This window comes from Phytohalomonas tamaricis (genome assembly GCF_003012345.1).
Lineage (GTDB): Bacteria > Pseudomonadota > Gammaproteobacteria > Pseudomonadales > Halomonadaceae > Phytohalomonas > Phytohalomonas tamaricis.
In genome coordinates, this window is sequence record NZ_PVRV01000023.1 from 223,463 (window position 1) to 337,071 (window position 113,609).

The 113,609-nt window shown below is 53.2% G+C and carries 109 protein-coding genes, 6 tRNA genes and 1 riboswitch (2 of these 116 running past the window's edge); of the genes, 51 read left to right on the forward strand and 64 right to left on the reverse strand.

The window, feature by feature from the left end:
• Window positions 1-338 carry the 5' portion of a histone-like nucleoid-structuring protein, MvaT/MvaU family gene (locus tag C3Z11_RS12445; RefSeq protein WP_106478278.1) on the reverse strand. It extends 49 nt beyond the left edge of the window, so the window shows 338 of its 387 coding nt (coding positions 1-338); the start codon lies at window positions 336-338; its stop codon lies beyond the left edge, outside the window.
• 323 nt (window positions 339-661) lie between these two features.
• Window positions 662-1,276: a YrbL family protein gene (locus tag C3Z11_RS12450; RefSeq protein WP_106478279.1), complete on the reverse strand. Its 615-nt coding sequence runs from the start codon at window positions 1,274-1,276 to the stop codon at window positions 662-664.
• A gap of 322 nt (window positions 1,277-1,598) precedes the next feature.
• Between C3Z11_RS12450 and dinB the strand changes: the two genes are divergently transcribed.
• Window positions 1,599-2,645, forward strand: coding sequence for a DNA polymerase IV (dinB, locus tag C3Z11_RS12455; protein ID WP_106478533.1), 1,047 nt, complete (start codon window positions 1,599-1,601; stop codon window positions 2,643-2,645).
• 86 nt (window positions 2,646-2,731) lie between these two features.
• On the opposite strand, the gene purU is transcribed toward dinB, so the two are convergent.
• Window positions 2,732-3,586, reverse strand: a complete 855-nt coding sequence (gene purU, locus C3Z11_RS12460) for a formyltetrahydrofolate deformylase (protein ID WP_106478280.1) — start codon at window positions 3,584-3,586, stop codon at window positions 2,732-2,734.
• A gap of 221 nt (window positions 3,587-3,807) precedes the next feature.
• Between purU and C3Z11_RS12465 the strand changes: the two genes are divergently transcribed.
• Entirely contained in the window at window positions 3,808-5,355 is a 1,548-nt protein-coding gene (locus tag C3Z11_RS12465; RefSeq protein ID WP_106478281.1) for a ribonuclease J, read from the forward strand.
• 103 nt (window positions 5,356-5,458) lie between these two features.
• Here C3Z11_RS12465 and C3Z11_RS12470 read toward each other — a convergent pair whose 3' ends face one another.
• From C3Z11_RS12470 to C3Z11_RS12525, 12 genes are all read right to left on the reverse strand, one after another.
• A complete protein-coding gene (locus C3Z11_RS12470; RefSeq protein WP_106478282.1) occupies window positions 5,459-5,758 on the reverse strand; it encodes an H-NS family histone-like protein in 300 nt (99 codons plus the stop codon).
• Window positions 5,759-5,894: 136 nt separating this feature from the next.
• Window positions 5,895-6,884 carry a GTP 3',8-cyclase MoaA gene (gene moaA / locus C3Z11_RS12475; RefSeq protein ID WP_106478283.1) on the reverse strand — a complete coding sequence of 330 codons (990 nt, stop codon included), beginning with the start codon at window positions 6,882-6,884 and terminating at the stop codon, window positions 5,895-5,897.
• Entirely contained in the window at window positions 6,881-7,333 is a 453-nt protein-coding gene (gene moaE, locus C3Z11_RS12480; protein WP_106478284.1) for a molybdopterin synthase catalytic subunit MoaE, read from the reverse strand. Before moaE ends, moaA begins: the two co-directional genes overlap by 4 nt.
• Before the next feature lie 2 nt (window positions 7,334-7,335).
• On the reverse strand, window positions 7,336-8,127 hold the full coding sequence (gene moaC / locus C3Z11_RS12485) for a cyclic pyranopterin monophosphate synthase MoaC (protein WP_106478285.1): 792 nt from the start codon (window positions 8,125-8,127) through the stop codon (window positions 7,336-7,338).
• Complete coding sequence (locus C3Z11_RS12490) at window positions 8,124-9,404, reverse strand: bifunctional molybdopterin-guanine dinucleotide biosynthesis adaptor protein MobB/molybdopterin molybdotransferase MoeA (protein ID WP_317450677.1); 1,281 nt, start codon at window positions 9,402-9,404, stop codon at window positions 8,124-8,126. Before C3Z11_RS12490 ends, moaC begins: the two co-directional genes overlap by 4 nt.
• On the reverse strand, window positions 9,359-9,922 hold the full coding sequence (gene mobB, locus C3Z11_RS12495) for a molybdopterin-guanine dinucleotide biosynthesis protein B (protein WP_106478286.1): 564 nt from the start codon (window positions 9,920-9,922) through the stop codon (window positions 9,359-9,361). The genes C3Z11_RS12490 and mobB overlap by 46 nt, the downstream gene beginning before the upstream one ends.
• A 156-nt stretch (window positions 9,923-10,078) precedes the next feature.
• Window positions 10,079-10,675: a molybdenum cofactor guanylyltransferase MobA gene (mobA, locus tag C3Z11_RS12500; protein WP_106478287.1), complete on the reverse strand. Its 597-nt coding sequence runs from the start codon at window positions 10,673-10,675 to the stop codon at window positions 10,079-10,081.
• Window positions 10,676-10,853: 178 nt separating this feature from the next.
• On the reverse strand, window positions 10,854-11,483 hold the full coding sequence (gene upp / locus C3Z11_RS12505) for a uracil phosphoribosyltransferase (protein WP_106478288.1): 630 nt from the start codon (window positions 11,481-11,483) through the stop codon (window positions 10,854-10,856).
• A gap of 240 nt (window positions 11,484-11,723) precedes the next feature.
• On the reverse strand, window positions 11,724-12,422 hold the full coding sequence (gene ung, locus C3Z11_RS12510; protein ID WP_106478289.1) for a uracil-DNA glycosylase: 699 nt from the start codon (window positions 12,420-12,422) through the stop codon (window positions 11,724-11,726).
• Window positions 12,423-12,450: 28 nt separating this feature from the next.
• Window positions 12,451-12,939, reverse strand: a complete 489-nt coding sequence (gene gpt / locus C3Z11_RS12515) for a xanthine phosphoribosyltransferase (RefSeq protein WP_106478290.1) — start codon at window positions 12,937-12,939, stop codon at window positions 12,451-12,453.
• A gap of 50 nt (window positions 12,940-12,989) precedes the next feature.
• Window positions 12,990-13,535, reverse strand: coding sequence for an adenine phosphoribosyltransferase (locus tag C3Z11_RS12520; RefSeq protein WP_106478291.1), 546 nt, complete (start codon window positions 13,533-13,535; stop codon window positions 12,990-12,992).
• Between the two features lie 238 nt (window positions 13,536-13,773).
• On the reverse strand, window positions 13,774-14,388 hold the full coding sequence (locus C3Z11_RS12525; protein ID WP_106478292.1) for a riboflavin synthase subunit alpha: 615 nt from the start codon (window positions 14,386-14,388) through the stop codon (window positions 13,774-13,776).
• A 150-nt stretch (window positions 14,389-14,538) separates the two neighbouring features.
• A riboswitch (SAM riboswitch) is annotated at window positions 14,539-14,615 on the forward strand.
• Between the two features lie 76 nt (window positions 14,616-14,691).
• Between C3Z11_RS12525 and C3Z11_RS12530 the strand changes: the two genes are divergently transcribed.
• The 4 genes from C3Z11_RS12530 to C3Z11_RS12545 all read left to right on the forward strand — a co-directional run bounded on the left by C3Z11_RS12530 (window position 14,692) and on the right by C3Z11_RS12545 (window position 17,809).
• Window positions 14,692-15,735, forward strand: coding sequence for a methionine ABC transporter ATP-binding protein (locus tag C3Z11_RS12530; RefSeq protein WP_106478293.1), 1,044 nt, complete (start codon window positions 14,692-14,694; stop codon window positions 15,733-15,735).
• A complete protein-coding gene (locus tag C3Z11_RS12535; RefSeq protein ID WP_106478294.1) occupies window positions 15,716-16,369 on the forward strand; it encodes a methionine ABC transporter permease in 654 nt (217 codons plus the stop codon). The genes C3Z11_RS12530 and C3Z11_RS12535 overlap by 20 nt, the downstream gene beginning before the upstream one ends.
• A gap of 74 nt (window positions 16,370-16,443) precedes the next feature.
• On the forward strand, window positions 16,444-17,277 hold the full coding sequence (locus C3Z11_RS12540) for a MetQ/NlpA family ABC transporter substrate-binding protein (protein WP_106478295.1): 834 nt from the start codon (window positions 16,444-16,446) through the stop codon (window positions 17,275-17,277).
• A 76-nt stretch (window positions 17,278-17,353) separates the two neighbouring features.
• Entirely contained in the window at window positions 17,354-17,809 is a 456-nt protein-coding gene (locus C3Z11_RS12545; protein ID WP_106478296.1) for a GAF domain-containing protein, read from the forward strand.
• A 73-nt stretch (window positions 17,810-17,882) separates the two neighbouring features.
• Here the strand turns inward: C3Z11_RS12545 and C3Z11_RS12550 are convergent.
• From C3Z11_RS12550 to C3Z11_RS12565, 4 genes are all read right to left on the reverse strand, one after another.
• Window positions 17,883-17,959: transfer RNA gene (locus tag C3Z11_RS12550), tRNA-Val, on the reverse strand.
• Window positions 17,960-17,996: 37 nt separating this feature from the next.
• A tRNA-Val gene (locus C3Z11_RS12555) sits at window positions 17,997-18,073 on the reverse strand.
• Between the two features lie 202 nt (window positions 18,074-18,275).
• Entirely contained in the window at window positions 18,276-19,775 is a 1,500-nt protein-coding gene (gene glpK, locus C3Z11_RS12560) for a glycerol kinase GlpK (RefSeq protein WP_106478297.1), read from the reverse strand.
• Between the two features lie 140 nt (window positions 19,776-19,915).
• Window positions 19,916-20,764, reverse strand: coding sequence for an MIP/aquaporin family protein (locus C3Z11_RS12565; protein ID WP_106478298.1), 849 nt, complete (start codon window positions 20,762-20,764; stop codon window positions 19,916-19,918).
• A 340-nt stretch (window positions 20,765-21,104) separates the two neighbouring features.
• Here C3Z11_RS12565 and C3Z11_RS12570 point away from each other — a divergent pair, with 340 nt between their 5' ends.
• Both C3Z11_RS12570 and glpD read left to right on the forward strand, forming a co-directional pair.
• The gene (locus C3Z11_RS12570) at window positions 21,105-21,872 is read left to right on the forward strand and encodes a DeoR/GlpR family transcriptional regulator (protein ID WP_106478299.1); all 768 of its coding nucleotides are present in this window, start codon (window positions 21,105-21,107) and stop codon (window positions 21,870-21,872) included.
• 166 nt (window positions 21,873-22,038) lie between these two features.
• Window positions 22,039-23,547, forward strand: a complete 1,509-nt coding sequence (gene glpD / locus C3Z11_RS12575) for a glycerol-3-phosphate dehydrogenase (RefSeq protein WP_106478300.1) — start codon at window positions 22,039-22,041, stop codon at window positions 23,545-23,547.
• Window positions 23,548-23,627: 80 nt separating this feature from the next.
• On the opposite strand, the gene C3Z11_RS12580 is transcribed toward glpD, so the two are convergent.
• Window positions 23,628-25,007, reverse strand: coding sequence for a class II fumarate hydratase (locus C3Z11_RS12580; protein ID WP_106478301.1), 1,380 nt, complete (start codon window positions 25,005-25,007; stop codon window positions 23,628-23,630).
• Between the two features lie 179 nt (window positions 25,008-25,186).
• Here C3Z11_RS12580 and C3Z11_RS12585 point away from each other — a divergent pair, with 179 nt between their 5' ends.
• Window positions 25,187-25,606, forward strand: coding sequence for a secondary thiamine-phosphate synthase enzyme YjbQ (locus C3Z11_RS12585; protein ID WP_106478302.1), 420 nt, complete (start codon window positions 25,187-25,189; stop codon window positions 25,604-25,606).
• A 39-nt stretch (window positions 25,607-25,645) separates the two neighbouring features.
• Here the strand turns inward: C3Z11_RS12585 and hda are convergent, their stop codons facing one another.
• Window positions 25,646-26,347, reverse strand: a complete 702-nt coding sequence (gene hda, locus C3Z11_RS12590) for a DnaA regulatory inactivator Hda (RefSeq protein WP_106478303.1) — start codon at window positions 26,345-26,347, stop codon at window positions 25,646-25,648.
• Window positions 26,344-27,423, reverse strand: a complete 1,080-nt coding sequence (locus tag C3Z11_RS12595) for an AI-2E family transporter (protein ID WP_106478304.1) — start codon at window positions 27,421-27,423, stop codon at window positions 26,344-26,346. Before C3Z11_RS12595 ends, hda begins: the two co-directional genes overlap by 4 nt.
• Window positions 27,424-27,612: 189 nt before the next feature.
• On the opposite strand from C3Z11_RS12595, the gene purM reads away from it, so the two are divergent.
• The 3 genes from purM to C3Z11_RS12610 all read left to right on the forward strand — a co-directional run bounded on the left by purM (window position 27,613) and on the right by C3Z11_RS12610 (window position 30,654).
• Complete coding sequence (purM, locus tag C3Z11_RS12600) at window positions 27,613-28,677, forward strand: phosphoribosylformylglycinamidine cyclo-ligase (protein WP_106478305.1); 1,065 nt, start codon at window positions 27,613-27,615, stop codon at window positions 28,675-28,677.
• Window positions 28,674-29,396: a phosphoribosylglycinamide formyltransferase gene (gene purN / locus C3Z11_RS12605; RefSeq protein ID WP_106478306.1), complete on the forward strand. Its 723-nt coding sequence runs from the start codon at window positions 28,674-28,676 to the stop codon at window positions 29,394-29,396. The genes purM and purN overlap by 4 nt, the downstream gene beginning before the upstream one ends.
• Window positions 29,397-29,583: 187 nt before the next feature.
• The gene (locus C3Z11_RS12610) at window positions 29,584-30,654 is read left to right on the forward strand and encodes an aldo/keto reductase (RefSeq protein ID WP_106478307.1); all 1,071 of its coding nucleotides are present in this window, start codon (window positions 29,584-29,586) and stop codon (window positions 30,652-30,654) included.
• Between the two features lie 108 nt (window positions 30,655-30,762).
• Here the strand turns inward: C3Z11_RS12610 and dcd are convergent, their stop codons facing one another.
• From dcd to C3Z11_RS12635, 5 genes are all read right to left on the reverse strand, one after another.
• Entirely contained in the window at window positions 30,763-31,329 is a 567-nt protein-coding gene (gene dcd / locus C3Z11_RS12615; protein ID WP_106478308.1) for a dCTP deaminase, read from the reverse strand.
• A 183-nt stretch (window positions 31,330-31,512) separates the two neighbouring features.
• Window positions 31,513-32,319 (reverse strand): iron-sulfur cluster carrier protein ApbC, encoded by an 807-nt coding sequence (gene apbC, locus C3Z11_RS12620; RefSeq protein ID WP_394810214.1) that lies wholly within the window; start codon window positions 32,317-32,319, stop codon window positions 31,513-31,515.
• 170 nt (window positions 32,320-32,489) lie between these two features.
• Window positions 32,490-32,978: an NYN domain-containing protein gene (locus C3Z11_RS12625; RefSeq protein WP_106478535.1), complete on the reverse strand. Its 489-nt coding sequence runs from the start codon at window positions 32,976-32,978 to the stop codon at window positions 32,490-32,492.
• A 58-nt stretch (window positions 32,979-33,036) separates the two neighbouring features.
• Window positions 33,037-33,450, reverse strand: a complete 414-nt coding sequence (gene arfB, locus C3Z11_RS12630; RefSeq protein WP_106478310.1) for an alternative ribosome rescue aminoacyl-tRNA hydrolase ArfB — start codon at window positions 33,448-33,450, stop codon at window positions 33,037-33,039.
• 160 nt (window positions 33,451-33,610) lie between these two features.
• The gene (locus C3Z11_RS12635) at window positions 33,611-34,081 is read right to left on the reverse strand and encodes a tellurite resistance TerB family protein (RefSeq protein WP_106478311.1); all 471 of its coding nucleotides are present in this window, start codon (window positions 34,079-34,081) and stop codon (window positions 33,611-33,613) included.
• 139 nt (window positions 34,082-34,220) lie between these two features.
• Between C3Z11_RS12635 and C3Z11_RS12640 the strand changes: the two genes are divergently transcribed.
• Window positions 34,221-35,231 (forward strand): serine hydrolase domain-containing protein, encoded by a 1,011-nt coding sequence (locus C3Z11_RS12640; RefSeq protein WP_106478536.1) that lies wholly within the window; start codon window positions 34,221-34,223, stop codon window positions 35,229-35,231.
• Between the two features lie 11 nt (window positions 35,232-35,242).
• On the opposite strand, the gene C3Z11_RS12645 is transcribed toward C3Z11_RS12640, so the two are convergent.
• Window positions 35,243-35,740 carry a tellurite resistance TerB family protein gene (locus C3Z11_RS12645; protein ID WP_106478312.1) on the reverse strand — a complete coding sequence of 166 codons (498 nt, stop codon included), beginning with the start codon at window positions 35,738-35,740 and terminating at the stop codon, window positions 35,243-35,245.
• A gap of 334 nt (window positions 35,741-36,074) precedes the next feature.
• Here C3Z11_RS12645 and metG point away from each other — a divergent pair, with 334 nt between their 5' ends.
• Window positions 36,075-38,120: a methionine--tRNA ligase gene (gene metG / locus C3Z11_RS12650; protein WP_106478313.1), complete on the forward strand. Its 2,046-nt coding sequence runs from the start codon at window positions 36,075-36,077 to the stop codon at window positions 38,118-38,120.
• Between the two features lie 101 nt (window positions 38,121-38,221).
• On the opposite strand, the gene C3Z11_RS12655 is transcribed toward metG, so the two are convergent.
• Complete coding sequence (locus tag C3Z11_RS12655) at window positions 38,222-38,917, reverse strand: glutathione S-transferase family protein (protein ID WP_106478314.1); 696 nt, start codon at window positions 38,915-38,917, stop codon at window positions 38,222-38,224.
• A gap of 413 nt (window positions 38,918-39,330) precedes the next feature.
• Here C3Z11_RS12655 and rsxB point away from each other — a divergent pair, with 413 nt between their 5' ends.
• Together rsxB and nth are read left to right on the forward strand one after the other, a co-directional pair.
• Window positions 39,331-40,389 carry an electron transport complex subunit RsxB gene (gene rsxB / locus C3Z11_RS12660; RefSeq protein ID WP_106478315.1) on the forward strand — a complete coding sequence of 353 codons (1,059 nt, stop codon included), beginning with the start codon at window positions 39,331-39,333 and terminating at the stop codon, window positions 40,387-40,389.
• A 37-nt stretch (window positions 40,390-40,426) separates the two neighbouring features.
• On the forward strand, window positions 40,427-41,065 hold the full coding sequence (gene nth, locus C3Z11_RS12665; protein WP_106478316.1) for an endonuclease III: 639 nt from the start codon (window positions 40,427-40,429) through the stop codon (window positions 41,063-41,065).
• A gap of 5 nt (window positions 41,066-41,070) precedes the next feature.
• On the opposite strand, the gene C3Z11_RS12670 is transcribed toward nth, so the two are convergent.
• The 4 genes from C3Z11_RS12670 to C3Z11_RS12685 all read right to left on the reverse strand — a co-directional run bounded on the left by C3Z11_RS12670 (window position 41,071) and on the right by C3Z11_RS12685 (window position 44,995).
• Window positions 41,071-41,517, reverse strand: a complete 447-nt coding sequence (locus C3Z11_RS12670) for a GNAT family N-acetyltransferase (protein WP_262927387.1) — start codon at window positions 41,515-41,517, stop codon at window positions 41,071-41,073.
• A gap of 83 nt (window positions 41,518-41,600) precedes the next feature.
• Window positions 41,601-43,328 (reverse strand): SulP family inorganic anion transporter, encoded by a 1,728-nt coding sequence (locus tag C3Z11_RS12675; protein ID WP_106478317.1) that lies wholly within the window; start codon window positions 43,326-43,328, stop codon window positions 41,601-41,603.
• 9 nt (window positions 43,329-43,337) lie between these two features.
• A complete protein-coding gene (locus tag C3Z11_RS12680; RefSeq protein WP_106478318.1) occupies window positions 43,338-43,646 on the reverse strand; it encodes an HlyU family transcriptional regulator in 309 nt (102 codons plus the stop codon).
• Between the two features lie 128 nt (window positions 43,647-43,774).
• Window positions 43,775-44,995, reverse strand: coding sequence for an argininosuccinate synthase (locus tag C3Z11_RS12685; RefSeq protein WP_106478319.1), 1,221 nt, complete (start codon window positions 44,993-44,995; stop codon window positions 43,775-43,777).
• A gap of 246 nt (window positions 44,996-45,241) precedes the next feature.
• Between C3Z11_RS12685 and rnt the strand changes: the two genes are divergently transcribed.
• Window positions 45,242-45,907, forward strand: a complete 666-nt coding sequence (gene rnt, locus C3Z11_RS12690; RefSeq protein WP_106478320.1) for a ribonuclease T — start codon at window positions 45,242-45,244, stop codon at window positions 45,905-45,907.
• A gap of 133 nt (window positions 45,908-46,040) precedes the next feature.
• On the opposite strand, the gene C3Z11_RS12695 is transcribed toward rnt, so the two are convergent.
• Both C3Z11_RS12695 and grxD read right to left on the reverse strand, forming a co-directional pair.
• A complete protein-coding gene (locus C3Z11_RS12695) occupies window positions 46,041-46,667 on the reverse strand; it encodes an HPF/RaiA family ribosome-associated protein (protein WP_106478321.1) in 627 nt (208 codons plus the stop codon).
• A gap of 198 nt (window positions 46,668-46,865) precedes the next feature.
• Complete coding sequence (grxD, locus tag C3Z11_RS12700; RefSeq protein ID WP_106478322.1) at window positions 46,866-47,207, reverse strand: Grx4 family monothiol glutaredoxin; 342 nt, start codon at window positions 47,205-47,207, stop codon at window positions 46,866-46,868.
• A 314-nt stretch (window positions 47,208-47,521) separates the two neighbouring features.
• Between grxD and argF the strand changes: the two genes are divergently transcribed.
• Window positions 47,522-48,442: an ornithine carbamoyltransferase gene (argF, locus tag C3Z11_RS12705; protein WP_106478323.1), complete on the forward strand. Its 921-nt coding sequence runs from the start codon at window positions 47,522-47,524 to the stop codon at window positions 48,440-48,442.
• 191 nt (window positions 48,443-48,633) lie between these two features.
• Here argF and C3Z11_RS12710 read toward each other — a convergent pair.
• A tRNA-Ala gene (locus C3Z11_RS12710) sits at window positions 48,634-48,709 on the reverse strand.
• Between the two features lie 157 nt (window positions 48,710-48,866).
• Between C3Z11_RS12710 and uvrC the strand changes: the two genes are divergently transcribed.
• The 5 genes from uvrC to C3Z11_RS12735 all read left to right on the forward strand — a co-directional run bounded on the left by uvrC (window position 48,867) and on the right by C3Z11_RS12735 (window position 51,656).
• Window positions 48,867-50,684: an excinuclease ABC subunit UvrC gene (uvrC, locus tag C3Z11_RS12715; protein ID WP_106478324.1), complete on the forward strand. Its 1,818-nt coding sequence runs from the start codon at window positions 48,867-48,869 to the stop codon at window positions 50,682-50,684.
• 60 nt (window positions 50,685-50,744) lie between these two features.
• On the forward strand, window positions 50,745-51,293 hold the full coding sequence (gene pgsA, locus C3Z11_RS12720; protein WP_106478325.1) for a CDP-diacylglycerol--glycerol-3-phosphate 3-phosphatidyltransferase: 549 nt from the start codon (window positions 50,745-50,747) through the stop codon (window positions 51,291-51,293).
• A 101-nt stretch (window positions 51,294-51,394) separates the two neighbouring features.
• A tRNA-Gly gene (locus C3Z11_RS12725) sits at window positions 51,395-51,470 on the forward strand.
• 5 nt (window positions 51,471-51,475) lie between these two features.
• Window positions 51,476-51,549, forward strand: a tRNA-Cys gene (locus C3Z11_RS12730).
• Between the two features lie 20 nt (window positions 51,550-51,569).
• Window positions 51,570-51,656, forward strand: a tRNA-Leu gene (locus C3Z11_RS12735).
• Window positions 51,657-51,873: 217 nt separating this feature from the next.
• Here C3Z11_RS12735 and C3Z11_RS16910 read toward each other — a convergent pair.
• Window positions 51,874-52,032, reverse strand: a complete 159-nt coding sequence (locus tag C3Z11_RS16910; protein ID WP_158701043.1) for a hypothetical protein — start codon at window positions 52,030-52,032, stop codon at window positions 51,874-51,876.
• A 435-nt stretch (window positions 52,033-52,467) separates the two neighbouring features.
• On the opposite strand from C3Z11_RS16910, the gene C3Z11_RS12740 reads away from it, so the two are divergent.
• From C3Z11_RS12740 to C3Z11_RS12785, 9 genes are all read left to right on the forward strand, one after another.
• A complete protein-coding gene (locus C3Z11_RS12740) occupies window positions 52,468-53,952 on the forward strand; it encodes a right-handed parallel beta-helix repeat-containing protein (protein ID WP_106478326.1) in 1,485 nt (494 codons plus the stop codon).
• 653 nt (window positions 53,953-54,605) lie between these two features.
• The gene (locus C3Z11_RS12750) at window positions 54,606-56,210 is read left to right on the forward strand and encodes an ABC transporter substrate-binding protein (RefSeq protein WP_317450678.1); all 1,605 of its coding nucleotides are present in this window, start codon (window positions 54,606-54,608) and stop codon (window positions 56,208-56,210) included.
• A gap of 67 nt (window positions 56,211-56,277) precedes the next feature.
• Window positions 56,278-57,213, forward strand: coding sequence for a S66 peptidase family protein (locus C3Z11_RS12755; RefSeq protein WP_262927388.1), 936 nt, complete (start codon window positions 56,278-56,280; stop codon window positions 57,211-57,213).
• A 92-nt stretch (window positions 57,214-57,305) separates the two neighbouring features.
• Entirely contained in the window at window positions 57,306-57,611 is a 306-nt protein-coding gene (locus tag C3Z11_RS12760; RefSeq protein WP_106478328.1) for a hypothetical protein, read from the forward strand.
• A gap of 130 nt (window positions 57,612-57,741) precedes the next feature.
• Complete coding sequence (locus C3Z11_RS12765) at window positions 57,742-58,752, forward strand: ABC transporter permease subunit (RefSeq protein WP_106478329.1); 1,011 nt, start codon at window positions 57,742-57,744, stop codon at window positions 58,750-58,752.
• Between the two features lie 17 nt (window positions 58,753-58,769).
• Window positions 58,770-59,702: an ABC transporter permease subunit gene (locus C3Z11_RS12770; protein WP_106478330.1), complete on the forward strand. Its 933-nt coding sequence runs from the start codon at window positions 58,770-58,772 to the stop codon at window positions 59,700-59,702.
• Between the two features lie 36 nt (window positions 59,703-59,738).
• Window positions 59,739-60,749 (forward strand): ABC transporter ATP-binding protein, encoded by a 1,011-nt coding sequence (locus C3Z11_RS12775; protein WP_106478331.1) that lies wholly within the window; start codon window positions 59,739-59,741, stop codon window positions 60,747-60,749.
• Window positions 60,746-61,735, forward strand: a complete 990-nt coding sequence (locus tag C3Z11_RS12780) for a peptide ABC transporter ATP-binding protein (RefSeq protein WP_106478332.1) — start codon at window positions 60,746-60,748, stop codon at window positions 61,733-61,735. The genes C3Z11_RS12775 and C3Z11_RS12780 overlap by 4 nt, the downstream gene beginning before the upstream one ends.
• A 355-nt stretch (window positions 61,736-62,090) precedes the next feature.
• Window positions 62,091-63,248: an FUSC family protein gene (locus C3Z11_RS12785; protein ID WP_106478333.1), complete on the forward strand. Its 1,158-nt coding sequence runs from the start codon at window positions 62,091-62,093 to the stop codon at window positions 63,246-63,248.
• Between the two features lie 385 nt (window positions 63,249-63,633).
• Here C3Z11_RS12785 and C3Z11_RS12790 read toward each other — a convergent pair whose 3' ends face one another.
• The gene (locus C3Z11_RS12790; protein ID WP_106478334.1) at window positions 63,634-63,912 is read right to left on the reverse strand and encodes an FAD assembly factor SdhE; all 279 of its coding nucleotides are present in this window, start codon (window positions 63,910-63,912) and stop codon (window positions 63,634-63,636) included.
• Between the two features lie 203 nt (window positions 63,913-64,115).
• On the opposite strand from C3Z11_RS12790, the gene ihfB reads away from it, so the two are divergent.
• The 3 genes from ihfB (at window position 64,116) to lapB (ending at window position 65,983) form a co-directional block, all read left to right on the forward strand.
• Window positions 64,116-64,412: an integration host factor subunit beta gene (gene ihfB, locus C3Z11_RS12795; RefSeq protein ID WP_106478335.1), complete on the forward strand. Its 297-nt coding sequence runs from the start codon at window positions 64,116-64,118 to the stop codon at window positions 64,410-64,412.
• A 68-nt stretch (window positions 64,413-64,480) separates the two neighbouring features.
• On the forward strand, window positions 64,481-64,786 hold the full coding sequence (locus C3Z11_RS12800; protein WP_106478336.1) for a lipopolysaccharide assembly protein LapA domain-containing protein: 306 nt from the start codon (window positions 64,481-64,483) through the stop codon (window positions 64,784-64,786).
• Window positions 64,787-65,983: a lipopolysaccharide assembly protein LapB gene (lapB, locus tag C3Z11_RS12805; protein ID WP_106478337.1), complete on the forward strand. Its 1,197-nt coding sequence runs from the start codon at window positions 64,787-64,789 to the stop codon at window positions 65,981-65,983.
• Window positions 65,984-65,985: 2 nt separating this feature from the next.
• Here the strand turns inward: lapB and pyrF are convergent, their stop codons facing one another.
• A complete protein-coding gene (pyrF, locus tag C3Z11_RS12810) occupies window positions 65,986-66,678 on the reverse strand; it encodes an orotidine-5'-phosphate decarboxylase (RefSeq protein ID WP_106478338.1) in 693 nt (230 codons plus the stop codon).
• A gap of 170 nt (window positions 66,679-66,848) precedes the next feature.
• On the opposite strand from pyrF, the gene C3Z11_RS12815 reads away from it, so the two are divergent.
• From C3Z11_RS12815 to C3Z11_RS12840, 6 genes are all read left to right on the forward strand, one after another.
• Window positions 66,849-67,121: a ComEA family DNA-binding protein gene (locus C3Z11_RS12815; protein ID WP_262927389.1), complete on the forward strand. Its 273-nt coding sequence runs from the start codon at window positions 66,849-66,851 to the stop codon at window positions 67,119-67,121.
• Window positions 67,122-67,350: 229 nt separating this feature from the next.
• Window positions 67,351-67,842, forward strand: coding sequence for an FxsA family protein (locus C3Z11_RS12820; RefSeq protein ID WP_106478340.1), 492 nt, complete (start codon window positions 67,351-67,353; stop codon window positions 67,840-67,842).
• A 167-nt stretch (window positions 67,843-68,009) separates the two neighbouring features.
• Window positions 68,010-68,303, forward strand: a complete 294-nt coding sequence (locus C3Z11_RS12825; protein ID WP_106478341.1) for a co-chaperone GroES — start codon at window positions 68,010-68,012, stop codon at window positions 68,301-68,303.
• Between the two features lie 64 nt (window positions 68,304-68,367).
• Window positions 68,368-70,011, forward strand: coding sequence for a chaperonin GroEL (gene groL / locus C3Z11_RS12830; protein ID WP_106478342.1), 1,644 nt, complete (start codon window positions 68,368-68,370; stop codon window positions 70,009-70,011).
• Between the two features lie 134 nt (window positions 70,012-70,145).
• The gene (locus C3Z11_RS12835; RefSeq protein ID WP_106478343.1) at window positions 70,146-70,625 is read left to right on the forward strand and encodes a hypothetical protein; all 480 of its coding nucleotides are present in this window, start codon (window positions 70,146-70,148) and stop codon (window positions 70,623-70,625) included.
• 3 nt (window positions 70,626-70,628) lie between these two features.
• Window positions 70,629-71,384 (forward strand): RNA methyltransferase, encoded by a 756-nt coding sequence (locus tag C3Z11_RS12840; RefSeq protein WP_106478344.1) that lies wholly within the window; start codon window positions 70,629-70,631, stop codon window positions 71,382-71,384.
• A 132-nt stretch (window positions 71,385-71,516) separates the two neighbouring features.
• On the opposite strand, the gene rpsA is transcribed toward C3Z11_RS12840, so the two are convergent.
• From rpsA to gyrA, 6 genes are all read right to left on the reverse strand, one after another.
• Entirely contained in the window at window positions 71,517-73,193 is a 1,677-nt protein-coding gene (rpsA, locus tag C3Z11_RS12845) for a 30S ribosomal protein S1 (RefSeq protein ID WP_106478345.1), read from the reverse strand.
• A gap of 184 nt (window positions 73,194-73,377) precedes the next feature.
• Window positions 73,378-74,082 (reverse strand): (d)CMP kinase, encoded by a 705-nt coding sequence (gene cmk / locus C3Z11_RS12850; RefSeq protein ID WP_106478346.1) that lies wholly within the window; start codon window positions 74,080-74,082, stop codon window positions 73,378-73,380.
• The gene (locus C3Z11_RS12855; protein ID WP_106478347.1) at window positions 74,079-76,295 is read right to left on the reverse strand and encodes a bifunctional prephenate dehydrogenase/3-phosphoshikimate 1-carboxyvinyltransferase; all 2,217 of its coding nucleotides are present in this window, start codon (window positions 76,293-76,295) and stop codon (window positions 74,079-74,081) included. Before C3Z11_RS12855 ends, cmk begins: the two co-directional genes overlap by 4 nt.
• Complete coding sequence (gene pheA, locus C3Z11_RS12860) at window positions 76,296-77,408, reverse strand: prephenate dehydratase (RefSeq protein ID WP_106478348.1); 1,113 nt, start codon at window positions 77,406-77,408, stop codon at window positions 76,296-76,298.
• A gap of 10 nt (window positions 77,409-77,418) precedes the next feature.
• Window positions 77,419-78,498: a 3-phosphoserine/phosphohydroxythreonine transaminase gene (gene serC / locus C3Z11_RS12865; protein WP_106478349.1), complete on the reverse strand. Its 1,080-nt coding sequence runs from the start codon at window positions 78,496-78,498 to the stop codon at window positions 77,419-77,421.
• Window positions 78,499-78,613: 115 nt separating this feature from the next.
• Window positions 78,614-81,331, reverse strand: a complete 2,718-nt coding sequence (gene gyrA / locus C3Z11_RS12870) for a DNA gyrase subunit A (protein WP_106478350.1) — start codon at window positions 81,329-81,331, stop codon at window positions 78,614-78,616.
• Between the two features lie 267 nt (window positions 81,332-81,598).
• Here gyrA and C3Z11_RS12875 point away from each other — a divergent pair, with 267 nt between their 5' ends.
• Entirely contained in the window at window positions 81,599-82,528 is a 930-nt protein-coding gene (locus C3Z11_RS12875) for a recombination-associated protein RdgC (RefSeq protein ID WP_106478351.1), read from the forward strand.
• Window positions 82,525-83,691 carry a 1-acyl-sn-glycerol-3-phosphate acyltransferase gene (locus C3Z11_RS12880; protein WP_106478352.1) on the forward strand — a complete coding sequence of 389 codons (1,167 nt, stop codon included), beginning with the start codon at window positions 82,525-82,527 and terminating at the stop codon, window positions 83,689-83,691. The genes C3Z11_RS12875 and C3Z11_RS12880 overlap by 4 nt, the downstream gene beginning before the upstream one ends.
• Window positions 83,692-83,751: 60 nt before the next feature.
• Here C3Z11_RS12880 and C3Z11_RS12885 read toward each other — a convergent pair whose 3' ends face one another.
• The gene (locus tag C3Z11_RS12885) at window positions 83,752-85,227 is read right to left on the reverse strand and encodes a TrkH family potassium uptake protein (protein ID WP_106478353.1); all 1,476 of its coding nucleotides are present in this window, start codon (window positions 85,225-85,227) and stop codon (window positions 83,752-83,754) included.
• Window positions 85,228-85,301: 74 nt separating this feature from the next.
• On the opposite strand from C3Z11_RS12885, the gene C3Z11_RS12890 reads away from it, so the two are divergent.
• A complete protein-coding gene (locus C3Z11_RS12890) occupies window positions 85,302-86,501 on the forward strand; it encodes a cation diffusion facilitator family transporter (protein ID WP_106478354.1) in 1,200 nt (399 codons plus the stop codon).
• On the opposite strand, the gene C3Z11_RS12895 is transcribed toward C3Z11_RS12890, so the two are convergent.
• Window positions 86,476-87,873, reverse strand: a complete 1,398-nt coding sequence (locus C3Z11_RS12895; protein WP_106478355.1) for a nucleobase:cation symporter-2 family protein — start codon at window positions 87,871-87,873, stop codon at window positions 86,476-86,478. The two genes, C3Z11_RS12890 and C3Z11_RS12895, sit on opposite strands and share 26 nt — an antisense overlap.
• Window positions 87,874-88,158: 285 nt before the next feature.
• Between C3Z11_RS12895 and C3Z11_RS12900 the strand changes: the two genes are divergently transcribed.
• Window positions 88,159-88,434 (forward strand): hypothetical protein, encoded by a 276-nt coding sequence (locus tag C3Z11_RS12900; protein WP_106478356.1) that lies wholly within the window; start codon window positions 88,159-88,161, stop codon window positions 88,432-88,434.
• A 72-nt stretch (window positions 88,435-88,506) separates the two neighbouring features.
• On the opposite strand, the gene C3Z11_RS12905 is transcribed toward C3Z11_RS12900, so the two are convergent.
• Entirely contained in the window at window positions 88,507-88,968 is a 462-nt protein-coding gene (locus C3Z11_RS12905; RefSeq protein WP_106478357.1) for a pilin, read from the reverse strand.
• A gap of 254 nt (window positions 88,969-89,222) precedes the next feature.
• Here C3Z11_RS12905 and pilB point away from each other — a divergent pair, with 254 nt between their 5' ends.
• From pilB to yacG, 5 genes are all read left to right on the forward strand, one after another.
• The gene (gene pilB / locus C3Z11_RS12910) at window positions 89,223-90,950 is read left to right on the forward strand and encodes a type IV-A pilus assembly ATPase PilB (RefSeq protein ID WP_106478358.1); all 1,728 of its coding nucleotides are present in this window, start codon (window positions 89,223-89,225) and stop codon (window positions 90,948-90,950) included.
• 35 nt (window positions 90,951-90,985) lie between these two features.
• The gene (locus tag C3Z11_RS12915; RefSeq protein WP_106478359.1) at window positions 90,986-92,224 is read left to right on the forward strand and encodes a type II secretion system F family protein; all 1,239 of its coding nucleotides are present in this window, start codon (window positions 90,986-90,988) and stop codon (window positions 92,222-92,224) included.
• A 51-nt stretch (window positions 92,225-92,275) separates the two neighbouring features.
• Window positions 92,276-93,145 (forward strand): prepilin peptidase, encoded by an 870-nt coding sequence (locus tag C3Z11_RS12920; protein ID WP_106478360.1) that lies wholly within the window; start codon window positions 92,276-92,278, stop codon window positions 93,143-93,145.
• A 19-nt stretch (window positions 93,146-93,164) separates the two neighbouring features.
• Window positions 93,165-93,791, forward strand: coding sequence for a dephospho-CoA kinase (gene coaE, locus C3Z11_RS12925; protein WP_106478361.1), 627 nt, complete (start codon window positions 93,165-93,167; stop codon window positions 93,789-93,791).
• A 64-nt stretch (window positions 93,792-93,855) separates the two neighbouring features.
• Window positions 93,856-94,092: a DNA gyrase inhibitor YacG gene (gene yacG / locus C3Z11_RS12930; RefSeq protein WP_106478362.1), complete on the forward strand. Its 237-nt coding sequence runs from the start codon at window positions 93,856-93,858 to the stop codon at window positions 94,090-94,092.
• 101 nt (window positions 94,093-94,193) lie between these two features.
• Here the strand turns inward: yacG and C3Z11_RS12935 are convergent, their stop codons facing one another.
• The 4 genes from C3Z11_RS12935 to C3Z11_RS12950 form a co-directional block, all read right to left on the reverse strand.
• Window positions 94,194-95,138, reverse strand: a complete 945-nt coding sequence (locus C3Z11_RS12935) for a Nudix family hydrolase (RefSeq protein WP_106478363.1) — start codon at window positions 95,136-95,138, stop codon at window positions 94,194-94,196.
• Between the two features lie 137 nt (window positions 95,139-95,275).
• Complete coding sequence (gene argJ / locus C3Z11_RS12940) at window positions 95,276-96,481, reverse strand: bifunctional glutamate N-acetyltransferase/amino-acid acetyltransferase ArgJ (RefSeq protein ID WP_106478364.1); 1,206 nt, start codon at window positions 96,479-96,481, stop codon at window positions 95,276-95,278.
• A gap of 108 nt (window positions 96,482-96,589) precedes the next feature.
• On the reverse strand, window positions 96,590-99,337 hold the full coding sequence (secA, locus tag C3Z11_RS12945) for a preprotein translocase subunit SecA (protein ID WP_106478365.1): 2,748 nt from the start codon (window positions 99,335-99,337) through the stop codon (window positions 96,590-96,592).
• A gap of 37 nt (window positions 99,338-99,374) precedes the next feature.
• Window positions 99,375-99,737 carry a hypothetical protein gene (locus C3Z11_RS12950; protein ID WP_106478366.1) on the reverse strand — a complete coding sequence of 121 codons (363 nt, stop codon included), beginning with the start codon at window positions 99,735-99,737 and terminating at the stop codon, window positions 99,375-99,377.
• 37 nt (window positions 99,738-99,774) lie between these two features.
• On the opposite strand from C3Z11_RS12950, the gene C3Z11_RS12955 reads away from it, so the two are divergent.
• The gene (locus C3Z11_RS12955; protein WP_106478367.1) at window positions 99,775-100,260 is read left to right on the forward strand and encodes a DUF721 domain-containing protein; all 486 of its coding nucleotides are present in this window, start codon (window positions 99,775-99,777) and stop codon (window positions 100,258-100,260) included.
• 115 nt (window positions 100,261-100,375) lie between these two features.
• On the opposite strand, the gene lpxC is transcribed toward C3Z11_RS12955, so the two are convergent.
• The 12 genes from lpxC to C3Z11_RS13015 form a co-directional block, all read right to left on the reverse strand.
• A complete protein-coding gene (gene lpxC / locus C3Z11_RS12960) occupies window positions 100,376-101,287 on the reverse strand; it encodes a UDP-3-O-acyl-N-acetylglucosamine deacetylase (RefSeq protein ID WP_106478368.1) in 912 nt (303 codons plus the stop codon).
• A gap of 152 nt (window positions 101,288-101,439) precedes the next feature.
• Window positions 101,440-102,597 carry a cell division protein FtsZ gene (gene ftsZ, locus C3Z11_RS12965; protein WP_106478369.1) on the reverse strand — a complete coding sequence of 386 codons (1,158 nt, stop codon included), beginning with the start codon at window positions 102,595-102,597 and terminating at the stop codon, window positions 101,440-101,442.
• Window positions 102,598-102,635: 38 nt separating this feature from the next.
• Window positions 102,636-103,934, reverse strand: a complete 1,299-nt coding sequence (gene ftsA, locus C3Z11_RS12970; RefSeq protein ID WP_106478370.1) for a cell division protein FtsA — start codon at window positions 103,932-103,934, stop codon at window positions 102,636-102,638.
• A gap of 229 nt (window positions 103,935-104,163) precedes the next feature.
• Window positions 104,164-104,889 (reverse strand): cell division protein FtsQ/DivIB, encoded by a 726-nt coding sequence (locus C3Z11_RS12975; RefSeq protein WP_106478371.1) that lies wholly within the window; start codon window positions 104,887-104,889, stop codon window positions 104,164-104,166.
• An 11-nt stretch (window positions 104,890-104,900) separates the two neighbouring features.
• Window positions 104,901-105,845, reverse strand: a complete 945-nt coding sequence (locus C3Z11_RS12980) for a D-alanine--D-alanine ligase (protein WP_106478372.1) — start codon at window positions 105,843-105,845, stop codon at window positions 104,901-104,903.
• The gene (gene murC, locus C3Z11_RS12985; protein WP_106478373.1) at window positions 105,842-107,278 is read right to left on the reverse strand and encodes a UDP-N-acetylmuramate--L-alanine ligase; all 1,437 of its coding nucleotides are present in this window, start codon (window positions 107,276-107,278) and stop codon (window positions 105,842-105,844) included. Before murC ends, C3Z11_RS12980 begins: the two co-directional genes overlap by 4 nt.
• 19 nt (window positions 107,279-107,297) lie before the next feature.
• Complete coding sequence (murG, locus tag C3Z11_RS12990; RefSeq protein ID WP_262927390.1) at window positions 107,298-108,395, reverse strand: undecaprenyldiphospho-muramoylpentapeptide beta-N-acetylglucosaminyltransferase; 1,098 nt, start codon at window positions 108,393-108,395, stop codon at window positions 107,298-107,300.
• Entirely contained in the window at window positions 108,382-109,602 is a 1,221-nt protein-coding gene (ftsW, locus tag C3Z11_RS12995) for a putative lipid II flippase FtsW (RefSeq protein WP_106478374.1), read from the reverse strand. The genes murG and ftsW overlap by 14 nt, the downstream gene beginning before the upstream one ends.
• Window positions 109,599-110,963, reverse strand: a complete 1,365-nt coding sequence (gene murD / locus C3Z11_RS13000) for a UDP-N-acetylmuramoyl-L-alanine--D-glutamate ligase (protein WP_106478375.1) — start codon at window positions 110,961-110,963, stop codon at window positions 109,599-109,601. Before murD ends, ftsW begins: the two co-directional genes overlap by 4 nt.
• A 4-nt stretch (window positions 110,964-110,967) precedes the next feature.
• Entirely contained in the window at window positions 110,968-112,050 is a 1,083-nt protein-coding gene (gene mraY / locus C3Z11_RS13005) for a phospho-N-acetylmuramoyl-pentapeptide-transferase (RefSeq protein WP_106478376.1), read from the reverse strand.
• Window positions 112,051-112,063: 13 nt separating this feature from the next.
• Window positions 112,064-113,425: a UDP-N-acetylmuramoyl-tripeptide--D-alanyl-D-alanine ligase gene (locus C3Z11_RS13010; RefSeq protein ID WP_106478377.1), complete on the reverse strand. Its 1,362-nt coding sequence runs from the start codon at window positions 113,423-113,425 to the stop codon at window positions 112,064-112,066.
• Window positions 113,418-113,609, reverse strand: partial view of a UDP-N-acetylmuramoyl-L-alanyl-D-glutamate--2,6-diaminopimelate ligase gene (locus tag C3Z11_RS13015; RefSeq protein ID WP_106478378.1) — the final stretch only. Its footprint extends 1,281 nt past the window's final position; 192 of the gene's 1,473 nt are visible here — the last part of the coding sequence; its start codon lies beyond the right edge, outside the window — the gene reads right to left on this strand; the stop codon is at window positions 113,418-113,420. The genes C3Z11_RS13010 and C3Z11_RS13015 overlap by 8 nt, the downstream gene beginning before the upstream one ends.

The window sequence follows — 113,609 nt, forward strand, 5'->3', positions numbered from 1 at the left end:
TCTTCTTTCCACGTTTTTAATGTTTTATGGTTTCCACCCCGCGTTTCCACTACTTCACCAGTATGCGGGTTCTTATACACTTTCAACTTGCGCTTACGACGGCTTGATGTTGAATCAACATTAGCGTTAACTTTCTGAGGATTATCCTCCAACGCCTCTGGGTCTAACAAACCGATGACATCACTGGCTTTTTTATCATATTCACTCATTAAAGATTCGAGCTTGCCCTTAAATTCAAGCTCACTCTTTAAACGCTGATCTTGCTCTAGTTGCTGCAATTCATCACGCAACTGCTTGAGAAGCTGCTCTTTCTTCATATACTCATTAAGTAAAGACATCTATAAACCTCATCTCGCGGTGAAAAGCAAAGATGTGTGTTTAACCATCTACTTCACACATGCACTTTTGCTTTATTCAAAAAACCTTAAATAAAACCAATAGATTATTGGTAATAATTATTCCATTATCATGATTATAAGCTCAGCGACAGTAAAATTGATAGCTTGACCGGAATATTATATATAATATAGCCACATTACTACCACATCCACCCGTAACAGCATTACTTTTTACATATTAATACAGTAGCTTATAAAGGCTAGCTTAATTAATATTAAAAAAGTTGTAAAAATTATATTTCCTCAGAAAATCATTTACGACGCTAGCAAAGTGCTCTTCTCAACCGATTATACTGGTGCCCATCTAATAAGCCGCTTCTCTCAAGCTTGGTATAGAAACGTCGCATACGCCGATTTATTGTACGTCGTGCAAACCATGGCCAAACGGTTGCTAAAGGTAACAGAGCTGGATTAGATACGCCGTCAATTAACCAGAGATGAAAATGGCCATTTTCCTGATACTGACAAACAATATTGCGATCATTTAGATCAGAGGGAACAACCCAATTATCATAGAGATACCGATAAAGCGCATCCAGCTGATCAACAAGCATTTCCTGATTCAGTACAATTTCACTTGATTGCCTATAGTGACGCAATGTTTTTGAAATAGTTTCATTGGCATCTAAAATTAATGAAAATACTAGCCCTTCTCCTTGGTCCGTTTCTACAGTGCCAAAATACTCAGGCACATGTCGCCAAGAAGATAAATCACGTTGCTTCAGCTGAGAAAAATAACGCTTTTCACGAGTGTTTTGTTCACTACCGCGTTCAGGATAACGCGCTATTTTAATACAACGATTGGGAAAATCGGGATGCTGATAAACTCTTCGGTCGTTTCCGGCGCCCACCAACGTAGCCCCTTGCAGTGAAAGCATGCGCCATCAAACCTTATCAAAATAAAAATTGCCCCAAATCATAGCCTAAACACTACTCATACCCAAACAACAGAGTCATCTAAATCATTATTTTTAAAAAAGTAGCCTCGCTATATAACGCTTATAAACACCCCGTATGATAAAAACAGTCTCATTTCCTTACACTCATGCTCAAGTTACAAATCATTTATTGAGGCTTCGTTGTGAGCCTATTTTAGTACATACGCGCTTGCTAAGGTGATTACTTATAAGTAGGCGAACAACATTGCATTTCACCCACCCCAAGCTGGACATTCATACAGCAAAACTTCATTATCCCTTCATGCGCAAGATTCTTCATGCTGACTGTGATTGCTTCTATGCTGCTGTAGAGATGCGAGACGACCCGAGCCTGGCACAACGGCCTATTGCCGTAGGTGGCCAAGCAGCACAACGTGGTGTCATTGCTACATGTAATTATCCGGCAAGAAGTTTTGGCATTCATTCCGCCATGTCAACAGCTCAAGCAATGCGCTTATGCCCCAACCTTCGCGTGATTCCTCCAAACTTTGAAAAGTATCGTCGTGTCTCTCAAGATATACAGACAATATTTCATGAGTTGACACCTCTAGTTGAACCCTTGTCTCTTGACGAAGCATTTTTAGATGTGAGCAGTGTTACCTCTTTCAAGGGCAGCGCCACATGGATGGCCTCCTGGCTTAAAGAAGAAGTAAAAAAGCGAACTGGAATCACCATTTCCGTCGGTGTCGCATCCAACAAGTTTCTTGCCAAAATAGCAAGTGACTGGAATAAGCCCGATGGGTTATGTGTTATATCGCCCGATCAGGTCGAGAGCTTCCTCGATTCGCTTGAGGTAAAACATCTGCATGGTGTCGGACCAGCTACAGCAAAACGCCTCCATGAAATGGGAATACAGACCTGTCAGCAATTACGTCAATGGTCTGTCGCTGCGTTGATTGAACGTTTCGGTAAATTTGGCTACCGGCTACATGAACTGTCGAACGGGATAGATAATCGCGAGATACAGATTGAACGTGAACGCAAGTCAGTGAGTGTCGAGACGACATTCCATCACGATTTACCGAATCTAATTTCCTGTCGCGAAGCCTTACCTCACCTTGTGGCTCAACTTAAAGTAAGGCTTTCAAAGCGTAATCATCCCACACCCAACAAGTTATTCGTCAAAGTACGCTTTACTGATTTCTCCTCAACGACTCTTGAATCAGGGGGCAATTCACCAGACGTTGAGAATTTTTTAGCTCTTCTCGATGAAGCTTGGCAACGTGGTGCTCGCCCCGTCCGGCTGCTGGGCGTAGGTGTCCGGCTTAGCCCTGCCGAGGCCACGCAGCAACTTAGTTTATTTACATAACTGCATTACCTACTACTTCACTAGCAGCGCGCACCCCCTCCAACCCTATAGAAGGTGCACACTTGATCACGCTATGTCGCTTTCCCTTAGGCAAAAACAACGGTCTTATTACCGTCGATCAAAACCCTGTCCTGCAAATGCCATCTTACGCCACGCGCCAGAACGGCTTTTTCGATGTCACGCCCTATTCGTACTAGATCATCGGGCGTATGGCAGTGTGTAACACGCTGGATGTCCTGCTCAATGATTGGCCCTGCATCCAACTCCTCTGTGACATAGTGGCATGTTGCCCCGATCAGCTTAACGCCCCGCTCATGTGCCTGATGATAGGGTTTGGCACCCGCAAATGACGGCAAGAAACTATGGTGGATGTTGATGACGCGCCCAGAATAACGCTCACAAAGTGCTGGGGGTAATATCTGCATATAGCGTGCAAGAACAATCGCATCAGCCTTGGATGTCTCTATGAAATGCTCAACCTGTGTGAATGCCTGCGGCTTATTTTCTCTGGACACCGGCACATGGTGGTAAGCAATGCCGTGCCATTCAACCAGAGGACGAAGATCATCATGGTTGGAAATAACACACGCGATATCACACTCCAGCTCACCTGCTGTCCAGCGATAAAGTAAATCGACCAGGCAATGAGATTCGCGAGATACCATGATAGCCAGGCGCCTACGCCGCGACGTATCGTGTAGCATCCACTGCATTCCAAACTCTTCGGCAATAACTGCAAAAGCATCGCGAAGCGATTGAATATCACCAGCAATACCTGTTGCATCTATTTCATAACGCATGAAAAAGCGCTTGGTGGCTAGGTCTGAATGCTGATTGGCTTCGGTGATCCACCCACCTTGATCGGCGATGAATGATGAAACTCTCGAAACGATGCCTACCCGGTCAGGGCAGGAAACGACCAAGCGATAAAAATGCGACATGGGATGTACCGTAAGACAAAGTCTTTATTAAGAAAAGAATCGATAATTGTAACGAATTCAGCGACTTTTGCGCACTATGCGTTGTGGCTCATTCTAGCCTTGCGTATAGTTAAAATTCACATGCGCTTAGAGTGGCTATGCATCGACCACGAGTACACATCCGCCCGCGCCGTCGCCCACCCCTAGATTTTCTTTCCCTAGGGGGATGCGGAGAGATCGGCATGAACTTGACACTTTATGGGTTTGAGGGTCAATGGATAGCTGTCGATTGCGGCATGCAAATACGACAGGATCTTCCTGACGCTCCGCTTCAAATACCCGATGTAGAGTCACTTGCCGCATACGGGATAAGGCCTGAAGCCATTGTGCTTACTCATGGTCATGAAGATCATCTCGGTGCTCTTGCGTGGATATGGCCACGCTGGGGATGTCCCATCTGGGCTTCTCCACTTGCAGCAGGCCTACTACGTCATAAATTTTCAGATCTCGGCCTGCGCACTGACGCTATAAATATCTTTACCCCAGGCAACACATTTGAACTATCGCCCTTCTGCGTACGTACGTTACCCGTTCCACATTCCATTCCTGAAAGTTGTGCGCTACTAATTACAGCCGATACTCATCGCATCTTGCATACCGGCGATTGGAAGCTTGACGAAACACCGCTCATTGGTTCGCCTCTAAATAAAGCCGCTTTTCAATCATTGGGCGCAGTCGACCTTCTTGTCGGAGACTCTACCAATGCACCTCAACCAGGTCATTCCCGAAGCGAAGGCGTAGTCGCTCTTGCCCTTGAACAACATTTGCATCAATGCCAGGGCCGTGTAGTCATTAGTTGCTTTGCCAGCAATCTTTCACGCATCCAAGCCATCGGCCGGGCTGCCGAACGTAACGGCCGACGCGTGGTACTACTTGGGCGAGCCATGACGCGAATGGTACAGGTCGCTCGAAGCTTAGGGTATCTGGAAGATTTTCCTAATCTCGTACCGCTACGCGATGCAGGATATCTTCCCCGGCATGAAGTACTCGTCATCGCAACAGGTAGCCAAGGAGAACCTCGAGCCGCGCTTTCCCGCCTGGCACATAACACACATCCTGATATTGAGCTTCAGGCCGGGGATAGCGTCATTTTTTCATCCAAGGCTATACCAGGCAACGAAGAAGCTATCAAACGCTTGCAGAACGCCTTCAAATATCTAGGGCTTGACGTTTATGAAGAAAAACAACATCCCGAGCTTCATGCTTCAGGCCATCCCGCTCAAGAAGAGTTAAAGGCACTTTATCAGTGGGTAAAACCGAGATGTCTTATCCCTGTACATGGCGAACGGCTGCATCAGGAAGCCCATCAGCAACTGGCCCAGAGCATGGATATTGAAGTGCCACTGATTCCAAGTGATGGCCAATGGTTAAAATGGAATGGTCATGAGCTCCATGTTAAAGAGATTTTGGAGCTTAAACCTCGCCTTATTTCCCAGCGACAAAAAAATAACACTCATCGTCGAGTAACGCGTAACAGTATTGCTTTGTTGATACCTGTAGTACATGACCGTAAACACTGGCAGCGTGTTGGACGTTTGATACTTGACGGTGACATCGTAGAAAAAATTGACGAACAGGTTTTAGCAGAGTGGCTGGATAATAATTTGGAACTCCTTGAAGCGCAGACTATTGATGAGCTGGCCGCCCACTTAAAACCGTTGTTAACGCAATGGCTCCTCGACCATATGCTGTCACCTATGCACATCGAAATTGAACTTGCCCAAGTTTAGCCATAAAAAAATGAGCATCGATGACTCGCAATGCTCATTTTGTTTTATATGCTTCGTCTTACCGATCAAAATCAGCCGTAAATCTTACTGGTCTACTGAAGCACTAATCATTTTTAGCAGCTTGGCTATTGCTGTCTTTAGGTGGGCGCCCACGTCGACGCTTAGGCTGTTCACCCACAAGATCATTGACCGATAGGCCTGCGTCACTCATCGCGGCGCGAATTTCAGCAAGTTTCTGCTCTTTTTTTGCCTCTTCCTCGCGGCGCCCCTTATCCTCATCCTGCTTCTGCTTGATGACTTCATCAATGACTTCCGATAACTTGCTCAATTGCTCCATGCTTAATTGCCTTGCAGCAGCACGAGCAACATTTTTATTGCGAGCAATACGTTCCAATGAATCCATCTTTTTTATCCCCCGCTTTAACTACTATGAGTTTTAAAGCAAGTATAAAACGTATGCTTTCATTAGCAAGAATTATAACGAAAACATGTTATTTGAATACGCCACTCACTATGACCAGAACATTAACCTAATATGTTTAACCACCGGTCATATTCATGAAACGAACAATTTGTACGTCACCATCAGTAGTAAAATAGTGACGATGGGGTTTGAGACTCATTGCATCACGAATACGCTGTTTTAGCGGCTCCATTTCTCCGGGATATTGACGCAACACTTCGCGTAAATCGACCGAATGCTCGTTCCCAAGACAAAGCAGCAACCGCCCTTCTGCTGTTACCCTCACCCGGTTACAACTATCACAGAAGTTATGGCTATGCGGGGAAATAAAGCCAATTCTTGTATGACTATCTGCCATGCGGAAATAGCGAGCAGGACCTAATGAAGACTCGGTTGAGGCAAAAAGCGGATAACGCGCCTCAATCATTGCTTGCACTTCATCGCTTGAGCAGTATGTTTCCTCACGGCCATGATCGGAAATATTGCCAAGCGGCATTTCCTCAATGAAGCTGATATCGATTTCCTCACTACGAGCAAAATCGACAAGATCTACCACCTCGTCGTCATTACGCCCCTTGAGGATCACTGCATTAAGTTTAATACGCTCAAAGCCCGCTTTCTTTGCCGCCTGGATGCCATCAAGCACGCGGTTTAAATCACCCGTACGCGTTAACCGCTTGAAACGCTCAGTATCAAGAGAATCCAAGCTAATATTCAGGCGCGACATGCCTCCTTGGTACAGTGACTCAGCATAGCGATTCAGCTGAGCACCATTGGTCGTCATGGCAAAATCCTTCAACCCTTCAAGACTACCAATATCACGCACTAGCTGGTCGATATTGCGGCGCACTAATGGCTCGCCTCCGGTGAGACGAATCTTCTCAACGCCTAGTGCCACAAAAGCTCGAGCGACCTGAGTCAGCTCTTCAATGGTTAATACTTGATTGCGTGGCAGAAATGTCATGTCTTCGCTCATGCAATAGACACAACGAAAGTCACAACGGTCAGTCACGGAAATGCGGACGTAACTAATCCTGCGTTGAAAACTATCAATCAACTCACTCATCCCTGCTCCCAACGTTGGCGCGCTTCCTTATCGGAATGCCGCTCTGAAACCCAATAATCCCCTTGGCGCGTATGTTCTTTTTTCCAAAAAGGCGCCTGGGTCTTTAAAAGGTCCATGATGAATTCACAAGCTTCGAAAGCAGCGTGTCGATGTGCACTTGCCACCAGTACTACAACAATATCATCACCAGGCGTGAGTCGTCCGACACGATGCACAACAATCACATTGGCAAGGGACCAGCGCTGCTCCGCCTGTTCAACAATGCGTGTTAGTACTGCTTCGGTCATGCCCGGATAATGTTCAAGCGTCAGCGCCTCAACATCAGGCTGTTCATTGAAATCACGAACGCGCCCGACAAAACTAGCCACAGCGCCAATATCGGTGCGCTCAGCGGATAGCGAATGGTACAAGGCGTTCAGGTCAAAGGGTGCCTGCTGAACACGGACCATGATTAACCTCCCGTCACTGGCGGAAAGAAGGCCACTTCATCCCCAGGCTTCAGCATCGTATCAACAGAAACCATATCCTGGTTTCGTGCACATAATATGCGTGGGTTTTCCAGTGCCATGAAATCAGTATGGCGCGTGGTGAGCCAACGTTTTAAGGACACGATGTCAGGCGCGCCCAAATCTCCGAGTGAAACACTCAACTTCTCGACACCGATACGCTCTCGAAGTTCCGCAAAAAACAAAACGGTTACCGTCTTCTGGCTTTCCGCGCTTTTTTCTAGCGAGCTCTCGGGTAACGCTTTTGACGATACCTTATTCAGGTCATCGCGCACCCAATCACCGGATTTACCGCCTGTCTTTGACTCAACTCCGATGTCGCCAATAATCATGCCTTTATCGACCGCCTTGCACATGTCATACAGCGTCAAACAAGCGACCGATACAGCCGTCAGGGCTTCCATTTCCACGCCGGTACGACCATTCAGGCGGCATCGGGCAGAAACATGAACACAGGAATGTGTGTGATCAAGCTCAAACTCAATGCTGACTTTGGAAAGCATCAATTGATGGCAAAGTGGAATTAATTCATGCGTTCGCTTGGCGGCTTGGATACCGGCTATACGCGCCGTTGCCAATACGTCACCCTTGGGCAATCCGCCATCACTCAAAAGCGCAAGCGTTTCGGGCTGCATCGAGATTTTCCCGGTAGCTACCGCCTCACGCCGGCTTTCCTGCTTATCGGCGACATCCACCATATGGGCTTCGCCACGCGCATTGAGATGCGTCAACGTCATGTCAACTCTCCAAAGGGTTGTATAGTGACCCGCTCGCCGACAGCGACCTGCTCATGATGCTCATCAATTTCAATCAGGCAATTGGCACGCACCATCGATGTCAGGATATTCGATCCCTGAGCGCCGGTGGTACGCACGTGTAACTGCCCCTGCTCATCACAACGAAAAATACCGCGATGATAATCGATACGTTCGCGGCGGCTGTGCATCGGCTCATCGGCGATGGCCATAAATCGTTGAGGATACCAGTCCCGTTGCCCCATCATGTGGCGCAGCATGGGTTGAACGAATTGGATGAAGGTCACCATCACGGCCACTGGATTGCCCGGCAGTCCAAAAAAAGGCACAGATCCAATATGCCCAAACGCAAGCGGACGGCCAGGACGCAAAGCAATACGCCAAAGCCCTATATCACCTAATTCACATAGTACCGTTTTTATCCAATCAGCCTCTCCGACTGAAACACCACCAGACGTGATGATCATATCGGCCTGCGTACTGGCGGCCTGCAAGGCATCGCGAATCTTGCCCTCCTGATCAGGCAAAATACCCAAATCGATGACCTCCGCTCCTAGCTTCGTCAACAGGCCGTGTAGCGCAAATCGATTGGTATCATATATCTGCGCCTCAGCCAGCGGGGTCCCCGGCGCCCTCACCTCATCACCACTTGAAAACAATGCCACCCGAGGACGGCTGTACACCTTGAGCACAGCCATCCCCAATGATGCTGCAAGCCCCAAATGCTGCGGCTTTAGTCTCGTCCCCTGGGTCAAGGCCGTTTGTCCTTGGCAAATATCTTCCCCTGCCTGACGAACGTTCTGGCCTGGCACGACTTTTTCAGGCGCCAGCACGATGACATCATTACCGTTGAGTTCGACTTGCTCACGCATGACTACCGTGTCGGCACCTTCAGGCAATGGCGCCCCAGTCGTGACTCGCACGCATTCCCCGGGATTCAACGGGCCTGCAAAGCCATGCCCTGCCAATGCTACGCCTACGAGGCGAAAGCGATAATTTCCTTGCTGCCATGCCATGGCATAACCATCCATGGCTGAATTTGTATAGGCCGGCACATTGATGGGTGAAACGATATCGCAGGCCAACACACGTTCAAGTGCACAATGAAGTGCTACAGCTTCGATATCGAGCGGAGCAGGCATCATGGAGGAAAGAAGCTGATGCGCCTCTTCAACGGAAAGGCTACGGGGCGACATGCTAAAACAGCTAATAGTCATTCCCGCGGCCCCTGCCGCATCGTTACCCAGCGCGACGGCCATGCCATCATCCAATCAATGATGACATCATGATTATCCAGATCGAGACGTTCGATACCATGGGGCAACTCGACATCATCGGTCGTCGCTATCGCACGGATCCATTTGTCCTCGAAAGCACGTAGCGGTTTATCAACATTGCATCTAAACAGCTCCAGCTTGGGCATGTTCCATGCCTTGAAACCTTCGATCAAAATCATGTCCGGCGACAGGGGCTTTACCTGCTCTATGAGTTGAGACAAATCGGCCTCTTCCAGCTCAGGCGTTTCCATCATCAATGCAAACCGTCGCTTCGACGCCACCAGCATGGGCACCGCACCAGCTTGGCGTAAACGATGACTATCCTTACCCGGCGTATCCACATCAAATTCATGATGAGCATGCTTGATGACCGCCACGCGTAGTCCTCGCTCCCGCAGGCGCGGCAAGATAGCTTCCAGAAGTGTCGTTTTTCCAGTACCGCTCCAGGCCGCGATGCCAAGCACAGGAATATCAAGATGCGTCAAATCCAGCTTAGTCATGCCAGTCCTTCTTAAGTAAGGCCGTGTATTCACTCAGGACTTTTCAATCTTTGCCTTTAATACTGCTAGTCATTGCTTCCCACCAGAACAATACAACGGCATTCTCTGGCGGCAATCCTAGTCTAGTGGCTCAAAGCAGCTGCGATGCATGCCGTATCAGAGACGACCAGTAAGATGGGTTCGCTCTTCAGGCGTATTGATATTGGCAAACATGTCGGCATTATCAAACATTACCGCCACTTGGCGGTGGCGTGCATACCATCGGTTTATCTTACGCTCATCTGAGGCCAATAGGGCTTCCAGATCATCCACCAATGCGGTTCTAATCAGCGCAATGACCGGATGATCACGGTCATGATCACATGCATAAGCAATATCCGCATGCTGGGTATCGACTGCTTGTGAAAGAGAAGTGACGAGAGTATTGGGCAAAAGAGGTGTATCGCAAGGCACTACCAGCGTCCACGGCGTCCTAGACGCTTTCATTGCGCTATAGATACCCATCAAGGGGCCTTGAAAGCCTGCGTGAGCATCTTCAACCACCTCAACACCCAAGGCACGATATCGCTCCTGCGAGCGGTTGGCATTAATCAGCACATTATCGAGCTGGGTGCTTAAAAGACGAAGCATATGTTCGATCAAGGGACGTCCTTCAAAATCTACCCATCCCTTATCAACGCCTCCCATGCGGCGTCCCTGCCCGCCTGCCAGAATCACACCGGTTATCTGATCACGCTGAACCTGTTGAGGCATATGTTCCATAGCCTGTAATGATAGGTGTTGTTTATCCAATCGCCCATTAACCACTGCCAATCGGCATCTTTAATGATGACTATTTTGAAATTAGCAAGAAGCCGTATTCGTGAATACTGAATAGTCGTCATTATAAAAAAAGCCCCTAAACAGGGGCCTTTACCTTATTAACTGAAACTCAGCGCGTACCAAATATCTTATCGCCTGCATCGCCCAATCCTGGAACAATATAGCCATTTTTATCGAGCTTTTGGTCAACGGAAGCCGTATAAATATCAATATCAGGATGAGCCTTTTGTACGCGCTCAATGCCTTCAGGTGCCGCCACCAGTACAATAATCTTGATCTGTTGGCACCCCTTCGCCTTCAACATATCGAGCGTTGCTACCATCGAACCACCAGTCGCCAGCATGGGATCAATAACAAGTGCTAGACGTTCATCAAGGTCGCTGACGAATTTCTCAAAATAAGGTACTGGCTCCAGCGTTTCTTCGTCACGATATAACCCGACGACACTAATTCGCGCACTTGGCAGCAACGATGTCACACCATCAAGCATGCCAAGCCCTGCACGCAGAATCGGCACGATGGTCATTTTCTTGCCTTTGATATGCTCGATATCAACCGGAGCGCCACTCCATCCCTTAATCGTGGTCTTCTCCAACTCCAGACCCTTGGTCGCTTCATAGGTCAATAGCGTAGCGACTTCTCCCGCGAGCTCACGGAAACTTTTAGTGCTAATCCCCGAAGCCCGCATCAAGCCCAACTTGTGCTTGACGAGAGGATGATTGATAGCGTGGACAGTCATGACGGCAATTTCCTTGAGTAGAGCGGACCGCGATATTCAATAGTGTTCGAAGCGTACGGATTTATCTCACCTGACGTAGACATCGCGGCAATGATAGGCAAATTGCGCGCTATTCTAGCCTTTACTGGTAAACAGGTTAAGGCCTGTCACCGCGCTTTGGTTGAATGAGACAGATGAATAAGCGGATATATGATACAGCCCCCTCATCAACCCACTTACCAACGCCGAGCGCACTCGCGCTTACTCCATAACATCGGGCGTCTCAGGCAATTGCCAATCAATGGGCATATGCCCCCTTGAGCTTAGAAATTCATTGGTCTTGGAGAAATGGCGACAACCTAGAAAACCACGATGGGCGGAAAGCGGCGAGGGATGCGGCGCATGAAGTACATGGTGGCGCTGACGATCCACAAAAGAAGCTTTCTTTTGTGCGTAGCTGCCCCACAGCAAAAATACGACACCCTCACAGTGACGATTTATCGTTTCAATGGCTCGATCGGTAAACGTTTCCCATCCTCGTCCACGATGCGCGCCAGCATTACCTTGCTCTACCGTGAGCACACTATTGAGCAGCAAAACACCACGACGCGCCCAAGGTTCAAGAAAGCCATGCCTCACCGGCGCAAACGGGACATCGTCTGCTACCAGCTCTTTATAGATATTGACCAGTGAGGGAGGGATTGCCACGCCCGGACGCACAGAAAAACACAATCCATGCGCCTGGTGAGGGCCGTGATAAGGGTCCTGGCCAAGAATAACCACCCTAACGTCCTCCAAGGGCGTCAGCTCGAATGCACGAAACCAATCCTGCGAATGAGGGTATATCGTCTTGTGATTGTCCTTTTCAGCGCGCAAAAATGCCTTGAGCGCCTGCATATAAGGCTCATCAAACTCCTGCCCGAGATGGCGCGCCCAGCTGTCCGGCAAAGGCATACTCATCGTGTGACTCCCTTCACGCTCACGGTAATTACTTCTGGCGTGACTTGAGCTGGTCGACTAACGGCTCCACGAAGGAAATGCCCATGTCCCAAGGAAACTGAATCCATGTGTCCTGCGAAATTTCTGTCAGATATTGATCAACAAGCGGTTTACCTTCCGGCTTGGCATAGATCGTGACGAAATTAGCCTTGGGTAACATTTCGCGTACGGCCCGTGCTGTCTTGCCGGTATCAACCAGATCATCGACTAAAAGCCAGTCCTCACCGTCATGATCGATTCCTTTCAGGACATTCACTTCATCCTGATCCATATAGTCATAACTCTTGATACAAATCGTGTCGATCAACCTTACATTCAGCTCTCGAGCGATCAATGCTGCAGGAATCAATCCGCCCCGCGTAATCGCAATGATGCCTTTGTACTCACGCTCGATCAGGCGATGGCATAAGGCCCGCACATCACGATGAAGGCGGTCCCAGGAGATGGTGCAGTGTTGCTGATAGCGGTCAGCGCTCATGATGCTTGCCTATATAGGAACAAACCCGCATGTCAGCGGGCCTGAAAGAATTATTCGTTTTCAGTGAAAGAACAGACGGCAAAAACACTGTGCCCTTCGGCACGGATCTTCTCGGAACCGCCAATCTCAGGCAGGTCGATGATCGCTGCCGTTTCAACCACGTTACCGCCACTTCGACCAATCAGCTTGGCGGCGGCCAGCATAGTGCCACCGGTCGCGATCAGGTCATCCATGATCAGGATACGATCGCCTTCGCGAAACGCATCAGAGTGCAACTCCACCGTCGCCTCACCATATTCGAGCGTATAGGTTTCGCTAATGGTCTTGAACGGCAGCTTGCCTTTTTTACGTACCGGGACAAAGCTGCAGCCTAGCTCGTACGCTACCGGCGCCCCGATGATAAAACCGCGTGCATCGATCGCCGCAATCGCATCGAGATCCATCTCTTGATAGCGATGCACGAAGCTATCGATCAGCTTGCGAAACGCGGCGCTGTTCTGCAGTACCGGCGTAATATCACGAAAGTTGACGCCAGGCTCTGGCCAGTCACGCACGGTTCGAATGACGGACTTGATGTAATCGCCATAGATACTCATCAATGGGCTTCCTTGGAAACAGAAAAATGGCGCAACCGACGCCAGCCGGAACGCCTATCGATCATTAACGCCTGCCGATGAAGCAATGCGTTTCGTAACTGCCACGCTCAGGATACGCCTTGCGCCAGTCATATAGACTATCGCGGGAGCGCAAAAGGCGCTCATGTTACCCAATGAGAAAAAGGGAATCGAGCCTAGCGCATCATTCAAGCCCCATTAGGCACCTTAAGCATTGAACTTATACGTGGTGACGACTCGCCAATACTCTTTCCACGGTTTCGACAATTGCTTGCGTCTGCGGATCAACCTCAATGTTGACCATGCTTCCCTTTTCACGCTCACCCAGCGTAGTACGCGCCAGTGTTTCGGGAATCAGATTGACACAGAAACGGTTTTCCTCGGCTGCACCGATCGTCAGGCTGATCCCATCAATACCAATGTAGCCCTTCTCGAAAACAAATCGCATGTACTGTGACGGCATTTCGAACCACAAGCGGCGATTATTAGGCGCAACGTCAATAGACGTCACCTTGGCCATGCAGATGACATGACCCGACATGGCATGGCCACCAATCTCATCGCCGAACCGAGCCGCTCGCTCAATATTGATGTTATCGCCCACGTCAAGTTCACCGAGATTGGTTAAACGTAGGGTTTCTCGCATCAGATCGAAGCTGACCCGATTGCCCTCTACAGCAGTGACCGTCAGACAGCATCCGTTATGGGCGACAGAAGCGCCTAACTCAAGGCCATTAAGCATATGAGACGGCATTTCAATCACATGGGTTCGAAATGCTTCCTTCTCCTCAATGGCAACCAGTGTTGCCATACCCTGCACGATACCCGTAAACATATATTCTCCCTGACTCGCTGAGGCGCCTTAACAAAGGATTTCATGGCATAATCGTATTTTTTCAGTCTATTTTCCTGCCTATAACCTATATAGGCAAATCTTATGCCAGTCGCGTTGACAGTTTCAAAACCGATACATAAAATACGCCCAAATTCGTTTGGCGCCGATTTGAACCCGGATTGCGGGCGCCTTAGCAAGTTCCGCTAAAAGGGTGTGTCCAGCGTTGACAGCCACCCACCCGGGTGGCTTTTTTTAGCTTACCCTGTCCGCAATCGGTCTCGGCCCATAAAACCCGAGCCAGTCATGATCAAGCTTGAAAACGTCTCCAAAATCTATGGTCAAGGCAGCGGCGCTGTACATGCGCTGAAACCTGTCGACCTGCATGTCCCTAAAGGCAGCATTACCGGTGTCATCGGCACGTCCGGCGCAGGCAAGAGTACGCTGATCCGCTGCGTCAACCTGCTCGAACGCCCCAGCACAGGCCGAGTTCTTGTTGATGAACAGGATTTGACCGCGCTAAGCGAATCCGGACTGCGCAAGGCCCGCCATGACATCGGCATGATATTCCAGCATTTCAACCTGCTCAGTTCACGCACCGTGTTTGCTAACGTTGCCTTGCCTCTGGAACTGATGGGCATCACTAAACGTGACATTCGTGACCGTGTTCTACCGCTGCTCGAACTAACCGGGCTCTCCGACAAAGCCGCCAGCTATCCTGCCGAACTCTCCGGTGGGCAGAAACAGCGCGTGGCGATCGCCCGTGCGCTGGCCAGTCGCCCCAAGGTATTGCTATGTGACGAAGCGACATCGGCTCTTGATCCTCAGACCACCGCCTCGATTCTCACCCTGCTGCGTGATATCAATACCCAGCTCGGTCTGACCATCCTGCTTATCACCCACGAGATGGAAGTGGTCAAGACTATCTGCGATCAGGTGGCTTTGATAGCCAATGGTGAACTGGTCGAAACCGCTGAGGTCGGTGACTTCTTCACTGCACCTCGCACTCAGCTAGGACGCACCTTCCTAAATGATTATCTAGAGCTCGAACCGCCGCGTAACTTGCTTGAGCGTCTGCTTGAAGCGCCTGGCGAGCGTACTCATCCGATTGTACGGTTGGCATTTCGCGGTGATACGGCGTCAGCTCCGATCATTTCTCGGCTGTCACGTGAGTTCGATATCGAAGTCAGCATTCTCGAGGCACGTATCGAAGACATTCAAGGACGTACGCTGGGCCTGATGATTGCTGAGCTCATGGGGCCGACAGCCATCACTCAAGACGTTCTGACATTTTTAAACAAACTCGATCTTCACGTGGAGGTGCTCGGTCATGTCCAGCGCAATGATTGAACGCATCTGGAATTCCATTTTCGAGACGCTCTACATGGTGGCCGTTAGTGGCCTGATTTCAATCGCCATTGGCGTTGCGCTAGGCGTGGCACTTTATGTCACTCGCCCCCGCCAGATTCTGGCCATGCCGGCGTTGAATTCCGTGCTGAGCATTATCGTTAACGTTGGACGCTCCGTGCCCTTCATTATCCTGGCGTTGGCGATCGTGCCATTCACGAAATTGCTGGTCGGTTCGTTCATTGGCAATACGGCCGCTATTGTCCCGCTCACCATCGCCGCTATTCCCTTCGTTGCCCGCCTGATCGAAGGCGCGCTGAATGAAGTCCAGCCCGGCCTGATTGAAGCGGCCCAATCGATGGGAGCCACGCCGCGTCAGATCATCACCAAGGTGCTTTTGCCGGAAGCTCGTGGCGGTATCATAACCGGCGTGACGATAACGTTTATCGCATTGATCGGCTATTCGGCCATGGCGGGTGCTGTTGGCGCGGGCGGGCTCGGCGCCATCGCAATCAACTATGGTTATAACCGCTATAACTCTCTGGTGATGCTGATCACTGTAGCGATCATGGTCGTTCTCGTTCAGGGTATTCAAATGCTGGGCGATTATCTGGTGCGACGCGCCAACCATAAATGACCCAATAGGCAGGCCTCCGCTTTTGCGGAAATCATTCAAGGTAACGCGCTCACGCGCATCAAAAGGGAAAATGCATGAAGACATTAGCTCAAATAGCACGCCCGCTTCGCCTCGCCGGCGCCGCTGCACTGATCGCGGGCGCGGGTCTGCTGGCAGGCTGCGGTGACAAGGGCACTGAAGACACCAATACTGTCAAGGTCGGTACTATCGCTGGTCCAGAAACCGAACTAATGGAAGTAGCCAAGCAGGTCGCCAAGGAAAAGTACGACCTTAATGTCGACATCGTCGAGTTCAACGACTATGTCTCGCCTAACATGGCACTCGCTGACGGCAGCATTGATGCCAATGCCTATCAGCATGCCCCTTATATGGAAAGCATGGTCAAGGATCGTGGCTTCAAGTTCGCGATCGCAGGCAAGACCTTCGTCTATCCGATCGGCGCCTACTCCAAGCGCTTCGATAGCGTCGACCAGCTGCCGCAAGGTGCCAGCATTGCGCTGCCCAATGATCCTTCCAACGAAGCACGTTCACTGCTGCTGATGGACAAGGAAGGCCTCATCACGCTCAAAGATGATCAGAACGCGACCGCCACGCTGGATGATATCGCTGAAAACCCGCATGATTTCCAGTTCAAGGAAATTGATGCCGCTCAGCTGCCGCGCGCGCTGGACGATGTTGACCTCGCCTTCATCAACAATACCTTCGCCCAGCCGGCCGGCTTGAGTCTCAGCGAAGATGCGCTGATCAAGGAAGGCCCTGATTCGCCCTACACCAACCTGATTGTGGTGCGCGAAGGCGACGAGAACAAAGAGAACATCACCCATCTGGTCGAGGCTTTCCAGACCGATGCCGTCGCGGATAAGGCTAAGGAACTTTTCCAGGAAGCGGCCGTTCCCGGCTGGAAATAATTTCCGACGAGAATGAGCATTTTTTCACGGGGCCGGCACAGCCGGCCTTTTGCTTTCCACTAAGAGTTCAAACCTGATGACCGATTATGCTCTGCTTGGCCGCCAGCTCGAGATGCTGCTCGATACCCGTGATTGGATCACTAATGCGGCCCAAACGGCGGCCTTCATCAATGAGCAGATTCCTGACCTGAACTGGGCTGGTTTTTATCTTCACCGCCAGCCACAAACACTGCTGCTCGGCCCCTTCCAGGGCAAGCCGGCCTGTAACCCGATTCCTTTCGATAAAGGCGTTTGTGGCGCTGCTGCGCGTACCCGGCAGACCCAACGTGTAGCAGACGTTCATGCCTTTCCCGGCCACATTGCCTGCGACGCTGCATCGCGTGCCGAACTGGTCGTACCGTTGATCGTCAACGATGAGGTCTGGGGAGTACTGGATATGGATAGTCCACAACCGAATCGCTTCAGCGCAGAAGATCAATCCGGCATTGAGGCACTGTGTCGCATCTTTATTGCTGCGACTGATTTTACATAAATCAGCACAATAGCCGGAAAAACAAAAACCTCACCATTGGGCGAGGTTTTTTAAAAGCGCTTTGCTTTAAAACTGGTAGGACCGAGCGGATTTGAACCGCTGACCTCCACGATGTCAACGTGGCGCTCTAACCAACTGAGCTACGGTCCTAGAGCATCACAAGAGCAGTTCACAGCTAGGGTAAATATGGTAGGACCGAGCGGATTTGAACCGCTGACCTCCACGATGTCAACGTGGCGCTCTAACCAACTGAGCTACGGTCCTGCACTTCTGCGTAAGGTCTGCCCTTATCAACGCTGCGCTATTGTACTGATTCGTTTGAAGATTGCAACTGCGCGGCAACGAAATTCCCCCTATGGACACTGATACCATTCATGGCGTAGCCCAAAGGAGAAAGACCGATGCTTGGCGACACAGGGCTCGGCGCCATTTTACACCAAGCCAAGCCCTTGCCGGCTTACACCACTTACTTAACCTTGAACCCCATCGTTGCCTGCACAGCCTGACACCACCCTTCGTAAAGCGCCTCGCGCGTATCCTCCGGCATCGTCGGTTCAAAACGACGATCCGTCGCCCACTGCTGTGAGATTTCCTCACAACTTGTCCAAAAGCCAGTTGCCAGACCCGCCAGATAAGCCGCCCCCAGCGCAGTTGTTTCAGCCACCTGCGGTCGGCATACCGGCACGTTGAGAATATCGCTCTGAAACTGGGCCATAAAATCGTTGGCAATCGCGCCACCATCGGCGCGCAGCTCTTTCAGCGTGATGCCCGCATCGGCTTCCATCGCGGAGAGTACATCACGGGTCTGGTAGGCCATCGACTCTATCGCAGCGCGGATGAAATGTTCCTTGGTGGTACCGCGGGACAAACCAAACACCGCACCGCGCACGTCGCTGCGCCAATAAGGTGCTCCCAGCCCCACGAAAGCCGGCACCATATAGACGCCCCCATTGGTACCGGCACGCTCGGCATAAGCTTCCGAATCACTCGCCTTTCCGAACATGCGCAGGCCATCGCGCAACCACTGAACTACCGAGCCAGATACGAAAATGCTGCCTTCCAGCGCGTACTCCACCTTGCCATCTCGCCCGCACGCGATGGTCGTCAGCAGGCCATTGCTTGAACTCACCGCTTTTTCGCCGGTATTCATCAGCATGAAACAGCCAGTACCGTACGTATTCTTGACCATGCCCGGCTCGAAGCACGCCTGGCCGAACAGTGCAGCCTGCTGATCGCCAGCGACACCGGCAATCGGTACTTCGCTACCAAAAAAGTGATGCGGCAATGTATAACCATAGACCTCGCTGGAAGCCCGTACCTCGGGCAGCATGGCACGAGGAACATTGAGCATTCTCAGCAGCTCATCGTCCCACTGCAGAGCATGAATGTCATACATCAACGTGCGCGAGGCGTTGGTGTAATCGGTCACATGCGCCTTGCCACCCGTCAGGTTCCAGATCAGCCACGTATCGATGGTACCGAACAGCAGTTCACCGCGCTGCGCCCGCTCTTGCGCCCCTTCGACATGGTCAAGTATCCACCTCACCTTCGTGCCGGCAAAATAGGGATCGATCAGCAGGCCCGTTTTCTCGCGCACTATAGACTCGAACCCGTCCTGCTTGAGCTGGTCGCAGATATCCTTGGTCTGACGTGACTGCCAGACGATCGCGTTATGAATGGGCTGACCCGTTTTCTTGTCCCAGACGACCGCTGTCTCACGCTGGTTAGTGATGCCGATGCCAGCAATTTCCGAGGCATCGACCTGGGTGTTGTTCATCACTTCTGTCGCCGTCACCAGCACGCTGGTCAGGATTTCGCGCGGGTTATGCTCGACCCAGCCCGGCTGGGGAAATATCTGTTCGAATTCGTGCTGTGCCGTGCCAACGATATGCCCGTCATGATTGAACAGAATAGCTCGAGAGCTCGTGGTGCCCTGGTCGATCGCCAGAATGTATTTCTTATCCATAAGCCTGCTCCTTTAGCCATGAAGATCAGCAATTTTCACCTCAGCCGAACAGAAAACGCTGGATAGCGTTTCAGTCAGAACATCGACTTTGATGTCGGTATCAGCTCAGGTCGGTTTGCATAAAGAAAGGGTGATGCCCGTTACTTGGCCGGATCGCCAGCAAGCACATCATCAGCGCTACTTGTCTGGGCCGCCTCTTCCAAGGCGCGCACGCGTGCCGGCAAAAATGGATAGATCAGTAGCCGATAGGCACCTCCGCCGATCAAGCCGCCAATCAATGGGCCGATGATCGGCACCCACCAGTAATTGCCCGGCGAGGGAAGCGCAGAACTCCCCCAACCCGCGAAATAGGCAAACAACCGCGGGCCGAAGTCGCGTGCGGGATTGATCGCCCAGGCTTCCAGATAGCCCATCGACGCACCAATAATCGCGACGAGCAGACCGATCATCAACGCGCTGGAATTAGCCATGGGCGCCGTTTCGTTATACTGCTCGGTAATGGCAAAAATGCCGAAAAGCAAAAACGCTGTAAGGATGATTTCATCCAGCAAGGCGTGCATCGGCGTGATGGCAAGCCCCGGATGGGTAAAGAACACCCCGGCAGCGCCGCCTTCTGCCCGCGTGAGTCCTTTTACCTCATTGAAATGATCAATGACGGGTGAGAACAGGGTATAAACGATCATCGCCCCAACAAACGCGCCGACTACCTGTGCCGCCCAGTAGGGCACCACCTTTTTCCACGAGAAATCACGAAATACCGCTAGCGCAAGCGTGACCGCGGGGTTGGCATGGGTGCCGGAAACCGAGCCTGTAACGTAAATGGCCAGCGTGACGCTCAAGCCCCACGCCATGCACACCCCCCAGTAGGAAGTCATGTAGGGGCTGGGATCGTAGAGCACGTACATGCAGGCTACCGAATCACCAAATGCGATGATGATAAACGTGGCAACCGCCTCGGAAATCAGCTCTCCGACGAGTTGTCTATTCATGGCGTATCCTCCCGATGGAACGAGAGAAACGCATCAACGGCACGTTTTCGTCGTGCAAAATGTGAGCGGCTGGTGTCTTGATCAGTGGCCAGACTGTAAAATGACATGTTCGCTACCTCGGCGTGGTCAGTTGCGCTACAGTGCCCGCGTGTTCACTTTGGCGCTTTATGAATGCTAATTTTTCGCTTTCGAACATGCACAAATTATTCGCCTCGCCTTGGCATTACAAATGAAATGCGCACTTTGAACCTTAGACCATGGTCCAACACCCTTGACGCTCCTCATGCCATGAGACCCGTAGGCCCCGGCCAAAAGAAGGACTGACCGCTAGGAAACGAGTATGCCCCAGCACCATCGTCATACCGAAATCATCGATTTGATCAAGCGTCAGGGTTATGCCTCCATCGAGCAGCTGACGAAACACTTCAACGTAACGCCTCAGACCATCCGCCGTGACCTTAACCAACTTGCCGAGGACAATCTGATCCGTCGCGTCCACGGCGGTGCGGGCCTGATAGAGTCCAGTACGGTCAATGCTTCCTACAGCACTCGCAAGACACTTAACCTGGAAGCCAAGAAGCGCATTGCACGTTGTCTGGCAGAGCATATTCCCGATCACAGCTCGCTGTTCATCAACATCGGCACCAGCACCGAACTGGTCGCCGAGGCCTTACTCGCGCATCAGGGACTCGAGGTCATTACCAACAACCTGAACGTGGCGGCCATTTTGCAGCGCAAGGAGGATTTCAATGTCATCATCGCCGGCGGCATGGTCCGCTCACGTGACGGCGGGATCATCGGCGAAGCGACTATCGACTTCATCAAGCAGTTCAAGGTCGACTACGGAATCGTCGGCATCAGCGGAATAGACGAGGACGGCGCGCTGCTCGAATTCGATTATCAGGAAGTTCGCGTCGCGCAGGCCATTATCCAGAACTCCCGGCAAGTTTTTCTCGCCGCCGATCATTCCAAGTTTTCGCGCAACGCCGTCGTTCGTCAGGGTAATTTGAGTCAGATCCAGGCGTTGTTCACTGACCGCGCGCCTCCGCAGCCGATTCAGGACCTAATGCGTGCTCATGACGTCGCTCTGCATCTGGCCGCGGACTGATTGCGTCTATTCGGCACGACACAAGATATCGAATCGGAAGACACCTCGTACCGTTCATGACAAGAGGGAGAAGCGTTTGCGCACTTGATGTTCGTATGAACATGCTTTATGTTCATTTCCGAAAACACATTCGCCGCTAAGGCCCTTGATCAATGCGGAGAGGCACATGTCTTCCCAGCATCCTGAAATTCTCGATCTATTCGTTATCGGTGGCGGTATCAACGGCACCGGTATCGCCAATGATGCTGCAGGGCGCGGATTGAGCGTCGCTCTCTGTGAGCAAGCAGATCTCGCCAGTGCAACCTCATCAGCGTCAAGCAAATTGATTCATGGTGGGCTGCGTTACCTTGAGCACTATGAATTCCGTTTGGTGCGTGAAGCGCTGCATGAACGTGAGGTTCTGCTTGAGAAGGCGCCTCATATCGTGTGGCCATTGCGCTTCATTCTGCCGCACCGGCCTCACCTGCGTCCGGCCTGGATGCTGCGTGCTGGACTGTTTCTTTATGACCACCTCAGCCACCGTGACAACCTACCCGGCGCTAAAGCCATCAAGTTCGACAACATCAACCCACTGCAGCCGTCGATCAGGAAAGGCTTCGAATATTCCGACTGCTGGGTAGATGATGCACGTCTGGTCGTATTGAACGCGCTGCAGGCACGCGATGCCGGTGCAGAGATACTGGTGCGCACCCGCTGCACCAATGCCGTCGAAGAAAACGGGGTCTGGAAAATCACCCTGGAAAACACCCTGACAGGCGAGACGCTTAACCGCCAGGCCCGTGCGCTGGTCAATGCCGCAGGTCCATGGGTCGAATCATTCATTCGCGGCAAGACGTCGCGCAAGCCACGTTATGGCATCAAGATGATCAAGGGCAGCCATATCGTCACCAAACGCCTCAATACTGATGATCGTGCCTACATCCTGCAGAACAAGGACAATCGCATTGTTTTCGTACTGCCCTATCAGGAACACTACAGCCTGATAGGTACGACTGACGTCAGCTACGACGGTGATCCGACGAAAATCAAGATCAGCGATCAAGAGATCGATTATCTGCTTGATGTCATCAACACGCACTTCCGCGAACCGATCAGTCGTGATGACATCGTCACCAGCTACTCAGGCGTCAGGCCATTGTGCGATGACGAATCCAGTGACCCTTCCGCGATGACGCGTGATTACACGCTTGATCTCGACGGTTCACCGGAGAAAAAGAGCGCGCCAATGCTGTCGATCTTCGGCGGTAAAATCACCACATTTCGCAAACTATCCGAAGCGGCGATGGCCCAGCTTGCCCCCTTCTTCCCAGCCATGGGCAAGCCATGGACTGCAGAAGCCAAGCTGCCAGGTGGCAATATCCCGGGCCGGCTCGAATACGCTGCAGCACTGGAAAAATACTATCCGTTCTTAGGCAAAGAGCGCGCCGTGCGTTATGCCTCAAGCTACGGCACGTTATGTGAACATTTCCTGGAAGGCACCACCTCGGCCGACGATCTAGGCGAAGATTTCGGCGCAGGCCTGACACAGGCTGAGGTTGATTATTTGGTGAGTAACGAGTGGGCTCATGATGTTCAGGATATTCTCTGGCGTCGCACCAAGATGGACTTGCGCCTGAACAGTGAACAGAAACGCCATCTAGCAGATTATTTACAGAAGCAAGCCGTAGCCGCTTGATGCTTCACGCGTCCAAACGCAAAACGCCCCGACATGTCGGGGCGTTTTCATGGAAGCTACCGCTTCAGGCTAAGTGAGCTCTACTCCTTGATACCGCCTTCAGTCAACTTGGCCGGGTTGAGATAGCGTTCGAGGTCCTCGCGGGACAGATCAGTTTCTTCCTCAGCCACATCAATAATAGGCCGGCCCGCCTGATAAGCCTTCTTGGCCACTTTCGCTGCAGCGTCATAACCAATGACAGGATTAAGCGCTGTTACCAGTACCGGGTTCTTGGCCAGGGGCTGTTCGATATTGCTTCGATTAACCTTGAAGCTGGCTACCGCTTTATCCGCTAATAAATGTGACACATTGGTTAGCAACTTGATCGAGTTCAGTACGTTATGCGCCATCAATGGCAACATGACATTCAACTGGAAATTGCCCGACTGACCACCTATGGTGATTGCCGCATCGTTACCGATCACCTGCGCTGCGACCTGCGCCGCAGACTCAGGAATAACGGGGTTGACCTTACCCGGCATGATTGAACTGCCGGGCTGCAGCGCTTCCAGCTCTATTTCACCGAGACCACCGAGTGGCCCGGAGTTCATCCAGCGCAGATCATTGGCAATTTTCATCAACGCACAGGCATACGCTTTGAGATGGCCTGAAAGCTCAACGGTCGTGTCCTGCGACCCGAGGCTGGCAAAGAAGCTATCACTCGGCACGAAAGGCAGGTTGGTCTGCTCACCGAGTTTGGCTGCAAAACGTTTGGCAAATTCCGGGTGGGCGTTGATGCCTGTACCGACAGCTGTGCCGCCCTGAGCAAGCAGCATCAGCCGGTCCATAACACTTTCGAGACGTTCAATGGACTGTTCAACTTGATTAGCCCAGCCACCCAGCTCCTGGCTCATACGCACAGGCATAGCATCCATTAAATGCGTCCGTCCGGTCTTGACTACATCATCCAGCGACGCGGCCTTGTCGGTAATGGCCTGATGTAGATGACGCAGCGCGGGCAACAGGCGCTCATTTAACTCAACAGCCGAAGAAACATGCAGTGCGGTGGGAATCGTATCGTTACTGCTCTGCCCCATGTTGACATGGTCATTCGGTCCGACCTTCAGGTCCGACGTTGACGCTAGATGGGCAATAACCTCATTGACATTCATATTGGTCGACGTACCAGAACCGGTCTGGAACACATCTACAGGAAACTGATCAGCATGCTGACCGTCAATGATAGCGTTGGCCGCTTCGATGATCGCCTTGGCGCGTGCTCCATCGAGCAACCCAAGGTCGAGATTGACCTCAGCCGCCGCACGCTTGACACGCGCTACCGCGTGAATGAACTGAGGCGGCAGAGGCTGCCCACTGACAGGGAAGTTCTCAATAGCACGCTGCGTCTGTGCCCCATAAAGGGCATTTTCGGGTACTTCCAGTTCGCCCATGCTATCGCGTTCAATTCGGGTCTTGCTCATGCCACTCTCCTATCGAACAGACATCGTGTTGATCAAGGATGATCTTCGGTTCAACCACCATAGTCGATTCTATACTGGGTCATGCATGATTGTGCCAGACATCTGACTGCAACAAACATGCTCTCTTTGCCACAATACATTTTTAATGGTTTAAAACGAATTTCAGCAGGAGAACTACCATGTGGTATCGCACTACCTTGACACTCAAGCCACGTCCACGCGGCTTTCATCTGATCACCAATGATATTGTCGACGCCTTGCCACAGATGCGTGATATCACCACCGGCCTCATGCATCTGCAGATACTGCATACCTCGGCATCACTGACACTCAATGAAAATGCCGACCCCGACGTACGTCACGATATGGAAGCCTTCGTCAACGACCGCATCCCCGGCGATCTGCCTTACTTTCGTCATACGCTTGAAGGGGACGATGATATGCCTGCCCATATCAAAGCCAGTTTCTTTGGCACTCAACTGACACTAGCCATCGATTCAGGCCGCCTGGCGACGGGAACATGGCAAGGGATATGGCTGGGAGAACACCGTGACCACGGTGGGGCGCGGAAAATTCTTGTTACCGTTTATGGCGAATAATCAGGCTATGAGAGAGCAAGGGTTTTGACAGGGCTGAGCTCACCAGCCAAGGGATTGTTTGACAAAGGGGATGGTCAACTTGCGCTGCGCGGAAAGTGACGCGTGATCGAGACGGGAGAGATCATCAAATAACATCGACAGCTGACGTGGCCCACGATGCAGGATGTAGCGCGCCACTTCATCGGGGAGTTGCATACCACGCACGCGGGCACGTAGCTGTAATGCCTGGGCCCGCCCAACATCGTCCAACGGCTTGAGATGGAACGTTGCGCCCCAGGTAAGCCGCGACGCCAGATCCGGCAACGCGATGGGCAACTGGCGCGGCGGCGCTGAAGTGGCAATGATCAACCGTCGCCCGGCATCGCGTAACCGATTGAAGCAGTGAAACAGTGCCTCTTCCCAACGCTTGCGCCCCGCCACTACCTCAAGGTCGTCAATCGCAACCAGATCAAGCTGTTCAAGCCCTTCAAGCATATGTGGCGGGAAATGCCCTAATTCAGTAAGTGGCAGATAGAGCGCCCGGGCATCACGCCCGCCCGCTTCATGACATGCTGCTTGTAGCAGGTGGCTGCGCCCCGACTCCTCGCGCCCCCACAGAAACACAAAGGGTTCACCTTCGTCATCGAGCTGATGACGCAGTCGTTCTACCAGCGGGGCATTACCGCTTGGCATAAAGTTAGCGAAAGTCGCCTCATCACGCAGGCCTACGCCAAGAGGTAGCTGGGCAGGGCCAGGAGTCATGTCATATCTCGATCGTTGCCGTGTAGATCACTCTGATTCGTATATAACCCACTGTTTTTATAGCGCTCAATACCATAGCGCAAGACTACCATGATAACGGCAGCTACTGGCAGTGCCAGGAGCACCCCAACGAAACCAAACAACTGGCCGCCCGCCATTACTGCAAAGATAACGACGACTGGATGCAGGCCAATCTTGTCGCCCAGCAGCAAGGGCTGAAAGACGATGCTTTCCAGTATCTGACCGACCATGAAAACAATGGCTACGCCAACCAACGGCAGCACGGCCTGGAATTGAAAGAAAGCCACCAGTTCGGCAATCGTCACGCCGATAATGACGCCTAGATACGGCACGATACTCGCAAGGCCGGCCAAAATACCAATCAGCAAGCCAAAACGGACCCCCAGTATTGAAAGTCCAATCGCATACACGATGCCCAACCCCAGCATGACCAGCAATTGCCCTCGCAGGAAAGCGCCCAATACATCATTGCACTCGCGAATCAGCTTGGTAACGATAGGTTCAAAGCGACGCGGCAATAAATCGCGCACAGCACCTTTCATGGGATCCCAATCCAGGAGCATGTAAAACGCAACGACAGGAATGAGCGCAAGGTTGCCGATCCAGAATGCCAGTGCCAGCCCTGAACGTGACACTTGAGTAAGGACTTGCGCCGCTATTGTGCCGGTTTCACGCCAGTGTTCGGTGACGACTGCCCTCACCTGATCGAAACTGGCACTTAAATCGAGAGCGATATACTGCTCGATATAAGGCAACGCCTGACTCTGTACCCAAGCGAGAATGGCCGGAACCGCATCGATGAATTGTAATAATTGCTGCCACAGCAGCGGTACAAGAATCAGGCCGCCACCGACCATGATCAGCGTCAATACCACAAACACCACCACCACCGCCCAGCGGCGTGGCAGCCCCTTTAATTCTAGATAGTCGGCGATTGGGTCGCCTAAATAAGCCAGAATCATACCGACAAAAAACGGCATCAAAATGGGGGTAAGCAATGTAAATAGCCAGATCAGGCCGGCCAAAATCAATAACATCCACCATTGGCGACGCATTCACCGTTCCTTGTCGTCTTGTTAACAGCACATCGGCGTACCATTTTAGAGACTTCTGTTCGCAGCGCTAGCGGTACAGCGGTGCGAGAGAGAAATGTCGATGATACAATGCCAGCTTTTCCGGCCCTGGGCCTGATTTAATGTGTTCGTGCGCCGTTCTCGCCAAGACCTCTCATGACAGGATCTCCCATGACTTCCAACACGTCCAACGCCCCTCTCAGCTATAAAGATGCGGGGGTCGATATCGATGCTGGTAATGCGCTGGTGGAACGCATCAAGGGCGTCGCCAAACGTACATCCCGCCCTGAAGTGATGGGAGGGCTAGGTGGGTTCGGTGCACTGTGCCAGCTACCCAGCGGCTACCGTGAGCCGGTTCTTGTTTCCGGTACCGACGGTGTCGGCACCAAACTCCGTCTGGCCATGGATCTTGGCCGCCACGACACCATCGGTATCGATCTCGTTGCGATGTGCGTCAACGATCTGATCGTGGCCGGTGCTGAACCGCTGTTTTTCCTTGATTACTATGCCACCGGGAAACTTGATGTCGATGTCGCCGCCGATGTCGTCACCGGCATTGGCGAAGGCTGTGCTCAAGCCGGTTGCGCACTGGTCGGTGGTGAAACAGCGGAAATGCCCGGGATGTATGAAGGCTCTGATTACGATCTGGCGGGCTTCTGTGTCGGCGTGGTGGAGAAATCAGAGATTCTTGATGGCAAAAAAGTCGCTGAAGGCGATGTTGTGCTCGGACTCGCCTCTTCCGGGCCTCACTCCAACGGCTATTCATTGATTCGCAAGATCATCGAGCGCAGCGGCGAAGCGCTAGACACGACGCTTGATGGCGTAACGCTCGGCGATGCTCTGATGGCGCCGACCCGCATCTATGTCAAATCACTGCTTTCCCTGATCAAGGAAAGCGGCGTTGACGTTCATGCGCTCTCACATATTACCGGCGGTGGCTTGCTGGAAAACGTGCCACGTGTACTGCCTGAAACGGCTAGCGTTCATATCGATACAACCGCCTGGCAGCGTCCATCCGTTTTTGACTGGCTACAACGTGAGGGCAATGTCGATGCACGGGAAATGTACCGCGTTCTGAACTGTGGTATCGGCATGGTAGTCGTCGTTTCCCACCAGCAGGCCGAGCAGGCCCAGGCGCACCTCGAAGCGCAAGGCGAAACAGTCTATCGTCTTGGTCAGGTCAAAAATCGGCAGGATAACGAAGAGCAGGTTCAGCTGGAGAATCTTCCAGAATGAATTTTGATGCTGACAATGAGCAAAATGAAGGCTTTGAACCCGCACAGGTCGATAAGCGTCGTGTCGTCGTACTGATTTCGGGGAATGGCAGTAATTTACAAGCGCTGCTTGATGCTCAGGAACACGATGAGCTCGGTGGCGAAGTCGTCGCCGTCATCTCCAATCGTGGCGATGCCTACGGACTGGTGCGTGCCAAAGAAGCGGGCATTCCCGCTGTGGTACTGCCCCACAGTGAATACGAAAGCCGAGATGCATTCGATGGCGCCTTGATCAAGGTGATCGAGCGCCATGAGCCTAACCTTGTCGTCCTGGCCGGCTTCATGCGCATCTTGTCGCCGGTATTCGTTAACCGCTTCCATGGGCGTCTATTAAATATTCACCCCTCGTTGTTGCCCGCCTATCGTGGCCTTGATACCCATGCCCGCGTTATTGCCGACAAGAGCCTTGAACATGGTGCCAGTGTGCATTTCGTCAGTGACGAGCTTGATGGCGGCCCGGTTATCGTGCAGGCAGCGGTTAATGTCGAAGCGGAAGATACGGCAGAGAGCCTCGCCGAAAAGGTGCTGCGGCGCGAGCATCTGATCTATCCCATGGTTGTGAAATGGTTTCTCGAGGGGCGTCTGCAACTCGCCGCTGACGGCCCACGCCTCGACGGGCATAAATTGCCTGAAGGCGGCCTGCGCCTAGGTGCCGATGACGTCGATGAAGAGGACCTGTAAACGTTCGTCTTTATATTTTTCTTAGCACCTGCAAGCAAAGGCGCCTCAATAAGTGAGGCGCCTTTATTTTTAACGTTCCAAAATATGCGCTATCGCCTTTACATAAGTCAGCGTCTGCTACCCTTGTTCAGGAACTTTCACGTGTGAACTTTGTTTGAAAGTAACGAATTAAAGGAGCATTCAGACCATGGAGTATCGTCAACTAGGCGATTCAGGTTTACTGATTTCCACCATGACGCTGGGTACGCTGACGTTTGGCGGTCGTGATGGTTTTGAAAAATGCGGTGAAGTGGAGGTCGACCAGGCGCGACGCATGTTCGATCTTGCCGCTGATTACGGCGTGAATACGATCGATACAGCCGATCTTTATTCCACCGGTCTGGCTGAAGAAGTGGTCGGCAAGGCACTCGGAGATAAGCGTAACGATTTTATTCTCGCCAGCAAGGCACGCAGCCCGATGGGTGAAGGCCTCAATGAAAGTGGCGCGTCACGTTATCATCTCATCAGAGCGTGTGAAGCCAGCCTCAAGCGTCTTAACACTGACCATATTGATCTTTATCAGATTCACAACTGGGATGGCGTGACCCCCATTGATGAAACGCTGGCGGCACTTGATCATCTTGTGCAATCCGGCAAGGTACGCTATGTCGGTACGTCCAACTACAGCGGCTGGCAGATGATGAAGACGCTGGGCCGTGCGGAGATGAATCGTCTGATCAAGCCGATCAGCCAACAAATCTACTACACCCCTGAGTCGCGCGAAGCCGAATATGAGCTGTTGCCGCTGGCCATCGATCAGAATGTCGGTACGCTGATATGGGGGCCAATGGGCGAAGGCTTACTGACTGGGCAGGTCCGCCGTGGCCAGGAAACTTCAGCCAATCACCGTCAGGGAAGCGGCTGGCCCGAGCCTTACGTACACAACAAGGAACGCGCTTATGATCTCATCGATTTGTTAGTCGAAATCGGCGAAGCCCATGGCGTCTCCGCTGCCCGTGTGTGCCTTGCCTGGCTGCACAATCGTCCCGGTGTGACCTCGCTCATCGTCGGTGCACGCTCGGAAGAACACGTGAAAGACAACCTGTCAGCCCCGGATCTTAAACTCAGTGATGATGAGGTCAATCGTATCGAGGAAGCGACGCGCCCAGCCCCGCTTTATCCGTATTGGCACAGAATCGTCTCTGGCATGGATCGTCTCGATCCCGCTGAAAAGCCTTTTCTTGATGGCTATCGCAAAACCATCGAGAAAAATTCGTAGCCAGGCCTGCGCGGCGATATAAGCAGTGAAAAAGAAACATAAAAAGATAAGGCGCCTTACGGTGCCTTATCTTTTAGTGCGAGCTTTTCAAGAAACTCACTGCCCCGTTTACGCTCTGGGCAAGGTTACGCCACGCTGGCCCATGTACTTACCACCGCGGTCTTTGTAAGAAACGTCGCAGAGCTCATCGGATTCCAGAAACAGCATCTGAGCCACGCCCTCATGGGCATAAATTTTCGCAGGCAGCGTAGTGGTATTGGAAAATTCCAACGTCACGTGCCCTTCCCACTCCGGCTCAAGCGGCGTCACGTTGACGATGATACCGCAGCGCGCGTAGGTCGATTTTCCCAGGCAGATCGTTAATACATTGCGGGGAATGCGGAAGTACTCAACGGTCCGCGCCAGAGCGAAGGAATTGGGAGGGATGATGCATACATCACCTTTCACATCGACGAAGCTTTTTTCATCGAAGTTCTTCGGATCGACCGTGGCGGAGTGAATGTTGGTGAAGACCTTGAACTCATCTGAGCAGCGCACATCGTAGCCATAGCTCGACGTGCCATACGAAATCACCCGGCGCCCGTCATGATGGCGCACCTGATCGAACTCGAACGGCTCGATCATGCCTTCGGCTTCCGCCATGCGGCGAATCCACTTGTCCGATTTGATACTCATGCCGGGCGTCTGTCCTTTTTCGATAGTGGCAGCCAACGGTGAACCACCGAGGCATAAAAGCGGTTCAGTCAATGCTGCGGGGCTGTACATAAAACGGAAATACTATGGGCCGGTATAATACCGGCCCACTGGATACTGCAAAAGCCTAACCGACAGCCTGCTGGCTATCATTAACAGAACCGATCAGTCACTAAAGCTAATGGTTGGCCCGCTCTGCTTCTTGGCAGTACTGAGCTGCTCATTGATCCGGCGCGCCATTTCCTTGAACGTAATCGCCACGTCGGAATCAGGCTGTGCAACTACGGTAGGATTGCCGCCATCGACCTGCTCACGAATCGACAAGGATAACGGCAGACGACCCAGCACTTCAGTATCATACTGCGCGGCGATACGGGCACCGCCTCCTTCGCCGAAGACGGGCTCGGTATGGCCACAGTTTGAGCAGGTATGCAGACTCATGTTTTCGACGACACCCAGCACCGGCACGTTAACCTTGCGGAACATCTCGATACCCTTGCGCGCATCCAGCAGAGCAATGTCCTGCGGCGTGGTCACAATCACCGAGCCGGTCACGGGAACATGCTGCGCCAGAGTAAGCTGGATATCCCCCGTGCCTGGCGGCATATCGATGAAGAGATAATCGAGCTCGCCCCACCCTGTCTGGGTCAGCAATTGCTGGAAGGCACCGGAAACCATCGGCCCACGCCATACCATCGCCGTCTCGACATCGACCATATACGCCATCGACATCGACTTGATGCCATGCGCTTCGATCGGTGCCATGGTCTTCTCGTCAATCATGGTAGGACGCGTGCCGGCCTTGATGCCCAGCATTTGCGCCTGGCTGGGGCCGTAAATGTCGGCGTCCAGCAGGCCTACCTTGAACCCTTCCGCCGCCATTGCCAGCGCAAGATTGACAGTTACGGTCGATTTGCCAACGCCGCCCTTACCGGACGCCACGGCGACCACATGCTTTACACTCTCGAGCACTTCGCTTTCTCCCTGCGTGATTCCTGTTGACACCCTACTCTCGCAGCGCCATGGATGGTGTCAGTATAACGCGTGAATGCGCTCGTTAACCAAGTGCAATGGTAGGTTTTGCACCATCAGGCGAAAAATTAAAATCTCATCATCACATGTCTATACATCGACGCTTGCGATTAACGCCGCTTGGCAGGCAAAAGCAGCTTATCGTCGACAGGCACAAAGCGAGAGGCAGACTTGACCAACGCATCCGCTGTCAGCTTGGCCACACCGTAGACGTCAACCGACACATCAAAGGCTTGCCGGGCACGCTGCACGAGCAGATCGAAATCGCCATCGCCTGACACCAGAACAATCACATCAGCGTCACGCGCATACTCCATGACGTCGAGCGTGATGCCGACATCCCAGTCGCCCTTGGCAGAACCATCGCTGCGCTGAATGAACGGTTTCAACTTCACGTCAAAGCCAATGGCGCGCAGGATATTTTGAAATTGACGCTGCTTTTCATCGCCTCTGTCGATGGCATAGGCGATTGCCTTAACAACTTCTCTGTTGGCGGTCGCTTCAGCCCAGAAGGCGTTGTAATCAAAATGCAGGCCGAACGCCTGCTTGGTGGTGTAATAGATGTTTTGAACATCAACAAAAATGGCAACTTTTTCCAAACGGGCATCTTGTTCCAAACAGATCATGCTCCCTTGTGCTGTATGGCATGGCACAGCCTTAATAATTCACTTTTCCCCTGAGTGCCTTGTGTTGACCTTTCTTGGTCTTGCTGTCCATACGACGCTGCTTTGACCCCTTGGTCGGCTTGGTAGCCTTGCGCGTTTTCTGCACATAAATGACACGTTTGATCAGCTCGCTCAGACGCGCCAGCGCCTCTTCACGGTTGCGCTCCTGAGTGCGATGCTGCTGCGCCTTGATGATGATGACACCCTCTTTGGTGATCCGCTGATCATTCAAGGCCAGCAGTTTTTCCTTGAAACCGGCATGGAGCGAGGACGCCTGGATATCGAAACGCAGATGCACCGCCGACGCTACTTTGTTGACGTTCTGGCCTCCTGCACCCTGTGCACGTACTGCCTGCATCTCGATTTCACTATCGGGAATGGTGACATTGCGGGAGATCTGTAACATGAACTATTACTCATATAAAGCTAAAGCGCATGGGTGACCCGGACGCCCAGGAGACGGCGATAAGCTGAGCATCAACATCAGTACCGATGACCATAGCAGTCATCGCCATCTGCGCGAAGCAGCTTGATCAAGCGGCTTTGCTCAACCCTGCGCAGTGTTATCACGAACCGCCAGATAATTCGTCTTGAACCAGCAGTTTAGTGCGAATGAAATCGCTATGGGTGAGATGAAGCAGATCTGCCAGCTTACGTACGCGCATTTCCTCATGAGGATCAAGTGTTCCGTCAGCGTAGGCCAGCCGCCACATGATCGTCACCAAGGCAATTTTATCGTCGTAACCGTAACGTTCATTGACCAGACTCACGAACTGATAATGATCAACCGCCTCATCGGCCTCCTTTTGGGCCATTGTCATCAATTCATCCACCGCGTCAGTGTCCAAGCGAAAGCGTGACTGCAATGTCGACCTGAGCGTATCGCGTTCGCTTATATCGATTTCTCCGTCGGCACGGACGATTTCACAAAACAGCGCAGCTGTTGCCAGTTCCAGTGTCACCTGACGATTAGCCGTGCTGTTACTAGCAGTAGCATCCAGCATACGATTGAAGAATTGCTGTACGGCATCAAGCATTACCCATGATCTCCTTGGATTTTAGAATGTTGGACCATGCCATTATTCAAAGCGTTGCATACGTCGGCAAAAAATCGCTACGGGAGCGTCAAGCATGCTAGTTTTTTTGAAAAATTTTCGACGCAGCTTATCGGTTGTCATGACTTTTTTGTTTATCGGCGCAGCTACCAGCAGTCACGCCGAGACAACCACAACGAGCTGGGACGAAACCTCTACCCAAGCGGCAATTGAGCGTAGTGCCTCGCTCTCGCCGCCCCTTCATACCTTATTGGTCGCCTACGAGGGCTCCCCAGTGATTGAGCATGTATTCACCGGCCCCGGGCTAGATCGGCCAGTCAACATCAAATCGCTTTCCAAAACCGTACTTTCCGCGCTGGTCGGCATAGCCATCGAGCGCGGCGTATTCAAAAGCGTCGATCAACCTATCGTCTCGCTGTTGGGCGCAAAGGTGCCAACGCATGCTGACCCACAGATACGCCAGATCACTGTGGGCCATCTGCTCTCCATGCAAGCCGGGCTGGAACGTACCTCCGGCCCCTATTATGGCCGTTGGGTAGCCAGCAAGAACTGGGTCTCCTATGCGCTGACCCGTCCCTTTGTCGCCGAACCCGGTGGGCAAATGCTGTACTCTACCGGCAACTCTCACCTGCTTTCCGCTGCGCTGACGCGGGCCAGTGGACAAAGCACACTCGCCCTGGCGCGCTCCTGGCTGGGGGACCCTTTGAATATCACTATTCCCCCATGGACACGCGACCCGCAAGGCATTTACTTCGGCGGCAATGAAATGGCGCTTTCGCCACGAGCGCTGTTGGCCTTTGGCGAGCTATATCGCACCCAGGGCGTGGTGAATGGCGAACGCCTACTCCCTGAGTCCTGGATTGACGCTTCATGGACACCGCATACCTACTCGCACTTTGCCCATGCCAATTATGGCTATGGTTGGTTCATGACTAACATGAAGGGGCATCGTGTCTACTATGGCTGGGGATACGGCGGGCAGATGCTGTATGTGATTCCAGAGCTGACCATGACCGTAATCATGACCTCCGACCCTACGCCACCCTCCGCAGGACATGCTTATCTGGATCAACTGGATGAATTGGTCGAGACACTACTGATTCCTGCCGCTGAGCAGGCGCAGCAACAATAATGCAGAAGGCTTCAGGGTTTGTCCGCCCTGCCGGCGGGCAAGTGATTGCTCTCTTGTTCAAACTCCTCTTGAACATGAAGCTTACACTGAACGAAATCGCCGTGACTGACCTTGAGCAAGTCAGCAAATCGTCTTACCCGCTGCTTCTCGTGAGGCACGAGCCGACTGTCGGCATAAGCCAGCCGCCACATCTCCATAACCAGCGCAACCCGGTTGTTATAATCGTAATGTTGATTGATCAAATGCGCGAACTGATAGACACCGCTGTCTCGGCCAGCTTCTAGCTGCGCCAGCGCCAAAAGTTCATCGACCGCCTCCTCACTTAACGTGAAGTGTGTCATCAGCATCTGCTTGAGTGCAGTCAGCTCACGCGGATCGATGCGCTCATCGGCACAAATAATTTCACATAGAACCGCTGTTGTCGCTAGCGCCAACGTTACGGGGCGCTTCTCCGCTTCGTCCTCTTCCGCCAGCATGCGCTGAAAAAATAGCTGGATTGATTCAAGCATTACCTTTGCCCTTCCTGCAGCATTGCTGCTCCTTTTCATGACTCTTATGATAGCCGTGCTCGTAATAAGCAATACAACATTCTGGGTGAAGCCCAACAATGCAATCCGCTTATTCACGTCTGCACCAGACAGTCAGAACCACATTATCCTATTATCGAGGATATAAGTTGCTAACAGGGTGACGCCTTACTCCTGCCGTGACAACGCGGTAGAATGGCCTTATTTCGTCGCCTCGGCCAGCGTACCCAAACCGCGCTAGTAACAATGCCTTTTCATCGAGCATTGCGGTCGGTAAGGCGATCACTATTTTATTTCATCACTCATTCGAGGCCTCATGTCCGCGCGCAAGATTCTGGTCACCAGTGCTCTGCCCTACGCCAACGGCTCCATTCATTTGGGCCACCTGCTTGAATACATTCAGACTGATATCTGGGTGCGCTTTCAGAAAAGCCGTGGTCACGAATGTCATTATGTTTGCGCTGACGATGCGCACGGCACTGCCATCATGCTGCGCGCCGAACAGGAAGGCGTGACTCCGGAGCAGTTGATTGCCCGCGTCAACGCAGAGCATCAAGCCGACTTTGCTCGTTTCGGCGTTGGTTTCGACAACTACTATTCGACGCACTCCGAAGAGAACCGCATCCATAGCGAGCGCATCTACACCAAGCTGCGCGACGCTGGCCACATTGCTACTCGCGATATTGACCAGATGTTTGATCCGGTCAAGGGACTGTTCCTCGCCGACCGCTTCATCAAGGGTACCTGCCCCAACTGCCATGCAGACGACCAGTATGGCGACAACTGCGAAGTATGTGGTTCCGCTTACACGCCTGCCGAGTTGATCAATCCTGTCTCCGCGATTTCAGGCGCCACGCCCGAAGTACGCAGCTCGACACATTATTTCTTCAAGCTGCCCGACTTCGAGGCGTTCTTGAAGGAGTGGACCCGCTCGGAAAGCCTGCAGCCGCAAATCTCCAACAAGCTGCAGGAGTGGTTCGAGGCGGGCCTCAATGATTGGGATATCTCCCGTGACGCGCCCTACTTCGGCTTCGAGATCCCCGATGCTCCGGGTAAGTACTTCTATGTCTGGGTTGATGCGCCGATCGGCTACTTGGCCAGTTTCCAGAATCTGTGCGAGCGTGAAAGCATCGATTTCGATAGTTACTGGCAGAAGGACTCCGACGCCGAGGTCTATCACTTCATCGGCAAGGATATCGTCTACTTCCACGCCCTGTTCTGGCCGGCAATGCTTGAAGGCGCCGGGCTGCGCACACCGACCGGCGTCAACTGCCACGGCTTCGTTACCGTTAACGGCGCCAAGATGTCGAAGTCGCGGGGGACATTCATCAAGGCCGAGACCTACGCGCAATTCCTCAACCCCGAGTACCTGCGTTACTACTTCGCGGCCAAGCTCTCATCACGGGTCGATGATCTCGATCTCAACCTTGAGGACTTCGCTGCGCGCGTCAATGCTGATCTGGTGGGTAAGGTCGTCAACATCGCCAGCCGCTGCGCCGGCTTCATCAAGAAGCAAGGTGGCACCCTTTCGCCACGCTGTGCCGAGCCGGAACGGGTACAACGTTTCATCGATGCCGGTGATGCCATCGCCGAGGACTTCGAAGCACGAGAATTTGGCCGTGCAGTACGTCGCATCATGGAACTGGCGGACGAGGCCAACACCTACATCAATGATCAGGCACCGTGGGTACTGGCCAAGGAAGCGGGCCGCGAGCAGGACGTGCTCGACATCTGCTCGGTCGGCATCAACCTGTTCCGCCAGCTGGTCGTCTACCTCGCCCCGATCGTACCCGCGCTGGCCGAAGAAGCGCGCGTGTTCATGAACCTCACTACGTTGGGCTGGAACAGCCGCAGTGACGTGCTGCTCAACCACCCGATCGAGAAGTTCAAGCCGCTGATGACCCGCGTCGAAATGGACAAGATCGATCAGATGATCGAGGTCTCTAAAGAAGACCTCGCTGTGGAGAAAAAATTGAAGGAAGACGCTGCAGCCAAATCCGAAGGAACCGCAAGCCCGTTGATCAGCGAACCACTCGCTGCCGAAATCAAGTTCGATGATTTCATCAAGGTCGATCTGCGTATTGCGCGGATCACCCAGGCCGAGCATGTCGAGGGCTCCGACAAGTTGCTCAAGCTGACGCTGGATATCGGTAGCGAAACCCGTACGGTGTTCTCCGGCATCAAGTCGCAATATGCTCCCGAAGCGCTGGAAGGCCGCCTCACCGTGATGGTCGCCAACCTCGCACCGCGCAAGATGCGTTTTGGCGTTTCTGAAGGCATGGTACTGGCCGCCGGCAATGACAACGGTATCTATCTACTCTCGCCTGACTCCGGTGCTGAGCCGGGCCAGCGTGTGACCTGAGCACCATAACGTCAGCAAAAACAAAACGGGCGCATGCCACTATGCATGCGCCCGTTTTGTTGTGATGTCCTGCTCGTTTTACGCTAACGTACTCATTGTTTTCAATTACGAACACCCTGACGCAGGTCCGCCAGGACAGTACGTCCACGCAGGCAATCCTGCTCATGCGCCTCATCGCGCCATGTTTCATGCAGCCCTTGCTCGATCCAGGCGATGACGGCAGGATGTTCAAGCAATTGTTCGGCATAGGCATTGGCCTGTCGTGACAGCGTGAACCCGTAGGTACGATAGCGCACCGCCACAGGGGCAAAGAAGGCATCGACAGCACCGAACGTTTCCCCTGCCAGCCAAGGGCCAGCAAAGCGATTGAGACCGTCTTCCCACAGCGTGCTCGGCCGCAACATATCTTTTTCGAGTGCTGGGCTCGGCGCTCCCAGCTCAATCCGCAGGCCGCAGTTCATCGAGCACTCATCACGCAAAGCCATGAATCCTGAGTGTATCTCGGCACAGGCCGAACGCGCCCAGGCACGCGCCTGCCGCTCCTTCGGCCATACATCAGGATGTACTTCCGCCAGATATTCGACAATCGCCAATGAATCCCAGATCAGTGTGTCGGCGTCCTGAAGACACGGCACCTTGCCAGTGGGCGAGAAGTGTTCGAAGGCCTGTTGATGAGGGGTATCAGCAAAGGGCGTCAACACCTCCTCGAACTCGATATTGTGCGCCGTCATCAATACCCAAGGACGCATCGACCAGGACGAATAATTTTTATTGGCGATATAGAGCTGGTAGGCCACTGGCGTTTCTCCGTTTATCGAGTCTTATTGAGAGGAAGGCTTTACAATACTATGGCCGCTATAGGCTTGAATATTCAGTGGCTTTTGTTCTTTACGTGCAACCATGCCTAGGACAGCCTGAGCAATATCTCGATGACCTTCGTGACACCTTTTGAGTAACAGCAAAACTGGCGAATACGCAAAGCTGGTAAGCGAGCCAACGGATGCACCCAACCGCCAAGCGAGCTACAATTGCCCTTTCGTTCCAGTCGACACGCTATTCTCCGTTTTTCTTTTGTCCGTCGCGGCAGTATGCTGCTTTTCACCTCAGTCGTAAGCCTTGAGCAGCTCCTACTACGTTTCCGCGCCGGCACGCTATTTTCCCGCCCGCCCCGTACTGGGACGGCGCGTGACCCGAGGTAATGAAGCAGGCAATGAATGCAGTTGTGACCATTCCACTCGTCGAACAGATCGACCAGCGTCTGCCACAGACTCAGTGCGGCAAGTGCGGCCATCCCGGCTGTCGCCCCTATGCCGAGGCGATTGCTGCAGGCGAGGCAATCAACAAGTGCCCGCCCGGCGGCGAGGCGACGATGCACAATCTTGCCCGCCTGCTCGAACGCGCGCCGTTGCCGTTGGAAATGGAGGCAGAGACGCCCAAGGTTGCCTTCATCCGCGAGGAGGAGTGTATCGGCTGTACCAAGTGCATCAAGGCGTGTCCGGTTGATGCCATCCTCGGTGCAGCGAAGAAAATGCATACCGTGATCGCATCGGAATGCACCGGCTGCGATCTGTGCGTCGAACCCTGCCCGGTAGACTGCATTGATATTTTGCCCCATCCACAGTGGCAGGCCGCCCAGGACGAAGCACAGCAGCAGGCCTTTCTCGATCAACGTGCCAGCAAAGCGCGCATGCGCTTCGAGAATCGCAATACTCGCTTGGCGCGACTTGCGGAAGAGAAGAAAAATAGCCGCGAAACGCGTGAGGCGCGTCGCCTGGCAACGCTCGCACCTTCTTCCCGCCCTGCCGAGACTTTCGATCCCAAGGCCAGCACGCCAGCGCCCAGCGCCACATCACTCAAGGCAGCTAAGGCGGCGGCAACGGCGTCGATTCGGCGTGTCGAAAAGAAGCTCAAACAGGCGCAGGCGGCGGGCAGCACTGAGATTGAAACGCTGGAAGCTCAACTGGCTACTGCACGACAGCACTTGGCCAGCATCGAAGCGCAGCTCACAACGACATCATCAGCGACGACGCCCACCTCGCGCACCACTGTCACGGCGGCTATCGGCAGTAGCACGCCCAGCCGCAGGACGCTCAATCAGCTCAAGATCGCTGCGTCAGCAGCAGAAGCGACCTATCGCAAAGCCGTCAAACAACTCGAACGGCTGGAGCGTTTAGGCAGTGCTGAAGAAGTAGCCGATGCCAAGGAACAGCTTGAACGCGCTGAAGCCAACAGGCAGAACGCCCGGCACGCACTTGAGCAAGCAGGCTAGGACGCCTGCCTTTTAATAACGATTACCGTGACCTGATATGAACGTCGAAAAACGCAAGCAGATATTTGCACGGCTACGTGAAGCCAACCCTCACCCTACCACCGAGCTGAACTGGACGACGCCGTTCGAACTGCTGGTCGCCGTAGCACTCTCGGCGCAGTCCACCGATGTCGGCGTTAACAAGGCGACTGCAAAGCTGTTCGCCGACGCCAATACCGCCGAGGCAATTCTCGGCCTCGGCCTCGACGGGGTGAAGGCGCATATCAAGACGCTGGGGCTTTATAACAACAAGGCCAAGAATCTGATGGCGATGTGCGAGATTCTTGTTACCAAGCACGGTGGCGAGGTGCCGCGTCAGCGCGAAGAACTCGAAGCATTACCCGGCGTAGGGCGAAAGACCACCAACGTAATCCTCAATACCGCCTTTGGTGAGCCGACCATTGCCGTCGATACGCATATTTTCCGCGTCTCAAACCGTACCAATCTCGCCCCCGGCAAGAACGTCAACGAGGTGGAGCAGAAGCTGCTCAAGGTCGTGCCCAAGGAGTTCAAACGCGACGCACATCACTGGCTGATTCTGCACGGGCGCTACACCTGTGTGGCACGCAAGCCGCGCTGCGGCAGCTGCATCATCGAAGATCTGTGCGAGTACAAGGAGAAGACCGAGATTGCCTGAGATTCTTACAAGGCCTTTTCCATGAACACACTGAACTCGTCCTCTGGATAGTGACCGAAAGGACCACGTTCGACATAGCCAAGCGAACGGTAAAGCGCGATCGCATCGGGCTGATGAATGCCGGTTTCGAGCCGGGCAAGACGAATCCCCTGCTCTATGAGGTGGGCTTCCAACGCGGTCATGATACGTTTCGCAATGCCCTGACGACGTGCTTGCTCCTGAACGAACATGCGCTTGATCTCGCCGTAGTCGCCCAATCGCTTGACCGCCCCGCATCCTACGGCGAGGTTCTCATCATCCAGCGCGCGGACGAAAAAGACGTGAGATTGTTCAAGCGTTTCGACGTTATCTAGGTAGTGATTCGACGGCGGATAAAGCTGTGTTTGCAGTTCATCCAGCAAGCCGATCAACTCATGGGCCTGGCTGGCACGTGAAGGTTCAATACGAATCATCTGGGTGTCCTTGGGTGAGCAGAGCGGAGGCACGCACCTCTTTGGCATATCATGCAGGCAAAACATCCCGTTTCGCATAGCATTCATATCTGAAAAGCAAGATCCTCCCTGGTCAACGAGCGCCATGCATGGCCTGTTGAAAAGAATACGCGCTCACGATGCGTTTCAAGAAATACGGTATGGGCCAGTTGATCCTTGAGAGGTCCTCTCAATTCAGCGAGATAAACCGTAATGCCCTGCTCGGCAAGACGCGCCTCTAGCCGTTCCAGCATATCAAGTGCCGCACTATCGATATGAATGACAGCACTCATCACCAACACCAGGTCGGTGACCGCTTCGCGTTCGGCAAGATGCACATTGATCCAGCGCTCCAGCTCACCCATGTTGGCAAAATGAAGATCGGCATCGGGGCGCACCATCAACAGGTGCGGCAGAATTTCTACATTGAAGCGCTCACGGTTACGAAAGCCACCGTCGGGTAACTGGCCTATCTCAGCAATATGCGGGCGACTGGACCGCGCCAGGAGCTGTGCTAGTGCAATGCCTACGCCTATTGCGAGCCCTTCCATGACACCCAGCAATAATACGCCAATAAACGCGGCCGCCCATGCCAGCCCATCTGCACGTGAATAACGCCAGGCCCGCTTGAGCGGCATTAAATTAACCAAGGGCCAGGCGGCCTGAATAACAATTGCTGCCAGCACGGCCTGTGGCAACGGGGCAAAAAGCGCCGTGGCAAAAAGCAGAATGCCGACTAGCGTCAGTGCCGCAAACAGCGATGACAAGGGTGTACGCGAACCTGCCTGATCGTTGACAACAGCGCGCCCTAGCCCGCTGGTCACCGGGAAGCCGCGGGTCAAGGCGGCGAGAATATTGGCCGCACCCAATACCCATAGTTCGCGCTGGCTGTAGATGCGCTCACGATGCTTGGCCGCCAGTGTCTCCGCCACGGAAATAGCACTGACATAATTGACTAGTGCGATACCGAGAGCGGGCGCCCACAGGCTTTGTAAAGCATCAAGAGAAAACTCGGGCAGGGCAGGCAGCGGCAACCCTGCAGGTACCCCACCCACGCGCGCCAGTTCAGCAGGCCAGACAGGGACAATCACAAGCGCCATAATCAAGGTGATGAGCGGCCCGGTCTTGCCCAACACTTCAGCAGCGCCTGACGGGACATGGAGAAAAGAAAGGAGTGATGTTAACCAGCGCTTCATTACCAACAGCGCTAAAAGCGCTGTGATACCGAACGCAGGCGTGCTCCATGAAAGCTGTTGCCATTGTTCTGCCAGCGCCATCATGCGCATGAAAAGATTTCCGGAAGATGCCGGCAGGCCGAGTAGATCAGCGAGCTGTGACACAACAATCATCAACGCCGAGGCTGTGGTAAATCCCTGCATGACCGCAGGACTGACGAAATTGATCAATCGTCCCAGCCTGAAGAAATAGAGCACCAATAACCAGCCACCCACTAATAATGCCAATATGGCTGCCCAATTGGCAAAATCAGATAACGGTATATTCTCGCTACGTAATGTTTCCCCTACCAATAATGATGTCAGCGCCATCGGTCCCATCGCAATGACGCGACTAGTCCCGAACAGCGCATACAACAGCAAGGGTGCCAGCGCAGTATAAAGCCCCATTTGTGGCGGCAATCCCGCCAGCATGGCGTAGGCCATGCCCTGGGGCACCAAAAGCGCCGCCGTGATCAGTCCCGCGACGACATCAGCCAAGCGTTCGCTGACACTCAGTTGCCGCCAACGCGACAGCGCAGGAAAAAGTTCAGGCGAGGTTGAGCCATAGGCGGTCATGGCGGGTACTTACCGTTCAAACATGCGTTCGCCATGATCTTCAATAAAGCGCTCCGCCTTGCGCACCATCAACTCGTTACAGCCATCACGATCAGGCACGGTATCGGAACGCTCAAAGCGGTGTTCTTTCATTTCACCTGCGACTGACTTGCGAATCCAGCCGCTGACCCGGTATTGCCCGTTGGCATCCTGAGGATCAGGGGTAATCAAGAATCCCTTGTAATCGATGGGGTCCACCTCAGGCTGTTTTTTCTTGTTTGCACTACGTTCCTGCCCCCCACTGTTACCCAATAGCCCAGCCAAAAGACGTTTCATCATCGTAGTTGTTCCTTGTCATTCATCCGGCAGTCAACCGCAAAAAGCCGCGACGTATCGCGGCTTTTCAAGCCTTGACGATCTTGTTTCATGATCGTTCAAGGCGATATTTCTTTCCAGCAAACGCAGCGTTAGTCCGTATTGCGTCCTTTGGTGGCGGCGATACGCAGACGCAGAGCATTGAGCTTGATAAAACCTTCAGCATCCTTCTGGTTATAAGCGCCGGCATCATCTTCAAAGGTGGCGATTGAGGCATCAAATAGCGAGTCGTCGGACTTGCGGCCAGCAACGATGACATTGCCTTTATAGAGCTTGACCCGCACGGTGCCGTTGACGCTGGTCTGCGATTCATCAATCGCTTTTTGCAGCATCTTGCGCTCCGGGCTCCACCAGTAACCGTTGTAAATCAGTTCGGCGTACTTGGGCATCAATGCATCCTTGAGATGCGCCGATTCGCGGTCGAGGGTGATGGATTCGATAGCGCGATGAGCACGCATCATGATGGTGCCCCCTGGCGTCTCGTAGCAGCCGCGCGACTTCATGCCGACGTAGCGGTTCTCGACAATGTCGAGACGACCGATGCCGTTTTCACCACCGACCTTGTTGAGATGCGCGAGAATTTCATGCGCCTTCATCGCCTTGCCGTCGATGGCAACAATATCGCCCTTCTCATACGTCAGTTCAATATACGTTGGCTCATCCGGCGCTGCCTCGGGGCTGACGCTCCAGCGCCACATGTCTTCTTCGGCCTCGGCCCACGGATCTTCGAGAATGCCGCCTTCATAAGAAATATGCAGAAGATTGGCATCCATCGAATACGGCGATTTCTTCTTGTTCTTGGCGAAATCAACCGGGATATTGTTGCGCTCGCAGTAATCCATCAATTTCTCGCGCGAGTTCAGATCCCACTCACGCCACGGTGCGATAACCTTGACGCCAGGTTTGAGCGCATAGGCACCCAATTCGAAACGAACCTGATCGTTACCCTTGCCGGTCGCTCCGTGCGAAATCGCATCAGCACCCGTCTCGTTGGCAATTTCAATCAGGCGGCGCGCAATCAACGGACGCGCAATCGAGGTGCCAAGCAGATACTCGCCTTCATAGATGGTATTGGCGCGGAACATCGGGAAGACGTAGTCACGCACGAACGTCTCACGCAGATCCTCTATATAGATTTCCTTGACGCCAAGTGCCTGAGCCTTGGCACGCGCGGGTTCGACCTCTTCTCCCTGACCGAGATCGGCGGTGAAGGTCACCACCTCGCAACCGTAGGTTTCTTGTAACCATTTAACGATTACGGAGGTATCCAGCCCACCCGAATAGGCGAGTACGACCTTCTTCACATCGGACATGCCCAGCTCCTTACTCAATGAATGAATCCCACCGCCCTCACTGGCGGCCGGTAATTGTCCACTGAGTATAACGCCCTTGCAGGACAGCGAACACCAACGAGCGGAGGAGACCTATAGCTGCTAAACTGCGTTTGCTTTTACCTGTCTCTTTTCCATAGACGATATAAGGCTCGCCGTGCCGGTCAATTACAGCGCAATTTCACGTCTTCTCTCTTTCCTAGCATGCTCAATACCGGGAGGGAAGGCATGACAAGTGATACTCCCCCGAACATGATGGCAAAACGCTTTCGCGGCTTTTTGCCAGTCGTTGTCGATCTGGAAACCGGCGGATTCAATCCCCATACCGATGCGCTGCTGGAAATTGCGGCGGTCACGTTAACGATGGATGAAACCGGCAATCTGCTGCCAGACCAAACGTATGCTTTTCATGTTGACCCTTTCCCCGGTGCCAATATCGAGCAGGCAGCACTGGAGTTCACCGGCATTGATCTCGATAACCCGTTGCGCAAGAATGTTGCGCTTTCAGAAAGCGAAGCGTTAGGGGAAATTTTCAAGCCGGTACGCAAGGCGCTTAAATCGCATGGCTGCAATCGTGCGATTTTAGTAGGTCATAATGCTGCCTTCGATCATGGCTTCCTCAATGCGGCCGTATTGCGATGTGGCGTAAAACGCAATCCTTTTCATCCTTTTTCAAGTTTCGACACGGCAACGCTTTCCGGGCTGGTGTATGGCCAAACCGTTCTCGCGCGTGCCTGCCGCGCCGCAGGTATTGAGTTCAGCAATAGCGAAGCGCATTCAGCGCGCTACGATACCGAGCGTACGGCAGAACTGTTCTGTGCCATCGTTAACCGGTTCAAGGATTTAGGTGGCTGGAATCTCGCCATGCGCGAGCAAAGCATGGACGAAGAGTAAGCGTCTATTATTGGCTAGCTTGATAAATAGATAGCGCTTTTAACGAGAAAAGCCCGTGAAGATTGTTCACGGGCTTTTTCTCAATCACGTTTAGCGTCTTACCAATACTAAACATATGCTCGACGCATGTACCTTAGTTACTTTCCCATCCTTTGGGCATCTCTAAGCCTTCATCTGCGTCAGTGCCGCCGACCCCGGGCTTATCAATGATCTGAACCGTACTGGCCTGTAACCCTTTATCGCCTTCTTCCGGCTCAAAACGCACTTGGGTACCCGCCGTCAAGCGATCAAAATCGTCATGCAGCACAGAATTGCGATGAAAGTAAACGTCCTCTCCACTGGCATCCTTGAGAAAGCCATACCCTTCTTCTGCAAAGGTACGCGCTACAATAGCAACAGTTGGGCTGGTCGGTTCATCATGATGCTTAACGTCATTATTACGCTTGGCAACGTGCTTCTTCAGCTGCTTTTCCATCGCCTCACAGGCCTGTCGAATCAGAGGACGCAGTTGAACTTGCGGATCGGTAAGACGCTCTTCTTTATCGGCAACTAGCTCACCCTTGGCAGGTAGCGTTACTTCAACAAGCACACGATAGGGATTACCCGTGCGATTGTTATTTTGTGTCTGCTCGACAACAACACGGCAACCGATGATGTCATTACAGAAATGTTCCAGCTTGTCGACGCGTGTGCGGATATACTCATCGATCCATTCTGATCTCGATACACCGTTGTAGTTGATCTCAAGCGGAATCTGCATGCTGTATCTCCCTCGTCACTTACAGGTAGGTATCCGATTCATCTCCTTGATCGGCCCTTACTCACAGCGTGGTCGTAGCTGCTTGGCTTTTCAACAACAATTTCAATCAGTTTAGTAGTTTGCATAAACATCTATGCCAAAAGAAAGGGCCTGCCAGCACTAAGCTGGCAGGCCCTTTCAACGCTCATAGGCGTCTATTTAAGCATTGTCTTCCTGAGAAGCTGCGCTGGATGCCTGCTTGATCATCGGTTCGAGTTCACCATTTTGGTACATCTCGACGATGATATCGCATCCGCCCACAAGCTCACCGTTGATCCAAAGCTGCGGGAACGTCGGCCAGTTAGCGTACTTGGGCAGTTCAGCACGAATATCGGGATTATCGAGAATATTGACGAAAGCAAAACGTTCGCCACACCCCATCAACGCTTGAACCGCTTGGGCGGAAAACCCGCACTGCGGCAGCTGAGGCGTACCTTTCATGTAAAGCAGAATGGTATTTTCGCTGATCTGTTGCTTAATCGTGTCGACAGTTGCGCTCATAATTTTATTCCTCGGACGTGGGGTTGGCTGAGCAATTTAAATGCTCGCGTCGCCGTGGATGTTGCCATGCTAACTATTCTACCTCGACATGAAGTTAAAATCAGCCTCTGCACAATGAAGCTTGCACTCAGCGTTGCGCCATTGCTGCTCGCTCGCTAGGATGATGTCCTTTTAGTGAGACCTCCAACAACAAAGGTCTCGAGCAATGTTGGGCGCCGCCGTTCTCGTCCGAGGCACTAGGCTTCGGATAGTCGTGGCGCCTTTTTCGTTCGCGGTGAACACCTACGTGCTATCTACGTAACAGGAGCGATACGATGGCCCCACGCCACTTCCTCACCTTGATGGATTTCTCTTCTCAGGAGCTGGAGTATCTTATCCAGCGTGCGATCACGATCAAATCAGGCCTTAAGCAGCATGGGCCCGTTTACGTCCCTTTAGCCAATCGCACCATGGCGATGATCTTCGAGAAGTCCTCTACGCGCACGCGGGTATCGTTTGAAACCGCCATGGCACAGTTCGGTGGACACGCCCTGTTCCTGTCACCAAGAGACACACAGCTTGGACGTGGCGAACCGATTGAAGATACGGCGCGCGTACTGTCCGAGATGGTCGATGTTGTAATGATTCGTACCTTCGCTCACAAGAATCTCGAAGACTTTGCCGCCGCCAGCTCGGTGCCGGTCATCAATGCGCTTTCCGATGACTACCACCCTTGCCAACTGCTCGCCGATATTCAAACCTGGACGGAGTGTCGTGGGCCGGTACGCGGCAAAACGGCTGTATGGATCGGGGATGGTAATAACATGTGCCATTCATGGATCAATGCTGCCCGCCAATTCGATTTCAAACTGCGTATCAGCTGCCCCGAAGGCTACGAGCCGGACGCAGCCATTCTTGAAGCGGCGGGTGAGCATGCGCAGATTGTACGCGACCCCATGGAGGCGGCACGCGGCGCTGATCTGATTACGACTGATGTATGGGCGTCAATGGGTCAGGAAGAAGAACAGGCCATCCGAGAAGCGGCCTTTGAAGGCTATCAAGTCGATGAAGCCATGCTGGACTGTGCCGACGACAACGTTATTTTCCTGCATTGCCTGCCGGCCCACCGCGGCGAAGAAATCAGTACGACCCTGCTTGACGACCCGCGCGCCGTTGTGTGGCAAGAAGCCGGCAATCGACTGCATGCACAGAAAGCCCTGATCGAGTTTTTATTGCTGGGCCGCATCAGCGATTGATGATCAGGACGCCACTCTTTTGAATAGCCGCGCGCATGCTGCGCGGCGTTACGGTAGATTGGTTGTATATTTTTCACCAGCCTACTAACGGCAAGATAGCCACTCACTCAACTCAAGCACGCTAGCCCACAATTGCTTAGTCATGAAAAAAGCCGCTTGAGCGAATGCTCAAGCGGCTTTTTAGAAATTCTTGGTGGAGCCTATCGGGATCGAACCGATGACCTCAACGCTGCCAGCGTTGCGCTCTCCCAGCTGAGCTAAGGCCCCCTCTTAAATCTGAGGCGAAATATACGGATCTCACGGCAACACGTCAAGAGCTTCATGTTCTTTCAACAATTTTTAGCGCGCAAAGAGGCAGTTACTTTCCTCATTGTCGCCTACCTTTTGGTAAAATACGCTTATGGATAGCCACGATGAGGTAGGCATGGAATTCAACGCCAGGCAATTTCTAAAGGCGGTTACGGAAGCGCCAGGCGTCTATCGCATGTTCGACGCACAGGAAAACGTGCTTTATGTCGGCAAGGCGAAACGCCTGAAACAGCGTCTGGCCAGTTATTTTCGCGGCAGCGGACTCAATGCCAAGACACAAGCGTTGGTCGCTCGAATCTGTGACATTCAAGTCACAGTCACCCGCAGTGAAACCGAGGCATTATTGCTTGAACAGACGCTGATCAAAACCTTGCGTCCGCCTTATAACATTCTGCTACGGGATGATAAGTCTTATCCTTACGTTTTCGTCTCTGACCGTCATCCTTATCCCGCTCTCGAATTTCGCCGCATTCGCCAGAAGAAAAATGATGGCCGCTACTTTGGGCCTTTCCCTAGCTCGAATGCAGTACGGGAAAGTCTGGCATTAATGCAGAAGATATTTCGTATCCGTAATTGCGAAGATACGGTTTTTGCCCATCGTGCTCGCCCTTGCCTTCAGTACCAGATCGGCCGCTGCAGTGCCCCCTGTGTCGACTACATCGATCAGGACAGCTACCGACGTGATATTGAGCGTGCCATCTTGTGCATGGAAGGCAAAAGCGATCAGGTAACGTCTCAGTTGAATACCGAGATGGAAAACGCAAGCAAAACGCTCAATTTCGAACAGGCCGCCTTCATCCGGGATCAAATACAGCAGTTGCGCCGTCTACAAACACAGCAATCCGTTGACACTGAAGGTGGGGATGCCGATGTTTTTGCCCTTGCTGAGCGCCCGGGAGGGCTATGCATCAGCGTCCTCATGATTCGCCAGGGACGTGTACTCGGCTCAAGGCACTACATGCCAGATAATGGTCTGGACTTATCCTCTGATGAGTTACTGACCAGTTTCGTTAGCCAATATTACCTTGGTCAGGAGCGGGAGGTGCCTACCGAAGTGCTGACCTCTCATGCTCTGGATGATCATGATGTTCTACAAGCGGCCCTTAGTGAGAAAGCTGGCAAGCATGTGCGCTTGGCCACTCAAGTACGCGGACACCGGGCAATGTGGCTGGAACTTGCTTACACCAATGCCGAGCAGCATCTGGCCACTCAGCTGGCTAGTCATCAACAGTTAAGCAAGCGGTTTCTCGCTTTACGTGACGCACTGGGCATGCAGGAAGCTCCCTCACGACTTGAGTGCTTTGACATCAGTCATAGCCATGGCGAGGCGACCGTTGCGTCGTGTGTCGTATTCAATCAGGATGGCCCAGCCAAATCCGACTATCGCCGCTTCAATATCGAAGGTGTGGCCGCCGGGGATGACTATGCAGCAATGCATCAAGCCTTGACGCGACGTTACAAACGTATTCAAAACAAGGAAGCCAAGCGGCCCGATATATTGATTGTGGATGGCGGCAAAGGACAGCTCAACATGGCGCGTGATGTTTTTAATCAACTCGGCATTACTGACATCGTGCTGTTAGGTGTCGCTAAAGGAACGACGCGCAAGCCAGGGCTTGAGACTCTTTTTCTAGAGACAATCGACCAAAGCCTGACCTTGGAAGGCACGTCTCCTGCTCTTCATCTGATTCAGCATATTCGTGATGAGGCTCACCGTTTCGCCATTACCGGTCACCGCCAACGGCGCGACAAGCAACGCCGGACATCTACGCTTCAGGATATTCCCGGTGTGGGTCCCAAGCGTCGGCGTGAGCTGTTACGCTTCTTTGGTGGACTTCAAGGGGTAAAAAGAGCCTCACGAGATGACCTTGCGCGCGTCCCGGGTATTAATGCCCAGCTTGCAGCACAGATTCACCAGGCTCTTCATGGATGATCAGGTCTGGAAAGCGTTAGAATATCAATGATGACCATCGGCTAGGACGCTAAAAGCACAATGAATATTCCCAATATCCTGACTTTGCTCCGGATCGTTTTTATTCCTCTGTTGGTCGCGGCCTTTTACCTTCCTTATTGGTGGAGTTATTCCTGTGCCGCCGGGCTCTTTGGCATAGCCGCGGTAACTGACTGGTTTGATGGTTACCTGGCAAGGCGCTGGAATCAGAGCACTCCATTCGGTGCATTCCTGGACCCTGTTGCCGATAAGCTCATGGTAGCCGTAGCGCTAGGACTCTTGATCGAACGTTATGACAGCGCGCTGATGACATTGCCTGCATTGGTGATCATTGGCCGTGAAATCGTCATTTCTGCACTGCGTGAATGGATGGCAGAGCTCGGCAAACGCGCCAACGTAGCTGTCTCGATGGTGGGCAAGCTCAAGACCACCATGCAGATGGTATCGATCTTCACTCTGCTCGCTTTCCCTATCGGTACCGTATACGCACAGCTAGGAGTCGTTATGCTTTATGTGGCCGCCATTTTGACGCTGTGGTCGATGTTTAGCTATTTACGAGCCGCCTGGCCAGAACTGACTCGATCGATTTGAGTCTCGCGTAAGAGCGTGCTTTTAGAGACTTTTTTGCACTCATGATTGACACAATGATTCGCATACGTATAATTCATCCCCGTGCTTGGCACTGATGTCGAGCGGGAATAGCTCAGTTGGTAGAGCGCCACCTTGCCAAGGTGGAGGTCGCGAGTTCGAGCCTCGTTTCCCGCTCCATAAGAGGCTGGATGGCAGAGTGGTTATGCAGCGGACTGCAACTCCGTGTACGCCGGTTCGATTCCGACTCCAGCCTCCATTTTCCTGCCAAATTCTCTCGCCCGGATGGCGGAATAGGTAGACGCAAGGGACTTAAAATCCCTCGCCCGTTAGGGCGTGCCGGTTCGATTCCGGCTCCGGGCACCATCAAGTATTCAACCTCTCTCCTCCATTCAGCATTATCATCATAAACAAGATGGATAATTGCTACTGAGATGCATGATTGCACCTACCTATTTAGCCGCTTTAAACCCTTTACTCTTCAATTGAATAAGCGCTTATACAAGTTCTATTTTCTGAACTTGTGAAACAATGGTTGTGCAGTTAAAGCTTATTAAGGCTCGCTGCCACATAGCCAAACATCTCAAACAAACAGAATAAAAACAAAAAAGATCACGATTACAGAAAGCGCTACGGTTAGAACAATTTTTCCCGTCAGATGACTCTCTTCATGACGATGCTCGTCCTGCATTTCCGGCTGTTGCTCGGCATCTGCTTTTTTATTTTGCTTATTGCTTTCCATTTTACTTCCTCTCAATGACCGACTTTTGCAGCGTAGAATGAACAATCCTAAAAGTGCTTTCAATATCTATGTTAAACACAATTAATAGCTATATCAGCCAATAAATTCGGCTCGGAAGCTAATAGGATTTTACTTGGCAAAGGCTAAAACATCATCTCTTTATAACCACTCACCTCTATGTAACTTCATTCGCCGGCACATAAATATCCCACGCCTTGTTATCGCCCAATAATTAACTTAATAAATAAATGTTAAATTCAATTTTGTAGAATATTAATTTATCGTGTCATCTCTCATCTCATGTGTAAACCTATCTGGTACACCTTGCTCAGCTAGAAAGAAATATCAAAATAAGCGAACGTTAATAGCGTCGACTCAACGAAGTATTCTCATTTAAATGATGTCGACATAACCAGCTATTAACGGGAGTTAAACATGGCAGACCTTACTACTGAACAAGGCATTCTTGAAATAGTTAGCCAAAAAAACAATGCCAAGACAGTTATTGACTTTGGTGCAGACCCAACAGGTAAAACAGATAGCTCCGCAGCTTTCCAGGCCGCAGCCGATGCGGTTGACAGTACTATTCGCGTGCCTTCCTGGGGACGTTATCGTATTGATAAGCAGGTCAGCCTGCGGAAAGGGAATGCAAGCCGCAAGCTGCTTATCGGCCAGAGCTTTAACCACTTTGGTAATGGCGGTGAGCGTGCTTCGCTCTTTCCCGGCCCGAACCTTGAGGGCGCAATGTTTGATGGCGCCTACATTGTTGAGCGTATCGCATTTCGTGCCGAAGGCAACCAGAAAGCCATCGCCTTTGAACTTGATGCTTACGCCAACCAGGTGATCGGCTGTTCCTTTAATGGCTTCAAACGCGCTATTTCAACGTATGGAGGCGTTAACCAGACCTATGCCCGGAATCAGTTCACAGGATGTACCGATGGCATTTATCAATGGGGCGGCGTGGCAACAGTCAGCCAGTTCAAGGAAAACCTCTTCCAATACGTAGACAACTGCATCGTCTTTGAAAATGAAGCGCATGGCATGAGCTTCATGGGTAATACCTTTGAGCGCGTCAAGGGTTATCCTATTCGTGCTAAATCCCTACTCGATGCAGCCATTATTAACAACTGGTTTGAGCATACCAACGGAGGTGGTGAGGATGTTTCCCCGGTAACTACCAGCGCTTCACAGCAAATCCAAAGTGCTTATACCGCTGGCAATCACTGCCAATCTGGTTTTCGAAACATTTTCAGCGATGCAACGCACAGCGGCCGCGTCGGAGGTGTTATCACGGATAAAGGCAATCTTATTGTCCGAGACCCTACCGGTAGCGCCACCAGGCTAAAACAGACTGGTCTTTATCAAGAAATTGATGATTGGGCGGGGCTTCGTCAGTTCATTTTCAAAGCGGGTCGTGCAAAAGCTGCTCAAAAGTCAGCAGACTTCCTATTCCAAACCGGGCACAAGGGATCACACTATTTCGAAGCTTACGATAACGATGGTAATGCACAGCCTTTCAGCGGAACGTTCAATTACCGCATGGATGCCGACCGTTACCATATCGAAAAGCTATCAAGCTACTTCGGCATGGATGGTGAAACTCAGAAAGATGGATATAGTATTTTAACCAGCACGCCCGCGATGATGAAGTGGTCATCTACCGAAGGGCACCGTCGCAATATGGCTCTGTTTTCAGAAGCAAAATTCGAGGATGGCACGTTGACCTTGAAGCTGAAGGAATTGGTACGTAATCCGGTATTCATTCCTGTTGCACAAGGCGCGCAAATTGAATTAATTGAGATGATCGAGCCCTATCAGCGTCCTACTTGGGAACATTGCAAAGGTTGGAAGATCACATTCAAAGATAAGCAGATGCCGAGCGAAGTACATATGTCGCTGACATGCTATGAAAATACTTAACATCAACCGTCTTATATAAAAGACTAATCGAAGCAGCGGGAGAATAGGTAATTGTTATCTATTCTCCCAACTTAAATTTCCAAGTATGAATATCAAGTTGTAACGATCAACCATATTTTCACCTAAATAGAAAAATGCGAACTCGCCGAATATAAGTCTTGCATCGATTTCTATCTGACTCCCAAGCCAAATTAATAAAATGCTGTCGTTAAATACCACATCATTAGAAGCCAATCATGGTCCTTTAGCATCGATATCGGATAAATTAAAGCTTCCCCATTTTTTCAAATAATTTTTATCATCATCTCATTAAACCATCTCCTATTTTATTAGCTGGCTTCTAAGCTTCTCCTCTAATTAATAACCTAAACTGTGGTCTCACTAACCATCTTTACGCAATAATCCAGAGCATAAATACCACAATTGATTAAACCATATTAATTTGGATAAAAAATCACTACTTTAGCGTCCAATGGAAAGCAACAGTTGCCCGATACTGCTATTGACAGTAGGTCGCCCACCCATTAGCTTCGCAGCACACTGAGGCATAGAAATAGTATAAGCTTATACTCTTTTCTCAGCATAAGAAATTTAGTGCAATAACAAGACTCTATAAGATTTCCAACAATAACGCTCAGGCAGGATGATGACTTATGAACAACAAGATGCGGCGCTTGGCGACGACCAGCGCTCTGGTCAGTGGTTTGCTTCTGGCAGCAAGCGGTTCAGCGCAGGCCAAGACATTGGTTTACTGCTCGGAAGGGAGTCCTGAAGGCTTCAATCCTCAGCATTATACCACCGGCACTACCTTTGATGCCGCAGGACGTACGGCCTATGATCGTCTTGTCGAATTCAAACCCGGCACTACGGAGATCGAACCCGGTTTGGCAGAATCGTGGGATATCTCTGATGATGGCAAGACATATACCTTCCATCTACGAGAAGGCGTAAAGTTTCAGAAAACCGACTACTTCACTCCGTCTCGCAACTTTGACGCTGACGATGTCCTTTATTCATTCAACCGTCAGCTAGATCCTGAAAACCCTTGGCATAAGATCGGCGGCGGCTATGAGTATTTTGAAGGTATGGGCCTCCCTGACCTAATCGGTCGCATCGAAAAGGTCGACGACCACACGATCCGTTTTCATCTGAATACTCCGTCCGCTCCTTTCCTCGCCGACATGGCGATGGATTTTGCCTCGATCCTTTCCAAGGAATATGCCGATCAGTTGATGGAACAAGGGCATCCAGAGCAGATGAATCAGAAACCTCTGGGTACTGGCCCGTTCATGTTTGCTGGTTATCAGAAAGATGCCTATATCCGTTATATGGCGCATCCTGACTATTGGCGCGGTAAAGCCCCCATAGATCGATTGGTATTTTCGATTACGCCTGATGCCTCGGTTCGCTATCAGAAACTACAGGCTAATGAATGTCAGGTAATGGCCTTCCCGAATCCGGCCGATCTTGATGCCATGAAGAACAACCCGGACATCAATTTGAAGTCAGCACCGGGGCTCAACATCGGCTACCTATCGTTCAATACTGAAAAGGCGCCGTTTGATAACGTCAAGGTTCGCCAAGCCCTTTCGATGGCCGTCAACAAGAAAGCCATTATCGATGCTGTTTACCAGGGCGCAGGAACCGAAGCCAAGAACCCGATTCCACCCACCATGTGGAGTTACAACGACGCTATCGAAAATACGCCCTTCGACCCGGAGAAAGCCAAACAACTGCTCAAGGAAGCAGGAGTAGAAAACCTGTCGACCGAAATCTGGGCCATGCCGGTACAACGACCATACAATCCCAATGCTCGTCGCATGGCAGAGATGATTCAGGCCGATTGGAAGAAGATTGGCGTTAATGCCAAGATCGTTTCCTATGAGTGGGGGGAATACCTGCGCAGAGCACAACAGGGCGAGTCACCCACAGGTCTGTTTGGCTGGACAGGAGATAATGGCGATCCTGACAACTTCCTCTACACCTTGCTTTCCTGCGATGCAGCCGAAAAGGGGTCCAACTACGCCAAGTGGTGTTATGAGCCCTTTGAAAAACTGGTCACAGAGGCGGCACGGAAGACAGACGAGAGCGAAAGAACCAAGCTGTACGAGCAGGCACAACAGGTCTTCCACGAGCAGATGCCATGGCTGCCCATCGCTCATTCGGTGGTCTACGAACCCGTACGTAGCAACGTGAAGAATTATGTCATCATGCCGACAGGGGTTCATTCATTCTACGGCGTAGACCTCGCGGAATAACGGCGGCAATGCAAGGCCCCAACGGACAATCGTTAGGGCCTTGTATGCTCCTGTGTACCGAGAAAATATGATCATGCCCCATGAAATTTCTGGCTTAATAGCTGATTGCCTGTATGACAGCGTTAGAGGTCATCTTGGTAAGATCGCGCTTGTTGCCCCTGCCGGAGCGCTGGATCAGGACCAGGTGATCGAGACATGTAATCGTCTTGAGCAAGCCGGTATAGAGGCAGTTCTTACTACTCACGTCTTGGAACATCACCGCTATATGGCCGGCAGCATCCAGGCACGCCTGGATGATCTCTACGAAGCCTACGCTACTGCGGACGTGACAGCGGTATGGTGCCTGCGCGGTGGTTACGGCTGCGCTCAGCTGCTGCCGCATATTGATTGGGCACGGTTGAGTGACGTACCGCTCATCGGTTACTCGGACATTACGGCGCTACTGAATAGCTTTTACAGCCACGGCCTGAAAGGTATCCATGGCCCAGTGGCCTGCGAACTGGCACGTGATTTCGATAACACTGAACAACAAAGTCAGCGCTTTGCGTCACTACGCTCGATTAGCCATGTATTGACCGGTCAACACGGCACATCATCGTGCATGCACCATGTCAGTGGACATAGCCAAGTGGTCAAGGGACCCATGATTGGCGGAAATCTAACTACGCTTGCCAGCCTCGCGGGAACACCTTACGCCTTAAAGATACCCGAGAATGCGATTTTGATTCTAGAAGATGTAGGCGAGTCCTATTACCGCCTAGAGCGTAGTTTGTGGCAACTGTTTCATAGCGCCGATATGCAGCGTATCGGCGCTGTTTGCTTGGGGACATTTAAAAATTGCGCTAACCCCGGAGCTCATTCTCTTGAAGCTATTTTCAATGAGTGGCTCAAACCTTGGAATATCCCTCTCTATACGGGTCTTCCTTGTGGGCATGGCGCTGACAACCATGCATGGCCTTATGGACAAGCCGCCACATTATTTGAAGACACGCTAAGCTGGTAAAAATACCTGATTATCTGCAAGCTTTCACAAGAAGCGAGCAGCCAAATAATAACGGTCGATCACGACTTATTAAAATAAAGAGGACGACGATCATGACCACGGCTCATCGTGTCCGGCAGCATGCGCTGATCGCGCCAAGCGCCGGAAAGTGGTTTACCAACGCACTAAATGGCTCAACCCTGTCTCTAATACTCCGCTTGAAAAACAGCACGGGAGAACTTCGCTCGCGAGCTCTCAAGCGCTCCCCTACTGATAAGAATATCTCGTCCTGCAATGATGAGATGACGGCCATGCTCAAGCCCATCAAGTTGAAGGATAAGGCTCACCTGTTTTTCCCAAACATGCTAAAGCCCCATCGAACCTTGATCCGGCATGGTAGGCACCAAGAAGCACCGTAACTCTTTACCTGACAGGCATAACGCTGCGACGTCGGGCTTGAAACTCAGGTAAGCCCAGCGGTGCATATCCGTGTGCTGTCAGTGCATCTATAACGATTGATATAACGGCTCTCTTTTACGGACCTGGCTAATGCTCACTTTTCTACTGCGCAAGCTTGCCCTGCTTGTGCCTACTTTTCTGGGCGTAACGATTATCACCTTTGCGCTCGTACATTTAATCCCCGGTGACCCGGTTGCCATCATGGCTGGTGAACGCGGTATCGACCCCGAGCGTCATGCGCAATTACTGCATGAATTAGGCCTCGACCGACCTATATGGCAACAATATTTTGATTTTCTCTGGCGTCTGTTGCATGGCGACCTAGGCCGCTCGCTTGTAACGCATAACTCAGTATTCGATGAGTTTCTAGCGTTATTCCCCGCCACGCTGGAGCTTTCCATCTGTGCAATGGTGTTCGCTCTGGTGCTTGGCATTCCGCTGGGTGTACTTGCTGGCGTCAAACGAGGCTCGATTATCGACCATACCGTCATGGGTACCGCCCTGACCGGTTACTCGATGCCCATTTTCTGGTGGGGGCTGCTGCTGATTATTTTCTTCTCCGGCGTATTGGGCTGGACGCCGGTTTCCGGGCGACTCTCTTCCATGTTCTGGATAGAAACACCGACCGGTTTCATGCTGATCGATACTCTGCTATCCAAAGAGCCTGGCGCCTTCGTTGATGCCATACGCCATCTGATTCTGCCCTCCATCGTGCTCGGCACAATTCCTTTGGCCGTGATCGCTCGAATGACGCGCTCTTCGATTCTCGAAGTGCTCGGCGAGGACTATATCCGTACGGCTCGCGCCAAGGGGCTAGCACCGTTTCGTGTTATCGCCGTCCATGCATTGCGAAATGCCATGATCCCAGTCACAACCGTAATCGGCCTTCAAGTAGGCGTACTTTTTGCCGGCGCCATCCTGACCGAAACCATTTTTTCCTGGCCAGGTGTCGGCAAGTGGCTGATCGATTCCGTAAGCCGTCGTGACTACCCCTCCTTGCAGGGCGGTATTTTGCTTATCGCGACACTGGTCATGCTGGTCAACCTGACGGTGGATCTGCTTTATGGCCTGATTAATCCACGTATTCGACATAACCGCTGACAGCGACGGACTCCGTTATGACTCAACTATCATCTCAGCCGCCCGCCGCGGCGTCTGAAACGGCGGAAGCGACCACGTTACCGGCAGCGACTTCGCACCCACTGATCGAACTATGGCACGCCTTTCGCGAAAACCATGCCGCACTTGCTGGTCTGATTATCATTTTGTTGATCTTTGTGGCGGCTATTGGCGCCGATTTCATTGCCCCTCATGCGCCCACCGAGCAATTTCGTGATTATGTTTTGGTACCTCCATTCTGGCAGGAAGGCGGAAGCATTCGCTTCTTACTAGGCACCGATGACGTAGGCCGCGATATCCTGTCTCGCATCATCTATGGGGCGCGGTTATCGATGCTGATCGGGCTGATTGTCGTCTCGCTCTCGCTTGTCACAGGCGTACTGCTCGGTCTGCTGGCTGGATTTCTACGTGGCGTGGTCGAAACCGTGATCATGCGATTAATGGATATCATGCTTGCCATTCCCAGTTTGCTGTTGGCCGTCGTGGTGGTTGCTGTGCTTGGACCGGGGCTGTTCAATGCCATGCTTGCGATTGCTGTTGTCTATTTACCGCATTATGTACGCCTGACGCGGGGGTCAGTGATCTCCGAACGTGATCGCGATTACGTCATCGCTTCACGTCTAGCCGGCGCCGGGCTTTTCCGCCTGATGTTCATTACAGTCCTGCCCAACTGCCTGGCACCGTTGATCGTTCAGGCCACTCTCGGCTTTTCCAATGCTGTGCTTGATGCCGCGGCCCTCGGGTTTTTGGGCCTTGGTGCTCAGCCACCCACTCCGGAATGGGGCAGCATGCTCGCTGATGCCCGCCAGTACGTCTTGGATGCCTGGTGGGTAGTGACCTTTCCAGGCCTGGCCATTCTGATCACGGTGCTGGCCTTCAACATCATGGGTGATGGGCTACGTGACGCCCTTGACCCGAAGTTGAAGCGCTAACTGATGAATTATCGAAATTCCGATTCGGGAACCGCTATGCCTCTACTCGACATACAAAATTTAAGCGTGGCGTTCCAGACACGCAGCGGCGTGTTTTCCGCCGTGACGGACATACACCTAACGTTAGATAAAGGCGAAGTGCTGGGTGTTGTTGGTGAGTCCGGCTCAGGCAAGAGCGTAACCATGCTGGCCATGATGGGGCTTTTACCCTGGAATGCACAGGTTACTGCCGACCGCTTTTCCTTCGATGATCAGGATATGCTGTCCATGCCTGAGAAGGCGCGCCGTCGGCTCACCGGCAATGATATCGCCATGATCTTTCAAGAGCCGACCACCAGCCTGAACCCAAGTTTCACTATCGGCTTTCAAATTATCGAAGCGCTCAAGATCCATGAAGGTGGCAGCCGGCGGCAACGTCGGGAACGTGCTATAGAGTTGCTCGACAAAGTGGGTATTCCTGCACCAGCGAAGCGGCTCGGTGATTACCCGCATCAGCTCTCGGGCGGCATGAATCAACGCGTAATGATTGCCATGGCTATTGCCTGCAATCCACGCCTGCTGATTGCCGATGAACCCACCACAGCGCTTGACGTCACCATTCAGGCTCAAATCCTCGATCTGTTACTTGAGCTTCAGCAGGAACGCGGCATGGCCATGATCCTGATCACCCATGACATGGGGGTCGTAGCTGAGGCAGCCGAACGTGTCGCTGTCATGTATGCCGGTCAGCTGGTGGAAACCGGGACTGCAGGTGACGTCTTTCACCATCCGCGTCATCCCTATACCGGCGCACTGCTCAACGCGCTTCCCGAACGCCATCCCGGCCAGGGGCGCCTGCCAACCATTCCTGGCGTCGTCCCCGGTATTGAGGACAGGCCGCAAGGTTGTCTCTTCAATCCACGCTGTCCGCATGTCCAGGAGGATTGTCGCCAGACCCGCCCCGCGCTTGAATCCGATCACTCTACCGGCTCGTCTCATGATGTCTTCAAGAAGGTGCGCTGCTATCACCCTCTCGTCGCGCAGGAGCAAGGAGAAGTAGCCCCATGACAGCAAAGACGATGATGGAAGCTCGTGATCTCGTACAAACCTACAGCGTGCGTCAAGGGGCCTTTAAAAGCGCATCCTTGCATGCCGTCCGCGGAGTGAGCTTCGCTCTCAAAGCAGGTAAGACTCTGGCCGTCGTCGGTGAGTCCGGCTGTGGAAAATCCACCTTGGCACGTATGCTGACGCTGATTGAATCACCAACGTCAGGACAGCTATTTATTGATGGCAAGGATGCGACGCGGCCCGACAAGCAGGCACTCAAGGCGCTACGACGCGATGTACAGATGGTGTTCCAGAACCCTTATGGATCACTTAATCCACGTAAGAAGATCGGCACCGTTCTTGAGGAACCGCTGGTCATCAATACCACGCTTGACAAGGAAGAACGGCGGCGCCAGGCCCGCGATATGATGACACGCGTGGGATTGCGTCCCGAATTCTACGACCGCTATCCGCATATGTTCTCGGGCGGCCAGCGGCAACGTATCGCGGTCGCCCGCGCCTTGATGCTGCGCCCACAGGTATTGGTGCTTGATGAACCCGTTTCGGCTCTCGACGTCTCGGTTCAGGCACAGGTCCTCAACCTGCTCAATGATATCCAGGAAGAGTTCGGGCTCGCGTATCTGTTTATCTCGCATGATCTCAGCGTAGTGCGTCATGTCGCCGACGATCTGCTCGTGATGTATCTCGGCCGTCCGGTGGAAGTTGGACCACGCGAGAAGATATTCACTGCGCCACGGCATCCTTACACCCGAGCCCTGCTATCAGCCACGCCAACGATTGATCCCCATGCGCGCGGACAGCGTGTCGCACTCAAGGGAGAGCTGCCTTCTCCTCTAAACCCGCCATCGGGCTGCGTTTTCAGAGGGCGTTGCCCCTATGCTATAGAACGTTGCCAGGCAGAAGTGCCTGAATTGAGAGATATCGATGGCGTCACAGTAGCCTGCCATCGCGCTGAAGAGGTGATGCACAACACGGCTTCTCTCTAACGCCTGTCGCTCTCTAACTAGTGCCGATGGCCCCGTTCCGCACACGATCCAGCAACTGATCTTTATACCCGCTCAATCGAGCGGGTTTTTTATATAAGCAGAGCGACAAATAGAACGCCTTGGAACTGGCCCACTACGGGAGCACTGATTTATACTAAAGTCTAATACGCTATCCGCTCAGTGCTCCGATAACCATGCAGTGCAGAAGTGGAGTTCATGTCTCAATAACATTAATGAGCAAGACAGGACGAATGCATATATTGCTGATAGCAGATATGCTGATAGACAAAAGCGTTCGCTTAAACTTTCCTTTCTTGGCAAGCCCTTGCTCTGCTCGCTGGAAGATACTGTACTCATGAAAGCTTTCCATCTGCGTGACCCCTTCTTTAATTATCGTCACCGCCAACACCTTCATACCTTGCGCTCCACCATTGCCTTGGCGACCACTTTCCTGCTTATTCATGCTTTTGACATTCCACATGGCAGCTGGGCGCTGGTAAGTACATTAATGGTTATGGGTAATCTGCCACACGTGGGTGGTGTACTCGATAAGGGGGGGCAGCGTCTGCTAGGTACGCTGTTGGGAGCTATCTGGGGATTGTTTCTACTTTTGATTCCCGAGCCGCCACCCGGCACACTTGCTGTACTCACATTATTAAGCATTGCCATAGCCACCCATGCGACATTCACTAGCCGTTACGGGTACAGCGCCCTGATGTTCGGCATTACGCTGTTGATGGTTGTCGGCGATGGCAATCACGACATGACAGTGGCGCTTTGGCGAGCATTTAACGTACTGGTCGGTACATCCATCGGCATTCTAGCTACCCTGCTGATCCTGCCGCAGAAAGCAACGGATCTCTGGCGTTTCCTGCTGGCTGATAATCTCGACAAGCTTGCCCGCCTTTATCATGCTCATACCTCTTCACAACGCTTCGAAGAGCTTGATACCCAAGAACTTTTAAAGAAAACAACGGCGCAGCTCGTCAAGCAACGCAACCTCGTTGATTCAGTTCATCAGGAAGGCCGTATACGCCGAGGTTCGTTGGAAGATATTCTTTCGCTCGAACGACGCATGATCTCAACCATTGAGCTCCTGCTGGAAACACACTGGGCCACGCGCGATGGCCATGACGTGATTGAAAAACTCGAAGGGTTGCGTGAAGAACAGCACCGACTTGCCCGGGACCTTGGCACTTTGGCATTTCAAATCCGCACCGGACAGCTCATAGAGCTAAATGTAGGGTTATTTGACCTGCAAAAGCATGCCCATGCAGCCTTCGAGGTGCGCTCGAAAAAAGGCCGCGCCCTGTTCAGCCCCAGCGGTTATTTATGGCTGAATCGTGAACTGGCGCGTCAGGCCAGTGCCTTGGTGGCCAATCTTGCCAACCTGCAGCGTTTACCAAGCCAGCGCCTGCGTAGACGCGCCGATCATCAACATCTCATCAGCGACGCTAAACGCTTGGCCACTGGCAACACCGAGCCGGTTCAACGCAAGGATGCATCATCTTAATACTGTTTCTGGCTCAAGCAGAGACTAGGGTAATGAAGACGCCTTTGCAGTTACGCCGCGCATCAATGCGCGGCGTAACTGTTTAAGCTGCGCTGACGAGGCGCTATCAGGCCAAAGCCAATAATGGCTACCTGACAATCTTAAGCCGATCAACCATGGACCGAGGCGGGTTACATAGATATCTACGCTCCGCCACCTTCCAGCAATTGACACTTCCCATTGCCCCTCCGGCAAGCGTCGCAAGTTAGGCGGAACCTTACGTGCCTCATAATTTGAAACACTCCCAAGCAGGAGCATCACCACGCCCCCCAACCACCACGACACCCATACACTTGATGTCAACGCGATGAGACAGGCAAGGAAAAGTTGGCAAGCCAAATACAGCTTAGACGGGACGAACGTGACGTGTATTAGTGGCTTCTGCATATTCGATTATAAGCTGAACAATAGGACGCAGCGTATTGTCTTGTGGCAACTCACGCCGCATTAACCAAACAAAAAGATCCTGATCTTCTTCGGCAAGCAGCTTTACGTAAGCCTGTTGTTCATCATCAGTAAGCGAGTCGAAACGATGCTCCAGAAAGGGCACCAGCAACAAATCGAGCTCCCACATTCCACGCCTAGAATGCCAGTAAAGCCGCTTACGCCCAGCCTCATCGATCATGATTTATCCTCGAAACAATATGAAGTATCGGCGTAGATTATACGCAACGAATACCGGAAACTGACATGCCTGAAAAGCAGGCTATTGTGATTAAACCATGCGATCTGTGTAGTGCGTTGTTTTCTATCATTTTAGCCGCTATGCTGACGTGACAACAAAAACCCTCTATCGGGACGTAAAAGAAGACGTATGGAGAATACCCGATGACAAAATCCGAGTTGATCGAGCAGATTGCAATGCATCAATCCCAGCTCTCGCTCAAGGAAGTTGAAGCAGCCGTTCGCCTTATTCTGGACGATATCAGCGATGCTTTAGCCAGCGGAGGACGCGTTGAGATTCGTGGTTTCGGCAGTTTTTCACTGCATTACCGTGAACCTCGCGTAGGAAGAAATCCCAAGACTGGCGATCCTGTTACGCTTGATGGAAAATTTGTGCCGCATTTCAAGCCAGGCAAGGAGTTGCGTGAGCAGGTCAATGCCAGCCGCGCGCTGGGCTACTGAGTAGTACTGTGATCTGATGACGAAAACGATCCCTGCCAATCTCGCTCAACGCTTATCAAGGAATTTTTATGCGCTGGCTTAAAGGTGTTTTACTGGCGATCGTTACGCTAGTCGTGTTGCTGTTAGGCATTTTATTTGCCATACGTAATCAGCAAGCCGTTCCTCTTGATGTGATCTGGACCGAATTACCATCCGCCTCGCTTGCCTTGTGGCTACTGTTAGCACTTATTATCGGTGTCGTACTTGGCATGCTGGCCATGTCAGGCCTATACCTGCGCTTGCGTACTTCGCTGATGCGCGCCCATAAAGATGTTCGGCAACAACGCAAGGAACTGGACCGCCTGCGTACTCAGGAGTTTAAGGAAACCGCTTAAATGCCTGATCCTATGCTGTTGGGCCTTCTGGTCGCAGCGATTGCCATTGGGTGGTGGCTGGGCAGGCTCGATGTCAAACACCACCGACAGCATAGGGACTCCTCATCCTCTCCAGCGCTGACGCGCAATTATTTTGTTGGCCTGAACTATCTGCTTAACGAGCAGCCTGATCAGGCCATCGAAACATTCGTCCAGACCCTAGAAGTCAACAGCGAAACCATTGATACGCATATCGCCTTAGGTAATCTTTTTCGCTTGCGCGGGGAAACAGACCGTGCGGTGAAGATACATCAAAATTTACTGGCCCGCCCTAGCCTGACCGAAGCTCAAAGCAGTCATGTTCAGCTTGAGTTGGCACGCGATTTTCTGAAGCTTGGCCTACTTGACCGCGCCGAGCGCCTTCTAATCCGCCTGATACGTAGTGCACATGATGATGATATTCGCCGTTCAGGAAAACGTCTGCTGATTGATCTGTTTGAGCGTGAAAAAGAGTGGCAGAAAGCACTTGATATCGCTCAACCTCAATTGATACGCCATGATCAAAACATTCGCCGCGCAGCAGCGCATTGGCTGTGCGAACTCGCTGAAGAGGATATAGCGAATGGCAGTGTAAGCCTCGCTCGTAAAAGGTTGCGCCAAGCACTTAATATCGATGAGAAATGCGTACGCACAAATTGGCTGTTTGCACGCATGGAACATCACACGGGGCAATATCGTAACGAGATACGTATTCTTAAACGTATACGTGAACAAGATGCGGATTTTACGCCGATCACCCTTGGGCCGATTAGTACCGCTTACCAAATGTTGGATGATGAGCAAGGCCTGATCGAATTCTTACAAGAGCAGATCGATCATGCGCCTTATATTTCCTCGGTACTCATGCTCGCTGAACACCTGAGAACACGTGAAGGTATCAACTCAGCTATCGACTTAGTCAGTTCACATCTACAGCACTACCCAAGCCTACGCGGCGTAGATTATCTGACTGACCTATATCTGAAAGAAACGGTGACTCGCCCACATGACCATGACCGTATCGAACTCCTGAAACGCCACACGTCCCAGCTGCTAGACAAGCGCCCTAGACATCGATGTGAGCGCTGCGGCTTTACTGCAAGCCAGCTTTACTGGCATTGCCCACAATGCCGCAGCTGGGGCATGGTCAAACCGATAACGGGTCTGGAAGGGGAATAATATTATCCAGCAAGCTCAGCTTCGATTGCCTGCAGCGCCTCCCCTGGCGATGGTGCCTGGGTGACAGGCCGTCCAATAACCAGGTGTGTACTACCATTTGCTATCGCCTGCGCTGGCGTCATGATCCGGCGCTGATCGTCCGGCTGAGAAAATTGTGGGCGGATACCCGGAGTAACCTTTAAGAAGTCTGCTCCGCAACACACCTTCAGCATTGCTGCTTCCTGCGCTGAGCAGACGATTCCATCCATTCCCGAGCGCTGTGCAAGCAATGCTAGTCGCCGTACCTGCTCCTGAGGAGAGACATTAATACCAATAGCTTCAAGATCCTCACCCATCATGCTGGTCAGCACCGTGACGGCAATGAGCTTTGTGTTCAAGCCATGTTTGACGAGCACCTCGCGAGCAGCTTCCATCATGCGCCGCCCGCCAGAGGCATGTACATTGACCATCCATACGCCCTGATCGGCAGCCGCATGAATAGCGGCGGCTACGGTGTTAGGAATATCATGAAACTTGAGATCAAGAAACACTTCGAAATTCCTAGCCTGCAGTGCCTTAAGTACCGCCGGCCCTTCCCGGGTAAACAGCTCCTTGCCAACCTTGAGACGGCAACGTTGAGGATCAAGCGACTCAACCAGACTCAACGCCTCATTCAGGCTGGCATGATCAAGAGCAATAATCAGTGGCGAATTCATGCCAATTTCCCTAATGCATTAAAGCCCTCATTATACTTAAGCCATCAGTCACTACACTTCTTTATAAATATTTTAAATGCCTCATTAGGAGAAGCACTTAAACATCTCGCTTATCTCGCCGATGGCTTTATTAGCTGTGCATTACAGCTCATATCTACTGAGGAGTGATGATGAAAAAGTTTCTTATATCCTGTGTGACTGCATTGGCCTTGAGCATCGCCCTGCCTTCGCTAGCTCTTGAAAACGGTCAAACCGTTGATATCAATACTGCAACTACTGAGCAGATAGTCGAGCTAAAGGGAATTGGGGCGAAAAAGGCTGAAGCTATTATTGCTGAACGTGAGGCCAACGGCCCGTTCAAGGATGCACAGGATCTAGCCCGAGTCAAAGGCATAGGGCAAGCAACAATCGATTCCCTGCAGGATCAGCTCTCCTTCCAATAGTTTTTCCAAGAGCTTTATCGCTAGCACCTGCTCAAGATGTTATGGCCCGCTTACGCGGGCCATTTATATTTCAACAACTCACTCACGCCCAAATCGCTTCCCGTACTGCCCACGCTGTATTAGGCTTGGCACCTCTTGATGGCATCCATATAGATCGTCCTTAATCTCGAAACACCTTGTAATTGTTCCGGATGTCTCCACTTATAATTAAAATCATTCTGGAGTCGTCATGCCGATTCTGTTCATCTTTGCCCTCTTCATGTTGCTCGACTTTGCATCTCTTTTTGCACTTGGTCACCATCTTGGCTTTTTCTCCACCCTAGGCATTATGCTTCTTACTGCTGCGCTTGGGGTTCATCTCATCCGTCGTGAAGGCTTCGCGACTCTTCGCCACGCTCAGGCGCGCTTTTTACAAGGCGATCCCAACGCCAATGAGTTGATGCAGGGCACTCTTTATATTGTTGCCGGGCTGCTGTTGTTGGCTCCCGGTACGCTCACGGATATTCTCGGCCTGTTATGTCTACTACCCATCTCACGCGATCTGCTTATGCGTCAGCTGGAGAGACGTAATTCTAAAATGAGAAACAGCCCCCGTCAGACGGGCGGCATGGGTTCAGCCGACTTCACTTCTCATACTAAAGAAAATACGTCTCGCCAACATAGTGATAGCAATGCGCCTATCGAGGGTGAATACATCGAGCGGAAAGATGATAAAAAATGAAAAAAATTTTATTTGCCCCCTTGAAACGTTTCCATGTGCCCGCATTAACTCGGCACGATACCTTTTCGGCCCTATCCAAAGGGTCTTGGCAACACGAAGGCGTAAGCCTTTACCTTATTTGAGCACTGCTCGTTAAGGTTCATGTAACTATCAGGAGAACGTGAGCAATGAACATCCGTCCTTTGCACGATCGCGTCGTTATCCGTCGCGTGGAAGAGGAGCAGAAAACTGCAGGTGGAATTGTCCTGCCAGGTAATGCTCAGGAGAAGCCAACACGCGGAGAAATTCTTGCCGTAGGAAATGGTCGCATCCTGGAAAACGGTGAAACCCGTCCTCTAGATGTCAAGGTGGGTGACAAGGTGATCTTCAAAGAAGGTTTTGGCGTCGAAAAGCAGAAGATCAACGGTGAAGAGCTCCTCATTATGAGCGAGTCCGACATCCTTGGTGTCATCGAAGGCTAAGCGCCTTTGATTTTTCACTTTCTGCTCATTTATTAGCGAACACTGATTAGAGGTAATAACAGCAATGGCTGCTAAACAGATCAAGTTCTCCGACGACGCGCGCAAACGCATGGCTCGTGGCGTCAATGTCCTTGCCGATGCCGTCAAGACCACGCTTGGTCCGAAAGGACGTAACGTTGTTCTCGAGAAGTCCTTTGGTGCACCGACTGTCACCAAAGATGGCGTTTCCGTCGCCAAGGAAATCGAACTTAAAGACAAGTTTGAAAACATGGGTGCCCAGATGGTCAAGGAAGTTGCTTCCAAGACCTCTGATGTCGCAGGTGACGGTACGACTACTGCTACCGTTCTAGCTCAGGCTATCGTTAACGAAGGCCTGAAAGGCGTTACTGCCGGCATGAACCCGATGGACCTCAAGCGCGGTATCGACAAGGCGATTATCGCCGCCGTTGAAGAGGTCAGAAAGCTGGCTGTTCCTTGCACCGATCCCAAGGCAATCGCTCAGGTTGGTACTATCTCTGCCAATGGCGATAGCACTATCGGCCAGATCATTGCTGATGCAATGGAAAAGGTTGGCAAGGAAGGCGTTATCACTGTCGATGAAGGCCGTGGCTTCGAAGACGAGCTGGAAGTCGTCGAAGGTATGCAGTTCGACCGTGGCTACCTCTCCCCTTACTTTGTCACCAATCAGGACACTATGGCGGTCGAGCTTGAAGACCCCTATATCCTGCTGGTCGACAAGAAGATCTCCAACATCCGTGAACTCCTGCCAGTTCTCGAGTCTGTTGCAAAAGCGGGCAAGCCGCTGGTGATCATCGCTGAAGATATCGAAGGCGAAGCACTGGCGACTCTCGTAGTCAACAATATGCGTGGTATTGTCAAAGTTGCTGCGGCCAAGGCGCCAGGCTTTGGTGATCGTCGCAAGGCCATGCTGCAGGATATCGCCATCCTCACCGGTGGTACGGTTATCTCTGAAGAAGTTGGCCTCACTCTCGAGCAGGCAAACCTGGATCATCTGGGCAGTGCACGTCGCATTACCATGTCCAAGGAAAACACCACCGTTATCGACGGCGCTGGTGTCGAAGCTGATATCGAAGCCCGTGTTGGTCAGATTCGCGCTCAAATCGAAGATACGTCTTCTGATTATGATCGTGAAAAGCTTCAGGAACGTGTTGCCAAGCTCGCTGGTGGCGTTGCCGTCATTCGTGTCGGTGCTGCAACCGAGTTTGAAATGAAAGAGAAGAAGGCTCGCGTCGAAGACGCTCTGCATTCTACTCGTGCAGCCGTTGAAGAAGGCGTTGTACCTGGTGGCGGCACAGCGCTTGTGCGTGTGCTGACTAACTTGAAAGGTCTGCGTGGCGATAACGAAGACCAGACTCACGGCATTATGCTTGCGCTGCGTGCTTTCGAGGCACCTCTGCGCCAGATCGTCACCAACGCCGGTGAGGAAGCTTCAGTTATCCTTAATCGCGTCAAAGATGGCGAAGGTAACTTTGGCTACAATGCGGCGACCGGCGATTTCGGCGATATGTTCGAGATGGGCGTACTTGACCCGGCCAAAGTAACCCGTAGCGCCCTGCAGTCTGCTGGCTCCATCGGTGGTCTGATGATCACTACTGAAGCCATGATCGCTGAAGATCCGGAAGAAAAGCCGGCCGGCGGTGACATGGGTGGTATGGGCGGCATGGGTGGAATGGGCGGAATGATGTAATCCCCCCTAAGCCCGTTAGTTAAAAGAAGCCCTGCTCATGCAGGGCTTCTTTTTTTTGCATTAAAGCTTCAGAATAGCCATTAGTGGTAATACTAATTCATTAGAAAAATATTATTAACGGATTATCAGAGCAAATGGCTGCCTATTCATTTCGCGACCTCCACGCTGGAGAAATGACCCGAGCATTGGCTTTCATTGAAGCCTGCTTTTCCGAAGCGCTAAGCAAAGAAGAGCGTAGTGCCATTCAAGCACAGCTGAATCGAAGCCTTGATCAAGACCACTTCGCATCGACGCACACTATTGTATGCCTCTCTGAAGAATCCATTATCGGCATTGGCCTCTATTTCATCGATTACTCAATTGTCCGCAACAGTAAAAGCCTCACTATCGAGGATATCTATACACCATGCGGAAAAGAGGAAATTGCAAGTGCCCTCATCCGTCAGCTTGCCAGCGTTGCAGTTAATGAGCAGTGTAGCCATATCGAATGGAGCTCATGGGATTATCCCTTTATTGAGCAGTTTCAGCTAAATGCCAACCAATATTGTAATATGGCGGAGACAGGGACGTACCGACTCTCAGGCGATGCACTTAAAGCACTGGCAGGCTTTTAAATCATGTTATCCAATATCCGTATCGTATTGATCCAGACTTTCCATCCCGGCAACATTGGCTCCGTTGCCCGCGCTATGAAGACCATGGGCTTGCAACAGTTGGTCTTGGTAAATCCTCGCTGCTTTCCTGATGAAGAGGCTACACGTCTGGCTGCTGGCGCGACAGATATACTTGATGATGCGCGTGTAGTCGTCACGCTGGATGAGGCGATTGCTGATTGTGTTCAGGTTGTTGGAGCAAGTGCACGCATACGAAGCCTTCCTCTGCCCCATTATGAAGAGGCCGATGTCATGGCAAGGGAACTGATCGAGAACACAACCCAAGGGCCTGTTGCTATCGTATTCGGTCGCGAACGTTTTGGCTTAACCAATGATGAGCTCAAAAGCTGCTCTCATCAGCTTACTCTACCTGCTAACCCGGAATATCCTGTGCTTAATCTTTCCCAAGCGGTACAGGTATGTACACATGAGTTATTTACTGCGTGGCGCAGAAGCCAAGGAAACGCTGTCACTAAGCAAGCTAACGCACCAATATTACCCACGCAGGAGCAGATGGCACATTTCCACGCACACTTACAAGAAACACTAGAGGCTGTTGGCTTTTTGAACCAGCCCCATGCACAAACGCTTGAGAAACTGAGAGCTTTCTTTCAGCGAGCTCAACCTACCCGCAAGGAGCTTTCACTTTTGCGTGGTGTCTTGAAAGCGCTCTCCCAAAGAGAGCACCAGAACGATGGCAGAAAAAATAATATCGAGTGAATTGCTGTTGGCTAAACGCTAAAGCCTAACTATCAAAAGGCTCGCTTGAGTTAATAAAAAAGCCGCTACTTTAAAAGTAGCGGCTTTTTATTTTTCCATGAGCACACAATAAGCGTGCTCATGAAGATGGGATTATTCCTGACCCATCTGCTGCTTGATCAGATCACCGATAGTGGTAGGACCAGCAGTTTCTACTTCTTGATCGCGCATGGTACGCATTGTCTTACGAGTATCAGCCTGATCCTTCGCTTTAATGGACAGGTTGATGACGCGGTTTTTGCGATCTACGCCAACAATACGAGCTTCAACGCTATCGCCTTCCTTCAGCACGTTACGTGCATCTTCAACACGATCAGAGCTAATTTCAGACGCCTTAAGAACAGCGATGACATCAGTCGCTAACTCGACATACGCTTCCTTGGCATCAACTTCAGTAATACGGCCAGTAACCATGGCCCCTTTATCATTGACAGCCAGGAACTCGGAGACAGGATCACTTTCGAGCTGCTTGACGCCTAAAGAGATACGCTCACGCTCAGGATCGATAGAAAGAATGACAGCTTCAGCATCATCTCCCTTGCGATAACGGCGAACGGCTTCTTCACCCTGCTCTGACCAGGAAATGTCAGAAAGATGAACCAAACCATCGATCCCACCTTCTAGACCGATAAAGATACCGAAATCAGTGATCGATTTGATGGTACCGGAAACACGATCGCCCTTGTTGTAGCGCGAGCTGAACTCTTCCCACGGATTCGGCGTGCACTGCTTGATACCGAGAGAAATGCGGCGACGCTCTTCATCGATATCCAGTACCATAACCTCAACTTCATCACCGACCTGAACGATCTTGGACGGGTGAATATTCTTGTTGGTCCAGTCCATTTCAGAGACGTGAACCAGACCTTCAACACCTTCTTCCAACTCGGCAAAGCAGCCATAGTCGGTCAGGTTAGTAACACGCGCATTGACCTTGGTACCTTCCGGATAGCGCGCCTTGATGCTGACCCAGGGATCTTCACCCAGCTGCTTCAAGCCGAGAGATACGCGGTTACGCTCACGATCAAACTTCAGTACCTTGACGTTGATTTCATCGCCAACAGCTACGATTTCGCTCGGATGCTTGATGCGCTTCCAGGCCATATCAGTGATGTGCAACAGGCCGTCAACGCCACCCAGATCAACGAACGCGCCGTAATCTGTCAGGTTCTTGACGATACCATTAATTTGCTGGCCTTCCTGCAGCGTAGCGAGCAGCGCTTCACGCTCAGCGCTGTTCTCGGCTTCGAGAACTGCACGACGTGAAACCACCACGTTGTTACGCTTGGGGTCGAGCTTGATGACTTTGAAGTCGAGTTCTTTGTTTTCCAGGTGAGCCGTGTCGCGCACAGGGCGAACATCGACCAAAGAACCCGGCAAGAAGGCACGAATGGAATTGACGTCGACGGTGAAACCGCCCTTGACCTTTCCGTTGATCACACCTTTGACAATTGCATTGTCTTCGAAGGCGGCTTCCAGCTCTTTCCAAGCTTCAGCACGCTTGGCCTTTTCACGCGACAAACGCGTCTCACCGAAACCGTCTTCAACGGCTTCAAGGGCCACTTTAACTTCATCACCGACGCCAATTGTCAGCTTGCCGCTCTCATCTTTGAACTGAGCAGCAGGAATCTGACCTTCGGATTTCAAACCGGCGTTTACGGTAATCCAGTCACCATCGATGTCGACCACAGTCGCCATAACAATGGCACCGGGTTCCATGTTGATGTCCTGGAGAGACTGTTCAAACAGTTCAGCAAAGCTTTCGCTCATGATATTCCTATCGTGATCAACGGAAACGGTGCCAGGCACCGCATTCTCCGTACCACCAGCAAGCACGGGCCAATTTCACTATCCTCGGGGGTGTTAACGCTGGTTCGACGTGCCTGGGTTTTCTGTTGGTTACCCATGACACCCCATGACACCTGGCCGAGGCCTCCGGATGATGCGACTGTCACTAACCCTTCAAGCCATACTGGCTCAGAAGTGATTCGATGCGTGCGACTACTTCCGGTATTCCAAGCTCTGTGGTATCTACTGTCACCGCATCTTCAGCAGGCTTCAATGGTGCCACGGCGCGCTGAGTATCACGCGCGTCCCGAGCTTGTATTTCTTCAAAAAGGTTCGGCAGGCTAGCATAATAACCCGCCTCCTGCAACTGAACAAACCGTCGCCGAGCTCTCTCCTCGACAGAGGCCGTCAAGAATATCTTTAATGGCGCCTCAGGAAACACCACTGTTCCCATGTCCCGACCATCGGCAACCAGTCCCGGCCACTGGCGGAACGCGCGCTGACGCGCAAGCAACGCCTGACGCACTCGCTGCAATGCAGCAACTTGCGAGGCATTATTACCCACGGTTTCCGTACGAATATCCCTGGAAACATCATAGCCTTCGAGCAGAATACGTGTTTTCTCGTCACACGGTTCAAACGCTATATCAAGCTGCTCGGCAATCTCAGCCAACCGAACTTCATCATCTAGCGCAATGCCCTTATGTTCAGCTGCCAACGCGGTAAGGCGATAAAGCGCGCCTGAATCCAGCAGTTGCCATCCAAGGTCATGTGCAACCAAACGACTGACAGTGCCCTTTCCGGCACCGCCGGGGCCGTCGATGGTCACGATCGGCACGCTTGATTGAGTTGCCGGCTCCTGAATGCTCATGCGTCCTCCGTCATCTCCTCGACACGCATCCCGACCGCAGCGGCTAATTCCAGAAAACTGGGGAAAGAGGTTGCGACATTAGCGCAATCATCAATGATGATTTCACTGCTAGCCCTAAGCCCTGCCACACTAAAGGCCATGGCAATACGATGATCCCCGAGACTATCGATACGGCCACCGCCGTAAGCCCCACCGGTAATATCGATACCATCTTCACAAACAGTATTGATAACACCCAGCGTCGTTAGGCCATCGGCCATCGCCTGAATTCTATCAGACTCCTTGACACGCAGCTCCTCGGCGCCACGCAGGCGTGTCATTCCCGTGGCATTTGCCGCAGCAACAAACAGTACAGGAAATTCATCAATTGCCAGTGGCACTTGGTCAACGGGAATGTCGATGCCCTTAAGCTTTGCATGACGCACCCGAAGGTCTGCCACCGGCTCACCACCCACTTCACGCTGATTGAGCAGCTCGATATCAGCCCCCATTGCTTGCAGAATATTGATTACGCCAATGCGGGTGGGATTGATACCTACATGCTCAAGTGTCAAATCCGCCCCAGGCGTAATCGACGCAGCAACAAGAAAGAATGCCGCTGATGAAATGTCGGCAGGCACATCAATCATCCCCCCGGCCATACGGCCACCACCCTGCAACGTGGCGACGGCGCCGTCACGCTTAACAGCGTAGCCAAAACCGTTGAGCATGCGCTCGGTGTGATCCCGTGTTGGCGCCGGCTCGTGCACGCTCGTTTCACCCGAGGCATACAGCCCTGCCAGAAGCAGGCATGACTTGACCTGCGCACTCGCCATCGGCATCTCATAATGGATGCCCTTGAGTGCCTGCCCGCCATGAATACGCAGCGGCGGCCGCCCACCTTCAGCCGTATCGATTACCGCCCCCATCTGGCGCAGCGGTTCAGCTACGCGTCCCATTGGACGCTTGGTCAGCGAAGCATCACCCGTCAATTCGACATCAAACGCTTGTCCGGCCATCAGACCAGCGAACAGACGCATTGCCGTACCTGAGTTACCCAAGTACAGCGCGCCAGCCGGCTTCTTGAGGCCATGCAGGCCCACACCATGAATAGTGACACGTCCCTGCTGCGGCCCTTCGATCACAACGCCCATCTCACGAAAGGCTTGTAGCGTCGCCAGGCTATCCTCACCCTCAAGAAAGCCCTCAACTTCTGTAACGCCTTCAGCCAAGGCGCCAAGCATAATAGAGCGGTGTGACATCGACTTATCACCCGGCACTCGAATAGTGCCCCCAACATTACCACCGGCGGTGACACGATAGCTGATATTGCGTTGTTCCATTGACTGATAACTCGTTTGATTCAAAAGCGTCTCGAAATAATGCCGGGCATGACTGGCACGAGTGAAGATGCCCAGCATCGACTCACCGTCACCGTCTATTATTGCCTTCCTTAACAGTGCCATACCACGCTCGAATTCATCGAGCGCACCGATCACCGCGTCACGATTGGCCAGGTAGACATCGCGCCACATGATCGGATCGCTCCCGGCAATACGGGTAAAATCACGAAAACCACCGGCTGCGTAGCGAAAGATTTCCATCCGCTCGTCCTGGCCTGCCAGCGTATCGACCAATGAAAATGCCAGCAGATGCGGCAGATGGCTGGTTCGCGCCAGCACGTCGTCATGACGCTCAACGGACATTTCAAGCAGCTGCGCGCCAGCGCGTTCCCACAATCCACTTACCTGTGCTAGCGCCTCTCTATCGGTATCCGCCTCAGGTGTAAGAATAACCTTATGCAGACGATACAGATCCGGATTGGCGGCGGCCACGCCGCTTTTCTCCGAGCCGGCAATGGGATGGCCAAGCACAAAACGCGACGGCATATGGCCGAAGACTCGCACTGTCGCTTCTCTTACCGCCGCCTTGGTACTGCCAACATCTGTCATAATGTGATGTTCGCGTACATGAGGCTTAAGGGCCAGCAGAACACGTTCTATCGACATGACAGGCACGGCAATGACAATCAGCGAACATTCATCCACCCAGTCGCCGAGATCGGTGCCGCCATCATCGATAATTTCCATCTTGATGCCGCGTGCAATCTCATCGCCGTCTTGATCACACGCGACGATCCTACCCGCGTACCCGGACTGCTTGAGTGCCGCGGCCAGGGAGCCGCCAATCAATCCCAAGCCGATGATTAAAACATTTTGCTTAATCACGGCCATCTACAGCACACCTACCGGATAGGAACCAAGCACCTTGATTTCAGCAGCGCGCAATTGCACTTCCTCTAACGCTGCGCGCACAAGCGGGTCGCTGCAATGCCCTTTGAAATCGATGAAGAACACATAGTTCCAAACACCGCTGTGCGAAGGGCGGCTTTCGAGGCGCGTCATATCAATATGATGCCGATGAAACGGCTCAAGCAGATCATGCAAGGCACCCGGCTGATTGCGCATGGCCGCAACGATTGACGTCTTGTCATCACCGCTCGCCGGCACATCATGGTTACCGATAATCAAAAACCGCGTCGAGTTGTCCGGCATGTCTTCAATTTTTTCGGCAACCTTCTCCAGCCCATACAGGCGTGCGGCCATATCACCGGCAATCGCTGCACTATGCCACTCGCTTTTGATTAAACGAGCCGCCTCAGCATTAGACGATACAGCGACACGTTCTGCATGAGGGTAATGCGCATCAAGCCACTTGCGACACTGGGCGAGTGATTGGGCATGCGAATAGATGCGGGAAATCTTGTCCTTGCGCGTCGTATCGGACACCAGCAGATGATGATGGATACGCAGTACAACTTCACCACAGATCTTGAGCGAGGCGTCCATGAAGGAGTCAAGCGTATGGTTGATGATACCTTCCGTCGAATTCTCGACCGGTACGACACCATAATGGGCCGACCCTGCCTCGACCTCACGGAATACTTCATCGATTGCAGGCAACGGCAGGCTCTTGGCTGAATCGCCAAAGTGCTTGAGCGCCGCCTGCTGAGTAAACGTACCCTCAGGACCCAGATAAGCCACTTTTATAGGCTTTTCAAGTGCCAGGCAGGCCGACATGATTTCGCGAAATAACCGGGCCATCTCCTCGCCGCCCAACGGACCGGGATTAAGCGCCATGATTCGCCGCAGCACTTGAGCCTCACGTTCCGGACGATAAAATATCGCGTCCGGATCCTCGGCCAGCTTGACGTGGGCTACATCCTGAGCACATTGCGCACGTTCACTGATCAGTCGGAGTATCTCAGTGTCGATAGCATCGATACGTGAACGCAGCGCACCAAGATCAACAGTCTTTGATGCTGATGATGGGTCCTGATCGCTCATGACATCCTCATTAGCCGTAGCGGCGTTCGAAATCGTTCATGAAGGCAATCAGCGCATCCACAGCCTCTTCGGGTACTGCGTTGTAGATACTGGCACGCATTCCGCCAACACTGCGGTGGCCCTTGAGGTTCAAAAGGCCACCTGCTTCAGCCTCACTCAGAAAAGTGCTGTTGAGCGTCTCGTTCGCCAGCACAAACGGTACATTCATGATGGAACGGTGCGCCTTATGAATCGGGTTGCTGTAAAAGCCACTACCGTCAATAGCTGCGTAAAGTTTAGCCGCCTTGCGCTCGTTGACAGCAGCCATCGCCTCAACGCCGCCCTGCTCCTTCAGCCACTCGAAAACGAGACCCGACAGATACCAGGCAAAGGTCGGCGGTGTATTATACATTGAGCCGTTATCCGCCATTGTCTTATAAGAAAGCATGGTCGGTGTTTCAGGGCGAGCTCGGGCAAGCAGATCGTTGCGAATGATCACTACGGTAATACCGGCTGGCCCGATATTTTTTTGGGCCCCCGCATAGATTACTCCGAACTTCTCGACATCCAGCGGACGAGACAATATAGAAGAGGACATATCACAGACCAATGGCGCATCGACGTCCGGAATATAGTCGAATGCCAAGCCACCAATCGTCTCGTTATCGGTATAGTGTAAATAGGCGGCATCAGCGGAGAGCGCGATATCGCTTTGCGTGGGCACAGCCGTATAACCATTATCCTTACTTCCGGCGGCCAGATGCCCACCGCCCAGATGCTGAGCCTCTTTCATCGCCTTCTGCGACCAGATACCGGTATCGAGGTAATTCGGCGTGCCGCCTTGTCCCAGCAAGTTGAGTGGCACACAAGCAAACTGCGACGCTGCACCACCCTGCATGAACAGCACACTGTAATCGCTTGGCACCTTGAGCAATTCACGCAGATCCGCTTCGGCTTTTTCAGCAACCGCCATGAACTCGGCGCTGCGATGGCTCATCTCCATCACGGATAAACCGTGGCCTGCAAAGTCCAGCAATTCACGTTGAGCACGCTCGAGCACTGTTGTCGGCAGCGCCGCTGGCCCAGAACAAAAATTGAAATGTCTCGTCATTAACTCATCCCCGGAAGATAAGAAGCAGCCGCCCGGGCGACACAGCCACGGACGGCATTGGCTCTCGCTAAGCGTTATCGAATGCCCTCATGCTCAACATCGATATAGAGCCGTATTACTCTTCTGGCGATACATCGTCCTGCGCCGGCGTATCGCTATGCTGTACATTTTCTTCGTTTACCGTGTTCAAAATCTCTTCCGCTAACGCCTCGTCAGTCACCGGCAGCTCTTCATTTACCGGCTCATCGAGACGTACCGTTGACACAAGGCGTTCGGTATCACCCATCCGGATCAACGTGACACCTTGTGTATTACGCGAACTCTTCGAGACTTCAGCAACACGGGTGCGCACCAGCGTGCCGCGGTCACTGATCAGCATCATTTCATCAGATTCACCGACCTGAATGGCGGCAACCAGTGCCCCGTTACGTGCAGTGGTCTGCATCGCAATCACGCCTTGGCCACCACGGCCACGCAGCGGGAATTCTTCTAGGCGTGTACGCTTGCCATAGCCGTGCTCAGACGCCGTCAGAATGTAGCACTGCCCTTCACTGTCACCGCTGGCTTCGAGCTCAACATCATCATCGGCACTTTCATCGATGGTCGTGGTACTGGGGATGATCAGACTGATGACCTTCGCGTCATCGAGAAGACGCATGCCACGCACACCGCGTGCAGTACGTCCCATCGCCCGAACGACATTCTCGTCAAAGCGAATCGCCTTGCCGTTGGACGAGAACAGCATGACATGATCAGAACCGTTGGTAATCGCAGCGCCGACCAGACGATCACCTTCGTCAAGATCAAGCGCGATCAAACCGGCAGAGCGCGGACGAGAGAACTGATCAAGCGTGGTACGTTTAACCGTACCGTTAGCCGTGGCAAAGAAAATATAGCTGTCTTCGCGATACTCTTTGACCGGCAAAATGGCGGTAATCCACTCACCTTCATCCAGCGACAGCAGATTAACTAACGGCCGTCCACGCGAGCCACGGCTGGCCTGAGGCATCTCATAAACCTTGAGCCAGTAGACCTTGCCCTTGTCGGAGAACAACAGCACGGTGTCATGCGTCGAAGCGACCAGCAGATGCTCAATGACATCCTCATCCTTCATGGCGGTCGCTGACTTGCCACGGCCACCCCGTTTCTGCGCCTGATAATCGGTCAATGGCTGGGTCTTGGCATAACCGCTGCGCGAGATAGTGACGACCATATCTTCTTCATTGATAAGATCTTCAATGGTCAGATCGCGACGACTAATTTGGATCTCGGAGCGCCGCTCATCGCCATACTGATCACGAACCGCCACCAGTTCATCGCGAATAACTTCCATCAGACGCTCAGGAGACGCAAGAATACGGGTCAGCTCGGCAATGGTATCGAGAATGCTCTTGTATTCTTCAAGCAGCTTCTCTGTTTCAAGCCCGGTCAGACGATGCAGACGCAGTTCCAGAATGGCCTGCGCCTGGACCGGCGTCAGACGATACTCACTGCGATTCTCGGACAGGCCGAAGCCCTCTTCCATATCATCCGGCTCGCAGGAGTAAGCCCCGGCGCGATCGAGCATGTCGAGCACTTGCCCCGGTCGCCATACACGATCAATCAGCTTTTCCTTCGCCTCGGCCGCCGAAGGTGAACTCTTGATCAGCTCAATGACATCATCAATGTTGGAGATGGCCACCGTCAGGCCTTCCAACAAGTGACCACGCTCCTTGGCTTTCTTCAATTCATAGAGCGTACGCCGCGTCACGACTTCACGACGATGGCGAAGGAAAGCCTCAAGAAGCTCCTTCAGATTAAGCGTCTTGGGCTGGCCATTATCGAGCGCGACAATGTTGATCCCGAAAACGTTCTCAAGCTGCGTCTGGGAAAAGAGATTGTTGACCACAACATCTCCCGACTCGCCACGCTTGACCTCGATCACCACCCGCAGGCCGTCTTTGTCGGATTCATCACGCAGCTCGGCGATCCCTTCGATGCGCTTTTCCTTGACCAGTTCGGCGATCTTTTCGATCAGACGCGCCTTGTTGACCTGATACGGCAACTCGGTGATGACGATGTGGTCACGCCCGGTCTTTTCATGATGCTCAACCGTGTGGCGTGCGCGCACATAGATACGCCCGCGCCCAGTACGGTAGGCATCGATAATGCCGGCGCGGCCATTGATAATCCCCGCAGTCGGGAAATCCGGTCCTGGGATGTATTCCATCAAATCATCGATGGTGAGGGTGTAGTCCTCGATCAAGGCCAGGCAGGCATTGATGACTTCGGTCATGTTGTGCGGCGGCACGTTGGTCGCCATCCCGACCGCAATGCCCGAGGCACCGTTGACCAGCAGATTGGGCACCCGTGTCGGCAGTACAGCAGGTATCCGCTCAGTGCCATCGTAGTTATCGACCCAATCGACGGTATCCTTTTCAAGGTCGGACAACAGCTCATGAGACAGGCGCGCCATGCGCACCTCGGTATAACGCATCGCCGCGGCACTGTCGCCGTCAATAGAGCCGAAGTTACCTTGTCCGTCGACCAGGACATAGCGCATTGAGAAATGCTGCGCCATGCGGACGATCGTGTCGTAAACCGCACTATCGCCGTGCGGGTGATACTTACCGATGACGTCGCCGACGACACGGGCAGACTTCTTATAGGGTTTGTTCCAGTCGTTGTTGAGCTCATGCATGGCGAACAGCACTCGCCGGTGAACCGGCTTCAAGCCATCGCGCACATCGGGCAGTGCTCGCCCGATGATGACACTCATCGCATAGTCGAGGTACGACTGCTTGAGTTCGTCCTCGATGTTGACTGGCAGAATCTCTCTGGCGATCTCACCCATGGGTCGTCAAATCCTTTGTGCAGCTCAACGCTGACGGTCGTTCAGGGCGCATGGAACATCGCCGCAGCCAGAGTGCTGCGACCTTATATTCCATCACGTCCAAAGACAGATAATAAACAGCGCGATTGTACCACAATCGCGCTGCAGGCAGGCACTACCGGGCACAACATGGCAAGTTTTTGTAATGTCCCGATAATGCACCGGGAGACATTGCTGGCATGGGCAGGCACCATTCGCCATAATGTGCCCACTTAAAGGAAGGACACCATGTGGTTCAAGCATTTACATCTCTATCGCCTGCACGATAATTCTCCCGGAACGCCTGAGGCGCTGGAAGAAGCTCTTGCCGCGTATGCCTTTCGCCCGGTAAATGCGCTTGAAGCCAAGCGCAGCGGCTGGACTGCACCGGCTGGGCGTGGCAGTAACCGTCTCGTGCATGAAATTCAGGGACATCGTCTGATCACCCTGTGTCGACAGGAGCGCCTGTTACCCAATTCAGTAGTCAAGGAAGTGCTTGAAGAGCGCGCCGCCGAACGCGAAGCGGAGCAAGGTTACCCGCCGAGGCGGCGCGAGAAACAGGCGCTCAAGGAACAGATCATTGAAGAGCTGCTGCCTCAGGCCTTTACGCGCACCACACGTGTCGACTTATGGTGGGATACGTCTCGCCGTTTAATCGGTGTTCACTGCGCCAGCCGAAAGCGTGCCGAGGATGTTCTTGATCTGCTGCGCCAGTCACTGGGTAGTCTTAAAGTCACACCGCTGGCTGTTGCCATACCGCCGGTGCGCACAATGACAAACTGGCTGCATGACGCGACAGCGCGCCCAGATACTCTATTATTGGGTGATCAGGTCGAATTACGCGCCGGCAAGGGCGACGAAGGTGTGCTGCGCGCCCGGCAGGTTGATCTCGACAGTGATGAAATTCTCGCCGCCTTGACCGCTGGCCGTCAGGCGAGTCGTCTGGCACTTACGCTTGAGGAGCAGGTATCGCTTGTGCTGCATGAAGACCTGACGCTCAAGTCGCTACGCTTTGCCGATGCGATTATTGACGAAGCGCAAGACAGCGACGACGACGGTGACCCCATACTGCGCATGGAAACCGAATTTGCACTAATGACCCATGTGCTTTCTAACGCCATTGAACAGCTGATCGACTGGCTGGGTGGCGAAGCCGACTTCACTCCCGCGACATCATGATAGAAAAAAACGACCAGGACCCTTTCGCTACTATCCGTCCCTATCGAGACGACGAAGTCGTGGCCGTGCTTGAACGCCTGGCACATTGTGATGAGTTTCTCGATGCAATCACGCGTTATCGCCTGCCCCGTATGGCTAAACATATGCCATGGCTGGCACGTTTGCTTGCTCGCCAAGGGCTGCGCCGAGAAATGCGTGGCACCGACAGCGTGGGCGGTTTCCAGCATAAGATTGCACGCTACATGTCGCAGATGATCGAGCAGAGCACCGAGTCATTCACGATTGAGGGACTCGATAAACTCGATGGCGATACCGCCTATCTATTTATCGGCAACCATCGCGATATCGCTCTTGATCCAGCGTTTGTCAATTATGCGCTGTACTGCCGAGGGCGCGACACGGTGCGCATCGCCATTGGTGATAATCTTCTGCAGAAACCGTTCGTGACCGATTTGATGCGGCTCAACAAGAGTTTCGTGGTGCCTCGCTCGGCCAAGGGCAAGCGCGCAATGCTAGCTGCCTATCAAATGCTGTCGGATTATATTCGCCACTCGCTGGTCGAAGATAACCACTCCATATGGCTGGCACAGCGCGAGGGCCGTGCAAAGAACGGCATCGACCGCACCGACGCCGCTATCATCAAGATGCTTAGCATATCGCGTCGACAACAGGACAAGAATGCCTCCATTGGTGAGGCCATTAGCGAACTTCGCCTGGCTCCTGTATCGATCAGCTACGAATATGACCCCTGTGATCTGCAGAAGGCCAAAGAGATGTATGCCGTTCTGCAGGAAGGCCGCTACGAAAAGGTCGCCTTTGAAGATATCTTTTCCATTGCCGCTGGCATTACCGGTTATAAAGGTAACGTCAAACTGGTCTTCGGTACCCCGCTGAGCGGAAATTTTACAACGACAGAAGAAGTCGCCGCCGAGATTGACCGACAAGTACTTGAGCACTACACCCTCTTTCCCAGCCACTATCTCGCCCTTGAGGCGACGGGACAGGCTCCGGATCTAGTGGACCACTCTCGCATCACTCAGCAAGATCGCCAACGCTTCAATGCGCGTCTTGCCGAAGTGCCCGAAGAATTAAAGCCATGGTGGCTGTGCCAATATGCCAACCCGGTATTAAATCGTGCCGGCCGGATTAGCGAGAATAACTAACCCCACCGGCTGTAAAAAAACGCGTTCCGTAGAGCGCGTTTTTTATGACCCCCACTCTAACTACTTACGCCAGAACGTCGGCGTCAATAGCACCAGTACCGTCAGAATTTCCAGACGCCCCATCAGCATGCCAATGCACAACATCCATTTTGCAGCATCCGGCAGCGCCGCAAAATTACCGGCTGGCCCGATCGTATCGCCAAGCCCCGGGCCAACGTTCGCCACAGCAGTCGCCGCGCCGGAAAGTGAGGTAATCAAGTCCAGCCCCATCAGCGACAGCCCAAGCGCCAGGACGGCCACCGTGATGAAGAAGAAAAATGAAAAGGCGATAACGCCACGGATGACTTCATCGGTCAACATGCGACCGTTGTAGCGCTGGGCAAAGACCCCATTGGAATGCACTAGATGGCGAAGCTGATTGACCAGCATGATAATGCCGATCTGGAAACGGAACACCTTCATGCCGCCGCTGGTTGACCCTGAGCACCCCCCGACAAAAGTCAGGTAAAAGAAGATGCCGACCGCCAACGGCCCCCACAGCGTGTAGTCGTCCGAGGCATACCCCGTAGTCGTTACCACCGAAACGATGTTGAACGCCGCCTGGGTCAGTGCCTCGCCTAGCGGGACACCACGGATGAAACGATAGCCCGCAAGCAACACAGTCGTCACGACTAGCAGCACCAACAGGCCACGCACCTGCTGATCGCGCCATATCGCCCCCGAGCGCTCACGTACCAGGCGCACAAACAGCACGAACGGTAGCCCGCCGCACAACATGTAGAAGACCGCCAGCCATAGAATCAGCGGTTTATCCGCATAGACTCCGAACGAAGCGTCGTAGTTGGCAAAGCCGCCTGTCGACATCGAGCTCATCGCATGGACGATGGCATCAAACGGACGCATGCCCGCCAACCAGTAACTCAGCATCGCCGCCACTGACAGCCCAAGGTAGACAACGCCAATCGCCTTGGCGATACCGCCTGCGCGAGGCAGTACCTTGTCGGACCAGTCCGAGGACTCGGTCTGAAACAGGCGCATTCCACCTACCTGGAGAAACGGCAGGATCGCGATCGCCATCACGATAATGCCGATCCCGCCCACCCACTGCATCAATCCACGCCACAGCTTGATACCATCGGAGAGATTATCGATACCAACCAACACCGTTGAGCCTGTGGTAGTGATCGCCGACACCGATTCAAAGACAGCATCACTCAACGATAAATGCGGCGCCCCGAAAATCATCGGCAAACTGGCAAATGCAGACAGCACGACCCAGCTCATCGTGGTTAAAATAAACATCTGACGCGGACGCAACTCGAGATCGAGACCGTTCGTTACCAGCAGCACCAGGCCAGCGCAGCCCAGGGTCACCGCTTCGGAATAAACGAACGCCCGGGCATCGCTGTTTCCTTCAATGAGTAACAACACAAGCGGCATCAACATGATGACGGCCAGTACCAGCAGCAGTATCGCCAGAATACGCAGCACCGGCCCAGCGCCAGTAGAACGCCGGAATAACGTCAGGCGCGGCATGAATCATCCTTGCTCAGAGTCATATTCAAGACGGGCAACTATACGCTCGTGCATCCATCAATGCAGTACACGCCATGCCACATTCCCATTATAACAGCGCGCATACGCGTGAAGCGCAGCGCGTCACATTCATCAGCGCCATCCTAGACGGCCTGCTGGGGCTCGCCAAGCTTTTAGTCGGGGCAGCGTCCGGATCAACGGCAATGATAGCCGATGGTATTCATTCGTTATCCGATCTGGTCACTGATGTGTTTGTAATGATTGCCACCCATTATGGCCGCCAGGCCCCGGATAGCGATCATCCCTATGGCCACTGGCGCATCGAGACGCTCTGCACGCTGGGGCTCGGCAGCTTGCTGATTGCCGTTGCCGGTGCGTTCGCCTGGGATAGCGTCCAGCATTTATTTGCGCCAACCCCCGTGCCCGAAAGCAGCCTCGCTATCATGCTGACACTATTGGCACTGCTGATCAAAGAGGCGCTTTTCCGCTACACCCTCAAGGTTGCCAAACGCCAGCGTTCGGCCCTGCTTGAAGCCAACGCCTGGCATTCTCGCAGCGATGCGCTCTCCTCATTGGTGGTACTGATCGGTCTGATTGGCGTTCAGTTCGGGCTGGCCTGGCTCGACCCTGTCGCCGCTATTGTCGTCGCACTACTGGTCGCCAAGATTGGCTGGCAGCTCTTGCGTGACGCCGGGCGCGAGCTGATCGACACGGCCCTGCCCGAAGAGCGTCAGCAAGCCATTCGCGACTGCGCCCTGAGCGTTGCCGAAGTACACAACCTACATGACCTAAGGACGCGAACCCTGGGTGGACGCGTCTCGCTCGATCTTCATCTACTGGTTGATGCCGGTCTTTCTGTGTCCGAAGGCCATGAAATCGGCAATGAAGTGACCCGGCGAATCCGCCAACAGCTGCCCGAAATCTACGACATCACATTTCATATTGACCCCGAAGACGATTCAGAGGGTCCTCGCGCCGATCAGCAGTCGCGTCTGCCACTGCGTGATGAGATTGAAACCACGCTTGAATCGCACTGGCGTCATCTGCCCGTCTGGCAGGAACGCCAAAGCGTCGACTTGCACTATGTTTCCGGCCCCGGCAGGCGTCAGGTCGATGTAGCCCTGTTCCTGCCCGCCGACGCGCATTCCTCAGCGACGTCTCCCGGCGCGTCCCTCGCCGTCACCCTGAGCGAAGCGGCGCACGATCTCCCCTGGCTGGGTGAAGTACGCGTCTGGATTAGTGACAGCACTAGCGCTCCGGCAAGACCAGATTAAGCAACATCGCCGTCAGCCCACCTGTCGCCACGCCGGAAGAAAGTATGCTTTTCACCACGTCAGGCAAGTTCTGCAAAACTTCCGGCACTTGCGAAACCCCCAGCCCCATCGCCAGCGAGACTGCCAGGATCAGCAGTGCCCGGCGATCGAGCTGGGTGCTGGCCAGAATATTGATGCCGGCAGCCGCCACCGAACCGAACATCACGATTGTTGCCCCACCCAGCACCGGTTCAGGCATGGCCTGAATAACCCCTGCCACGACAGGAAACAGCCCCAGCAGTACCAGCAGCCCTGCCACCCACATGCCGATGTAGCGGCTCGCCACACCCGTCAGCTGGATAACACCGTTATTTTGTGAAAACACCGAGCTGGGGAAGCTATTGAAAAGCCCCGCCAAGAGCGAGCCCAAGCCGTTAGCCAACACGCCGCCCTTGATGCGCGCCAGCCATATCGGACCACTCACTGGCTGACGCGATACGGCGCTGGTCGCAGTAATGTCACCGATCGCTTCAAGTGACGTCACGAGATAGATTACCAACATAGGCACAAACAGCCCCCAGGAAAAATCGAGACCATAGTGCAGTGGCATCGGTAACTGAAAGAAGGCCACCGTGCTGAGATCGCCGAAATCCAGCCGCCCCTGCCAGGCCGCAATGGCATAGCCCACCGCCAAGGCAATAATGATGGCACTGGTGCGCAGCCATGTAATCCTGACGCGATTCAAGACAATGATGATCGCCAGCACGGTGATTGATAGGAAAAGATTTGCATAGCTGGCAAAGGAGCCGTCATTCATCGCGGCATAGCCGCCGCCCATGCTGATCAGCCCTACCTTGATCAGCGTCAGGCCGATCAGTAGCACCACAATACCGGTCACCAGCGGCGTAATTACCCGCCGCACCAACGGCAGCAGGCGTGACAGCAGCATCTCAGCGAATGACCCGACCATGATCACGCCAAAAATGGCCGCCAGCACCGCCTCGACCGATGCCCCGCCCTGAATCATTGCAGTTCCGCCACCGATGATAGGCCCAAGAAAATTGAAGCTCGTCCCCTGCACGGTCAACAGGCCCGAACCGACCGGCCCGACACGTTTACACTGTACAAAGGTGGCTATTCCGGAAATCAGCAATGACATTGAAATAATCAGATTGGTGTCCGTAGCGGGCACCTGTAGCGCCTGACAAATCAGCAGCGGCGGCGTGATGATGCCCACGATCATTGACATCAGATGCTGGAAGGCAACGACTAAAGCCGTCAGAGGCTTGGGGCGAGCGTTCAGCTCATAAAGCAGTTCGGTGGCATCCACCGTAACGGCGTCTTCTGAGGCATTCGATGCGACGCGGTGCTGCTCGGGTGGGGTATTGGCCATGATGGTCTCGGTACTAAGGCCAGCGCTCGCTGCGCCAGCTGAAAAAAGAGGCGCATTCTAGCGTGCATAATGGTCATTCCCAAGCAGACAAAGCCATCTTCCGACCACGGCATCTTTAGTCATGGCAACATGCCGGTTAAACGCGAACGTGTATAACCTCTACTTGCCCACATTGTGCTATCGTCGCGCTAACAGCTACGGGGTACTTAATCGCTCGGCAGCACTGTCCGGCAAAGATACCTAGCACAAGAAACAAGGCAAGAATCAAGGCAGGAGAAAATCATCATGAGTTCAGCCAACGAAATGCAGCAGGCGCGCATCATCAAGGAGCTCAGAAGCTTCATCAAGAAGTTACTGCAGGAACCTTCGATACTGGAGAAATCGCTGGAAATCGCCCGTGAGCATCACGGCCAGCCCGGCGCGACGGCAAAGATCGCCAACGAGATTTCCGCCACCACTCACGTCAAGATTCCTGAAGACGCGGCGGATCACTCACCGGCCGACAAGCTCTATCTGGAAGTGCTCAAGGAAGTGGTCGAGGAAGAGCGGGCGATGTACTGAGCGGGATCTTATTGAAAGCGGAAAACATAAAGCCGGCGTAAGGCCGGCTTTATTTTCAGCGGTGCGTATCGCTTATTCTGTTGCCGAAATGGCGTTATCACATCCTTTAGGACGGAAATCTTCAGCGATATCGGTAGCACATGACCATGTACCCTCAGTTGAGCGGGTATATGTGATTTTTTTACCTTGGATAGCAGGACTGACGCCGTCATCATTAAACTCGAAGGTAATGGATGCTTCGTCATCACCACTAACAGCAGCATCAGGTGAAGCTGAAATAGTACCTAACTCACTCGCATCATCTGCTACGCCCAACGTTCCAGAGGTGGTTCCATTATTAAAGCTCAGCGCTTTTCCATTGAGAATAGTTTCTTCAGCACTGGTTTGAAGACCTCTTAGGGTAGCCAGCCCAGAAGCCGCCTCCGACCTCGCCACATAATCCTGATAACGCGGAATCGCGATCGCCGCGAGCACGCCGATGATCGCTACCACGATCATCAATTCAATCAAGGTAAAACCGCCCTGCTTGCGCATATATTCTTCCTTCAGTCCCAAGCGTTGTTTTTTGCTCTTCCTTGAATAGGGTCTTTTTAATAAACACCTTATTCAAGATAACGGTATAAAAGTACAATGCTCTGCCGTGTCCCATCACCTGCTGCGCGCATTCACTTTCTGTACTCATTAACGGCGTGAGGCCAGTCAACTTTAGAAACTGCTCGTGTGGCCGATAAGGCGCTTACGTCTAGCCGTGACGACACTTTTTCCTTGCGTCTTCGATAGAGCACCGTATGTCATCTCAAGCCCCCTCCGCAGCGCCTAACTCATTGCGCGGTTATGCCAAGCGCCTGGTACAGGAAGCCCTGCTGAGTGAAGCCCAGGTTATGCAGGCCATCAGCGCTGCACGCACGGCCGATGAATCGCTGATGCACTACATCGTGCGTAGCGGTCTGGTCACCCCACGCGCAGCCGCCTTCGCGGCCGCCTGGGAGTTCGGCCTGCCCTGCATTGATCTCGAAGCGGTCTCGATTGCTCGGCTACCGAAACTGGACGGCCTGCCTGAAGCACTGCTGCGCCGGTTGAATGTGCTGCCGCTGTCGAAGCGTCCGCACAAGCTGATCGTCGCGATTCCCAGCCCGTCGATGCTGCCTAGCCTGGACGAGCTGCGCTTTGCGACCAATCTGAGCGTCGAAGGCGTACTTGCCCCCTTCGATCAGTTAACCTCACGGGTTGAGCAGTATCTCGAATTAAACGGCGAAAATGCGCTGTCCCGGCTCGAAGCGGATATGTCGATCGACCAGCTCAAGCTGGAAGATGATGAGGAAACGCCCCAGGACATCGCACTGTCAGACAACGAGGACGCCCCTGTCGTACGTTTCGTCAAGCAGTTGCTGCTTGACGCCATTCAACGCGGCGCCTCCGATATTCACTTTGAGCCGTATGAACACACCTTCCGCGTTCGCTTTCGTATTGATGGCCTGCTGGTCGAAGCGGCGCACCCGCCGCTGAATCTGCGCAGCAGGATTTCGACGCGCATCAAGGTGATGGCAAAGCTGGATATTTCCGAGCGGCGCCTGCCGCAGGATGGCAGTATCAAATTCAAGCTGTCGGCAACGCGTAGCATAGATTTCCGCGTCAACAGCTTGCCGACGGTTTATGGCGAAAAGATCGTGCTGCGTATTCTCGACCCGGCCAGTACCAAGCTCGGGATCGATGCATTGGGCTTTGAAGACGAACAGCGTGCCCTGTTTGAGAAAACACTTGCTCGCCCTCAGGGCATGGTGCTGGTGACCGGACCGACCGGCAGCGGCAAAACTGTTACGCTCTATACCGCGCTCAATATTCTCAATACCGAGACGCGCAATATTGCCACGGCGGAAGACCCGGTCGAACTCAAACTATCGGGAATCAATCAGGTCAATGTGCAGCCCAAGATAGGTCTCGATTTCGCCAATGCGCTGCGCGCCTTCCTGCGTCAGGACCCTGATGTGGTGATGGTCGGCGAGGTGCGTGACCTTGAAACCGCCGAAGTAGCCATCAAGGCGGCCCAGACCGGCCACCTGGTGCTTTCCACCCTGCATACCAACTCAGCGGCAGAAACGCTTTCGCGTCTACGCAACATGGGCGTCGCGCCCTTCAACATCGCCTCCTCGGTATCGTTGATCATTGCTCAACGCCTGGTCAGACGCCTGTGCGAGCATTGCCGCGAGCCTGTCGATATTCCTCATGAGGTGCTTCGTCAGGAAGGCGTCAGCGAAAACGCGATCAGCGCGGCCATGCTTTATCGCGCGGTTGGCTGTGAACACTGCACCAACGGCTACAAAGGACGTACCGGTATCTATGAAGTCGTGCCGTTATCGGCAGACATGAGCCGTCTGATCATGCGCGAAGGCAGCGCACTGGAACTCTCGGAGCAGGCCGAACGCGAAGGGTATGCCGGGCTACGCCACAGCGGGTTGCGCAAGGTTCTGCGCGGCATCACGACACTGGAAGAACTCAATCGCGTCACCACGGACTGAACCTGGGGACGAGATGTCAACGCAGGATTAAACGCATGGCAACATCACCGGTACGCGCAAAAGATCGACACAAGACGCGCATCGATACGTGGCAATGGCGTGGCAAAAATGCACGCGGCGAAATGGTGCGTGGCGAGCTGGCCGCCGCTGATTATGAGCATGTCCGCCGCACCTTGGCCCAGCAAAGTATTATCGTTAAAAGCATCCGCAAGCAGCGCAAATTACCTGGCTTTACCAAGCGCGTGCGTCCACGCGACATTACCCTTTTCGCTCGTCAGATGGCGACCATGCTGCGCGCCGGCATTCCTTTACTGCAGTCCTTTACCGCGGTGGCAGACAGCACGCGCAACCCGGCCATGCGCAATTTCATCGAAACACTACATAAGGACGTGGCGGGAGGCATGAACTTCTCCAAAGCGCTGGCCAAGCATCCACGCCATGTCGATGAATTGTTCGTCCATCTGGTCGAGGCCGGTGAACAGGCCGGTGTGCTCGATGGCATGCTGGAGCGAGTAGCGACTTACAAGGAAAAGCTCGATGCGCTGAAAGCTCGGGTAAAAAAGGCGATGTATTACCCCACGGCGGTGCTTGGCGTGGGCTTTGGCGTCACGGCCCTGCTGCTGGTCAAGGTCGTGCCCCAGTTCGAAAGCATGTTCAAGGGCTTCGGCGCCGAACTTCCGATGCCGACTCAGGTGACTATCGCACTTTCCGAAGCCGCCCAAGCTCATTGGTTGCAGGCCGTTATCGCGCTGGTCGCGGTTATCTTCGGGCTACGTGTCGCGTTGAAACGCTCGCCAGCCTTCTCCATGCAGGTCAGCCGCCTGATGTTGCGCCTACCGATACTGGGTACGATCCTTGACCGCTCAGCCATTGCTCGTTTCTCGCGCACGCTCGCGACAACCTTTGCTGCCGGGGTGCCATTGATGGATGCGCTGGAGACGTCTGCCGGCGCGTCTGGCAACCGGGTATATCAACGCGCCATTTTAGTGATACGCGAGGATGTGAGTTCAGGCCAGCAGCTACATTTCGCGATGCGGAATACCCGGCTCTTTTCAGCCCTGGCCATTCAAATGGTCGCCATTGGGGAGGAAGCAGGTTCTTTGGATGCGATGCTCAACAAGGTGGCAGATTTCTACGAAGAAGATGTCGAAACACGTGTGGACACGCTGACATCGTTACTTGAGCCATTTATCATCGTGGTACTTGGCATTCTGGTGGGCGGTCTTGTAGTGTCCATGTACTTGCCGATTTTTGAGCTCGGCAACGCTATTTAATCATCCAAAGCCCTATCGCTGAGCCGCTGGACACATCAGTAGGAATTTACTTTGACGTTTTTCGATACGCTGCCCACCTGGCTGCTCGCTATTCTGGCAATAATCTTCGGCTTGACCATCGGCAGTTTTCTTAATGTCGTGATCATACGTCTACCAGTCATGCTGATGCGTACCTGGCGGGCTGAAGCGCGCGAAGCCCTGGAACTGCCAGAGGAAACACTACCCCGATTCGATCTGATCGCGCCCCGCTCGCAGTGCCCAAACTGCGATACCCCCATTGCCTGGCACGATAACGTACCCTTGCTCGGTTACTTCAAGCGTCGAGGCCGCTGTGCCCACTGCGCCAAGCCGATCAGCCTTCAGTATCCGTTAATTGAACTGAGTGCCGCTTTGCTGACACTCGCCATGGCGCTACTGCATGGGGTGTCATGGGCCAGCCTGGCATTATTGGCCGCCTGCCTGACGCTACTGGTCCAGGCCGTTATCGACCTTCGCACCCAACTACTGCCGGATATTCTCACGCTTGGGCTATTATGGGGCGGCCTACTTTATCAGTGGCTACTGTTTCCAGACCGGCTAGAGGACAGTGTCGCCGGCGCTATATTCGGCTATGGCGTGCTATGGATATTTTATTGGCTGTTCAAGTTGCTGACGGGCAAGGAAGGCATGGGCCATGGCGATTTTAAGCTATTAGCCGCCCTGGGCGCCTGGCTTGGCTGGCAAGCGTTACCTTTGCTATTAACGTTGTCCGCCGGGCTCGGCGCCATCATTGGCCTGCTCATTCAGATCAGCATGCCAAGAATGCGTGGCATGCCCATGGCATTTGGCCCCTATCTGGTCATTGCAGGCTGGCTATTGATACTACAAGGTGAAGCGGTAACGCGGGTTTATTATCAGTTGCTCGGTCTACCCTTGCACTGAGAGCCCGACGCCGCAGGCCATGTTTCATCTGACGGAGAAGAGCGTGCTTACCATAGGGGTAACCGGCGGAATCGCTTCCGGCAAGACCACAGTTGCCGAGAGCTTTGCACGGCGCGGCATCGCATGGGTCGATGTCGATCATATTGCGCGCGAGATCGTCGCCCCGGGAGAACCGGCCTTTGAAGCTATCCGGGCACGCTTTGGCGAAGCGGTCATTGATGATCACCAGCAGCTTGATCGGCGGGCGTTACGTACCATCATATTCAATGACCCTGCACAGCGACAGTGGCTGGAATCCGTGACTCACCCACGCATTCGAGAGCGTCTCATTGAACGTCTGGAGGCCATGCCTGGCCCCTATCGCTTACTGGTATCGCCGCTGCTGTTTGAAACAGGGCAGCATGCCTTGGTCGATCGCACCCTGGTCGTTGATGTTCCTGAAACCGTGCAGCTCGAGCGTACGACCAGACGTGACGGTGTTGATGAGCCCCAGGCCCGCGCAATCATCCATGCACAGATGCCTCGCAGCGAACGTCTGGCACGCGCCGATGACATGATTGAGAACCATGGTGACCGTGCAGATATTGAAGCGCGTATTGATACACTTGATCGTTTCTATCGTCAGTTGGCACACGATCTCGCTTGATTGAAACTCAAGACCTGCAACAATAGCTGATCGACAAGATGCTTACTGGAGCCACCACTCGCGCATGAACGAACAAACGCCTTCTCAGCGCCCTTTCAAGGTTGCCTGCCCTCAATGCGGCACGAGTGTCACCTGGTCGAGTGATAGCCTTTACCGTCCCTTCTGCTCAAAACGCTGCAAGTTGATCGATCTCGGTGCCTGGGCGGACGAATCCCATCGTATCCCCGGTGAAATGGCGATGGACGAATCGGACCTCGACATGTTGATAGATCAATTAGAGCGCGGTCAGTCGAAGAATTGAGAAAGCTGCGCACCCCTTGTTTCTTAGCGTGCGGAAACAAGCTCAACAAAAAGCCCGTGGGGTTAAACCCACGGGCTTTTCATATACAGATAGCGTACGTTTTATTCCCAGAACGCACGAATCGAGGCGATACCTTGTGCGCCTACGGCACGCGCATGGTCGCTATCGGCATGTGTAACGCCGCCAAGCGCAAACACTGGCATATCGGCACATTCCACAAGCTGCTGAAAGTCATGCCAGCCTATCGTCACCGCATTAGGGTGTGAGGGCGTGTCACGCAGCGGCGACAGAGTGACGAAATCACAACCAATTCGAGTAGCCTGCGTCAGCTGTTCGGAATTATGTGTCGAAGCTGACAGCCACTTACCCACCGCAATCGGCCGGCGTGACAGTGACATTAACGCCTGGCTGGTCAGATGGATGCCATCGGCATCAATGGTCTCCAGCAATGAGGGTGCGCCATTCAACATCAACAGTGCACCATACTTACGACAGTACGCCAGCGTCTTCTCCGCGCGAGCACGGTAGGCATCATCATCCAGAGTCTTGGCACGCAGTTGAACGAGGCGAATATGTCTATCACGCAGGGCGCGCTCAAGCTTCTGTTCAAATTGCGCCTCATCCTCCTCCTCACCGGTGATGAGATAGTTGTGAGGCAATGCCACGGCCCGAATGATAGGAACATTGGCCGCTGGAAAATTATATCTGCAGAGATCCTCAACATTTACCCAACGCACAGCTTGCCCTTCACGACCATAGGGTTCGCCTTCGAACAGGCGTACTTCCCATACATCGAGAAGAATATGCTTGTCAGGATATTCATGATGGACGCGAATTAACGGTTGAGCACGGCCGATGTTAATGCCCAGCTCCTCGCGCAATTCACGCTTCAGTGCCTCGAATCCCGTCTCATAGGGAGCAAGCTTACCCCCCGGGAATTCCCACAGGCCACCCTGATCAGCAATCGAGGGGCGGCGAGCAAGCAACACCTGCCCCTGATCGTTATAGATGGCAGCTGCCGCGACGTGTACCCTTCTTTTCGGCATTGTCCCACGTTACCTTGATACTTGACGTAATAGCGACGCTTTGGCGTCGCAGCTACATTGACGGCGCAGTGCAGCGCCGTTCGACTCGAAACATCAGGCGAACCCGGCATTTCGCTCACTTTACAGGAAACCTGAGGCTAGCTGCGATAGTCCGCATTGATCGACACATAGTCATGGGACAGATCGGACGTCCAGACTTGGGCACTTTTTTCACCACGCCCCAGCCTGATCGTGATGACAATCTCTTCCTTTGCCATCGCAGCACTACCCTTCGCCTCGGTATAGCCTTCTGCCCGCCCGCCTCGCTCAGCGATGGTGACACCATTGATATCGAGACTGACGCCAGTAACATCGAGCGCCTCAATCGGCGCCCGACCAATCGCGGCAAGAATGCGACCCCAGTTGGCATCCGAGGCGTAAAGCGCTGTCTTGACCAGCGGTGAATGGGCTACCGTGAAGGCAACATCGAGCGCTTCGGTCTCGCTCTTCGCCTCACGCACATCAAGTGTGATGAATTTGGTTGCCCCTTCGCCATCGCGTACGATGGCCTGCGCCAGCTCAAGCAGTACCTCATTTAGCGCTGTAGCAAAGGCTGCAACATGCTCGCCTTCGATGCGCGGTCCACGACCGGTAGCAATCAGCGTGCAGGCGTCATTGGTCGAGGTATCGGAATCGATCGTGATGCGATTGAATGACCTATCAACAGCCGCACGCAGCAGATGTTGCAATTGCGCCTGTTCGATTTCAGCATCGGTTGCGACAAAAGCCAGCATGGTTGCCATGTTGGGCTGGATCATGCCTGCTCCTTTAGAAATTCCGGCAATATTAACGCGCTGGCCCTCAATCACGATGTGCCGACAAGCTCCTTTGGGTCGAGTATCTGTGGTCAGGATACCCTCAGCGGCAGCTTGCCACCCTTCAGCCGAGAGCCCAGGCAATGCCTCATCAAGCCCTGCCGTGAGCTTGGCGACAGGCAAAGGCTCACCAATCACACCGGTAGAATATGGCAGGATAGCTTCAGGCACTGTACCAGTGCGTTCGGCAAGCGCTGCACAGCAGGCACGCGCATCCTGCATTCCGGCCTCTCCCGTGCCAGCGTTGGCGTTACCTGTATTGATCAGCAAGTAGCGAGGCGCGGCGTCCACCAGATGACGTTTGGCAATCTGGATAGGTGCGGCACTGAACGCGTTACGCGTAAAGGTAGCAGCGACATGCGATCCTTCAGCGATCTCGATCACGACTAGATCGCGACGGCCAGGCTTCTTGATCCCCGCGCTCGCCACACCTAGACGCACCCCTTCTATTACAGGCATTTCAGGAAACTGCGCTGCGCCTACCGCCATATTTCACTCCTTACGCTTTCGATGCGTAGCGCCTCGAAAACCATCCGGTGTTAGTCCATAAAAAGCACGCCGCCCAGCGACGTGCCTTTCATCGATCACGTCTGACCCTCAGCTCAAGCGGCCATGGCACTGCTTATATTTTTTCCCTGAGCCGCATGGGCACGGATCGTTGCGGCCAACCTTGGGCATATCGCGTTTAACAGTGCCTTGATGTACGGTTTCGGCACCGGCAATGGCCTGCTCAGTAACTTGCGCTTCGGCCGCACTCTCCTCCAACGCCACGTCTTCGCGACTCAATTCGCTGGCAGCCCGCTCACGCTCAAACGTTTCTCGACGTTGACGTTCAAGCTCTTCAACTTCCTCATGCTTGCGCACCTGGACATGGCTCAAAATACGCACCACGTCAGATTTGATATTGTGCAGTAGGTGCTGGAACAGCTCGAACGCTTCACGCTTGTATTCCTGCTTGGGATTTTTTTGCGCGTAGCCGCGCAAGTGGATACCCCGGCGCAGATGATCCATCGACTGAAGATGCTCTTTCCAGCGTGTATCGAGTACCTGAAGCATGACCTGCTTTTCGAAACGACGCATCATCTCGACACCGACCGCCGCCTCTTTATCGGCAAACAGTTGGGTGTGCTGCTGCTGAAGCCGTTCACGCAGCATTTCCTCATCAAGATTTTCATCCTCTTCTGCCCACTGAGCCACCGGGGCATCGATTGCGAATTCCTGATGAAGATGTTGTTCAAGCCCTTCGAGATCCCACTGTTCAGGCAAGCTTTGTGGTGGCACGTAATCTGAAATAGCTGCATCAAGGACTTCAGCCCGAAGCCCTGCGATATTTTCGGATAAATCGTTCGTCGCCAAAATATCGTCACGCTGCTCGTAGATTACCCGACGCTGATCATTGGAAACGTCATCATACTCAAGCAGCTGCTTGCGAATATCGAAGTTGCGCCCTTCCACCTTCTTCTGGGCACGCTCGACCGCATTGGAGACCATCTTATGCTCGATCGCCTCGCCACGCTCCAGGCCCAACGCGGTCATCAAACGCTGTACCCGTTCGGACCCGAACAGACGCATCAGGTTATCTTCGAGCGAAAGGAAGAAGCGGGTTGAACCTGGGTCGCCCTGACGACCGGCACGTCCACGAAGCTGATTATCAATCCGGCGTGACTCATGACGCTCGGAGCCGATCACATGCAAGCCACCAGCCTGCAAAACGCTATCGTGTCGCTTCTGCCAGTCGGCCTTGATAGCGGCAATCTGTTCTTCACTTGGCGCATCGAGAGCTGCGACTTCGCTCTCCCAATTACCACCAAGCATGATATCCGTACCACGCCCGGCCATATTGGTCGCGATCGTTACCGCGCCGGGCCGCCCAGCCTGAGCAATGACTTCCGCTTCACTGGCATGCTGCTTTGCATTCAGAACATTATGGGGAATCTTCTGCTCTCGCATCATGCCGGAAAGATATTCTGAACTCTCAATCGAAGCCGTACCCACCAGTATGGGGCGCCCGGCTGCCATCTTGTCCTTGATATCCTCGATGATCGCTTCAAATTTCTCGACCGTCGAAAGATAAACCAGATCATTCATATCTTTACGAGCGAGTGGCCTGTTGGTCGGAATGACCAGCACATCAAGGCCATATATCTCGCGAAACTCAAACGCTTCAGTATCGGCCGTACCGGTCATGCCGGAGAGTTTGTCATACAAGCGGAAGTAGTTCTGGAAAGTCGTCGATGCCAGTGTCTGGCTTTCCTTCTGAATATTGACGCCTTCCTTGGCCTCGACGGCTTGATGAAGTCCTTCTGACCAGCGTCGTCCGGGCATGGTGCGCCCAGTATGTTCATCAACAATGATGACTTCGCCATTAGAGACGATATAGTCGACATCACGCTGGAAGAGATTACGTGCCCTCAGGGCCGAATGCACATGGTGCAGCAAGCCAAGATTCTGGGCAGCATAAAGAGAATCTTCCTCCGCCAGCAGCTCGGCACCACGCATTAAATTCTCGACGTGTTGATGGCCCTTTTCGGTCAGCTCGACCTGTTTTTGCTTTTCATCAATGACGAAGTCGCCGCTCTCGGGATCTTCCGGGTCCTCGCAGCGCGTCAACTGAGTGGAGAGATGATCTATGGCCTTGTAAAGGTCAATATTTTCTTCGACCGGCCCGGAAATAATCAACGGCGTACGCGCTTCGTCAATCAAGATTGAATCGACTTCGTCGATGATGGCGAAGTGCAGCTTACGCTGGACCTTGTCTTCCAGCGAAAACGCCATGTTGTCACGTAGGTAATCAAAGCCGTATTCGTTATTGGTGCCGTATGTAATGTCAGCCGCATAGGCTGCCTTTTTTTCAGCCTGGGACTGTCCGGAATAGATGACACCTACCGTCAGGCCAAGATATTCATACAGTGGACGCATCCAGGCGGCATCACGGCTGGCAAGATAATCATTGACGGTAACAACGTGCACACCAAGTCCCGGCAACGCATTGAGATAGACCGCCAACGTTGACATGAGGGTCTTGCCCTCACCGGTTTTCATCTCGGCAATGCGGCCTTCATGCAGCGTCATGCCACCGATCAGCTGTACATCGAATTGACGCATCCCCATGACGCGCTTGGACGCCTCACGCACCATGGCAAACGCTTCGGGCAACAGCTTATCGATTGACTCACCCTGACTCAGCCGATCACGGAATTCAGCGGTCTTGGCCTGAAGCGTCTGATCATCCAAGGCCTGAAAATCAGCTTCAAGTGCGTTGATCTGCGTCACGACCTTGCGCATCCGCTTCAATTCACGCTCGTTCTTACTACCGATAACTTTGCGTACCAACGCATTTAACATTACAGAATCCTGTCATTTTGTCTTAAAAAGATTACGTTCATGCACCACAGAGCGATCTCACCGGTGGTCCACGACGAGACAGGACATCCTCCTCTGCAGTAATACGTGCCTGACCGAAACCGGTAACGACAGGCTGGCGATGACAACGTACAAATATGGGCTTTTTGAATCGGCGCTCAGGCCGCTTGCGCCGCTGCCTGGAAATGACGCGAATGGATTCCGGCGCCTGCAGGCATATCCGTACCAAGCGCTCAGTAAAACCATCAGCGCGAATCTGAACCAGCCCCATAGGCCACAGGCAGCCAAATAACAGGCCGGCCAACCACCACTGGGTACGGTGACGTCTTGCTGAACGAGGCTTTTTAGCACTCGTTATGCTGTGATCAGATCCATCGTTCATGATAGATTGCTTGGATATTCCTTCGTGCGGCAAGCCCATGAGTATAAAGGCTAAACACGGACGCGCCCAGTCCGCAGCTCTATTGTTACAGCAAGGCTCACTTCACAAAGGCACTGGCCTCGCCTCATTGATGCATAAAGCCCAGTTGCTGGCCCAGGCACAACGGCACTTGATTGACCATTTACCTGCAGAGCTACATGAGCACGTCTTTGTCGGTGGTTATCATGAAGGACGATTGACCATCATTACCGACCGAGCCGTTTGGCTCACGTGGTTGCGCTTCGAACAGGCCCGCCTGCTTGAGCTTCTACGTCAGTTACCCGCCTTTGAAAGTATTATGGGATTAACCTTCAAGGTTCGCCCCATTCGACCTCTGCGCTTTACCCCACAGAAGCCACGTCAACTATCAACTGAAGCCGCGCATCAGTTAGAAGAGTGCGCCAAGGATATTGAGGATCCAAAGCTACAAAAGGCTCTGAAGCGTCTGGCATCTCATGCGGCGAGATCATCACAGCCAGACTGAGCTTGTAGAATATACAGCTTTCAACCTGCAAACCATGAACAGCAGCATTTCAGGTAGCCTTGAAAACAAATGCGCCGGCACAAGGCCGGCGCAATTTGAATGCTGACAAGAACTTTTACATGGCCATCGCTGGCGCCGAGTAGGAGATCGGAGCGGTCTCCGTATTCTCGAATGTCACAATTTCCCATGCTTCCTGCTGCTGCAATAATGCACGCACCAGCTGATTATTGAGACCATGACCCGACTTATAGCCGCGGAATTCACCAATCAAGCTATGGCCCAACTGGTAAAGATCGCCTATGGCATCAAGCACCTTATGACGAACAAACTCATCTTCATAACGCAGGCCATCTTCGTTAAGGATGCGATATTCATCAACAACGATAGCGTTATCGAGACTGCCACCAAGCGCAAGGTTCTGTGAACGCAGGTACTCAAGGTCACGCATAAAACCAAATGTGCGTGCACGACTGACTTCCTTTACAAAGGAAGTCGTCGAGAAATCGACACTGACCGCCTGCTTTTGATGCTCAAAAACAGGATGGTTGAAATTGATCGCCAAACTTACCTTGAAACCGTTATACGGCAGGAAACAAGCGTGCTTATCTCCATCTGAAACAGAAATTTCGCGCTTTATGCGAATAAACTTCTTGGCCGCTTCCTGTTCAGCGATACCCGCCGATTGAATCAAGAAGACGAAAGGGCCAGCACTACCGTCCATAATAGGCACTTCAGGCGCACTAAGCTCGACATAGACATTATCTATCCCTAAGCCCGCGAGCGCAGACATCAAATGTTCAACGGTAGCGACACGAACATCATTGACCGCCACTGCTGTACACATGACAGTGTCATGGACATTTTCCGGATGTGCAGGTATCTGCACTACGGGATCAAGGTCTGTTCTCACGAAGATGATGCCTGTATTGACAGGCGCCGGTCGCAGCGTGAGATACACCTTTTTACCAGAGTGCAAACCGACACCGGTTGCACGAATGGTATTTTGTAAAGTTCTTTGTCGAATCATAGGCTGGTGCCTGGCAGGGAAGCATTCAAGCAAGTATTTATCATGATATCAGCTCCCAGCGTGCCCAACAACGAACACTGTTCGATTTGAGCATAATCCTTATTATTTACCATTTCTCAACAAATCGAGATAAGGGCGCTTGCGCGCCCTACTCAATCGGCCTGGCGACGTAGAAACGCAGGAATATCGAGATAGTCTTCCCGCTCTTGAGTCTTACGCCGCTTATCTTTGTTTTCTTCTTTTTCTTTAGCCGCCTGCTGCTGACGCATGACGGTCGGCTGCTGCAGCTTGCGATAATCGTTCGACTCCGAACGTGAAGCATGCGTTTCACGCGACGCTACTTTCTTTTCACGTCCATCAAGCCCAGCTGCGACTACCGTAACACGTAGCTCATCTGACATGTCCATATCGATCGCGGTACCGACGACGATCGTTGCATCTTGGGAAGCAAACTCCTGGACCGTTGCACCAACATCATTGAACTCACCAATAGACAAGTCGGGGCCCGCTGTGATGTTGACCAGAATTCCACGTGCACCGTTGAGATCGATGTCTTCCAACAATGGGCTGCGAATCGCCTTCTCGGCGGCTTCACGCGCCCGGTTTTCGCCAACGGCCGAACCGGTGCCCATCATCGCCATACCCATCTCGGACATCACGGTACGCACGTCGGCAAAGTCGACGTTGATAATACCCGGACTGGTAATCAGCTCAGCAATCCCCTGCACAGCGCCTAACAGAACATCATTTGCAGCGCTAAATGCTGTCAGAAGGCTAGCGTTCTTGCCTAATACGGTCAGCAGCTTTTCATTAGGAATGGTGATCAGGGAATCGACATGCTCGGAGAGCTCTTTCATGCCCTCTTCCGCTGCTCGCTGTCGTTTGGGCCCCTCAAAAGGGAAAGGACGCGTGACCACAGCCACCGTCAGAATGCCCAACTCCTTGGCTACCTGTGCGACGACAGGCGCACCACCTGTGCCCGTACCGCCGCCCATACCGGCAGTAATAAACACCATATCGGCGCCCTGCAGCAATTCAGCGATACGCTCGCGATCTTCCATCGCGGCCTGACGCCCCACTTCGGGATTGGCACCGGCACCTAATCCTTTAGTGATTTCGCTACCTAATTGTAAAACAGTTTTCGCAGCGACACGTTTAAGTGCCTGGGCATCGGTGTTGGCGCAGATGAACTCAACGCCTTCGATGTTACTCTCAACCATGTGGTTGACTGCATTACCGCCACCACCACCTACGCCAATCACCTTGATGACTGCGCTGCTGGATGGTGCGTTATCTACTAGCTCGAACATAAGCCCCGTCTCCTGTGACTGCTCTACGCACAGTCTTATCAGAAATTTCCTTTGAACCAGCCTTTAATCCGCTCCAGCGCGGAGGGTACCCCCTCGGAATAATGACGTTCCGAGTGGTGGCGATCCTGGTAACTGCGGCGCGCGTGCTCTTCCCTACGGGGCTGGACCGTAGTAGGCATACGCGTGGAATGGCGCATACCATAAAGTAACAAGCCTACGCCTGTTGAATAAATTGGGTTGCGCACAACATCGGCAAGCCCACGCACGTTCTGAGGGCAGGCGATACGTACGGGCATATGAAAGATCTCTTCTGCAAGTTCGACGACACCTTCCATCCGGGACGTACCTCCCGTCAATACAACGCCTGCAGCGACAAGATCTTCGTATCCACTGCGGCGTAACTCCTCACGGACAAGCGTGAACAGCTCTTCATATCGCGGCTCAACCACTTCGGCCAATGCCTGCCGAGAAAGATCACGTGCTGGTCGATCACCAACACTGGGCACCTTGATCATCTCGTCACTACTGGCAAGTTGTGTCAATGCACAGGCGTATTTGACCTTGATGTCTTCAGCATACTGGGTCGGCGTACGCAGCGCCATGGCGATATCATTAGTCACCTGATCGCCAGCAATCGGAATCACTGCCGTATGACGGATCGCACCCTCCGTGAAAACAGCAATATCGGTTGTCCCGCCACCGATATCGACCATGCAAACGCCCAGCTCTCGTTCATCTTCAGTCAGAACGGCATGGCTTGATGCAAGCTGTTCAAGAATAATGTCGTCAACTTCAAGACCGCAGCGGCGTACGCACTTTTCAATATTCTGAACAGCATTCAATGCCGCTGTTACTAGATGAACGCGTGCTTCGAGCCTTACTCCAGACATACCGAGCGGCTCGCGGATACCTTCTTGGGTATCAATGGCATATTCCTGAGGAAGCACGTGTAAGATACGTTGCCCCTCAGAAATGGCACGGGCACGGGCCGAATCAATGACCCGCTCGATATCGGAAGGGGTGACTTCACGTTCTTTAATCGCGACGACACCATCGGAGTTCATCGAACTGATATGGCTGCCGGCGATGCCAACAAAGACAGAGTGGATATCGCAACCAGCCATCAATTCGGCTTCCTCTACCGCACGCTGAATTGACTGCACGGTAGATTCAATATTGATCACTACGCCCTTTTTCATACCGCGCGAAGGGTGTGAACCGATACCAGCGATTTCTATCCCGCCGTCATCGGTTGGCTGACCGACGATCGCCACGACTTTAGACGTTCCGATATCCAGCCCGACCACCATATTGGAAGCGTTGGATTGTCCTGCCATAGGCCGGGCTTACTCCTTGGTAATCACTGGATTAAATTGACTTGGTTTATTCCGTTAACAACTATTGCATTAGCGGATAAACGTAAGCGACTTAAGGCAATTAAACGCCTTTAAACAGCACTGAGAATACGGCCATTTATGCACGAAAGAAATACCCCATTCCATTAACGTGCATAAAATAACGTGAAAAAACGTCTATTTACTTAGTTAAGTACTGCAATAACTATTTCTATTGTTTTTCAGCATCTTCAGCCATCGACGTTTCACCATGCCATGCAACGGCAATGCCATTGGGATAACGTAAATCAATGTAACGGATACGCTCAGCCTGCTTATTGAGCCCACGCTGCCAAGCCGCAATGAACCGTTTCAGGCGATCCGTACCGTCGTTTCTTCCCAGCATGACCCATACATTGTCATCGACCTGAAAGCGCCAAGCGCCTCGCGGCTCGAGACGAAGCTGGGTCACCTTCATACCAAGCGGTGCCAATGTCCGCTGCAACTTATCTAGATAAGCCAGAACTTCAGAGCCGCTTCCGCGCGGCCCGGCAAGATTGGGCAGACGCCCGACACTCATGATCGAGCCGACTTTAAAAGGTTCGCCATCACTATTAAGCAACTCATTATCATTCCACCACGCCACTGGCCGCTGCTCATAAAGTTCAAACGTTAAGGCGTTAGGCCAATGGCGCGCAACGCGTGCTTCATGAATCCAATCGATCCCGCGCGCCTCATCGCGGACACGATCCAAATCGATAGATAGCCACGTCTGCCCGCGAATCAAAGGCGAAAGATGGCGCTGTAAATAAGCCGCATTGACATGGTGCAGATCACCGCGAATCGAGACCGTTTCAATGGGTCTATCCAGCCACAGCCAGAGCGTCCGACCACCGGCGCCCAATAACGCCACGATCAGAATAAGGCCCAACAAACGATTGGAAGTGCTACTGGCCATGCAAGCTCTCGTCAGGACGCGACGTCAGTCTCGAAAGTGGTAGTGAGGATACGCAGCACTAGCGCATCGAAATTGATACCCACATGCGCTGCAGCCTGAGGTACGAGACTATGATCGGTCATCCCTGGTGAAGTATTGATTTCGAGCAACCAGAACTTGCCATCACTGTCACGCATTACATCGAGGCGTCCCCACCCCTTCGCCCCAACAACATCGAACGCATTGCGGCAAAGAGTAGCCAGCTCTTCCTCTTCCCAGTCGGAAAGACCGCTCGGCAAGAAATAACGTGTTTCGTCAGAGAAATACTTGGCCTCGTAGTCGTAGAAGCCACTCACTGCTTCGACACGGATCGCTGGCAGCACCTGATCACCTAAAATGGCTACGGTATACTCCGGCCCTTTGATGAATCGCTCTGCCATAATGGCAGTATCGAAACGACAGGAGTCATGATACGCCTGCTCCAACGCAGCCGGATCGCTTACGATGCTTAACCCAAGCGTTGATCCTTCATGAACCGGTTTGACGACTAGCGGCAAGCCAAGACGCTCGACAACGGACTGCCAATTCATATGAGCATGAAGCTCAAGACTCTCAGGGGTTGGCAACTCGCACGCCCGCCAAAGCAGTTTGGTACGCTGCTTGTCCATTCCGATGGCTGATCCCAGTACGCCACTGCCAGTGTAAGGAATACCCAGCAATTCGAGCGCACCTTGCAGAGTGCCATCCTCACCGCCTCGTCCATGCAGGGCAATAAAGACCCGGTCAGGCGCGAGCTGCTCAAGCCCCGCCAATCCTCCGTCAGCCGGATCATAGCCTACAGCGTCGACGCCCTGACGCTTAAGCGCCGCCAGTACGGCATTGCCGCTGAGTAGTGATACTTCCCGCTCAGCCGAATTGCCCCCCAGAAGTACCGCAACACGCCCGAAATCCCTTTTTTCGGCAGGCGTAGAAATCATGTCAGCGTCACCTTTTCCATATCGAGTTGACTCGTTGCCAATGCCACACTGATTCCCCCAATGTCACCTGCCCCCTGGGTAATCAGGATATCGCCATCACGCAACACATTGCCCAACAGCATAGGCAGCGCTTGCTTGCTTTCGACAAACAACGGGTCCACTTGACCCCGCTGACGAATCGAACCGGCCAGAGTACGGCCATCTGCGCCGGGAATAGGCACTTCACCCGCGCTATAGATATCAAGCAACAGCAGCGTATCAACACCGGAGAGCACACGCACGAAGTCCTCATACAGATCATGCGTACGCGAGTAACGGTGGGGTTGATAGATCATCACCAGCCGGCGCTCCGGCCATCCCTCGCGCACGGCACGAATCACCATCTCGACTTCGCGGGGATGATGACCATAATCATCAACCAGCATCACAGAGCCGCCCTCGGGTGAAGCGGTCATTTCCCCCTTGGGCAGAGCATAATGGCCGTGCACTTGGAAACGACGCCCAACCCCAGCAAAGCTCGCAAGCGCCCGGACGATGGCTTGATCGCTGACACCGGCATCGGTAGCTACCGCTATGGCCGCAAGGGCATTCAGGGCATTATGTTGCCCAGGCATATTCAATGAGATATCCAGATTGGCATGACCCGCCGGACGTACCGCGGTAAAGCGGATCTCACCGCCCTCCTGTCGGAATTCCTCTATACGGTAATCAGCATCTTGATCAAAGCCATAAGTCACAAACTGACGCTGGACACGGGGCAGCAGGCTGCGAAGTACCGGATCATCGAGACACAGGATCGCCAGACCGTAGAATGGCAGATTATGCAGGAATTCAAGAAAGGTATCCTGCAGGCGAGAGAAATCCCCTTCATACGTCGCCATATGATCGGCATCGATATTGGTCACGATGGCTAGCATTGGCTGCAGATGCAGGAAGGAAGCGTCTGATTCATCCGCCTCAGCAACGAGATAATCGCCCTCGCCCAGACGCGCGTTGGTTCCGGCACTGGTCAAGCGCCCTCCGATCACGAATGTCGGATCGAGGCCGCCTTCGGCCAAAAGCGTTGCGGTCAAGCTTGTGGTGGTCGTCTTGCCATGCGTGCCCGCTACGGCAATGCCGTGTCTGAAACGCATCAACTCAGCCAGCATCTCTGCCCGCCGCACAACGGGTATACGATGCTCCTGCGCATATGCCACTTCAGGATTGCTACTATCAACCGCACTGGAAACGACTACTACATCGGCGCCACAGGCATTTTCCGAGGTATGACCGATCGCCACCTCAATACCACAGGTGCGCAGATGTGCCGTGACCGCGGACTCCTTAAGATCGCTGCCGCTGACGCCAAACCCCTGCGTGCTCAGCACCTCAGCAATACCGCACATGCCAGAGCCGCCAATGCCGACGAAATGGATACGGTTGATACGACGCATTCCTCTGCGCGAATGGGTACTAGTAAGCAAAACCTATCTCCATGCAGCCGGCCGCCATGATATCCATCGCGTCGAGCCGGGCCTTGCCACGTGCGCGTATCGCCATGGCGGCGAGTGTTTCTGGGTTGAGCAGCGCCTTGAGCATGTCGGCAAGATACGCTGCACTCATCTCGTTTTGAGGTAATAGCCGAGCGGCATCGGCATCGGTCAAATAGCGTGCATTGGTCCGTTGATGGTCATCGACGGCAAAGGGAAACGGCACCAGAATCGAAGGCTTTGCCGCAGCGGCCAGCTCGGCAACGGTCAGCGCACCCGAGCGGCACACAATCAAGTCGGCCCAGTCATAGGCGGCTGCCATATCGTCTATAAATGCGCTTATCTCAGCATTAATGCTAGCTGCGGCATAACGCTCGCGTGTTGCCGCGTCCTTATCTCGCCCGGCCTGATGACGCACCTCTGGGCGAAGATCCTCTGGCAACAGTGCCAGCGCCTGTGGCACGCAATCATTAAGCGCCTTGGCACCAAGCGAGCCGCCGACCACAAGCAACCGCAGTGGGCGTCCACGCATCTGTTGCGCGCTACGCGGCGGCTGACCGACTAAAGCGATCTCGTCGCGTACCGGATTGCCCACCACTTCAACACCACGCTCAGCGGGAAAGGCTGAGGGAAAGGCGGCATAAACGCGAGCGGCAAAACGCGCCAGCATCTTATTGGTCATGCCTGCCACAGCATTCTGCTCATGGATAACCAGCGGTCGTTTCATCAACCACGCCGCTAACCCACCCGGGCCGCTGGCGAACCCGCCCATACCGATTACCAGGCCAGGGTCGAGCTTATCAATAATCTTTCTGGCCTGATTGATGGCACGCAAAAGCCTAAACGGTGCCTTTAGCCAGCCAAGCACGCCTTTGCCTCTCAAGCCCACTACATTGATATGATGCAGCGGTAGTTCTGCCTGCGGCACCAGAGTATTTTCAAGCCCTCGTGGCGTTCCTAGCCAATGCACCTCGACCCCATGCGCCTGAAGCGCCTTTGCCAACGACAAGGCTGGAATAACATGCCCGCCCGTACCGCCTGCCATGATCAATGCACGCCGCTGACGGTTACCCTTGTCCATCGAGCGCCTCCTGCTGCGATATATGCATGCGACGCTCGCTAGCACGTGCTTTAGCTGCTGCTCGCCGGCGACTGCGGGTTTCACCATCAACACGCAGCAGCAGACCAACCATGGCACCGCTAACCAGTAGGCTCGAGCCCCCATAACTCAGCAGCGGCAACGTCAGTCCTTTGGTCGGCAGCAGACCTGCATTGACGGCGATATTGATAAAGGCCTGAGCACCAAAGATCAATGCAATGCCGTAGCAGGTGTAGGCTGCGAACAATCTCCCGCCGAGTTCGGCGTTGCGACCGATGCGAAAGGCCCGGAAAACTAAAATGGCGAATAACAACACAACGCCGATCGCCCCCGGCAACCCCAACTCTTCTGCCAATACCGAGAAAACGAAATCAGTATGAGCTTCAGGAAGATAAAAAAGCTTCTGTACACTATTACCGAGACCAAGACCAAGCCAGCCGCCGCGGCCAAACGCAATCAGCGCTTGGGTCAGCTGGTAACCGGAACTGTACTGATTGGCCCAAGGATCAAGGAAACTGGTAATACGCTGCAGACGGTAAGGTTCGGCAATAGCGATGAAGGCACCAAGCGCAATCACGGCACCCGCAAGCAGGATGAAGCGCCACATCGAAGCCCCTGCCAGCAATAGCATACCCATGACGGTCGCGAGCATGACGACCGTCGTCCCGTAGTCGGGTTCAAGAATCATCAAACCGCCAAGACCGAACGTCAGACAAAGAGGCGCCAGAAAGCCCCACCAGCTGGTACGCACACGTTCAAGATGACGCTCAAGATAACCGCTGATGTAAATGACAAGACAGAGCTTGGCAACTTCCGAGGCCTGTAAATTAATTATACCTAGTGAAATCCAGCGCTTGCTGCCATTCACATCACGGCCAACGATCAGCACCGCTGCAAGCAAAATCGCGGCGACAAGCAACAATGCCGGTCCATTGTTTCGCCACCACGTCATGGGAATACGCATGACCACCATGGCGGAGCACAACGCTATTAATACAAAAATACCGTGGCGAATGCTGAAATAATAAGGATTGCCGGTCAGACTCGTGGCGATTTCACTCGACGCTGATGTCACCATGATCCAACCGGTTGACAGCAAAGCAATACTTGCCGTCAAAAGCCAGCCATCAAGCGCGTGGCGCGCCGTAGAAAAACGAGGACTGGAAAAAAGTTGATCCCAGGACTTCATGCCTTATCCTCACATGCCTGCACCCAGGCTCGAAAAGCCTCGCCCCGAGCCTCGTAGTTGCTGAACTGATCGAGACTTGCACAGGCTGGAGAAAGCAGCACACAATCGCCAGCATGAGCGACACCATGGGCATACTGCATGGCCTGAACTAGCGTGTCCACACGATGCACCGGCACATTATGTTCTATCGCCTGGGCGATCCTGCCCGCATCGGTGCCATACAGCACAGCTATGCGCGCATAACGCCCCAGTGATGCGGCCAATGGTGCAAAATCAGCGCCTTTACCCAACCCACCCGCCAGCAGGATCAGCTTTCCTGCCAAGGTCGGCCCCAGCCCTTCTATTGCCGCCAGCGTCGCACCGACATTGGTACCTTTGGAGTCGTTAATCCAACAAACGCCATCGCGCTCTGCCACGAACTCAGCGCGATGCGGCAAGCCGGCAAAGCGGGTCAAAACATGGCACATCGCTTCAAGAGACCAGTGCATGCAACTACCGATTGCCAATGCAGCAAGCACATTGGCAATATTATGCAGTCCCTGAAGACGCACCTCACGCATCGCCATTAGCGGCGTGTCGCCCCGCATCAGATAAAGTTCCCCATCGCGCATTGCCATACCCCAATCGCCTTCAGATGGCGCATTCAGAGTAAAGCGCGTTACGGTACCGGCAAAGGTATCGACTGGCGATGTCCGATCATCATCGCCGTTAATCACAGCGGAACGTGCACCGACAAAAATACGCTGCTTCGCCGCGCCATACGCCGCCATCCCGTCATGTCTGTCGAGATGATCTTCACTCAGGTTGAGATAACAGGCGACATCGGCACCAAGGTGGCGTGTGGTTTCCAGTTGAAATGAGGAAAGCTCAAGAACGAAGCATTCAGCATCGGGATGGAGAGTAAGCAGATCAAGCGCAGGCGTACCAAGATTGCCGCCTACAGCGACCTTGATGCCAGCCTCCTGTGCCATTTCACCGACCAACGTGGTCACCGTGGATTTGGCATTCGAGCCGGTAATGGCCAGCAGCGAAGCCGGACGTGGACGCTGCCCTAAGGCGCGCACGAACAGCTCTATCTCGCCGACGATAAGCGCTTGTACCGTTTCAAGCCCCGGTGTACGCGGATCGACCCCGGGGCTAAGCACAATTTCACCAACCCCATCGAGATCCAGCTCAGTCAACGCGCCACAGTGCACCTCGACATCGGGATATTCACTGCAAAAAGCGTCGAGCCCAGCCGGCGCACTTCGCGTATCTGCCACGCTGAAGGGAACCCCTAGTCGAGACAAATGGCGCGCGATGGCGCGCCCGGAAATACCGAGCCCGACAACAAGCGTGTAACCTTTCTGAATACACTTCATGGCGTCAGCGGATCTTCAACGTCGCCAGACCAAGCAGTACCAGAACCACGGTGATGATCCAGAAACGGACAATAACGCGGGGCTCAGGCCATCCCTTGAGCTCGAAATGATGATGCAGCGGTGCCATTCTGAAAACGCGTCGGCCCGTCAACTTGAAAGAAGCAACCTGTACAATGACCGACACTGTTTCCATGACGAACACACCACCCATGATGAACAGGACAATTTCCTGTCGCACTACCACGGCGACAACCCCCAGCGCAGCTCCCAGCGCCAGTGCCCCCACATCGCCCATGAACACCTGGGCGGGATAGGTGTTGAACCACAGAAAGCCCAACCCCGCACCAATAATCGCCCCACAGAATACCGCCATCTCTCCGGCGCCAAGCACAAAGGGGATATTCAAATAAGCCGCAAAATTGGCATTGCCACTCGCATAGGCAAATACAGCCAGTCCCATCGCCACCAACACGGTGGGCATGATTGCCAGGCCATCGAGGCCATCGGTCAGGTTGACGGCATTGGAGCTGCCTACGATAACGAAATAGGTCAAGACGACATAGAAACCGCCCAGCGGAATGACAATATCCTTGAACAGCGGCACGATCAGGCTGGTTTCAACCGGCGCAGCAGCGGTCATATAAAGGATGAACGCTGCGACGAGCCCGATGACTGATTGCCAGAGATATTTCCATCTTGCCGGCAATCCACGCGGATTCTTTTCGACCACCTTACGGTAATCATCCACCCAGCCAACCGCACCAAAGCCAAGCGTAACCAGCAGGACCAACCAGACATAGTGACTGCGCAGATCACCCCACAACAACGTCGCGATGGCAATCGAGACCAGAATCATCGCCCCACCCATAGTCGGCGTACCGGCTTTGGAAAGATGTGACTGAGGACCGTCATTACGAATAGCCTGCCCGATCTGGCGTTCAACCAGCCGCTGAATCATGTAAGGGCCAATAATCAGGCACAGCAATAATGCTGTTAGCGTGGCCAGAATCATGCGCAGAGTAAGATAGCTGAAGACGCTGAAGGCGCTTTGGAGTTGTGCCAGCAATTCGGCGAGAAAGAGCAACATGTATCGCGTTCACCTAGTTAGTATCTGCACGCAGCTCGGTTACAAGTCTTTCCATACCGGCACTGCGCGACCCCTTGACCAGTACACTGGCGTTAACGGGTACGTGATATCGGGCATACGCCAGAAGCGATGCCCAATCGTCAAAGTGATGCCCCTGTAAGCCAAACGCCTCGGCCGCTGGTCGTGCGTTTTCACCTAAGGTGCCTAAAAAATCGATCTTCAGTTCCCGTGCATGCCGGCCGATCTCAGCGTGCAGACGCGCCGTATCATCGCCCAACTCCCCCATCGCACCAAGAAAACACCAGCGAGGCGATGGTAATGTCGCCAATGCTTCAAGTGCAGCCTTTACTGCGCCTGGATTGGCATTATAAGAATCATCCAGCAACCGCGACTGATTAATGCCTGCCAGCAATGTCAGGCGCCCCGGCACACCATCACAGGCCGTGAGCCCCGCCACGATTGCCTCATCAGGAATCCCCAGCGCGTGTGCCGCCGCCGCCGCTGCCAAGGCATTGCGAACATTGTGCAACCCCAACAGCCTAAGCTGAACATGGCCAGCATGCTCTCCATTCAAGACAAGCGTGAAAGCATAGCGCCCTAGTTCATCGCCCGCCAAGTCATTGACCGTCACGCAAGCCGCTTCCTGCAGGCTGAAATCCAGCACCTGCGCACTCCCGGCAAGTGCTTGCCACACGGGAAAGTAGCGATCGTCACGGTTGAGCACCGCCACGCCATCGGCCCCTAACCCAGCAAGAATTTCCCCCTTCGCCTGAGCGATGTGCCCCGAGCCGCCGAATTCCCCCACGTGAGCATCCGTCACATTGGTGATAACCGCCACATCGGGACGCGCCAGTGACGCAGTCCAGGCAATTTCACCCAAATGGTTGGCCCCAAGCTCGACCACGGCATAACGATGTTGCGGCTGAAGCCCTAACAGAGTCAGCGGTGCGCCTATATCGTTGTTGAGATTACCTTGCGTGGCAAGCGTATGTTCCATACCGACATGCTGAGCACATATCGACGCCAGCATCGCCTTGACCGATGTCTTGCCGCTATTACCGGTAATCGCTGCGAGTCGTCCGTTCCAAGCCAACCGCCGAGCCCGCGCGAGCAGGCCCAACGCAAGGCGAGTATCAGCCACTTCAAGCTGAACAAGCGCATCGTCCTGCAGCTGATCGACAACTGCCGCCACCGCCCCGCGCTCACGTGCAACGCTCAGATAATCATGACCATCGAAACGTTCACCCCGCAGCGCCAGAAACAAGTCACCCGGCTCCAGAATGCGCGTATCGGTAACGATGCGTTTGACTTCCAACGTTTGCGGCGGCTGAGCAACCCCCAGCGTTGCAGCAATCTGACCAAGCGATTCAGACATCGCGCGTCTCCAGCGCCTGCAGGGCGATCTCAACATCAGAGAATGGGTGACGTACGCCAGCGATTTCCTGGTAGGTTTCATGCCCTTTGCCAGCAATCAGGATCACATCGTCAGCGTTCGCACGTGTGATCACAGTTTCAATGGCCACACTGCGTCCTTCTATATTCAAGGCCCGCGCCGGGTC

What these genes read in the sequence shown, in the direction of transcription:
- C3Z11_RS12450 (WP_106478279.1), bottom strand. Translation starts at nt 1,276, where the DNA reads ATGCTTTCACTGCAAGGGGCTACGTTGGTGGGCGCCGGAAACGACCGA.
- dinB (WP_106478533.1), top strand. Translation starts at nt 1,599, where the DNA reads ATGCGCAAGATTCTTCATGCTGACTGTGATTGCTTCTATGCTGCTGTA.
- purU (WP_106478280.1), bottom strand. Translation starts at nt 3,586, where the DNA reads ATGTCGCATTTTTATCGCTTGGTCGTTTCCTGCCCTGACCGGGTAGGC.
- C3Z11_RS12465 (WP_106478281.1), top strand. Translation starts at nt 3,808, where the DNA reads ATGAACTTGACACTTTATGGGTTTGAGGGTCAATGGATAGCTGTCGAT.
- C3Z11_RS12470 (WP_106478282.1), bottom strand. Translation starts at nt 5,758, where the DNA reads ATGGATTCATTGGAACGTATTGCTCGCAATAAAAATGTTGCTCGTGCT.
- moaA (WP_106478283.1), bottom strand. Translation starts at nt 6,884, where the DNA reads ATGAGTGAGTTGATTGATAGTTTTCAACGCAGGATTAGTTACGTCCGC.
- moaE (WP_106478284.1), bottom strand. Translation starts at nt 7,333, where the DNA reads ATGGTCCGTGTTCAGCAGGCACCCTTTGACCTGAACGCCTTGTACCAT.
- moaC (WP_106478285.1), bottom strand. Translation starts at nt 8,127, where the DNA reads ATGACGTTGACGCATCTCAATGCGCGTGGCGAAGCCCATATGGTGGAT.
- C3Z11_RS12490 (WP_317450677.1), bottom strand. Translation starts at nt 9,404, where the DNA reads ATGGCCGTCGCGCTGGGTAACGATGCGGCAGGGGCCGCGGGAATGACT.
- mobB (WP_106478286.1), bottom strand. Translation starts at nt 9,922, where the DNA reads ATGACTAAGCTGGATTTGACGCATCTTGATATTCCTGTGCTTGGCATC.
- mobA (WP_106478287.1), bottom strand. Translation starts at nt 10,675, where the DNA reads ATGCCTCAACAGGTTCAGCGTGATCAGATAACCGGTGTGATTCTGGCA.
- upp (WP_106478288.1), bottom strand. Translation starts at nt 11,483, where the DNA reads ATGACTGTCCACGCTATCAATCATCCTCTCGTCAAGCACAAGTTGGGC.
- ung (WP_106478289.1), bottom strand. Translation starts at nt 12,422, where the DNA reads ATGAGTATGCCTTTGCCGGACAGCTGGGCGCGCCATCTCGGGCAGGAG.
- gpt (WP_106478290.1), bottom strand. Translation starts at nt 12,939, where the DNA reads ATGAGCGCTGACCGCTATCAGCAACACTGCACCATCTCCTGGGACCGC.
- C3Z11_RS12520 (WP_106478291.1), bottom strand. Translation starts at nt 13,535, where the DNA reads ATGAGTATCTATGGCGATTACATCAAGTCCGTCATTCGAACCGTGCGT.
- C3Z11_RS12525 (WP_106478292.1), bottom strand. Translation starts at nt 14,388, where the DNA reads ATGTTTACGGGTATCGTGCAGGGTATGGCAACACTGGTTGCCATTGAG.
- C3Z11_RS12530 (WP_106478293.1), top strand. Translation starts at nt 14,692, where the DNA reads ATGATCAAGCTTGAAAACGTCTCCAAAATCTATGGTCAAGGCAGCGGC.
- C3Z11_RS12535 (WP_106478294.1), top strand. Translation starts at nt 15,716, where the DNA reads ATGTCCAGCGCAATGATTGAACGCATCTGGAATTCCATTTTCGAGACG.
- C3Z11_RS12540 (WP_106478295.1), top strand. Translation starts at nt 16,444, where the DNA reads ATGAAGACATTAGCTCAAATAGCACGCCCGCTTCGCCTCGCCGGCGCC.
- C3Z11_RS12545 (WP_106478296.1), top strand. Translation starts at nt 17,354, where the DNA reads ATGACCGATTATGCTCTGCTTGGCCGCCAGCTCGAGATGCTGCTCGAT.
- glpK (WP_106478297.1), bottom strand. Translation starts at nt 19,775, where the DNA reads ATGGATAAGAAATACATTCTGGCGATCGACCAGGGCACCACGAGCTCT.
- C3Z11_RS12565 (WP_106478298.1), bottom strand. Translation starts at nt 20,764, where the DNA reads ATGAATAGACAACTCGTCGGAGAGCTGATTTCCGAGGCGGTTGCCACG.
- C3Z11_RS12570 (WP_106478299.1), top strand. Translation starts at nt 21,105, where the DNA reads ATGCCCCAGCACCATCGTCATACCGAAATCATCGATTTGATCAAGCGT.
- glpD (WP_106478300.1), top strand. Translation starts at nt 22,039, where the DNA reads ATGTCTTCCCAGCATCCTGAAATTCTCGATCTATTCGTTATCGGTGGC.
- C3Z11_RS12580 (WP_106478301.1), bottom strand. Translation starts at nt 25,007, where the DNA reads ATGAGCAAGACCCGAATTGAACGCGATAGCATGGGCGAACTGGAAGTA.
- C3Z11_RS12585 (WP_106478302.1), top strand. Translation starts at nt 25,187, where the DNA reads ATGTGGTATCGCACTACCTTGACACTCAAGCCACGTCCACGCGGCTTT.
- hda (WP_106478303.1), bottom strand. Translation starts at nt 26,347, where the DNA reads ATGACTCCTGGCCCTGCCCAGCTACCTCTTGGCGTAGGCCTGCGTGAT.
- C3Z11_RS12595 (WP_106478304.1), bottom strand. Translation starts at nt 27,423, where the DNA reads ATGCGTCGCCAATGGTGGATGTTATTGATTTTGGCCGGCCTGATCTGG.
- purM (WP_106478305.1), top strand. Translation starts at nt 27,613, where the DNA reads ATGACTTCCAACACGTCCAACGCCCCTCTCAGCTATAAAGATGCGGGG.
- purN (WP_106478306.1), top strand. Translation starts at nt 28,674, where the DNA reads ATGAATTTTGATGCTGACAATGAGCAAAATGAAGGCTTTGAACCCGCA.
- C3Z11_RS12610 (WP_106478307.1), top strand. Translation starts at nt 29,584, where the DNA reads ATGGAGTATCGTCAACTAGGCGATTCAGGTTTACTGATTTCCACCATG.
- dcd (WP_106478308.1), bottom strand. Translation starts at nt 31,329, where the DNA reads ATGAGTATCAAATCGGACAAGTGGATTCGCCGCATGGCGGAAGCCGAA.
- arfB (WP_106478310.1), bottom strand. Translation starts at nt 33,450, where the DNA reads ATGTTACAGATCTCCCGCAATGTCACCATTCCCGATAGTGAAATCGAG.
- C3Z11_RS12635 (WP_106478311.1), bottom strand. Translation starts at nt 34,081, where the DNA reads ATGCTTGATGCCGTACAGCAATTCTTCAATCGTATGCTGGATGCTACT.
- C3Z11_RS12640 (WP_106478536.1), top strand. Translation starts at nt 34,221, where the DNA reads ATGACTTTTTTGTTTATCGGCGCAGCTACCAGCAGTCACGCCGAGACA.
- C3Z11_RS12645 (WP_106478312.1), bottom strand. Translation starts at nt 35,740, where the DNA reads ATGCTTGAATCAATCCAGCTATTTTTTCAGCGCATGCTGGCGGAAGAG.
- metG (WP_106478313.1), top strand. Translation starts at nt 36,075, where the DNA reads ATGTCCGCGCGCAAGATTCTGGTCACCAGTGCTCTGCCCTACGCCAAC.
- rsxB (WP_106478315.1), top strand. Translation starts at nt 39,331, where the DNA reads ATGAATGCAGTTGTGACCATTCCACTCGTCGAACAGATCGACCAGCGT.
- nth (WP_106478316.1), top strand. Translation starts at nt 40,427, where the DNA reads ATGAACGTCGAAAAACGCAAGCAGATATTTGCACGGCTACGTGAAGCC.
- C3Z11_RS12670 (WP_262927387.1), bottom strand. Translation starts at nt 41,517, where the DNA reads ATGATTCGTATTGAACCTTCACGTGCCAGCCAGGCCCATGAGTTGATC.
- C3Z11_RS12675 (WP_106478317.1), bottom strand. Translation starts at nt 43,328, where the DNA reads ATGACCGCCTATGGCTCAACCTCGCCTGAACTTTTTCCTGCGCTGTCG.
- C3Z11_RS12680 (WP_106478318.1), bottom strand. Translation starts at nt 43,646, where the DNA reads ATGATGAAACGTCTTTTGGCTGGGCTATTGGGTAACAGTGGGGGGCAG.
- C3Z11_RS12685 (WP_106478319.1), bottom strand. Translation starts at nt 44,995, where the DNA reads ATGTCCGATGTGAAGAAGGTCGTACTCGCCTATTCGGGTGGGCTGGAT.
- rnt (WP_106478320.1), top strand. Translation starts at nt 45,242, where the DNA reads ATGACAAGTGATACTCCCCCGAACATGATGGCAAAACGCTTTCGCGGC.
- C3Z11_RS12695 (WP_106478321.1), bottom strand. Translation starts at nt 46,667, where the DNA reads ATGCAGATTCCGCTTGAGATCAACTACAACGGTGTATCGAGATCAGAA.
- grxD (WP_106478322.1), bottom strand. Translation starts at nt 47,207, where the DNA reads ATGAGCGCAACTGTCGACACGATTAAGCAACAGATCAGCGAAAATACC.
- argF (WP_106478323.1), top strand. Translation starts at nt 47,522, where the DNA reads ATGGCCCCACGCCACTTCCTCACCTTGATGGATTTCTCTTCTCAGGAG.
- uvrC (WP_106478324.1), top strand. Translation starts at nt 48,867, where the DNA reads ATGGAATTCAACGCCAGGCAATTTCTAAAGGCGGTTACGGAAGCGCCA.
- pgsA (WP_106478325.1), top strand. Translation starts at nt 50,745, where the DNA reads ATGAATATTCCCAATATCCTGACTTTGCTCCGGATCGTTTTTATTCCT.
- C3Z11_RS16910 (WP_158701043.1), bottom strand. Translation starts at nt 52,032, where the DNA reads ATGGAAAGCAATAAGCAAAATAAAAAAGCAGATGCCGAGCAACAGCCG.
- C3Z11_RS12740 (WP_106478326.1), top strand. Translation starts at nt 52,468, where the DNA reads ATGGCAGACCTTACTACTGAACAAGGCATTCTTGAAATAGTTAGCCAA.
- C3Z11_RS12750 (WP_317450678.1), top strand. Translation starts at nt 54,606, where the DNA reads ATGAACAACAAGATGCGGCGCTTGGCGACGACCAGCGCTCTGGTCAGT.
- C3Z11_RS12755 (WP_262927388.1), top strand. Translation starts at nt 56,278, where the DNA reads ATGATCATGCCCCATGAAATTTCTGGCTTAATAGCTGATTGCCTGTAT.
- C3Z11_RS12760 (WP_106478328.1), top strand. Translation starts at nt 57,306, where the DNA reads ATGACCACGGCTCATCGTGTCCGGCAGCATGCGCTGATCGCGCCAAGC.
- C3Z11_RS12765 (WP_106478329.1), top strand. Translation starts at nt 57,742, where the DNA reads ATGCTCACTTTTCTACTGCGCAAGCTTGCCCTGCTTGTGCCTACTTTT.
- C3Z11_RS12770 (WP_106478330.1), top strand. Translation starts at nt 58,770, where the DNA reads ATGACTCAACTATCATCTCAGCCGCCCGCCGCGGCGTCTGAAACGGCG.
- C3Z11_RS12775 (WP_106478331.1), top strand. Translation starts at nt 59,739, where the DNA reads ATGCCTCTACTCGACATACAAAATTTAAGCGTGGCGTTCCAGACACGC.
- C3Z11_RS12780 (WP_106478332.1), top strand. Translation starts at nt 60,746, where the DNA reads ATGACAGCAAAGACGATGATGGAAGCTCGTGATCTCGTACAAACCTAC.
- C3Z11_RS12785 (WP_106478333.1), top strand. Translation starts at nt 62,091, where the DNA reads ATGAAAGCTTTCCATCTGCGTGACCCCTTCTTTAATTATCGTCACCGC.
- C3Z11_RS12790 (WP_106478334.1), bottom strand. Translation starts at nt 63,912, where the DNA reads ATGATCGATGAGGCTGGGCGTAAGCGGCTTTACTGGCATTCTAGGCGT.
- ihfB (WP_106478335.1), top strand. Translation starts at nt 64,116, where the DNA reads ATGACAAAATCCGAGTTGATCGAGCAGATTGCAATGCATCAATCCCAG.
- C3Z11_RS12800 (WP_106478336.1), top strand. Translation starts at nt 64,481, where the DNA reads ATGCGCTGGCTTAAAGGTGTTTTACTGGCGATCGTTACGCTAGTCGTG.
- lapB (WP_106478337.1), top strand. Translation starts at nt 64,787, where the DNA reads ATGCCTGATCCTATGCTGTTGGGCCTTCTGGTCGCAGCGATTGCCATT.
- pyrF (WP_106478338.1), bottom strand. Translation starts at nt 66,678, where the DNA reads ATGAATTCGCCACTGATTATTGCTCTTGATCATGCCAGCCTGAATGAG.
- C3Z11_RS12815 (WP_262927389.1), top strand. Translation starts at nt 66,849, where the DNA reads ATGAAAAAGTTTCTTATATCCTGTGTGACTGCATTGGCCTTGAGCATC.
- C3Z11_RS12820 (WP_106478340.1), top strand. Translation starts at nt 67,351, where the DNA reads ATGCCGATTCTGTTCATCTTTGCCCTCTTCATGTTGCTCGACTTTGCA.
- C3Z11_RS12825 (WP_106478341.1), top strand. Translation starts at nt 68,010, where the DNA reads ATGAACATCCGTCCTTTGCACGATCGCGTCGTTATCCGTCGCGTGGAA.
- groL (WP_106478342.1), top strand. Translation starts at nt 68,368, where the DNA reads ATGGCTGCTAAACAGATCAAGTTCTCCGACGACGCGCGCAAACGCATG.
- C3Z11_RS12835 (WP_106478343.1), top strand. Translation starts at nt 70,146, where the DNA reads ATGGCTGCCTATTCATTTCGCGACCTCCACGCTGGAGAAATGACCCGA.
- C3Z11_RS12840 (WP_106478344.1), top strand. Translation starts at nt 70,629, where the DNA reads ATGTTATCCAATATCCGTATCGTATTGATCCAGACTTTCCATCCCGGC.
- rpsA (WP_106478345.1), bottom strand. Translation starts at nt 73,193, where the DNA reads ATGAGCGAAAGCTTTGCTGAACTGTTTGAACAGTCTCTCCAGGACATC.
- cmk (WP_106478346.1), bottom strand. Translation starts at nt 74,082, where the DNA reads ATGAGCATTCAGGAGCCGGCAACTCAATCAAGCGTGCCGATCGTGACC.
- C3Z11_RS12855 (WP_106478347.1), bottom strand. Translation starts at nt 76,295, where the DNA reads ATGGCCGTGATTAAGCAAAATGTTTTAATCATCGGCTTGGGATTGATT.
- pheA (WP_106478348.1), bottom strand. Translation starts at nt 77,408, where the DNA reads ATGAGCGATCAGGACCCATCATCAGCATCAAAGACTGTTGATCTTGGT.
- serC (WP_106478349.1), bottom strand. Translation starts at nt 78,498, where the DNA reads ATGACGAGACATTTCAATTTTTGTTCTGGGCCAGCGGCGCTGCCGACA.
- gyrA (WP_106478350.1), bottom strand. Translation starts at nt 81,331, where the DNA reads ATGGGTGAGATCGCCAGAGAGATTCTGCCAGTCAACATCGAGGACGAA.
- C3Z11_RS12875 (WP_106478351.1), top strand. Translation starts at nt 81,599, where the DNA reads ATGTGGTTCAAGCATTTACATCTCTATCGCCTGCACGATAATTCTCCC.
- C3Z11_RS12880 (WP_106478352.1), top strand. Translation starts at nt 82,525, where the DNA reads ATGATAGAAAAAAACGACCAGGACCCTTTCGCTACTATCCGTCCCTAT.
- C3Z11_RS12885 (WP_106478353.1), bottom strand. Translation starts at nt 85,227, where the DNA reads ATGCCGCGCCTGACGTTATTCCGGCGTTCTACTGGCGCTGGGCCGGTG.
- C3Z11_RS12890 (WP_106478354.1), top strand. Translation starts at nt 85,302, where the DNA reads ATGCCACATTCCCATTATAACAGCGCGCATACGCGTGAAGCGCAGCGC.
- C3Z11_RS12895 (WP_106478355.1), bottom strand. Translation starts at nt 87,873, where the DNA reads ATGGCCAATACCCCACCCGAGCAGCACCGCGTCGCATCGAATGCCTCA.
- C3Z11_RS12900 (WP_106478356.1), top strand. Translation starts at nt 88,159, where the DNA reads ATGAGTTCAGCCAACGAAATGCAGCAGGCGCGCATCATCAAGGAGCTC.
- C3Z11_RS12905 (WP_106478357.1), bottom strand. Translation starts at nt 88,968, where the DNA reads ATGCGCAAGCAGGGCGGTTTTACCTTGATTGAATTGATGATCGTGGTA.
- pilB (WP_106478358.1), top strand. Translation starts at nt 89,223, where the DNA reads ATGTCATCTCAAGCCCCCTCCGCAGCGCCTAACTCATTGCGCGGTTAT.
- C3Z11_RS12915 (WP_106478359.1), top strand. Translation starts at nt 90,986, where the DNA reads ATGGCAACATCACCGGTACGCGCAAAAGATCGACACAAGACGCGCATC.
- coaE (WP_106478361.1), top strand. Translation starts at nt 93,165, where the DNA reads ATGTTTCATCTGACGGAGAAGAGCGTGCTTACCATAGGGGTAACCGGC.
- yacG (WP_106478362.1), top strand. Translation starts at nt 93,856, where the DNA reads ATGAACGAACAAACGCCTTCTCAGCGCCCTTTCAAGGTTGCCTGCCCT.
- C3Z11_RS12935 (WP_106478363.1), bottom strand. Translation starts at nt 95,138, where the DNA reads ATGCCGAAAAGAAGGGTACACGTCGCGGCAGCTGCCATCTATAACGAT.
- argJ (WP_106478364.1), bottom strand. Translation starts at nt 96,481, where the DNA reads ATGGCGGTAGGCGCAGCGCAGTTTCCTGAAATGCCTGTAATAGAAGGG.
- secA (WP_106478365.1), bottom strand. Translation starts at nt 99,337, where the DNA reads ATGTTAAATGCGTTGGTACGCAAAGTTATCGGTAGTAAGAACGAGCGT.
- C3Z11_RS12950 (WP_106478366.1), bottom strand. Translation starts at nt 99,737, where the DNA reads ATGAACGATGGATCTGATCACAGCATAACGAGTGCTAAAAAGCCTCGT.
- C3Z11_RS12955 (WP_106478367.1), top strand. Translation starts at nt 99,775, where the DNA reads ATGAGTATAAAGGCTAAACACGGACGCGCCCAGTCCGCAGCTCTATTG.
- lpxC (WP_106478368.1), bottom strand. Translation starts at nt 101,287, where the DNA reads ATGATTCGACAAAGAACTTTACAAAATACCATTCGTGCAACCGGTGTC.
- ftsZ (WP_106478369.1), bottom strand. Translation starts at nt 102,597, where the DNA reads ATGTTCGAGCTAGTAGATAACGCACCATCCAGCAGCGCAGTCATCAAG.
- ftsA (WP_106478370.1), bottom strand. Translation starts at nt 103,934, where the DNA reads ATGGCAGGACAATCCAACGCTTCCAATATGGTGGTCGGGCTGGATATC.
- C3Z11_RS12975 (WP_106478371.1), bottom strand. Translation starts at nt 104,889, where the DNA reads ATGGCCAGTAGCACTTCCAATCGTTTGTTGGGCCTTATTCTGATCGTG.
- C3Z11_RS12980 (WP_106478372.1), bottom strand. Translation starts at nt 105,845, where the DNA reads ATGATTTCTACGCCTGCCGAAAAAAGGGATTTCGGGCGTGTTGCGGTA.
- murC (WP_106478373.1), bottom strand. Translation starts at nt 107,278, where the DNA reads ATGCGTCGTATCAACCGTATCCATTTCGTCGGCATTGGCGGCTCTGGC.
- murG (WP_262927390.1), bottom strand. Translation starts at nt 108,395, where the DNA reads ATGGACAAGGGTAACCGTCAGCGGCGTGCATTGATCATGGCAGGCGGT.
- ftsW (WP_106478374.1), bottom strand. Translation starts at nt 109,602, where the DNA reads ATGAAGTCCTGGGATCAACTTTTTTCCAGTCCTCGTTTTTCTACGGCG.
- murD (WP_106478375.1), bottom strand. Translation starts at nt 110,963, where the DNA reads ATGAAGTGTATTCAGAAAGGTTACACGCTTGTTGTCGGGCTCGGTATT.
- mraY (WP_106478376.1), bottom strand. Translation starts at nt 112,050, where the DNA reads ATGTTGCTCTTTCTCGCCGAATTGCTGGCACAACTCCAAAGCGCCTTC.
- C3Z11_RS13010 (WP_106478377.1), bottom strand. Translation starts at nt 113,425, where the DNA reads ATGTCTGAATCGCTTGGTCAGATTGCTGCAACGCTGGGGGTTGCTCAG.